A 111,388-nucleotide genomic window follows, 5' to 3' on the forward strand; every position below is an offset into this window, starting at 1 on the left:
GGATTAAGATTATAATGAAGCCACAAAGGTAGGAAGGAAAAGAGGGGAAAAAAACACGCACGAGGCCGAATGCTTACATTCTTCCTTTTCAATTTATCGTTTCACCTTAGTGATAAAACTTCATCACTAAGGTGAAACGGTAAACAGAAAAGGGCAGCGCAACGATTTCTATCGGACGAAAAACTGTGTGTATCCTTGGCTTGACTATATAAGATAGCGCGTGGCAAGATTGCCATTCAAGAGGAAGAGGTCTCGCCTCGGAAATAGAAGACCGGGCGGGGGGAGTCTGGGACAAACTTACAGAGATGAAGAATTTATGAAGGATTGAAAAAAAATCCTTCATAATAAGTGGCAGTAAATCAACTTGCTAAGCCATAATGAAGGATTTGAAGGAAAAAAACGGTTAAAAACTTATTTCCTTCCCTAATTCCTTCCAGTCCAGGATACCCTTATCCAGATTATACACCTTGAATCCTTTTTTTACCAGAATGTTGGCGGCATTGCGGCTGCGTCTTCCACTTTTGCAGTAAACGGCTACGGGGCGGTCTTTTTGAAGAAGCTCCTCGATGTTTGTGCCAAACTCATTGTCCAATACATTGATATTGATGCTGCCCGGTATATGGCCTTCGGAATATTCGGCTACCGTGCGTACATCAACCAGTTGGATGGTCTTGTCCTGTATCATTTCCTCAAACTGGTCGGAGGATAGATTCTTGAATTTGTCACTGTCTTTGCCGGTACATGCCCATAATCCTAGTGAGAATGCGCAGATGAAGAATACAAAATAGATGGTCTTTATCATAAAATGGAATGTTTTGATGTTTTTGTTTGCTAAAAATAAAAGATACGACTGGTCATACCTTCTTTGTAAGTACGGATGTTGAATACAATCTTATCGCCTTTATGCAGTTTGCCGGCGTATGCCCACAAGGGAACAGACAGATAGACTTTACGGTTGAAACCTTCGATGTCATTATTCCTGTCATGATAGAGTGTCAAGTATAATGTTTGTTCTCCGTCTTTGTTCTCCAGTTTGTTCTCAATAAAGTGATAACCGTGTTTCTGGTCTTTGACTTTGACTTGTAAAATCAGGTTCAGGTAATTCCCACCCCGCCAAATGCTTTGAATGGCTACCGGGTCGGTCTTTATCTCCTTGAATTTAGATTCGGACAAGGGAACAGGAGAAATAACCAGTTGGGTATTGTAAAGCATGGCTTCTTTTTCTGCTTCTTCCGAGTCTGTCAATGGAGCGTACATGGTAACCGTGCGGTACGTGGTGTCTGGTGCCAGTCCGTCAAGACCGGTACGTGACTGGATGCGCCACTCTGTCCCTTCATCCGTTATCAGATACCGTCCGGTTCCTGTATGGTCGGTTTTCAAGTCGATCATATCTGTCAGAACATTAGGATATACATAGTCGTCTTCACCGCACGCGCCGAGAAGCAAAGAGGTTAGAAAAGATAAAATAACGACTTTCCTCATGTTTATTATTTTCTTTTTCAGGGTGGACTGTAACATCCACCCTTTACGGTAAACGTTCTTATCCTTTTGCCGCTTTCAGGTAATTGATGAGCGGATTGGCATACATAGTCAGCAAAGCATGACGCAGGAAGGCGGTGTCTTTGTTGGGAAGATCGACTTTGGCAATCTGCTGTTCCAGATATTTTTCAAAGTGCTCTTTTTCTTCTTCTGTGTACTCGGCCGTGAAACGGTTGTCTCCCATCAAGAGGTCACACGCCACATAATTACCTGCAAACAGGCGGTAACTGCTGTGTATATGCCGGTCTATGGTTTCCGATATGGCGGTAAACAAATCACATTTCGGCAAATTGAGTTCTTTCAGTTCGTCCAGTTCATGATTCAGACAGGCGGAAGTCTGGAAATGGATGCGTCCCTTGTATCCGTAAAGGCCGGTCTGCATATTGATCAGGTCGTCTTCGGGACTTTTCTGGAAATGTTCGTCGTTGCGTTTTTGCTGCAACTCTTTTGCTTTCAGGAAGTCACACGGGTCGTATTCGTAAGAAATGGCTAGCGGAACGATGTTCAGTTCTTTCAGTCTTTCGGTAACATCGCCTTCACCTGCCATGGCCATCATTTTCAATACACTGTCCTGGGTACGGTCATTGGAATCTTTGGCACGTCCCTGACGTTGCGCTATCCATAAATTCTCATGTTTTTCCTTCATGGCGAAATGCATGTAGCGCGACATCAAGGCAGATGCTTCCAGTTTCTGCCGCATGTTGAGGCCGCGTTTCACGATGAATGATTTATTGACACGTACCAGCTTATGAATCCATGGGTAGATGAGCAGGTTGTCGCCGATGGCGATCTCTACGGTTGTCATTCCGTTGTCTATCAGTAGGATAGATAGAAAAGCCGAGTCCAGAATAATATCACGATGATTGGAGATGAAAGTGTAGTTCCGGGTTAAGTCGGACAAGGCGGAACAGTCGAATGTCAGTCCGTTGGCTGTTTTTTTCACTAAATCCCATAATAGTCCGTAAAAGAACGCTTTTTGGAATTCCAGGTTTGTTTTGCATTGACGCATCTTCATGGCAAGACCTTCGAAAGGTACGCCCGGCATAACAGACTCTACCACTGTCCGGAAAGCGGGATCAGCGATTAATTCTTCATAGATTTGCGGCAACTCTTCGGGAGTGTACGGACGAATCTCGTTAAATTCAGCTGGTATGTTCATAATTTATAAAGGTTAGTCAGTGATATCACTAAAATTTATTTTCTATAATGTCAGTCATCACATCTTTTATATCCAATCCTGCTGCACGCACCTGTTGGGGAATGAAGCTGGTAGCTGTCATGCCCGGAGTGGTATTGATTTCGAGCAAGTTTACTTTTTCGCCTTCGGTAATGATATAGTCAATGCGGATAAGGCCGGAGCATCCCAGAATGTCATAAATGGCCGAGGTGAGCAGACGTACACGCTCGGCTGTATCTTCGGGCAGGCGGGCAGGTGTGATTTCCTGTGACTCGCCGTTGTATTTGGCTCCATAGTCAAAGAATTCGTTGGCACTTACCACCTCGGTGATGGGGAACACCACTTCCTTGTCCGAGGTCTTGTAACAGCCGCAGGTGATTTCCGTTCCCTTCATAAAGGCTTCAATCATTACTTCGTCACTTTCCTCGAAAGCTTTTTCGATGGCGGGTTGTATATCTTCCTTAGTCTTTACTTTGGTGACACCGAAGCTGGAACCGCCGGCGTTGGGCTTGATGAAACAAGGCAGACCGATTTTGTTGATTACTTCTTCGTCTGTAATTTCAAATCCTTTACGCAGGATCAGTGATTCGGCTACGCGGATACCGAAGCCTTTCAGGTATTGGTTGCAGGTGAATTTATTGAAAGTCATGGCCGATACCAGTACGTTACAACTGGAGTAGGGGATTCCTAACAGGTCGAAGTAACCTTGCAGGATACCGTTTTCCCCCGGAGTTCCGTGGATGGTGATGTAGGCGAAGTCGAATTGTTTCTTTTCGCCGTTCTCCATGAAACTGAAGTCATTACGGTCTATCGGGGTTTTAGAGCCGTCCGGAAGGACTACTTCCCACCGATGCCCTTCCATCTCTACTATATATAGGTTATAACGCTCTTTGTCAATGAAAGAGTAAAGTCCCTGTGCACTGCGCAAGGAAACGACAAGTTCGCTGGAATCTCCTCCGGCTACTATGGCAATAGTACGTTTCATAGTTCTTCTCTGTTACTGATATAGTTTCTCCACTTGTCTATCAGGTTTGTCATATCCTCGGGCAGCGGAGAGGTGAAGAACATCTCTTCGCCTGTACGGGGATGGACAAAGCCCAGCGTCATGGCGTGTAATGCCTGGCGGGGGCAGGTCTCGAAACAGTTGTTTACGAATTGTTTGTATTTACTAAAATGAGTTCCTTTTAAAATTTCGTTTCCGCCATAACGCTCATCGTTGAACAGCGTGTGTCCGATGTGCTTCATGTGGACACGTATCTGGTGGGTGCGTCCCGTTTCAAGTACACACTCTACCAGCGTGACATAGCCCAGACGTTCCAGTACCCGATAGTGGGTGACGGCGTGCTTTCCTTGGGCGGGGTCACTCAGTACGGCCATTTGCATGCGGTCTTTGGGGTTTCGCCCTATATTCCCTTCTATGGTTCCTTCGTTATTTTCTACGACACCCCATACCAGAGCATTGTATTTACGTTTGGTGGTCTTGTTGTAGAACTGAAGTCCCAAATGAGTCTTGGCATCGGGGGTCTTGGCTACCACGAGCAGGCCCGAGGTATCTTTGTCTATACGGTGGACTAATCCCACTTGCGGATCGTTAGGGTCGTATTTGGGATTGTCTTTCAGATGCCATGCTATGGCGTTGACCAGCGTGCCGTGGTAGTTTCCGCATCCCGGATGCACTACCAGTCCGGCCGGTTTGTTGACTACCATCAAATCGTTGTCCTCATAGACTATATCCAATGGAATATCTTCGGGAATGATATCATTATCATAACGTGGACGGTCCATCATCACCGTCAGCACGTCGCAAGGCTTTACTTTATAACTGCTTTTCACCGGTTTGCCGTTCGCCATGATAAGACCGGCGTCGGCAGCCTTCTGAATACGGTTGCGCGAAGAGTTGACAAGCCGTTCGAACAAATATTTGTCCACGCGCACCTGTGACTGTCCTTTGTCTACTACTACACGGAAATGTTCATACAGTTCGGCAGGGTTGTCCACTACCGGTTCCACATCATCCAGTGTGTCGTCCAGTTCATCCACATATTCTTCTTTCATCATCACTGTGTGTTAAGTTTAAAACCAGGATTCGTCTACCACCGGTTTGTCATCGTTCGCAGTTCCGGATTCATTTACCAATGCAGAATCTTCGGGCATGGTTTCATTGCCGTTGCCTACCGTGAGTGTCAGTACGGCTTCGTGAGGAACCTTTTCTCCGGCTTTCAAGTCGCGTCCTCGGTATTTTATGCTGTATACCCAGTCTTTTTCGCCGCTGATATATTCGGGTTCGGTTATTTTAAAACCTAATGCACGTAATTTGGCTTCGGCCTGGCGGAGAGAACTATTATCCATGACATCGGGAATGGCTACCTTGGGGGCGCTGTCTGCATTGACGGTCAGATAGACGGTTCTGCCCGACTTCACCTTGGAGCCATCGGCGGGATTCTGTTCCAGAATAGCACCGGGGGCTATTCCTTTTACATAGCTGGAGTCTATGACGATTGATTTTAGTGACTGCTTGTCGAGTTCATTTTCTGCGATCCGCAGATTCATTCCTTTTACATCGGGCACTACCACTGCTTCGCCGTGGCGTGTATAGCTGTCCAGCCATTGAAGGGTTCCCCAGGCTGCTGCCACAATGACCACTACCATCGCTATCAGATTGAGCCAGAAGAAGCGGTTATTCTTGAATGAAAAGAATTCTTTGAATGTTACCATATCTAACTTAATTATTTCGGGTCAAAGATACGACAATTTCATTTCTGTTCCTACATTTAGTTATGAATATCATATACTTTTTGTACCTTTGCACCCCGAAAAAACAACCTGTTTCCTGTCAGAGTAAACAAAATTGAGGTAAAAAGAAGATGAACGAGACAACAAATGAACAAGAGGTGCTGCTATTGCGCCGTAAACTAGACCTTTTATTACGTACCGGCAAGCTGCTGATGGAGAGTGCGGCAGACACTAACCGGATTGAAAGAAACATGAAGCGCGTGGCCGCTTATCTGGGCATTCCGGAAGAGAAACTGCATATTGATATCCGGTGGACGATGCTGATGGTCAATGTGAGTGACGAGAAGCACTCTTTTTCCAAGTTTCAGAAATGCGAGAAACATGGCATCAATATGGAAGCCATTTCAAAAATCAGTAAACTTTCGTGGCGTGCCATTGAGCAGGATTATTCATTGGATAAATACGAGGAAGAACTGGAGAAGATTGCTCGTCAGGAGCGTAATTATACCCCCTATGTCGTGGCAATCTGTACCGGGTTTGCCTGTGGAGGGTTCTGTAAGCTGTTTGGTGGTGACTGGATTGCTTTTCTGATTACGGCTATTTGTACTTTTGTGGGGTTCCGTACCCGTGCCCGTTGCATTGAGTTCGGTATCAATGTATATATGAGTATTGCGATCTCTGCATTTTTATGTACTTGTCTGGCTTATGCGTTTTCTTTTTCAGGTTTATCTTCCACTCCGTATCATCCGTTGCTGGCCTGTACCTTATATATAGTTCCCGGTGTGCCGCTGATAAATTTTGTGGACGATATGATTGACAATCACTTGTTGGTAGGTATTACGCGTGCAGCCAACACGGTAATGATGGTAGGAGGCATGGCGTTTGGTATCGCTTTTGCCTTGAGGCTGCTGGTGATGAGTGATGTGACTATCGACCAGAAGTTCAGTGAACTGAGCATGGTGCCGCACGATGCTTATTGGGTATATGCTGTTGCGGCTGCTATTGCGGCTATGGGATTCGCCACTATATTTAATGTGCAGAGACGTTTGTTGTGGGTGGTGGCTGTAGGTGGAATAATTGCAGTATGTACCCGTAACTTTGTAAACTTTGAATTAGGATATGGTCCGGTGATCGGTTCGTTTATGGGAAGCTTTGTTGTGAGTTTGATAGCTGTCAAAGCCGTTCATTGGTTTCATGTTCCTAATCATGTGCTGACTATTCCTTCTGTCATTCCGATGGTTCCCGGTGTCTTGATGTATCGTTCGTTGCTGGCGCTTATCAATATGCGTGGAGTGGTAGGAGAAGTGACGCTTGCTTTTTCCAATGGTATTAACTCGGCGCTTATCATTTTCTGTATAGCCTTGGGGGTAGCTGTTCCTAATATTTTTGCCCGGCGTTACATAGCCAAGGACCGCCAGCGTTTTCTTACACAGATGTTGGCGGAACGCAGAGCTCGTGGTAAATTTATAGAGTGGTAGCTGGTGTATGTAAGCAGTATTCATTAAAACTTGATAGACAAAGAAAAAGGATTTTCCATGCAGGAAAATCCTTTTTCTTTGTCTATCAAGTTTACTCTGTTAATTTCTGGGTAAGGCTTCTTTTACTACCATTGGACGACCGGCATATTCTACGCCGTTCAACTGTTTGATAGCGTTTGAAGCTTCTGAAGTTTCCGGCATTTCGACAAAGGCGAAACCTTTTGATCTTCTTGTATCACGGTCAATGATTAACTTGACTGAGCCTACTGTTCCATACTCTTCCATAACTTCTCTCAAATCTACTTCCTTAACGTTGTAGCTAAGGTTTCCAACATACATATTCATAACTGTCAATATAAAAAATTAATAATCTAACAACGAAATTTCAAGAAGCTCTAAATCAGGAATGAATATACTCAATGTGGATAACTGAGAAGATACATGATGAGAATAAAACTAGAATAAATCTCTAATTGTTTGTTGGACAAAGTAAACTCTTTCATTTGGATAATGCACTATATCTCTGCTTTTATTCCATATTATATATCATTTATTATTATAAATGGTCGGAAATTAACATAACATGGAATGAAAACAGGGTTTTATAGGGTTATTGAGTGTTGACAGGCGGTTTCTCTCTGTATTGGGTAGGGGAGCAACCTGTATGCTGTTTGAATACAGTGCTGAAATATCTGGCGGTCGAGAATCCTGTCTTATCTGCTATGTCATTGACACTGAGTTCTGTATGGAGAATAAGCCAGATAGCTCTCTCCATACGTATTTTGGTTATATAGTCGTTGGCTCCCATATCTGTCAATGCTTTCAGCTTATTGTATAAAGAAGCTCTGCTGATTCCTATTTTGTTGCAAATGAATGGAATACCCAACTGTTCGTTATCCAGATGTTCTGTGATTATCTGATTCAGGCGATTTAAAAATTCTTCATCGGCCGAACTGAAGGTTCCTTCTTCGGGTGGCGGCAGAGGACCGATGTCTGTATAGCGGGTACGCATCCGTTCCCGGTTATGCAGTTGGCTACAGACAATTGCATACAGCATACTTACTTCAAAAGGTTTTGTGATGTAGGCGTCTGCTCCGTTTTTATAACCATATAGTTGGCTTTCTTCGTCATTACGTGCAGTGAGCAGGATAACCGGGATATGGCTTATTTCCAAATCTTCTTTTATTTGTTTACATAGCTCATAGCCGTTCATATGGGGCATTTGGATATCGCTTACAACTATATGAGGACGTTTTTCCCGGCAAAGACGCAATGCTTCCTCTCCATCGGCGGCTACCCATATTGTCTTAAACCGGTCTTTCAGGGCTGTTGCCAGATAATCGGTCAGGTCTTTGTTGTCATCTACTATTAATAAGGTATGGCTTTGGGCTGTTTTATTTTCTTCCTGTTGTTCGGGAATGCTTTCTGTTTCTTGCGTGGGTGCCAAAAGTGTATTCAGATATTCTTGTGGGTGCAGCGTGATATTTCCCGGTTCGGTATTTAATGGAAGTTCGAACCAGAAAGTGGCTCCCGGACTTCCGAAATTCTTGTTGTCGTAGGCTCCAATGTTGCCTCCGTGTTGTTCGACCAGTATTTTAGAATAGGACAATCCGATTCCTGTGCCGGGACGACTGTTGTTGCCTTGGTAAAAGCGGACAAAGAGATTGTTGGTATCCACATCTTTCAGTCCCGGACCTTGGTCGGAAATGGATATGCGTACTCTTGTCCTGTCTTCCGACAAACGGGTTGAAATGCTGATTGTACTCTCATCGGGAGTATATTTCAATGCGTTAATTAATAGGTTGGTCAGGATAGTGGTACATTTTTCTTTGTCGAAGCACAAGGTTTGAATCTCCGGCTCAGGTTGATAGACGAGCGTGATGCCTCTGACGGAGGCTTCCGGTTTAAAATCGGAAATCAGTTGCTCCGCCCATTCATCCAATTGTATGCTCTGGATATGGAGTGTGCTTTGTCCTACTTCCATTTTGCGAACATTCAGAACAGTATTCAGAATGTTCTTCATCCGTTCAGATTGTTTACAGATGCTTTGGATCAACGGATAATTTTCGTTGTCGGCGGTAAGTTTGTCCATTAGTTGTTTCAAGGGTGCATGTATCAAGGTCAGTGGAGTCCGAAGCTCATGGCTGATGTTGATGAGAAAGCGTACTTTTTCTTCGTATACCTGCTGTTCATGTTCTTTCATTGCCCACTTTAGCTTGGTTTCTTTGTTGCGCAATATCAGGATGAAAGTGAGGATGACACTGATGAAGATAAAAAGGGTGCAACTTAGGATGAACCAGCCGGATTTATACCAGGGAGGCAGTACTGTCAGGGTAAGAATATCATAGTCTGCTGTCCAGTCACCGTTGCGGGTACTACAGGCGGCTTTTATGTGATAACTGCCTGTTGGCAGACTGCTTAAGTTTATTTCCGGTAAATAAGAATAGATGTTTTGTCCGTTCAGTCCTGTAATGGTGTATCTATACATGGGTTTGCGGAAAATATCCTTATCACGGGTGATGATTTTGATGATGATCGGTTTGCTTTTTTCATTGACACTAAGTTGGTGGTCGTTTGATATCCGGTCGTAGACACGTTCTCCGCCCACTAGGATGTCCGCCAGTTGAAGAGTGGGGAGAAGTGCGGGGTCGTCAGGTAAGTGCCGGTTGATATGTAGTAAGCCGTTTACACCTCCCATATAGACATCTCCGGATGAAGAGAGCAACCGGGGTTTCTCCAGATATTCGTTTTGTACCACTCCGTCCGGTTCACCGAATAAGATGAACTTCTTTTCTTTAATCAGATATGCGAATAACTTTTCTTCCGTTCCTATCCATACACGTCCTTGCCGGTCACAAATGAGCGAGCTTATTTCATTAATCAGGGTATTGGGGACAAGGGTATATTGCTTTGTACCCGGATTATAATAACTTAAACCATGGTTACTGCCTATCCATAGCAATCCGTTCTCGTCTTGTGAAACAGAATTGAACACGGTGTCTGTTTGACAGGTAAATATAAGTTCCAGTTCGTTGAGGCTGGAGTTGATTTGATAGATATGTTCCAAATCGTGCAGATAGCAATCCTCTCCTGTGCTGTTTATGGGTAACAATGTACCGACAATATCAGTGATGCCTTTTCCCTTGGTGATGGGAATGAATTGCTTTTTACCAATATGGTATTTATAAGGTGTTTCGGATAACATCAAAATGGTTTCAGGAGTATTTTGATATACATTGACTGTTTTTCCCCGATGGCATAAAATATCATTAATGCTGTCGTTGATAATGACAAGCGGCTGATATCGGTGGGTTTCTTTATGAAAGATAAACAGGCCTTGGCTGAATAGCGAAACCAGCAGATGGTCTTTGTCCATGCCGGTGATGGAAGCCACCTTTTCTTCCCAGGTAGAAAGTATGTGATGAAACTTTCCGGTGGCCGGGTCGAAGAGGTTGATGCCCCCTCCGTCTGTTCCGATCCATATTTGATTGTCATGGTCCTGATAAATGGATAGGATTGTTTTCTCACTCAGTCCGTAATTCTGTCCCGGCAGTACGTCTTGATAGGTTTTCATTCCTACCTCTTTAATATTGATTAATCCGTTACGTACACTTCCTGCCCACATATTGTCGCTTTTGTCGTTATATAGACAAAGAATAGAGTTGGCAGGCAAGGAGTAACGATCTCCCGGAATGTACCTCAATGTCGATATCTTGCCGGTCTGCGGATTGAGAATATGGATTCCTCCTCCGTCTGTACCCATCCATATTTGTCCGTTATGCTCTTCTAATGATAGCACTACATTGGTTTTGAGGGGAGAGTTTTGTGTATGATAGGTCTGTAATTGTTTTCCATTGCGGTCATAACAGCTTACTCCCTGATTGTAATGAGCTACCCATACATTCCCTTTTTTATCAATCAACAGTGAGATAATCTGTTCACTGTTGAAGGGAACAGGACGGGTGTTGCCCGTAGCGATATCAATAAACAGAGCTTTTGCCCATCGGTTGGTGGCCAGGAGAGTGCGGGAATCCCATTGGTAAAGATTGGAAATATGATACTTGCCGTTCGGCTTCAACGTATGGAACAGGTTGATAATATGGTCTTCATAGTTGTATTTGTATAGACTGCCTCTTCCCCCGAAGATTACTCCGTCCTCCCATAGGCAAAGAGAACTGGCTATTACCGGATTGTTGTCTTTATCCCGCACAAGGGTAAACTTGTCTTCTTTTTCATTGTAGCGGAATACTCCCTTTTCTGTGATGGCCCAAATGGTATGTTCTTCATCTTCCAAAATATGTGTGACATTACCGCGCAGATATCTTCGCTGTTCGTAACCGTCGAATCGTCCGATTCCTGAGCGTGTCCCTATCCAGACATATCCTTTTTCCTGACTGACTTCCATACAGCGTACCATAGAGGAAAGTCCGTTTTGAGAGGGGATTTGTTGGAAAAAGTACTGTTTGGCTTCTGATATAGAATGCAGTAGAGTGAATAGAAGGAGCAAGGACAGGATTCGTATGTTGTGGGCAGATGTTTTCATTGCTTACTCAAGGTTTGGGAACAAAAATAGTTGATTGTCTTGAATAACACAACAAAATGACGTATGAATAATGCGGACAACCGATAAAAAGTCTCTTTTTGGCTGATTAATTCCTGTCTGCTCCTTCGTTTCCTTTTATTTTGCTATAGCATTGTAAACAGCTTTTGCCATCACTTTCGCTCCTTCTTCATTGGGATGGATATGGTCGGGGAATAATTCCGGCATTCCATCCATTGCGCTGTGAAGGTCAATGACAGGCAGCTTATTTTTCTTGGCAACCTTCTTAATCATAGGTATAATCTCTTTTGAGATGATATCATCATTAATGCTTTCTCCGGTAAGATATGCCTTTGAAGGATAGCATAGATAGATTTCAGGTTGTGAGGGAAGGGCTTTAAAGGCGTCAATCATGGTTTGTGTATCTTTTATGAAATCTGCTTTATGTACCCAGTTGAATGACTTGCTGTCATTGGTTCCCAGTTTGATAACAACGATATTGGGGTTGAACGCCAATGCTTGTTGATAAGCTTGTTCTTTCATATAAGGGCGATCACCTTTATTCAGCATGGTACGTGCGCTGACTCCAAAGTTTTTCACCCAGTATTTATCTCCTAGCAAACGGCCTAGAACGGAGGGATAGCTGTCGTGGCTCCGGTTTTTGATTCCTGCTCCGTAAGTAATGCTGTTGCCTACACAGGCTACCCGGACAGCATCTTTACGGGGAGCTTTGAAACTGCGCAACCAGGCGGATAAATCGTTTAACATCTCATTCTTGTAAATGAAGTTTTCGCGGATACCCCAGCCATGTCCGCCACTGGCATAAATATGGAGTACGGCTGGTACATGATTCTTGTGCAGTCCCAGGTAATAATTTACCCCATTGGCAGGAGGAACTGTCTTGTCATCGTCACTGTAGGCGATAAAGGCGCGGGGAGTTTCTTTGGTTACTTGTTTCTCATTGGAAAATTCGGTTTCCAGTTCGGCGGAAGCGTCCTTACCTAAAAGATTATCGTGAGATCCTATGTGAGTATAGGATTTATCCATGGTGATGACAGGATAGAACAGGATTTGAAAGCTAGGGCGGAGTTCGGGGCGGACATGTGTGGCGATGGTTGAAGCTAGATGCCCTCCGGCAGAGGAGCCCATTATACCTATATCATATGGATTCAGATTCCATACATCGGCACTGTCGCGCGCCATTTTCATGGCAGCTTCGGCGTCCGAGATGGGGAGAGTGCGGTCACCATGAGGCATCCGATATTTCAGTACAATCAGTGCGATGCCTTGTTTGTTGAAGTAAGGTGCCCAGTCATAGCCTTCGTGGTTGACAGCCAGTCCGCCATATCCGCCACCCGGACAGGCTACTATGGCACGGCCTGTCGCCAGTTCGGGAGCCGGAAGGAAGACGCGGAGCGAAGGGGTGTCAATATCAAACGGTTGGGGAGCCTTTTGGGCGGCCAAGGGAAAAGATGCTGATAAGAAGAACAGCAGGATCGTTAAAATAGAAAGTTTTAGTTTCATAATATATTGATTAATGGATAAAAACATATTTGGAGATACAAAGATACTTGTTTTTATATTTGGGTTGGTTGTCATTGTCCTTAAAAAAACAATGGCCGGGTTTCCGACTTTGTTTATTACTCCTCTAAAATTGACTATTTCTCGGTGAAATGGACCTTTTTAGCTAATTTTGGACTTAAAAATAGTGATTATTGTACCCCTTATACTTCTGTTTTCCTCTACATTTGCCACAGATTAAAATAATGTTAACTATCATAAATTACTAATTTAAATTTAATTCTATGAAGAAGAACCTCTTTAACGTTTTTCTAGTGTGTGTCTTCTGTGTGGCAGCAATTCCAGATATGTTTGCCCAGCAGATAAAAGTAACAGGTAAAGTTACTGACAGTACGAACGAGGGGATGCCCGGTGTGAATGTACAAGTGAAAGGTACAGCCACGGGAACCATTACAGATTTTGATGGCAATTATTCTATTGATGTTCCTGACTCCAAATCTACATTAGTGTTTTCTTTTATTGGCTATGTGACCCAGCAAGTGCCGGTCGGTGGAAAAAAAGTATTGAATGTTCAGTTGAAAGATGATACCCAGACATTGGATGAAGTGGTGGTAGTGGCTTATGGTACGGCAAGAAAGAGTGATTTGACCGGTGCTACCGCCAGCTTGCGTCCGGATGCTAACGATGCTTCTAAAACAGCTTCTTTTAATAATCTGTTGCAAGGTAAGGTGGCGGGGCTGAATGTAACTTCATCTATGGCTGCTCCGGGAGCTGCCAGTTCTGTGACAATTCGTGGCGCTAACTCATTGCGTGGAGATAACCAGCCTCTGTATGTTATTGATAATGTCCCGCAATCTTCCACCGGGGAATTTGCAGAGTCGGCTATGGGTGGCGGTGATTTCCAGATTGCGCAGGATCCTTTAAGTGCTTTGAATCCTGCGGATATTGAAGATATCACTGTATTAAAAGATGCCTCGGCTACGGCAATTTATGGTTCCCGCGGTGCGAATGGTGTTATTATCATTACGACTAAAAAAGGGAAAGCAGGTAAGGCTAAAGTAAACGTGACTGCAAACTTTACCATTGCGGATGCCCGTAACCTGCATAATATGTTGAATCTGGAACAGTATGCTGCTTATGCCAATATGAAGGCTAATGCCGGCGAGGAAAAGTACTATCCGCAAGCAAATGGCGAGATGCATTATGTGTATGGTGAAAACTTGGATAAATATAAAAAAGATCCTACCAACCCTGAATACTATCGTGTCTTGAGTTATAAGAACTGGCAGAAAGAAGCCTATTCATCTGCTTTCTCTCAAGTCTATTCTGCATCGGTCAGCGGAGGATCGGATGCAATGACTTATTATGTTTCGGGTGGTTTTAAGGATATAAAAGGTATTGTGAGCAATACAGGTATTAAACAAGGTGATTTGCGTGCAAACCTTACGGCTAACCTTTCAAAGTCCGTTACTATGGCGCTTGCTTTGAATGGATCTATCAAACAAAATGATATGATGACCGGGGGTAATACGACAGGTGGTATTGCCGGTTCATTGGCACGTACAGTATTGGATACAGCTCCTTATGAAATTCCGGCAGACGACCCGACATTACAAACGGACATGGACGCAAAAACTACTGTTTATAGCTGGCGGGATGACTATGATGATATAACGGATGATAAAAGCTTTGGCGGTAGTCTGGATTTGAAATGGAATATTTGCAAATACCTTTCGTATAATCTTCGTGCCGGAGGAAATGTGAATATAAACGAACGTGCTCGTTGGTATGGCATGCAGCTCACTATCGGTGCTAATGATCAAGGTGTGCTAGCCATGGCTAATTTGAACAAGACCAATTATAATATAGAGAACTTATTGAATTTAAATATTGACTTGGCGAAAGGTATTCATCTGGGAGCGACTGCTGGTGTAACTTATGACGGACATACATTCTTGAATAAGAATGTGAAGGGTACTCGTTTCTCTAATTTTGACTTACGTACAAAAGGGTTACACCTTGCTTCTGTGAAGACTCATGAACAACCTACCCAAAAGGATTATCAGTTACTGTCTTATCTAGGTCGTATCAATCTTTCTGCTTATGATAAATATTTGCTTACTGCATCTGTACGTGCGGACGGATCAAGTAAATTCAAAAAGGGTAACCGATGGTCTTACTTCCCTTCCTTCTCTTTGGCCTGGCGTATGGAGCAGGAAGAGTTTATGAAGAATATTAACTGGTTGAATCAAATGAAAATACGTTTAGGTTTTGGTGTTACAGGCAATCAGGGCATTAATCCTTATGCTACTTTCTCTGATTATTCACAAATAATAGATTATGCAAAAGCCACAGGGGATCAGATTTTGGCAATGGCGGTAAGCAATTTGCAGAATGACGGGTTGAAGTGGGAACGTACATCTTCTTGGAATGTGGGTTTTGATTTTGCTTTTTTCAACAGCCGTCTGTCAGGATCAGTAGATGTATATCAGAAAAAAACCAATGATTTGCTTATTTCGCGTTCATTGCCTGCTTCCAGTGGTTTTGCAAGTGTGATGTTGAATCAAGGTTCGTTGAAAAACAAAGGTGTTGAAATTAGTTTGAATGGAGATATTCTCCGTAACTTGAACGGTTGGAGTTGGAGTTTGGGCGGAAACATTGGTTTCAATAAATCAAAAATTGGTGACCTGGGTTTTGCACCGACAGATTTTGGAACCTTGAAGAATGTGCGTGGATATCAGGGAACTTCTATAGGAGATCATTTTGGTATTGCTAATCTTTTCATTGCAGGTGAGGCACCGGGATTGTTCTTCGGATATAAGACTCAAGGTATTATTCAGCCGGAAGATATTGTAGATGGAAAAGTTGCTTATACGGCTGCTGACGGATCAACCAAATATTATTCCAGTTCTGTGGCCAATGACTTGGGAGCCGGTAATATAAAAGCGGTGGATATGAATGAGGATGGTGTTGTGGATGAAAAGGATAAAACCATTTTAGGCAATCCGAATCCGGACTTTACTTATGGTTTCCAAACTCGTATTGCCTGGAAAGACCTGTCTGTTTCGGCTTCTTTTAATGGTGTGCATGGTAATCAGATATTGAATACGAATATCCGTTATTATACGCCCTCTCGGCAAGCTGGTAATTTGACACAAGAAGCATTCCGGAATATCTGGACGGAAGAGAATCATTCAAATCTTTATCCGTCGGCTACGGCGAATGTAAAGAACGTGGTTTATGACCGTTATATTGAGGATGGAAGTTACTTGCGTTGTTCGGATATCACTTTGAATTATACATTGCCAAAATCTTGGATGAAGAAAATCGGCTTTCAGAATATAGGTGTATTTGCTTCGGTTAAAAATGCATTTGTCATCACTAATTACAGTGGATACGATCCGGAAATCAATTCGTTTGCTTTTGATGGATTACGCCCGGGCATTGATATGAATGCATTTCCAAGCCAACGTTCTTATGTCTTTGGATTAAATGTGGCCTTTTAAATAGTTTAACCGATAATTTTTTTGTAAAATGAAAAAACTAAAATATATATTTTTATTAGCAGGTGCTTTGTCATTGGCATCCTGCGAATCGTGGCTGGATGAAGACCCGCAATATACGATAAATACAAAAACTCAGTTTAGTACTGTGGAAAATGCCAGACAGGCTTTGATGGGATGTTACGGATATATGTCTGCTGATAATGCTTATGGCCAGGCATGGCAGGAAGTAACATTTGGATATTGTGGTTTTGGATGGTCACAAACGAATGGCAGTTCTACAGATTTATTGGTCTCTATGGACGGAGGAATTGATGAAACCATAAACACAATGGCGTGGAGAGGGATGTATAAAGTGATTGGTGAAACAAATGCATTCATTGCCAATATTGCCGATAGTCCGTTAGAATCGGCTGATAAGTTGCCAATGGAAGCGGCTGCTCGTTTTTTGCGTGCATTGGCTTATTATAATTTGGCAGTTACCTATGGAGATGTACCTTTAAAGACCACTCCCTCTGCTCATGACGGAGTAGCTGTTCCTCGTTCTCCTAAAAGTGAGGTCTTTGAATTGGTATGTACTGACTGGGAGTTCGCTTATGAGAATTTACCGGAAAAAGATGATGACGGTTTTGCAACGAAGTGGGCGGCGAAAGCGTATCTAGGAAAACTCTATCATACTTTGGGCTGTCAGGGTGATAATACGGCTTGGGAGAAGGCGAAAGCGTGTTTTGATGAGGTAATGCCTAAATACCGGCTGGCGGATAAATTCAGTGATTTGTTTGTTGATTACGTACAAGGTTCTCCGGAATCTATTTTTCAATTGAATTTTGCACTTGCAGGTTCTACCACCCGTAACCGGGGTAGCTGGCTGGTCGCTCCTAATGGCTCTTGTAATGGGCAGGCTTGGGACCGCATACGTGCTTCAAAAGCTTTGTATGATTATTTTGGGGCTACTTATCCCGGTGATCCACGTATTGAAAGCACATTCCTGACTTATTGGAAGTCTTATGCCGGAGTAGGAAAAGGTGAGAAACCTAAAGAGGAGCCTATAGCTTCGGCGCGCGATACTGTATATGCCTATCCTTATTTTACATATACCATTGAAGGAGAAGAAAAACCTGCCGGATGGAAGAAACCCAAGTTGTATGTAGGACGGATTCCTTACGAGAAATTAGCTGATCCGGCTAGTCCGAAAGCTGAAGAACTTTATGCTATGATTGCCGATACGGCTACTGCGACTCCCGCTGAAAAAGGGTATTTGAAAGGCTTGTTGTCTTTGTTGGAAAATGCGACAAAAAAGCCATCTACCAATACAAAGTCATGGCCCTATTTCAAGAAACCGTGGGATCCTGAGCAGAGTGGTAATAACAGTCATAAGAATTTAATTTTGTATCGTTATGCAGATATGTTGCTGATGGCAGCGGATGTATATAATGAATTGGGGCAGACTGACAAGGCGATAACATTGGCCAATGAGGTGCTGAAGAGAGCGCGTCAATCAGGAAACGCGTCTCAGCCGGCTGACTGGAAGAGTGGCTTGTCTAAGGAACAAGTGCGTGAGAAAATTTATTTTGAACGTATTTTCGAAGGTGCCGGTGAACCGGAAATGTATCAGAAAATGCGTTTACGCGGCACAGAGCTTTTGAAAAAAGCTTTCGAGGTCAACAATGGGCATGGAATTATTCAAGAATCAGTGGCCAATAATCCTAAAGGGAACGGGAACTGGGGAGAACGTATTTTTAATGATGGAAATTTGAATGATGAAAACTTCCTGAAGAAAAATTTATTGCTCCCGGTTCCGAAAGATGAGATAGATACCAATTCTGCTCTTGATTATAGTGATAATAATTATGGTTATACTAATTAAGAAAACATGATAGAACGCTTTATTCAATAGGTCTTTATTGGATTTTTCCGGATGCAGGGCGCACCTGCGCTTTGCATCCGTTTTTTTCTTGTCTGTAACCTGTTTCTGGACATTCTCAGATATAAAATAGTCATTTCCAGACAAGAAACAATAACATAACTTGTATCTTTGCGGATGTTAATTCTTTGCTTATTTAAATTTATGAATATGAACAACCTACAATCAGGATTACTTTTTTCTTTGACCGGCATCACTGCTGTGGCATCTTTGTCATCATGCGCTTCACAAAAGAAAACTGAGGAGCAGAAACCTTACAACATCGTGTATATAATGACCGATGACCATACTGCCCAGATGATGAGCTGCTATGACAAGCGTTATATGGAAACGCCTAACCTTGACCGCATTGCTAATGACGGAGTGCGTTTTACTAACAGTTTTGTGGCCAATTCATTAAGTGGTCCCAGCCGTGCCTGCATGATTACCGGCAAGCATAGTTGTGCTAATAAATTCTATGATAATACCACTTGTATATTTGATGGTTCGCAACAGACTTTTCCGAAGCTGCTGCAACAGGCCGGATACCAGACCGCCCTTATCGGAAAATGGCACTTAGAGAGTCTGCCCACAGGTTTCAATTATTGGGAGATTGTACCCGGACAAGGTGATTACTATAATCCGGATTTTATTACGCAAGACAATGACACCATTCAAAAACATGGGTATATAACCAATATCATTACTGATGATGCCATAGACTGGATGGAGAACAAACGGGATAAAGACAAACCTTTTTGTATTTTGATTCATCACAAGGCTATTCATCGCAACTGGCTGGCAGATACTTGTAACTTGTCTTTGTATGAAGATAAAACTTTTCCGTTGCCCGATAATTTCTTTGATGATTATGAAGGACGTCCTGCGGCAGCGGCTCAGGAAATGAGCATCGTGAAGGATATGGATATGATTTATGACCTTAAGATGCTTCGCCCCGATAAACAAACCCGTTTGAAGGCTCTTTATGAAAATTATATCGGACGTATGGATGAGGGGCAGCGTGCGGCATGGGATAAGTTTTATGGTCCCATTATCGATGACTTCTATAAAAAGAATCCTCAGGGTAAAGAATTGGCCGATTGGAAGTTCCAGCGCTATATGCGTGACTATATGAAAACAGTGAAATCGTTGGATGATAATGTAGGTCGTGTACTGGATTATCTGAAAGAAAAGAATATGCTGGACAATACCTTGGTGGTTTATACTTCAGACCAAGGCTTCTATATGGGAGAACATGGTTGGTTTGACAAACGCTTTATGTACGAAGAATCCATGCATACTCCGCTTATAATGCGGTTGCCCAAAGGTTTTGACAGGAAAGGTGATATTACAGAACTGGTGCAAAACATAGATTATGCACCTACCTTTCTGGAATTGGCAGGTGCTCCTGTTCCCGAAGATATCCAAGGTGTTTCGTTGCTTCCACTGTTGAAAGGAGAAAAACCTGCTGATTGGCGCAAATCATTGTATTATCATTTTTATGAATATCCGGCAGAACATATGGTGAAACGTCATTATGGTGTACGTACAGAGCGTTATAAATTAATTCATTTTTATAATGATATTGATGTGTGGGAATTGTATGATTTACAGGCAGACCCTACGGAAATGCATAATCTTTATGGTCAGAAAGAATATGAACCGGTTGTGACGGAGCTGAAGACTGAATTGGCAAGATTGCAGGAGCAGTATAATGATCCGGTACGCTTTTCACCCGATAGAGACAAAGAATAAGAAAAATAGCATATATCATGAAATACACCTGTTTGATTTTGCTATGGTCGTTATTTGCGACTATGGCCTTACCTGCTGACAACCTAATCCAATCTATATCTATTGTTCCCTGCCCGGAGAGTATTACTCCGGGTACAGGTTATTTTACTTTCTCCGGAAAAACAGACTTTACGGTAGAAAATGAGGAGCAGGCAGAGGTTGCACGCTGTTTCTCTGCTCTTTTTACCCAGGCGGCCGGATTTACTCCTTGTGTGAAGGTTGGAGAAAAGAAGGGGAAAATCAGTTTCCTTACCGATGACGCATTAAAGAGTGAGGCGTATCATCTGGAAATAACTCCCAGGCAGATAATAGTTAAAGCTTCAGATACAAAAGGTTTCTTTTATGCCTTGCAGACTATTCGTCAGTTATTGCCTGCTTCCATTGAGGGCACAGCGGTGGCGGAAACTGCGGATTGGAGCGTGCCGGCTATGACAATCAAGGATGAACCTCGTTTCGGATATCGTGGATTGATGGTGGATGTGGCCCGCTTTTTTATTCCGAAAGAGAATCTGCTTCGTATTATCGATTGTATGGGAATGTTGAAAATCAATACCCTGCATCTGCATTTGGTGGATGATAATGGTTGGCGTATTGAAATAAAGAGATATCCTTTACTTACGGAAATCGGTTCACGGCGTGTAGATCGTCCTGGAAAATCTTTTCCGGAGCGTCGTAATCCCCGGCAGGGTGAACCGACTGTAGAAAAAGGATTTTACACACAGGAGGATATCCGTGAGATAGTGGCGTATGCCGCCCGACATCAGGTTGAAGTGATTCCTGAAATTGAAATGCCGGCTCATAGTAATGCTGCGTTGGCTTCTTATCCGTTGTTGGCTTGTCCTGTGGTCGATAAATTTATCGGTGTCCTTCCAGGATTGGGAGGAAATCATGCGGATGTGATCTTCTGTGCAGGAAACGATAGTGTATTCACTTTCTTGCAAGGGGTGATTGACGAGGTGGTGGAGCTGTTTCCCTCCAGGTATATTCATTTGGGTGGGGATGAGGCTCGGAAAACGCATTGGAAGGAGTGTCCGCTTTGTCAGGAGCGTATGCGACAGGAAGGCTTGGAGGACGAAGAAGCGTTGCAAGGTTATTTTATGGCGAGAATGAGTAAATATGTACAAAGCAAAGGGAAAGAAGCCATGGGCTGGGATGAACTGACCAATACCCGGATTCCCGACGGAGCAATTATTTATGGTTGGAGAGGCTACGGTCAGGCTGCCGTCAAGGCAGCGGAGCAAGGGCATAGGTTTGTCATGACTCCTGCACGTATCATGTATTTGATTCGTTATCAGGGACCGCAATGGTTTGAACCTTTGACCTATTTTGGGAATAATACATTGAAGGATGTATATAGGTATGAACCGATACAGAAAGAATGGAGTCCGGAGGTACGTTCCTTGCTGATGGGAGTACAGGCTTCTATGTGGACTGAGTTTTGCAATAAACCGGAAGATGTGGAATATCAGCTGTTCCCTCGTCTGGCTGCTTTAGCCGAAGTGGCTTGGACACAGCCTTGGCATAAAAATTGGAGAAGTTTTTTGGTAGCAATGGATAAATTCAACGAGCATCTGTCTGCTAAAGGAATTGTGTTTGCCTGTTCCATGTATAATATACAACATACGGTAACCCCTGTAAATGGAAAGCTACAGGTGAAACTGGAATGTGAACGTCCTGATGTGGAAATCCGTTACACAATGGATGGTAAGGAGCCGACAGACCGGTCTCCGCTATATAAGAACCCGTTGATGGTGACCGGTACACAAACTATAAAGTGTACGACTTATAGAGCAGGTCGGCAGATGGGAAAAACATTGACATTGCCTTTGGTTTGGAATAAGGCTACCGCCAAACCTGTTTTAGGAAATACACAGGCTGGGAAGATTTTAGTAAATGGTATACGTGGCAGCTTGCGCCAGTCGGATTTCGAATGGCATTCATGGGAAAGCAGTGATTCTGTCGCTTTTACTATAGATTTGCAAAAGAAGGAGTCGCTTCGTTCTGTATCAGTGGGATGCATAACGAATTATGGCATGGCAGCCCATAAACCGGCAGATATTGAAGTGTGGGTTTCAAATGATAATCGGGATTATCGTAAAGTATCCGGTAAACAGTTCACGGATGGAGAGATTTTCCGTGAAGGGACTTTCAAAGAGGATGTGGTACTTGATTTGAATAAGGAAATTGGCCGTTATGTGCGGATTATTGCTAAAGGAGCCGGAGAGTGTCCTGCAACCCATGTACGCCCCGGACAAGAGGCAAGGATTTATTTTGATGAGGTAATGATAGAATAAATAGATATATGAGAAATACATTATTATATTTTTTGGCTGCTCTGGTTATATTTCCAGTAATGGCGCAACAACAACCCGAATGGCAGAGCCAATATGCTGTCGGACTGAACAAACTGGCCCCTCATACTTATGTGTGGCCTTATCAAACCGTATCTGATATCCGTAACGGAGATTATGAATCTTCTCCTTATTACATGAGTCTGAACGGTAGTTGGAAATTCCATTGGGTAAAGAATCCCGATAACCGTCCGAAGGATTTTTATAAACCGGAGTTTTATACAGGAGGATGGGCGGATATTCAGGTTCCCGGCAATTGGGAACGTCAAGGATATGGAACAGCTATTTATGTAAACGAAACCTATGAGTTCGATGACAAACTGTTCCATTTTAAAAAGAATCCGCCTTTAGTTCCATATAAAGAGAATGAAGTCGGTTCCTACAGACGTACCTTTACAATTCCTGCCGATTGGGAAGACCGCCGTGTGGTTATCTGTTGTGAAGGAGTGATTTCTTTTTACTATATTTGGGTGAACGGACATCTGTTGGGCTATAATCAAGGTTCAAAGACACCAGCCGAATGGGATATCACTGATAAATTGAAGAAAGGTGAGAATACGGTGGCATTGGAGGTTTACCGTTGGAGTGCCGGATCGTATTTGGAGTGCCAGGATATGTGGCGGTTGAGTGGTATTGAACGTGATGTGTATCTTTACAGCACTCCTAAACAGTATATAGCCGATTACAAAGTAACCTCTTCTTTAGACAAACAACAATATAAAGAAGGTATTTTCGGTTTGGAAGCTACCATTGAAGGACCTTCTACTTCCATGACTACCTTTGCTTACCGACTGGAAGATAAAACCGGTAAGGCGGTTCTGCAAGGTGAATATCCTATCAAATCGAAGGGATTGAGCCATTTCTTGAAGTTGGATGAACAAAGTTTGCCGGATGTGGAAGTCTGGAGTGCTGAGCATCCGAATCTTTATACGCTGATCCTGGAATTGAAAGATGTAACAGGTAAAGTAACGGAACTTACCGGATGTGAAGTAGGTTTCCGCACTTCGGAAATTAAGGACGGACGTTTTTGCATCAATGGTGTGCCGGTCTTGGTAAAGGGAACGAACCGTCATGAACATTCCCAATTAGGACGGACTGTAAGCAAGGAACTGATGGAAAAAGATATCAAATTGATGAAACAGCATAATATCAATACGGTTCGCAATTCGCACTATCCTACCCATCCTTATTGGTATCAGCTTTGTGATCGTTATGGACTTTATATGATAGATGAAGCTAATATTGAATCACATGGCATGGGGTATGGACCTGCTTCATTGGCCAAAGATTCCACTTGGTTGCCTGCCCACATGGATCGTACCCAACGTATGTATGAGCGTTCCAAGAATCATCCGGCTATCGTCATCTGGTCATTGGGGAATGAAGCCGGAAACGGTATTAACTTCGAACGTACATATGACTGGATGAAGTCAGTGGAGAAAAGTCGTCCTGTACAATATGAACGGGCCGAACAGAATTATAATACCGATATCTATTGCCGTATGTATCGCAGCGTGGAAGAACTCATGGCCTATGCCCGCCAGACAGAACCTAAAGTCTATCGTCCTTTCATCATGACAGAGTATCTGCATACTATGGGTAATAGTGGCGGAGGATTAAAGGAATATATGCATGTATTCGAAACCGAACCGATTGTTCAGGGAGGTTGTATCTGGGATTGGGTGGATCAATCTTTCCGCGAGATAGATAAGGATGGTAAATGGTATTGGAGTTATGGTGGGGATTATGGTCCGAAGGATGTGCCCAGCTTTGGCAATTTCTGTTGTAACGGGTTGGTCAATGCAGCCCGCGAACCGCATCCGCATCTCATTGAAGTGAAGAAGGAGTATCAATATATCAAATCGGCACTGACCGATCCTAAGAAGCTGACAGTGGAAGTCAAGAACTGGTATGACTTTACCAATTTGAATGCCTATACGTTGCACTGGCAGGTCATGGGGGATGATGGGAAAGTGATAGCAGAAGGAACTCGAAAAGCAGACTGTGCCCCTCATGAGGCTGTAACATTCTCTTTGGGTGCTGTAAAGTTGCCTTCTACGATTCGTGAGGCTTATTTGAATCTGTCTTGGACGCCTGATAAGGCAACTCCCTTTATTGGAACTCATGACGAAGTGGCCTATGACCAGTTTGTACTGTCTGCCAACAAAGGGTATCGTGCGCCGGAAATCAAATTGGCTGATAAGGTGAAGATAGATATTGATCCTGCAACCGGCGCTTTACGCTCTTATATATATAAAGGTAAAGAGATGCTTTCATCTCCTGTAGTTCTCAGCCTTTATCGTCCTGTTACGGACAATGACAGCAGGGAAAAAACAGGAGGAGCCAAAGTTTGGAGGAAAGAAGGTTTGGATAATATGATTCAAAAAGCTACTTTTGTCAAAGCATCTGAAACAGGTGGTAAAGCGGAAGTAGAATTATGGAATGCTAAAGGCGTAAAGTTGGGAATGGCTACCTTTGTATATACTTTGCAGAGCAATGGTGCATTAAAAGTAAAGACAACTTTCCTGCCGGATACTTCTGCTGTTACTTCATTGGCTAGAGTGGGCCTGGCATTTGAAATGCCGTATGCCTATAACAAGGTTTCTTATTTGGGACGTGGTGAACATGAAACTTATATAGACCGTAATCAGTCTGGATGTATTGGAATTTACCATACAGATGCAGAACGTATGTTCCATTATTATGTGAAGCCCCAGGCTACAGGAAACCGTACGGATGTGCGTTGGATGGAATTGGCGGATGAGGCAGGAGAAGGTTTGTCTTTCCGTTCGGATAAAGTGTTTCAGTTCAGTGTTATTCCATTTACGGATTCTAATGTAGATAAAGCTACTCATATTAATAAACTTGAGAGAACAGGGATTATAAATGTTCACTTAGATGCGGAACAGTCGGGGGTAGGTACTGCGACTTGTGGTCCGGGGGTATTGCCGCCATATCGTGTTCCGGTGGAGAAGCATACGTTTGAGTTTATGATTCGTCCATTAAAATAACCTAGTAATAAAGAAAAATGAGAAAAACGATTCTAACCGCAGCCTTACTTTGTGCTTTTCTGGGAACTCAGGCACAGGAGTATTATGAGAAACACGTAGCTTTTCCGGCAGGAGCGACTACGGAACAGAAGATAGATATGGCTTCCCGTTTGGTGCCTACACCGCAACAGTTGGCATGGCAACAAATGGAATTCACTTGTTTCCTTCATTTTGGTATTAATACCTTTACAGGCCGTGAATGGGGAGATGGTAAAGAAGATCCGGCCATTTTCAATCCTACCGAATTGGATTGTGAACAATGGGTAAGAGCTCTGAAGGAAGGTGGCTTCAAAATGGCTATCATTACTGCCAAGCATCATGATGGTTTCTGTTTGTGGCCTACCCGGACAACCAAGCATTCTGTTGCTTCTTCTCCATGGAAAAACGGAAAAGGGGATGTGGTACAGGAACTCCGCAAAGCTTGTGACAAGTATGGATTGAAATTCGGAGTCTATCTTTCTCCTTGGGATCGTAATGCGGAATGTTACGGACAAGGAGAAGCTTATAATAAGTTTTTCATCGAACAGCTGACTGAACTGCTTACCAATTACGGAGAAGTGCATGAGGTATGGTTTGATGGAGCTAACGGCGAAGGACCTAACGGAAAGAAGCAGGAATATGATTGGGGCGCTATTTTGAAGACTATTCGTCGTCTTCAACCTAAGGCAGTTACCGCTATCATGGGCGATGATGTGCGTTGGGTAGGTAATGAAGGTGGATTGGGACGTACCACGGAATGGAGTGCAACGGCTTTGATGCCTAATTCTTATCCGGGTTCTGATGAAGTCTATAAGAGATTGGGCATAAATGCTATGTCCAAGGATTTGGGAAGCCGTGAATTGGTATCTAAAGCATCGGATTTGTTCTGGTATCCTTCTGAAGTTGATGTTTCTATCCGTCCGGGATGGTTCTATCATGCCGAACAGGATAATCAAGTTCGTTCACTTGCCAACTTGGTGAATATTTATTATCGTTCTGTGGGTTGTAACTCTGTTTTGTTGCTGAATATTCCACCCGATAAACGTGGTTTGATGCACGAGAATGATGTGAAACGTATCAAGGAGTTGACGGAATATATAAAAAAGACCTTTGCTGATAATAAAGTTGAGAAGGGAAATAGGATATGGACAGCCAAAGTAGGAGATACGAAAGAATATAAGGTGAGGAAGAATACACTTGTTAATACTTTCTTAATTCAGGAGGATATTACAAAAGGCCAGCGTGTGGAAGGTTTTACAGTAGAAGTGTTCGCCAATGGCGCATGGCATCATGTGGGTGAGGGAACTACGGTGGGATATAAACGGTTGTTGCCTTTCTCGGATAGTCATGCCGAAAAGGTTAGAGTGACAATTACGGGTGCTCGTGGAACCGTCAATATCAGTAACATAGGCTTGTATTATGCTGAACCATTGGTTGATAAAACGATGAAAGTAACCTTGAGTGATGTCCCGGTGGATGGTTGGAAAACAGTGGGCATGGATGCAGCCGCAGCCATCGATGGAAAACAGGAAACTGTTTGGAAAACCGAAACTTTAACTCCCTTGGTGGTTGATATGGGTAAAGAAGTGGAAATAGCCGGTTTCAGTTATGCTCCTGCACAGGAGGAGGATCTGACTGGCACTATCTATAAATACAACTTTTATGTCAGCCGGGATGGTAAGGATTGGATGAAGTGTGACGCTACAGGTGAATTCAGTAATATCATGCATAATCCTGTTCCTTATTTTGTACGTTTCGGAAAGACTTATCCGGCCCGTTATTTTAAACTGGAGCCTGTTGCCGAAATAAATAACAAAGCAGTAACTGCTGTCGGTGAGATAGGAGTATTGTTGAAATAAATCAGGTTAATATATTTTTTTATTTTAGGAGAAGTTATGTCAAAAGTCGGGTGAGAGAATCATCTGGGTTTTGACGTAACTTCTTTTGTATATGGAAGGCATATTAAGGAATTAGCTAATAATCTGTTAAGAGCTTTCCGGATTTTGAGAAAACGTATTATATTTGCATAAGCATAACAGATATTCAACTTTTTGATTAATTGTAGAAAGCCTTTGTTTAATCGATATCACTTAAATGAGTAAAATATGAAAAAAAGCTTGTACTTTCTTTTTATATTAGCCTTGTTCTGTTTGACAGGCTGCAAGGATGCGCTTGTTCCGAAACCTATAAAGCTCACTTGCAATATCAATACATTTGACGCTCCTATATCATGTATCAGCCGTTCGACAGCAGATGCGGATAAACTTTATATTGGTCAGGAAGACGGTTGTATCATAGAAAAAGTGAACAATAATTGCCAGACCTATTCCATTAATAGCAACCGGCGTATATATGATATATTGGAATATAGTGAAGATTCTCTGTTTGTGGGAACAAGAGATGCCGGTTTGAAACTATTGGCTAAATCCTCTCGGCAGACCCAGACTTACTACATAAAAAATAAGAGGATGAATTATTCGGTATATAGTATGGCTTTGGATGATGACAAACAGTGTTTGTATGTGGGGACTAGTAATGGACTGTTTAGATTGAATTTGAAAGATGGTTCCACATCTCATGAACTCACTCCCATTCAACTAGGGAAATGTAGTAAAAACTGTGGGGTGAATAAGGTTGTGATAAAGGAAAAAAAACTATATGTGGCTAGTGAACAGGGGTTGTTTGTTGTCCGTAATCTTGAAAAGGACTTTAAACGACCTGTTATAGATTCTCTGGTTACCAATGTCAGTGTTTATAATGATACAGTATATGCTTTGTTGGAAAATTCGGTTTTTAAGATATCTCCCGATGGAAAAAAGACGCTTGTACGCAAAGGACGGTGTTACTTGTATGCTCAAGGACCCGACAAGGATGAATGGTTTATCAGTGCTAATTCTATACTTTATGTCAAAGACGGTTGCACTTTAGAATATGATTTGCCGAATGGTATCAGTACTATCGCCAGGCAGATAGGCTTTATGGGGAAAGATTTTCTGCATCTGGCATGCAGAGAGGCTATGCTTTCTTTTGCCTTGCGACAGAACTCGGCAGATTTAGACAATAATGTATTGGCGGTTAGTGATAAAAGGACGGGAGACTCCATTTTCTTTATTACCGATGATCTTCGTTTACATCTGTATAAGTTTGTCTATAATCATCCGGAATTCAAATCAAAGTCTTTAGGAAAGATTGAAGGCTTGGATATTGTGGGTAATGATATTATAAAATTTTTGGAAACCAGTCCTAATACTTTCTTTCTTGCTACGCGTAAGAAACTTTATAAGATTAAAGGCAATAGAGCGGAGTGTCTTTTGCAGTTCAGTAACACGAAAGGGCAGAATAATATCACTTCTCTTTATTATTCCACCGCGGAACATTGTCTTTATGTGGGTACTAGGGAATATTTAGGTATTATAGATGAACAGCAGGACCATATTGTAACTCCTATTCCGGTTGTGTCAGATAAAGGGGTGAAAGATACTATCGACGCTTATATTACCGGAATTTGTGAGAATGAGGATAGTATTTATGTAACGACCTTGAACAAAGGATTGTATGGAAGACCTTTAAACAGACCGCAGGAATCTTTCTGGCAGATACGTGATTTATCAGAGTATGAGAGTGTTTATGGTGTGATAATGAATGGTAGAAATAAATACTTGAATACCTCGTTGGGAATCGTTAATGAAGAAAATGCGACCTTGTTGCCAGTGAAACATGTGAAATCAATATCGGGAGCTCTTGAAAAGAATCCTAATGAGGGCTTTTTCATACTCTATTATTATGGTATGAGTTTTAAGGGATTGGATGATGCCGGTGTCCCAGAACCATTATTCTGCGATTTGGCTTTTAGCAAGCCTTGTATTGCCGTCAATGGACGGAAAGCGGTTTTGGGATGTAAGTCAGGATTATTCCTTTTTGATGGTAAATCAGGCTTGCTTCCTATCTCGATAGAAAAAGAAGAGATGTCCTATGCGCTGTATATCATCCTGTCAATAGCGGTGCTGCTATCGGCTTTTCTTGCTCTTTTCCTTTTGAAAAGACGGAAAAAAGGAACTCGGAAAGCGCTGATGGATAAAAAAGGGATAAATCCGGATGATGTCGGGATGAATTGGGAGGAACTGGAAATGGACGTTCATAAGGTTGACAAAAAAGTCAAGACCCTGTTTGATGCCTTGGGATACAGAAAAACAGAGGGAGAGGATGATATGCGTCAGGAACTGAAACAGGTGTGTTTGGATTTTGCTGACAAATATCCTGAATTGGGTAAATTATCCTTTATGAAACGAAGGGGAAAAGAAAGGTATTTTATAACGATACTTCTGATGATAGAAGATATTGATGCTGCTATTATTTCAAGAGTGCTGGATGTGGATCAGGCAACGGTAACAAGACATAAGTATAATGTAAGGAAAGAAATAGAACAACTTTATCCTGATGGGGAGTTTGATTGTAAAGTCATCAATCTGCTTTATGACCGTATCAATTCAAGAAGAAAATAGGTCCATCTTTAGAGTTATCTCAATTTACTGTATTTCGTAGAGCCGGCTTCGTGTATCTGTTTTGTTATGAGGAATGGCTTTTTTGCCGGAAGTGCTGAAACACTTCCGGCTCTCCTTTTTTCCTCCTTTTCTCTTCTAGGATGTTTTGGTCATATAAAAGGAGGAAACGGGATTAAAAAGGTATTTTCGGGATAATTTCAAACACTACTTTTGTTTCCGTCAGATGCGGACACTCTGATTGTTTGTCGTACGTTCCGTAGATGATTAAAATGTTTTTCGAAAAACCAATTGAATTTTATTAATTAACCGTTTAAACTAAACTTTTATCATGAAAACAAAGTTTGCCTTACTTCTAGTGTTTTGTGCCATTTCATTAAACATCTTTGCACAAGAGAAAAAAATAAAGGATAGAAGAACCAATCCCGAACTTTATTATTTGGAAGAATCGGAGGTTGCCAATAGTCTGGAGTTACTGCCTCCTCCTCCTGAAGCAGGAAGTATTTTGTTCTTGTATGACAAAGCCCGTTACGACTGGGGGAAATTGCAAAGGGATACTCCTAGGGGTGAACAAGCTGTCAGTGATGCCCGTGTAAATGGTGATGGCGTTCCCTTTGCCTTTTCGGAGGCTTTTGGTATTGAAATAACGAGGGATAAAACGCCGGAACTGTATAGGCTCATTATTAATATGAGAGAGGATGCCGGAGATTTGGCTACCCGTCATGCTAAAGAGTATTATATGCGTGTACGTCCTTTTAGTTTTTTCAATGAAATGACTTGTAATCCCGAACAGCAGGAAGAACTTTCAACGAACGGTTCCTATCCTTCGGGACATACAGCCATAGGATGGGCTACTGCCCTTGTTTTGGCAGAAATCAATCCTGACAGGCAGAATGAGATTCTGAAAAGAGGATTTGAAATGGGACAGAGTCGTGTTATTTGTGGGTATCATTTCCAAAGTGATGTAGATGCTGCCCGAATTGTGGCTAGTGCTGTTGTTGCCCGTCTCCATGCCAACGATGCTTTTGTGAAACAGCTTAATAAGGCGAAAGATGAGTTCTCCAAGTTGCAAAAAGCAGGACTCATTCAGTCTGTTTCCAAAAAATAATTCCCTATAACTTAACCATAAACCGTAACTATTTAATGTAATGTTTTTCTTAGATGAACCGGACAAGAGTATTTGCTGAGCCAAAAAGCATGACTATTGATCGGATGCTGATGGGAGGAGGAGTCTGACTGATTGCTTTCATTGTGTGGTCTTACAGATTCTTCACTGCCCTCAGTATGATAAAAATCAGAGACAGACTGACAGGATACTTGGATGGTTACCATTAAAACTGTATATTATGAAAAATCTTATATCATTAGGAGTTTTTCTCCTGATATTGTTCTCCGTACAGGTAAATGCACAGGAACAATCAGTTTTGAAAATACGTCCTACAGGACGAATCTTGATGGATGGAGGCTTGTTTCATTCAGATAATAAAAACTTTGTAGATGGTGTAGCGATTCCTGATGCCCGGATAGGTGTAAAAGCAACCTATGGAAAATATAAAGCGAAAGTGGATATAGGCTATGCGTATGGAAAGGTCAGTTTAAAAGACATATTTGTAGAAAGACAATTTTCCTCACATGCGTTATTACGTGTAGGGAATTTTGTACATCAGTTCGGGCTTCAAAGTTCTACTAGTTCGTCTATGAAAGTAACCATGGAGGAGCCGGCAAGTAATGAGGCTTTTTTCAACAGCCGGCTGATGGGGGCTATGTTTGTGTATGACAAAAATGATTTTTTCGGTACAGCTAGTGTTCATGTGGAGAGCGAGGCTCTTAAGAAGAAATCCAATGAATTGGGTAAAATGGGTTATGGTGCTATGAGCCGCTTGGTCTATCGTCCTTTACATGATACAGGGAGATTGTTTCAGTTGGGTATTTCCGGTGCTTACGAAACACCTAGATACAGTAGCGAACCTACACTTAACCATACTAGCTTTGACTTGGGGGCTAATTTCCCGACGCGTATTGCAAAAGTCAGAGCTGTGAATGCCTTGATTCCGGATGCAAAGAACCTGATAAAATTTACACCGGAGATGATAGCAGGATATGGTCCTGTGGCATTGGAAGCACAATATTATTATCTTCAAGTGAACCGGGAAAAGGATTTTAAGAATTATAAAGCGAGTGGTATGTATGGAATACTGAGAGGTTTGCTGATAGGTGGTAATTATAGATATTCACATACGGATTGTGGTATTGCCACTCCGGACTCTGGTTCGTTGGAATGCGTATTCGGATATAACTATACTGATATGTCGGATACCCGGTCCCATATTTATGGCGGGCGTTTGAACGATGTCTCTTTTACTGTCAATTATTATATCAATAAGTATATGATATGGAGATTCCGGTACTCTTATACTAAGATAACGGATAGAGTGGGATTTGAAAATCAGTCATTAAGTGCGTTTCAGACACGTTTTCAAGTGATATTTTAAATAGAGGGTCAGAGTTTCATTTTGTTTCAAGAGTTTGAAGCAAGGTGGAACTCTTATATTTGAAACAGATTGGGTGGCAAGAAGAATGTCCTTTTGGGGGTAGAGGGTAGCATAAACCTGTTACTGTAAGAACGAATATTGAAAAATAGCTTTATCTTTGTATTCTTTATACTAGGAATTAAATGAAAAACAAATGAAAGAAGCAACCATAACTCCTTTTGCAAAGCCGCTATATATAATGACCAAACCTGTAGGTGCGGTTTGTAATCTGGCCTGTGATTATTGTTACTATTTGGAAAAATCCAAGTTATATGAGGAACAGCCGCGTCATGTGATGAGCGATGAATTACTGGAGAAATTTATTAAAGAATATATTCAGTCGCAAACCATGCCGCAAGTTTTGTTTACCTGGCATGGGGGAGAAACTTTGATGCGTCCTTTAGTTTTTTATAAGAAAGCCTTGGAACTTCAGAAAAAATATGCAGGTGGTAGAACCATTGATAATTGCATTCAGACAAATGGCACATTGCTGACAGATGAATGGTGTGAATTCTTTCGTGAGAATAATTTTTTGGTAGGCATTTCTATAGACGGTCCTCAGGAATTTCACGATGAATACCGGAAGAACAAGATGGGACAACCTTCTTTCTATAAGGTAATGAAAGGGATTAACCTGTTGAAAAAGCATGGAGTGGAATGGAATGCCATGGCAGTGGTCAATGACTATAATGCAGATTATCCGTTGGACTTCTATCGTTTCTTTCGTGACGAACTTGATTGTCATTATATACAGTTTACTCCCATTGTCGAGCGACTGTCTAGCCGTGCGGACGGTCTTCGGCTTTCTTCATTAAAGCAAAAAGACGGTGAACTGGCTCCTTTCTCCATTACTCCCGAGCAGTGGGGGAATTTCCTTTGTACTATTTTCGACGAATGGGTACTGAATGACGTGGGCAATTACTATATTCAGTTGTTTGATTCTACGCTGGCCAATTGGGTGGGACAGCAGCCAGGCGTTTGTTCATTAGCTAAATATTGTGGACATGCAGCCGTGATGGAATTCAACGGTGATGTGTATGCTTGCGATCATTTTGTCTTTCCTGAGTATAAATTGGGAAATATTTATCAGAAGACTTTGGTGGAGATGATGTATGGTAAAGAACAGGAAACTTTTGGTGTGATGAAGCACAATAGTCTGCCACAGCAGTGCCTGAACTGTTCTTATGAGTTTGCCTGTCATGGGGAATGTCCGAAGAATCGTTTTATGTTAAGTAAAGACGGTGAACTGGGATTGAATTACTTGTGTAAGGGATATTATCAATTTTTTGACCACGTAGCACCCTATATGGATTTTATGAAGAAGGAATATCTGGCGGAACGCGCTCCGGCTAATGTGATGGAGTGGGCGAGAGAAAGGAGAAATAAATAGACTGTTTTCAGTAAGCCGACTGTATGGAACAAGCAAGTCAACTTACCTGGTCGTTTCAGTTGACTTATTTGATCATTTAAGTTAAGTTACTTTTTCATGGCTGTTCGGCTTAGTTGGAAAAATAAAAGGAGCAAAGTCTCTACGACTTCACTCCTTTTATTTTTTCCGGTCAGATGAATTATTTTCCGTTGTATTCATCAGATACAGTTAATTTCTTACGACCTTTTGCACGACGGCTGGCTAATACGCGACGACCGTTAGCAGTTGCCATTCTTTCACGGAATCCATGTTTGTTTTTTCTCTTTCTGTTAGAGGGTTGGAACGTTCTTTTCATTGTATATACTTATTTTATGTTATTATTCACCATGAGTAACGGGCTGCAAAATTAGTGACTTTTTTGAAATAAACAAAGAGATAACTCATTTTTAGTGATTTCTTTTTGCGTTTTTTCTTGATTTACATTACTTTTGCACTCGAAATCACAGCTATAAGTGAATATAATCTGAAATAATAATCAAATATAAGCGAAGAAAAGTATGATTAATGCTCAAGACATTAAAATCGGAACAGCTATCCGTATGGACGGCAAATTGTATTTCTGTATTGACTTCCTGCATGTAAAACCGGGAAAAGGTAACACATTCATGCGTACTAAATTGAAAGATGTGGTTAATGGTTACGTTTTGGAACGTCGTTTCAACATCGGTGAAAAATTGGAAGATGTACGTGTGGAACGTCGTCCACACCAATATTTGTATATGGAAGGTGCAGACTATATTTTTATGAATCAGGAAACATTCGACCAAATTCCTATTGCTCATGACTTGATTAACGGAGTAGACTTCCTGTTGGAAGGAATGGTGGTGGATGTGGTTTCTGATGCTTCTACAGAAACAGTATTGTTTGCTGATGTTCCGGTAAAAGTGCAGATGAAAATTACTTATACCGAACCGGGTCTGAAAGGGGATACGGCTACCAATACGTTGAAACCTGCTACAGTGGAATCGGGTGCTACCGTGCGTGTTCCTTTATTCATTAATGAAGGTGAAACAATTGAAATTGATACTCGTGACGGTTCATATGTAGGCCGTGTGAAAGCATAATCTATTTATATATGCATATAAAAAGGCGGAACTTGTTGCAAGCTCCGCCTTTTTTATGTTTCTTTGTACTTCTCTGTGATGGATAAAATCAAAATAAAGCAATGAGATATTCTTTTATTATACCGGTTTATAATCGTCCTGAAGAGGTGGATGAGTTATTGAACAGTCTTACAAGGCAGACAAATAAGAATTTTGAAGTCCTGATAGTGGAGGATGGTTCATCTGTTCCGTGCAAGGAAGTGGTAGATAATTACGCTGACCGGTTGGATATATGTTATTATTTCAAATCCAATTCCGGTCCCGGGCAGACCCGCAATTATGGAGCGGAACGGGGGCATGGAGAATATCTTATCATATTGGATTCTGATTGCATTTTGCCTGAAGGGTATTTGGCGGCTGTCGAGTCAGAGCTTCAACGGCAGAAGGCAGATGCTTTTGGTGGTCCTGACCGTGCTCATGATTCGTTTACCAATATACAGAAAGCAATAAATTATGCCATGACTTCGTTTTTTACTACCGGAGGTATCCGTGGAGGGAAGAAAAAAATGGATAAATTCTATCCCCGTAGTTTTAATATGGGGGTACGGGCTGAGGTATATAAAGCGTTGGGAGGATTTTCTAAGATGCGTTTTGGAGAAGATATTGATTTCAGTATCCGTATCTTTCAAGGGGGATATGCTTGTCGGTTGTTCCCTGAAGCATGGGTGTGGCACAAGCGTCGTACCGATTTGAAGAAGTTTTTCAAGCAAGTGCATAATTCGGGTATTGCCCGTATCAATCTGTATAAAAAGTATCCTGAATCATTGAAAGTTGTACATTTGTTACCGGCACTTTTTACTATAGGAATTGTATTCCTGTTGTTATGTTCGTTGGTTTGTAGCTGGAGTTTGTCTTTGCTGCTGCTTTTTGCTCTTATCATTTGTGTAGACTCCACATTGCGAAATAAAAGTTTCAAAATAGGATTATTATCCATCCTTGCTTCTTTTATTCAGTTGATTGGCTATGGAACTGGTTTCCTGCGGGCCTGGTGGAAACGCTGTGTGTTGGGGAAAAACGAATTTGCCGCATTTGAGAAGAATTTTTATAAATAGAATTTTACCATGAAGAGGTGTTAAAAGTGATGGACTTTTTAGGCGTCTTTATGGCGGGGAAAATAAAGAAAGATGGCAGAAAAACTAACCATAAACCAATGGGCGGAAGAAGATCGTCCTCGTGAAAAGATGATGTTGCATGGAGTGGGGACACTTTCGGATGCTGAGTTGCTTGCTATTCTGATAGGTTCGGGAAATACGGAGGATTCTGCTGTGGAGTTAATGCGTAAAGTGTTGAGTGATTATCATAATAGTTTGAATGAATTGGGCAAAACCACCGTAGATGAACTGTGTCACTATAAAGGAATAGGTCCTGCCAAAGCTATTACCATTTTGGCGGCTTCCGAATTGGGAAAGCGCCGAAAGGAGGAAGAAGGAAAAGAACGTAAGGTCATTCTCAGCTCCCGTGATGTTTATCAATATTTTTATCCGTTGATGTGTGATTTGCCTACAGAGGAATGCTGGGTATTGTTGTTGAATCAGGCTTCCAAAGTGATTGACCGTATAAAGATAAGTTCCGGAGGATTGGTATCTACAGCGGTAGATGTCCGTTGTATTTTGAGGGAGGCTTTACTGAAGCGGGCTGTTGCTATGGCGCTTTGTCACAACCATCCTTCCGGCAGTATGCGACCTAGTACAGAGGATGATCGGTTGACGGAACATCTTGACAAGGCGGCAAAAGTAATGAACATAAGACTGATAGATCATGTTATTTTAACGGATGGCAAATTTTATAGCTATGCTGATGAAGGAAAAATATAGAAAATCATTAAATTTGCAATTAAAACAACGAGAGATATGGATGCAGATACCCGTTTAAAAACAGAAGAAAAGATTATAGCCATGTTGAAAACCGTATATGATCCCGAGATTCCGGTGAATATATACGATTTAGGCTTGATATATAAGATTGATTTGCAAGATGATGGAGAAGTAGTGTTAGATATGACATTGACTGCCCCCAATTGTCCTGCTGCTGATTTTATTATGGAGGATGTCCGTCAGAAAGTCGACTCTGTGGAAGGAGTTACTTCATCGGTCGTGAACTTGGTTTTTGAACCCGAATGGGATAAAGATATGATGAGTGAAGAAGCTAAATTGGAATTGGGTTTCCTCTAATAAATTGAAAGTTGAGAATTAAAATTGGAAAATAAGAATTGCCAATATGTCTAAGTTATTGGACAAGGTGTTGTTTTTTTAATTCTCTATTCTCGGATTTTTAATTTATGAGGTATTTAATTTAGTAAGATTATGAAGAACGTATATTTCCTTTCCGATGCACATTTAGGTTCTCGTGCCATAGCACACGGGCGGACACAGGAGCGCCGTTTGGTGAATTTTCTGGATAGTATAAAACATAATGCTGCAGCAGTGTACCTGTTGGGAGATATATTCGACTTTTGGTACGAGTTCAAACTGGTAGTGCCGAAAGGCTATACTCGTTTCTTGGGGAAGATTTCCGAGTTGACTGATTTGGGAGTGGAGGTGCATTTCTTTATCGGTAATCATGACATCTGGTGTGGTGATTATTTGGAAAAAGAGTGCGGGGTAACTATTCATCGTCAGCCGTTGACCTGTGAGATTTATGGGAAGGAGTTTTTCTTGGCGCATGGGGACGGATTGGGAGATAAAGATGCCAAGTTCAAATTGTTGCGTTCCATGTTTCATAGTACCACTTTACAAACGCTGTTTTCTACCATACATCCCCGTTGGAGCATAGAACTTGGCTTGGAATGGGCCAAGCATAGCCGTCTGAAGCGTGAAGGCGGTAAGGAACCCGAGTATATGGGAGAGGACAAGGAACCGTTGGTCTTGTTTACTAAAAATTACCTTAAAGACCATCCGGATATCAATTATTTTATTTATGGTCATCGCCACATTATGCTAGACTTGATGCTGAGCCGTACTTCACGTATGTTGATTCTTGGTGACTGGATACAAGATTTTTCGTATGCTGTATTTGATGGTGAAAATATGTTCCTTGAGCAGTATGTTGAGGGAGAAAGTCAATATTCCTAAAAAAGGCTACTATGCATCACGCGTAGCAGCCTTCTATAATTTATATATTTAACCAAACAATAAAATTACTTATTCAGAATAGCCAGAGTATCGCTGGCAATCATCAGCTCTTCATCAGTTGGGATAACAGCTACTGTCACTTTGGAGTCATCGGCAGAAATAATAGCTTCTTCTCCACGAACCTTGTTCTTTTCAAGGTCAATCTTCACACCCATGAATTCCAAACCTCCACAAACTTCAGAACGGCAATTGGCTTGATTTTCACCTACACCGCCAGTGAACAGGATGATGTCTACACCACCTAGAGCGGCAGCATATGCACCAATATATTTCTTGATGCGGTAGAAATACATCTTTTCAGCCAAAATAGCTTTCGGATTTCCGGCAGCAACAGCGGCTTCCAGTTCGCGCATATCGCTGGATACACCTGAAACGCCTAATACACCACTCTTCTTGTTTAGTAAGTTGGATACGCCGGTTGCATTTAATCCTTCTTTTTCCATGATGAAAGTAACGGCGCCTGCATCGATGTCACCACTACGAGTTCCCATTACAAGACCTTCCAATGGGGTCAGCCCCATACTGGTGTCTATACATTTACCATCTTTGATAGCTGAAATGGAACCACCGTTACCGATGTGGCAAGTGATAATTTTCTTTCCTTTCGGATCAACGCCAAGGAATTCGCATACACGTTGTGAAACATAGCGATGAGAAGTTCCATGGAAGCCATAACGGCGCACACCGTATTTTTCATACAGTTCGTATGGAATGGCATACATATATGCATAGTCGGGCATTGTTTGATGGAATGCCGTATCAAATACACCTACTTGGGGAACGTTGGGCAGAATGGCAGAAACAGCATTCACACCTTTCAGGTTAGCCGGGTTATGAAGCGGGGCTAAATCGTTGCAAGCGATAAAAGCATCCAGTACTTCTTTATTCAGCAATACGGATTCGCTGAAACGTTCTCCGCCATGTACCATACGGTGACCTACTGCGTTGATTTCATCCAATGACTTGATTGCGCCATATTCCGGGCTCACCAATGTATTCAGAATGAACTCGATACCTGCGGTATGTTCTGGGATGTCTTTTTCTAATATTTTCTTTTCACCGTTGGGCAAAGTCAGTTTCAGGAAAGAGCCTACCAAGCCGATTTTTTCTATACCGCCCTGTGCCAGGACTTCTTTGGTAGTCATATCAAATAATTTATATTTAATAGAAGAACTACCGCAATTGAGCACTAATATTTTCATGATGTTGTTGTTTTTTGGAGAATGATTATTTGTTTTCTTTAGCGGCAATTGCTTGATTGGCAGTAATGGCAATCATCTTATAAACATCGTCGATAGAGCAACCGCGTGACAGGTCATTCACCGGACGAGCGATACCTTGCAGGATCGGGCCGATAGCGGTAGCGTGTCCCAGACGTTCTACTAATTTATAAGAAATATTACCTACTTCCAGACAAGGAACAACCAATACGTTTGCCTTACCTGCAATTTCTGATCCCGGGGCTTTGCTTGCACCGATGTGCGGAACCAAAGCTGCATCAGCTTGCAGTTCACCGTCAATCTTCAAATCGGGAGCCATTTCCTTAGCGATTGCCAAAGCTTCCACCACTTTATCTACCACTTCATGTTTGGCAGAACCCTTGGTTGAAAAACTTAACATAGCTACGCGAGGATCAATTCCGGCAACAGCCTTGGCGGTCTGAGCGGTACAAACTGCAATTTGAGCCAGTTGGTTGGCATCCGGTACCGGAGTTACAGCAACGTCACCCATTACGATTACACCGTTATTTCCGTATTCGGGAGCATGAGTCAGCAACAGCATGGCACCGGATACGCAAGTGATACCCGGAGTAGTCTTGATAATCTGTAAAGCGGGACGAAGTACGTTACCTGTTGTGTTGCGTGCGCCGGCCAACTGTCCGTCGGCATCACCAGCCTTGATAATGAGACATCCTAGATACAGCGGATCGACAACCAGTTTGCGGGCCTCTTCGATGGTCATACCTTTTTTCTTGCGGAGTTCGCACAGCAATTGTGCATACTCTTCTTTTTTCGGGTGGTCTGTGGGATCGATAATAGTGGCTTTACCGATGTTCCCTAACCCCCATTGTTTAGCCAGGCTCATGATTTCATCGGGGTTTCCCAATAAAATAAGGTCGGCAACACCGTCTGTCAATATTTGGTTGGCAGCTTTTAAAGTACGTTCTTCAGTTCCTTCCGGAAGAACAATGCGCTGTTTGTTTGCTTTCGCGCGCTCAACGATTTGAGAAATTAAATCCATGATAATATATTAATTATGTACGTTCTAAAGACGAGTGTTGTTTTTCACGATGCAAAATTAGCTAATTTTGCAATATCTACATTGCAAAATCAATATTATTTTTGGTTTAAAGTATGCTAAAAGTGTATGTTATTGAACACCAAACGGGATGTTTCCTTAACTTTGCGCAGTTTTCAATAAGTATTTAATAAATTTATAAGGTATGATTCGTCAGTGCGCCATTTTATTTGGCTGTTTGGCTTTGGGTGAATTGATTGTTTTTTTGACGGGTATCAAGCTGCCGTCCAGTATTATAGGAATGCTGTTACTCACCCTTTTTCTCAAATTGGGTTGGATAAAACTGCAATGGGTGCAGGGGCTGTCCGATTTCTTGGTTGCTAATCTGGGCTTTTTCTTCGTTCCGCCCGGTGTGGCACTGATGCTTTATTTTGATGTCATTGAAGCACAGTTTTGGCCGATAGTAATTGCGACAGTGGTCAGTACGGTTTTGGTACTGGTCGTAACAGGATGGGTTCACCAATTAGTTAGAAAATCAAATGGAATATTTAGAAAATAAGTTCTTTTTGCTGGCATTCACCTTCGGGGTGTTTTTTTTGTCACGTGTCTTGCAGAAAAAGACTGGATGGGTGGTGTTAAACCCGATCCTGCTTACCATTGCCGTGTTGATTCTGTTTTTGAAATTTACCGGCATCAGTTATGAAACATATAATGAAGGAGGTCACCTGATTGAATTTTGGTTGAAACCAGCGGTGGTAGCGTTGGGCGTGCCACTTTATTTGCAGTTGGAGATGATAAAGAAACAGTTGCTTCCTATTGTCATTTCACAGTTGGCAGGTTGTTTGGTGGGATTGGTGGCCGTGGTGGTCATTGCCAAATTGCTGGGAGCCACTCCGGAGATTATTTGTTCATTGGCTCCTAAATCTGTGACTACTCCTATCGCTATGGAGGTTTCGAAAGCCACGGGAGGAATTCCGTCTTTGACGGCCGCTGTTGTGGTGGTAGTCGGTCTGTTCGGGGCGGTGTTCGGTTTCAAGGTACTTCGGGTAGGTCATGTGGGGAGTCCTATTGCGCAAGGTCTTTCTATGGGTACGGCTACTCATGCGGTAGGTACTTCTACAGCAATGGAAATCAGTGGGAAATATGGAGCATACGCTAGTCTGGGATTGACTTTGAACGGAATTATGACAGCGATTTTCACACCGACAATTCTTAGATTATTAGGTGTGATTTAACAAAAAAGCTGTTATCTTTGTTATATATAGAAAATCATCACAGATTATAGAGGATTGATTTGATTTTCAATAGGTATGGTCATTGGGGTGAGCATTGCTTATAAAAAGTCTATCCGCATTTAGTAGTAACAGAGCATTCTTACAGCAGTCTGATAACTATTGTCACTTTGAATGAAATGAAGATTCTGTGATTTGTGGTGAGAAAACAAGCAACCCATATTTTATGATAGAATTTAAAGATATAACTTTAGCGGATAAAGACTTGATACAGTCCTTTACCTTAGGCAGTTTGCGTCGTAATTGCGACTTGTCGTTTGCCAATCTGTGTAGTTGGATTTTCCTGTACCAGACTAAATATGCCGTGATGGATAATTACCTGTTGCTGCGTTTCTATGCGGGAGAAGAATTGGCCTACATGATGCCCGTCGGAACTGGAGATGTGAAACCAGTTCTTGAAGCATTGATAAAGGATGCTGAAGAGATGGGGGCAAAATTGCGTATGCTGGGGGTATGCGTGGGGATGAAAGCAGATATAGAGGCGGCGATGCCCGGACGTTTCACTTTTACAGAAGACCGGGATTACTTTGATTATATCTACTTGCGTACTGACCTGGCAACCTTGAAAGGAAAGAAGTTTCAAGCCAAACGTAATCATATCAACAAGTTCAAGAAGCAGTATCCTGATTATGAATACAAACCGTTGACTCCAGATCTGGTTCCCGAATGTTTGAAGCTGGAAGAGGAATGGTGTCGTGCCAATAACTGCGAGGAACAATTGGCATTGGGGGCAGAACGTAAGTCCATGACATATGCCTTGAACCATATGGAGGCGTTGGGTTTGACGGGCGGCGTGCTTCATGTCAACGGGAAGATTGCCGCTTTTACATACGGTGCTCCCATCAATCATGAAACATGGGATACTTGTGTTGAAAAGGCGGATACGGGAATAGAAGGGTCGTATGCCATGATTAACTATGAATATGCAAATCATATTGACGAACAATATATATATGTAAACCGCGAGGAAGACCTTGGTCTGGAAGGTTTGCGCAAAGCAAAACTTTCTTATCAGCCCGTTATTTTACTCGAGAAATGTATAGCAGAGCTCAATGACCACAAAGGATGAAGTGAAAACATTATGGAAACTCTGCTTCAATGATAGCGATGAGTTTACCGACTTATATTTCAAGATGAGATATAAGGATGAAGTGAACAGGGTGATTCGTGAAGACGGAAAGATTATTTCCGCATTGCAGATGATACCTTATCCTATGACTTTTTGTGATGAGGTGATTTCTACTTCGTATATATCGGGTGCTTGTACGCATCCGGATTACAGGAAGCATGGAGCCATGAAACGCCTACTGAAGGAAACACATCGGTGTATGTATGAAGATGGAGTTTTGCTGGCTTCGTTGATTCCTGCAGAGGAATGGTTGTTCGGTTATTATGCCAGGTCGGGATATGCTCCAGTTTTTGGGTATGCGGTTGAGCAGGTAAGGGTAGACAGATTATGCCCTGCGCCCGGTTGCCGGATAGAAGTATGCGAATTTCCCGGTGTGGAACATTATCATTATTTTGATTCCCGTATGCATGGACGCAGGAGTTGCATTCAGCATCCTAAAGAAGATTTTCTGGTTATTATGGCCGATTTAAGACTGGGTAATGGCAAATTGCTGGTTGCCTGGGAAGCGGATAAAATAGTGGGGATGGCATTTACGGTAATGGGGGATGATACATTATATATAAAGGAATTGCTGGCAGATACGGATGCGGTGCAGGATACTTTATTGTATGAAGCGGCCCATATATATAAGGTACAGCGTATGGATTATTTCATTCCGTCGTCTGCCGATACTTTGTTTTTGGGGATGGCAAGAGTTATTCGTGCAGAGGAGTTGTTGAAGGTTTTCGCCCATAAGTATCCGGCATCCGAACTTTATATACATATTGAGGGAGATGAAGCGATTCAGGAGAATAACGGCTATTATACGGTACGGGATGGTTTCTGCTTTCGTGAGAGAGTACCGGAAAAAAAATATCACACTTATACGTTGGATGGTTTTACCCGGTTGTTACTGGAAGCGGAGCATCCTTATATGAGTTTGATGCTGAATTGATCTTTATTACTGGTTGCCTAGGTTGAATTTCTATGTTTAAGATTGATAATCAGTGGAGTAAAAATCCGGATAGGTTATTAGTCTTCTTTTGTCAGAATACGTTCCAGCTCTTCGGCAGTCAGTCTGAGATGGAATTGTCCTTTATAAGCCACGGATATGCCACCTGTTTCTTCTGAAACGATAATGGCCAATGCATCTGTTTCCTGCGATACGCCCATGGCAGCCCGATGCCTTAATCCCAATTCTTTAGGGATATTCAAGTCGTGAGATACCGGGAGAATACAACCGGCTGCTTCTATCCGTTTATGGCGGATAATCATGGCTCCGTCATGTAATGGACTGTTTTTGAAGAAAATATTTTCTATCAGTCGTTGGTTCACATTGGCGTTGATAATTTCTCCTGTACGGATGATGTCATTCAGAGGTACACTTTTTTCGATGACAATCAGTGCCCCCACCTTCCCTTTGCTCATGCTCATACAGGCAAGTACAATCGGCATAATATCCGCTTTTTCCGTCTTTTCCTGCTTGTTTCCCGTCAGGAAGCGGAAAAAACGTCCCAACTGTTTATGCGAGCCCAGTGTGACAAGGAACCGGCGTATATCATCCTGAAAAAGAATAATCAGGGCTAGGACACCTACACTGACCAATTTATCGAAGATAGACCCTAGCAGTTTCATTTCCAAAACCTGAGATACAATCAGCCAGATACCTATAAATACCAGGATACCGATGAAGATATTGATAGAACCCGAATCTTTCATCAGACGGTAAGTCTGATAAAGCAGATAGGCTACCAGCAGGATATCGATGAGGTCTTTTATACTAAAATCAATAAACATCTTTCTAGAATTAAAAATTGAAAATTAAGAATTAAAAGGCAGCGGAGTCTTTCATCTTCTGTACTATCTTCACGGTTTCTACAGCAGCTTTTACATCGTGCACTCTGAGAATATCCGCTCCTTTTAGTAGGGAAATGGTATCCAGCACTGTTGTTCCGTTCAAGGCATCATCAGGGGTTCCGCCTAGCAGCTTGTAAATCATTGATTTACGTGATATGCCGACCAGTAACGGTAGTTCGAACAGGCTGAATTCTTCCAAATGATTCATCAACTGGTAATTATGTTCCACTGTTTTTCCGAAACCGAAACCAGGGTCTAGAATAATATCTTTTACTCCTAAGTCGCGTAATTTCTGTACTTTTTCCGAGAAATAGAGAAAGACTTCTTTCAACAGATTGTCATAATGCGGATTCATTTGCATATTTTGCGGCGTGCCTTGCATATGCATAATAATATAAGGTACTCCCAGCCTGGCAATCATGTCGAACATCTGCGGGTCCATTTCTCCGGCGGCAATGTCATTGATGATTGCCACTCCGTACTCCTCTACACACATCCGGGCTACATCCGCACGGAAAGTGTCCACGGACACCACACAACCGGGATGATAGCGATTGATGATTTCCAATCCGGTACGCAGACGGCGCATCTCTTCTTCGGGGCTGATGTGCTCGGCATTGGGACGTGAGGAATAGGCACCTATATCAATGATGGAAGCTCCTTCTTCTATTATTTGGGAGGTACGGTTGATAATATCTTTTTCCGTTTGCTGCCGGCTGCCGGCATAGAAAGAATCGGGTGTCACATTCAGGATTCCCATTACTTGCGGATGGGAGAGATCCATCAGTTTCCCATTAACATTAATATATTTGACGGTTTTGGTTTCCATTGTTTACGGCTTGTCATTTAGGTCGTACAAAAGTACGCACAATTCTTGAGTTTTTGTTATTTCATGAACTATTTTTCAGTTATCTTTGTTGCAACTTAATTTAAAAGCAAAGCGAAAGATGGATATTTCAGCTTTATATAAGTGTTTTACGGAATGCGGCAAGGTAACTACCGACAGCCGTAACTGCCCTGAGGGCTCTATGTTCATAGCTCTGAAAGGGGAAACATTCAATGGAAATGCATACGCGCTTCAGGCGCTGGAAAAAGGTTGCCAGTATGCCGTAGTAGATGAAAAAGAATATGCCGCCGATGGGCATCCGCGTATCTTGTTAGTAGACGATTGCTTGAAAGCATTGCAGGAACTGGCTAATTATCACCGGCATAAAATGGGTACCCGAATCATCGGCATCACGGGAACCAATGGGAAGACTACTACCAAGGAATTGATAGCCTCAGTGCTGCAAAAAAGATATGAAGTGCTTTATACACAGGGTAACTTGAATAACCATATCGGTGTTCCTCTGACTTTGCTGAGGCTGACTCCCGAGCATGAACTGGCTGTCATCGAGATGGGAGCGAACCATCCGGGTGAAATCAAGGCACTGACCCGTATTGTAGAACCGGATTACGGTATGATCACTAATGTGGGTAAGGCGCATTTGGAAGGCTTCGGGTCTTTTGAAGGGGTCATCAAGACTAAAGGTGAGTTGTATGAGCATCTGCGTTACAATGGCAAGCATATTATTTTCATTGACAAGGACAATGAGTATCTCACAGCTATCTCTCAGGGTCTTACCCGTATTTGTTATGGTATGGAAGGAAGAGAGGGACTTTATATCAGCGGCAAGCTGGGCGCTTGTGCTCCGTTTCTTTCGTTTGAGTGGGAACACGAGGGACAGAAGTTCGAGGTGAATACCCACCTTATCGGCAGTTATAACATGAAGAATGCATTGGCCGCCATTACGGTGGGCCGGTTCTTCAGTGTACCGTCCCGGCAGATTTGTGAGGCACTGGAGGCATATGTTCCTCATAATAACCGTTCGCAATTGACAGAAACCACGGATAATAAACTGATAGTTGATGCATATAATGCGAATCCTACCAGTATGATGGCGGCTTTGGAGAATTTCCGGTTGATGAATGTCGCTCATAAAATGGTTATTCTGGGTGATATGAAAGAACTGGGAGAAACCAGTCATGAGGAACATCAGAAGATTGCGGATTATCTGGATGAATGTAAATTTGACCGGGTACTTTTGGCAGGAGAGGAGTTTGGCAAAGTGATTCCGTCCTTTGAACATTTTAAAGATGTGGTTGCATTGAAAGAGTCGTTGGAAAGATATAAGCCGAAAGGATATTATATTCTGATTAAAGGTTCCAACAGTATGAAGTTGGCCCAGCTTCAGGAAATATTATAGTTAACCGGTTGGCAGTTTCATTCACAGTAGGAGGATGAATGTGTCAAAAGTCCAAAGTAACTATTAAATGTGCTGTTTGCACTTGTATAGGTATATTGTCCCACCTGGGTGGAACTGCCATTTCACAAAGGTGGAACTACGCTCTCACCAGGGTGAAATGCCCATTCCACCCAGGTGGGATTTCTATATATGCTGCATGGAAACATGAATGGCAAAGATCCTTTGGGGAATGATCCTTCACATAGTCTGCCTCTATGGTAAATGTAATCATAGAATCTTTCTTCTTTATTATTTCTCTGAATTTTTCTTTAAAATAGATATAATAATCGGTTTTGACCGTTTTCTGACTCCTTCCTGCCGAATTATTATCCCGTGTTATTACAGAAATCAGTTACTTTTGCAATGTTATCAATAGAATTGCTATGAGGAACTTATTTCTACTAATCGCATTATGCTGTGTGGCTTTTTCTGTTCGTGCCCAACGTCTGGTTGAAGTGGGGAAAGGCTTTAGCAGTACTTCGGTAAATACTACTGTATTCCGTAATAACTCCATTGTGACGCATGGAAACACACAATACATTTCTTATTATGACGCTGAAGGATGGCTGATGTTAGGCAAACGCCGTCTGGGCACTGGGGAATGGATTTTGCACCGTACCCAATACAAAGGACATGTAAAAGATGCACATAACATTATCAGTATGATGGTGGACGGCGACGGCTATCTTCATCTTTCTTTTGACCACCACGGACATAAACTGAACTATTGCCGCAGCATTGCCCCCGATACACTTGTTTTGGGAGATAAAGAGCCGATGATAGGCAACGAAGAAGAAGATGTGACCTATCCTGAATTTCATTTGTTGGCTGATGGCGGTTTGCTTTTTGTATATCGCTCGGGCGCTTCCGGAAGAGGAAATATGGTAATGAACCGATATGATGTGAAATCCCGTAAGTGGGAGCGTGTGCAGGATGTCCTTGTAGATGGAGAAAACGAGCGGAATGCCTATTGGCAGTTGTATGTGGACCAATCAGGAACCATTCATCTTTCCTGGGTGTGGCGTGAAACCTGGCATGTGGAAACCAACCATGACTTATGCTACGCCCGTTCTTTTGACGGAGGTAGAACCTGGTATAAGACCAACGGACAGAAGTATGAGCTTCCTATCCGCCTGGGCAATGCCGAATATGCCTGCCGTATTCCTCAGAATGCCGAACTGATAAACCAGACCAGTATGAGTACAGATGCCGGAGGTCATCCGTACATCGCTACCTACTGGCGCAATCCCGATAGTGATGTTCCCCAATACCGCATCGTTTGGCATGATGGCGTGAACTGGCACAACCGACAGGTTTCCGAACGCAAGACCCCTTTCTCGCTCAAAGGGGGAGGAACCAAGATGATTCCCATGTCCCGTCCCCGGATGGTGGTGGACAATGGAGAAGTGTACTATCTGTTCCGTGACCAGGAGCGTGGAAGCAAAGTTTCCATGTACTATACCAAAGACATACAGTTTGGTGAATGGCAAGTGAAAGACCTGACGGATTTTGCCGTAAATGCGTGGGAACCCAGTCATGACACGGAGTTATGGAAAATGAAGAAACAACTTCATATTTATGTACAGGATACCCGACAGGGAGATGGCGAGAAGCAGGTGGAAACAGAACCGCAAATGGTTTATGTGTTGGAATTGTAAATAATGTGCTGATTTGCCAATGACCATGCGGCATATAGCGCAAGCACATTAACACATTAGTAAATTGGCAAATTGATAAATTATTAATATGATGAACAAATTATTGAAACAAACCCTTGTTTGTGCAGGTACCTTGCTGCTTTCCATGCAGGTTGCCGCCAAACCTTCTTCCGAAGCCAAGGAAGTACGGGGGATTATAGACAAGGTAAACACTTATTGGCAAACGCATAACAAGCCCGAAGTCCGTTCGTTTTGGGACAATGCCGCTTACCACACCGGAAACATGGAGGCATACTTTCTGACCGGTAATGAAAACTACCGTGCATATTCTGAAGCCTGGGCTATACACAATGAATGGAAGGGAGCCAAGGAAAAGGATAAGTCTAAATGGAAATACTCTTACGGTGAGAGTGATGAATATGTATTGTTCGGAGATTATCAGGTTTGTTTTCAGACATATATCGACCTTTATACTATTCTTCCGGACAACTATAAGATAGCCCGTGCCCGTGAAGTGATGGAGTATGAGATGAGTACACCCAATCATGATTACTGGTGGTGGAGCGACGGTCTGTATATGGTAATGCCTGTCATGACCAAACTGTATAAGGTGACGGGTAATCATCTCTATTTGGATAAATTGTATGAATATATTGTATATTCGGATAGTATCATGCTCGACCGGGAAACCGGCCTGTATTATCGGGATGCCAAATATGTTTATCCTAAACACAAGACTTCCAGCGGAAAGAAGGACTTTTGGGCACGTGGTGACGGATGGGTGCTTGCCGGACTGGCGAAGGTGTTGAAAGATCTTCCCGCTGATTACGAGCATCGTTCTTTTTTCGTAAACAAGTATGTGAAACTGGCCGAAGCAGTCGCAGCCATCCAGCAACCGGAAGGCTATTGGACCCGTAGCATGATGGATCCCACTCATGCTCCGGGACCGGAAACCAGCGGAACGGCTTTCTTTACTTACGGCTTCCTTTGGGGAATCAATAATGGCTATCTGGATGAGGCAGTGTATAAACCGGTGATAGATAAAGCATGGAACTATTTGACAAAGACTGCTTTGCAGAAGAATGGCAAGATTGGTTACGTACAGCCGATTGGTGAGAAGGCCATTCCGGGACAAGTAGTCGATGCTGATTCTGAAGCTAATTTCGGGGTAGGTGCTTTTCTGTTGGCTGCTTGTGAATATGTCCGTTATCTGGAAGCTCCTGAAAATCAGGATCGCGCCTACTGGTGCAATTTGCTTTATAAGATGGCAGCTCCCGTACTGAGCAATATGGCGGAAGGTAATCTGAAAAAGAATATGCTGGTAGAGGTGAGCCCTAATTGGGATGGACGTAACAAAGGGGTGACTTATATGGAAACCTTCGGACGCCTTATGGCAGGTGTCGCTCCCTGGCTGACACTTCCCGATGATGATACGGAAGAGGGACAGATGCGCAAGCAACTCCGTGAATGGGCATTGAAAAGCTATGCCAATGCGGTGGACCCTGCCAATCCCGACTATCTGTTGTGGAGAGGACACGGACAGGCCTTGGTGGATGCGGCATACGTGGCCGAAAGTTTTCTACGTGCTTACGACCAGCTTTGGATGCCTTTGGATGATATAACCAAGAAACGTTATTTTGAAGAATTTACCCAGTTGCGCCGTGTGGACCCGCCTTACACCAACTGGTTGCTGTTTTCTTCTACCATCGAGAGTTTCCTGGCAAAGGCAGGAGCGGAATGTGACGAATACCGTATCAATTCGGCTATCCGCAAGGTGGAGGAATGGTACACGGGAGATGGCTGGTATGCGGACGGTCCTTCTTTCGCTTTCGACTATTATAGCAGTTATGTCTTCCATCCCATGTATCTGGAAACGTTGCAGGGCATGAAGGATGCAGGGAAATACACTCGTATTCATTATAAAAAATATTATGACCGCGCCTTGAAACGTGCCAGGAAATTCAGCCTTGTACTGGAACGCTTGATTTCTCCTGAGGGTACTTTCCCGGTATTCGGCCGTTCCATTCCTTATCGTTTGGCCACTATGCAACCCTTGGCGCTGATGGCTTGGTATCAGCAGTTGCCCGAAGGGGTGAGCAACGGACAGGCGCGTGCCGCACTGACTTCTGTGATGCACCGGATGTATGACAACACCGAGAACTTCAATGAGGCGGGCTTCCTGACCATCGGTTTTGCAGGCCGTCAGCCCAATGTGGCGGATTGGTACACCAATAACGGCAGTCTTTATATGACATCACTGGCATTCCTTCCGCTGGGGCTTCCTGCCGCACATCCGTTCTGGACAGATGCCGCACAACCTTGCACACAAGCCAAGGCATGGGGTGGACAGCCTTTCCCGAAAGACCATCACTGGAGTGATGATATACGCACTTGGGATTTATTCTGATTGCTTTTAAATCCGAACGTCGCAGATGATACGAAGTTGTTTTTATACTTATCCGTATCATCTGCGTTGTTCGTGTTTAAAAAATAAAAGCTTTGTGTCATCTGTATCTGAAAATGGCAAAAAGATAGTAGCTTTGCATCCATGAAAACAAAACTTCTCCCTATTCTGAGATATATAGTACTTGCATTGCTTCTTCTGTGCATTGTACTTTGCCGTTTTTTTCCCGTCATGGCCGAAGGGTATGCCTGTCATATCTATCCGTGGCTGTCGGCGGCGTTGTCCGCTATAGCTTCTGTTTTCCCTTTTTCCTTAGAGGAGGTGCTGGTGGTTGTAATCATTTTATGGATGATTATTTATCCTTTTCTTAAACGCCGGAAGAAGAAAAGCTGGAGATTCATTGTGGGCAGGGAAGTGGAGTTGCTGGCATGGGTCTATATCTGGTTTTATCTGGGATGGGGCTTGAATTATTTCCGTTACGATATTTACCGGCGGATGGAGGTGGAGCCTGCCGGTTACGATGAACAGGCATTCCATCGTTTCCTTGTTTCCTATACAGATAGTCTGAATCAGTCCTATACGGCTGAGGTGAAAACGGACCCTGAAAGGATGCGGCAGGAGATCAAGGAGATTTACCGGCAGGTTCCGTCTATGTATGGCTTGGCTCTTCCCCGGGATTATCAGCATCCCAAGCAGGTGTGGTTTAATCCGCTTTATTCGGGTGTGGGGGTATTGGGATATATGGGACCTTTTTTTGCGGAGTCGCAATTGAATGAAGAATTGCTTCCTGTACAATTGCCATTTACGTATGCCCATGAACTGTCTCACCTGTTGGGGGTAAGTAATGAGGCGGAAGCGAATTATTGGGCTTACAGGGTTTGTCGCTCTTCAAAGCGGCCGGCGGTGCGTTATAGTGCCTATTTCGGTCTGTTGCCCTATGTGCTGGTCAATGCATCTTCTGTGTTGACGGAAGAGGAATTCCGTGAATGGATTAAGACGATCCGTCCCGAAGTGGTGAAGGATTATGAATATAAACGTATGTATTGGAATGAGCGTTATAGTACCCTGTTGGGTGAAGTGCAGAATAAAATTTATAACCTGTTTTTAAAGGGTAACAACATTCCTTCCGGTAGAAAGAATTATGCGGAAGTGATCGGGATACTGCTTTCTTTGGAAGAAAAATAGAAACAGAATGTTCAGGCTGGACTTGAATTCGATTGTGACAGTTATAACTTGATCCAAGAGTTCTACAACAAACGAGCTTTATATTGTTGCTCCACTGCTACCACTTTTCATTGGCATTTCAGCAGGAAGGGTGGTAGCAGTGGCAGCAGAAATATAAAACTCTAAAGAAGAACAGCTCAGGATGATTCCAAGCAATGATCAGAATCCGCTAGGGAGTCTACTGTTTCTGTTTCACATAATCCGAAGGCGACATTCCGTATTCGTCCTTGAAACATTGGCGGAAATAGGCCACACTGCTGAATCCTATCATATAGGCTATTTCTGAAATAGTATATTGTCCGGACATCAGCAGTTCCACTCCCTTGCGCATTTTTACCTTACGGATAAATTCGTTGGCGGACATATCTGTCAGTCCTTTTATCTTGCGGTAAAGGGTAGAGTGACTCATGCACATCTTGTCGGCAATGAAAGCGATATCCATCTTTTCCATTTCCAGATTCTCTTCGATTATTTGCGTGATTTTCTGCAAGAATTCATTATCCAGTTTGTTTAACGAACTCACGGCACTTTCCTGTTTGGGCTGCGTATCGGCCAGTGCCAGCAAAGAGGCTATTTTCTTACGGGTTTCCAACAGGTTGTTGATGCGACTGTGCAGCAGCTTGGCACTGAACGGTTTGGTAAGATAGGAATCTGCTCCGGATGCATATCCTTCTTCCTTGTCTTGTAAAGAATCTTTAGCCGTCAGTAAGATTACAGGGATATGGCTGGTGCGCATATCCTCTTTTATTCGCTTGCAAAGTTCGATACCGTCCATGACCGGCATCATGATATCACTGACAATGATGTTGGGAATTCGTGCCTGTGCCAGTTCACAGCCTTCTTTGCCATCCTTGGCAGTGATTACTTCATAGATATCTGTAAAAGAGCTCCGGATGTATTCCCGTATGTCGGCATTGTCCTCTACCACCAGTACAATGGGATGATTTTCGGTTGGTGTATCGGTAATGGTGGTTTCCTCTGCATCCATCGGCTTCTTTTCCATATCATGTTGTGTATGAATAGCGTTGGGATATGTATTCTCGGTGAGCAGGCGCAGCGTGAATGTGGTTCCCGTATCCACTGCGCTTTCTACTTTCAGGATTCCTTCGTGCAATTCGCTCAAACCTTTGACCAGAGCGAGCCCGATTCCCGAACCCGATGCCTGATATTTGCTTTTTGCCTGATAATAGCGATCGAAAATGTGTGGTAACGCTTCGGCGTCAATGCCATGACCGGTATCACTGACACTGATTTCCGTGTATTTTATTTGGTTCTCTTCTACTGAACGGAGTGATAAGGTGATATCTCCCTCGGAAGTATATTTGGCAGCATTGCTCATCAGGTTGTCCAGTATGATGGTGATCATGTCCGCGTCATAGAAGATTTCCGTATCTTCCGTTTCGATATGAATATGATAATTTACTTTGTTATTGGGATTCAGCTCTTTGTAACGCAATCCCACTTCCTGTACCAATTGTCCCAGATCTCCCTTGGCTACAGATAATTTACGGTTCTGGGTCTCGGTCTTGCGGAATTCCAGTATGCGGTTTATCAGATTCAGCAGACGGGTGGCGCTATCATGAATGATGCTGATTTTGTTGGCGTGTTTGGGAGATAAGGTGGCATCACTCAACAGGTCTTCCAATGGACCTAGAATCAGCGTGAGCGGAGTACGCAGTTCATGGGTGATGTTGGTGTAGAAGCGCAGGCGTTCTTCATTCAGTTCTTGTTTGTTCAGACTTTGCTTGCGCTCCACTTCCAGTGAACTCTCTAAGTCCAGTTTACGTTTATAAAAACGGAGCAATGCATATAATGCGAAGATAAACAATATGACATAACCCAATTTGGCATACCAGGTAAGCCAAAGGGGAGGAGCAATAAAGATATTCAATGAGGCGATTTCTTTGTCCCATTCTTGATTACGGATGCGTGTTCTCACTTTGAAGTTATATTTACCTGGAGGAATATTACGAAAAATTACTTGATTTTCTCCTTGTGTGTCATACCATCTGTTTTCAAGGCCTTCTAGCATATAAGTGAATTCTACCTGTGGACTTTGTGTGTAGTCTAATACATTAAATGTAATGCGAAAACTATTCTGATTATAAGGTAAATGGACTACTCCCTTTTTGAATGGAATTGAAATTTCAGCATCTTTACTTTCTGTTTTTTTATTGTATTTGCAGAATTGGGTGATTTTAACAGGGGAAACTTGGCGGATAGAAGATAGTTCTTTGGGGTTAAAGAAACATGCTCCATTTTGAGAGCCGAAATAGATAATTCCATTGTGAGTCATACAAGTGGAGCCGTTCATGAAATCACCCATCGGAACTCCGTCGTGATGATTATAATTATAAAATAGGTTTTGTTTTGGATCTAAACAGGAGATGCCGTCATTACTACTTATCCAAATTCTTTTTTCCAAATCTTCGCAAATAGCACGTATATGACTGTTTTCTAAACCTTCCTTTTCTTTAAAGATTTTGTATCTGTTTGGTTGGCTGGTATTTTTGAATACGGCTAGTCCTTCGCGGGTCGCAACCCATATTTGCTCTTCTGAATCTTTTATCATGTGATTCACAGCATTGGAGCAGAAGCCGTTTTCAATAACGAAATTCCATAGTAGCTTATTGTTTACATCAAAGATAGAGATGCCTTTGCCGAAAGTACCTACCCATAATTTCCCCTCTTTGTCACGCAAAAGAGAATGTACCATGATGTCTGGTAATTGTTTTTGTATTTCTTCTTCCTTTACGAGTACTTCATTTGTACAGGAATAGATTCCGGTTTCAGTCCCAATCCACATTTTTCCGTTCTGATCTTCATAAAAGCATCTGACATCTAGATTGTTGAATAGACTAGAGGATATGTGAACAATTTCTTGTTTATCTGGTTTATAGAGCAGTATTCCGTTTTTGTAAGTTCCAAGCCATAGACGTTTCTGTCTGTCTTCATAAATGGTATTGATATGCGTGTTGTACACAAGTTCATGCGAGTAAAGATCATATGTCTTTATTTTCTTTCCATTTATAAATAATCCCAATTCATCTTCACTTCCTAGCCATACTTGATTGTCTGTAGCCCACATTCCCCACACTTGTTTGTAGCTTAGTCCTTTTGCTGTTTCTATTGTATAAGGTAGAATATTGAACATGGGTTGGGTATGACTAATGAAATCGATACCTCCCCGATAGTTTCCTATCCATATATTACCATAACAATCTTGATAGGCACATCGTGCATTAGGTGAAGATAGCCCATAATTGTCATTGGTGGCCTTTATATTTTGAAAATCTATTTCTTCTGCAGAAATAAAGGCGTTATGTTGTAAATCTAATATACTTACTCCTCCCATGTTGGTACATATCCATATCTTCCCGTCTTTCATCTGTTTGATATCGTATATAGAATTGGATAATAGTGAATTGTCATCATTGGGATTATGTTTGAATACTGTAAATTTTTCAGTGGTAGGATTAAAGAGGGCAAGTCCTGCGTTTGTTCCGATCCATACATTGTCATTCTTGTCTATGCAAATGGCTCGAACTTCTTGTCCGGGCAGACTGTTGGGATCCTTGGGATCAGGTATATAATTTTTAACAGTCTTGTCTTTTAATGATAAGATGCTTAATCCATTGAAGGCATGTCCAATATATAAATGCCCTGTTCTGTCTTCACAAGAAGTCCAGTTGGGAATCGGTAACCCTTGTATTTCATCATTTCTATAGGCTGTGAATTTTTTGGTTCGGGGGTTATAATGTTCTATGCCGACATGATAGTGGGTTATCCATATTCCTCCATCTGAGGCATAAGACAAGTCAGTAATGTCATTTGTTTGTAATTGTGACTTTTCAGCTATATAGGAGGTAAATGTTTCTTGATCACAGTTAAATGCACATAATCCGTTGCGTTGAGTTGCAATCCAGATAATATTTTCATTGGGATCGGCCAATACGGTATTTAGTTCATTACTGGTCAGGCCAGAGGTGTGTTTTGTATATACGGTGAAATGATTACCATCAAATTTATTTAATCCGTCTTCGGTTGCGATCCACATACAACCTTGTTGATCCTGGGTGATTCCAACTACATAATTACTAGATATTCCGTCTTCTACTCCCAATCTTTTAATCATATATGGCTGGGCAGTAGCTGGAATTAAAACATCTAATAACATATATATAACATATGTGATTCTAATACAATTGATTATATTAAATTTATGAACCATAGAATATTTGACAATTATGGACTAAAAACTCGTTATGAATGATTTTTCTACCATTCTTGCTTAATTTTTAATCTTTGTTTTTTCATAACATCTTTTATTTTTGCATCGTTTTAAAGGATATCTTATCTAAAACATTTGTAAATCTAGTAAAAAACTTTAGATGAAACAATAAGTTGATTAGTTTTTTGGGGTAAAAAGATTGCCACAAAATATAGAGAGTTTATAAACCTTATTATCTAATTTTAAAAAAGGAAAAAACAATGAAATCTAACTCATTTATGAGAAATCGTAAGGCATTTACTACTGTCTTATTGTTTTGCACTGGTTTCATAGCTTCTCACCCCTTGGTTGTGTCAGCTGCCGATAAGGTTATGGCTGTTCAGTTAATACATCAACAGCAAACTATAAAAGGTATTGTTGTTGATGCTTCGGGTGAGCCTGTGATTGGTGCGAATGTTGTTGTAGAAGGTACTACAATGGGAACAATTACTGACTTTGAAGGTACTTTTTCTATTTCAGTACCTAAAAATGGAAAAATAAAAATTTCCTTTATCGGTTACAAAGATCAAGTCTTGACACCTCAATCTGGTAAGAATTTAAGAGTTGTGCTCGAAGATGATTCACAAATGTTAGGTGAGGTACAAGTCGTAGCGTATGGTGCACAAAAGAAAGTTTCTATAACAGGAGCCATTTCTTCAATGAAAGGTGAGGATTTGCTAAAAACTCCTGCTGCGTCTATGTCGAATGTATTGTCTGGTCAGATTACAGGTATTTCTTCGGTGCAATATTCTGGTGAACCCGGTGCTGATGAGGCGGATTTGTATGTGCGTGGTATTGCTACTTGGAATAATGCCAAACCTTTGATTCAAGTGGATGGGGTAGAACGCGAATTTTCGCAGATTGACCCCAATGAGGTAGAAAGTATTACGGTATTGAAAGATGCTTCGGCTACAGCCGTATTTGGTGTTCGTGGTGCTAATGGTGTTATATTGATTACTACTAAACGTGGTGCTGAAGGTAAGGCTAAAATTTCTTTTTCAACTTCGGCAGGTGTTAACTTAAGAACGAAACAATTGGAATTTGCCAATTCTTATCAGTATGCGTCTTATTATAATGATTTACAGGTAAATGATGGTGGAGTACCTACATTTACAGAAGAGCAATTGATAAAATTCAGAGATCATACAGATCCTATTTTATATCCGGATATTAATTGGATTGATTACTGTATGAATAAGGCAGCGTTTCAGTCACAACATAATGTAAATATATCGGGAGGTACTGATAGAATGCGTTACTTTGTATCAGCAGGTATGTTTACACAAGATGGTATGTTCAAACAACTTGCAGCGTCTGATAATTTTAACTTTAACTACAAACGTTACAATTATCGTGCTAATTTGGATTTTGATGCGACTAAGACTACATTAATTTCTGTTAATATTGGTGGGCGTATTGAAACTAAACGTACTCCTGAGTCTGGAGAAGACCAGAATCAGCTGTTCCGTAAATTATATTGGGCTGTGCCTTTTGCTGGTGCAGGCATTGTAGATGGAAAACGTGTGGTTTCAAATGCTGATTATCTACCATTTACTGGATCTGACGGATTGAATTCTTATTATGGGAAAGGCTTCCGTTCTACAACAACAAATGTGTTGAATGTGGATCTTGTATTGGATCAAAAGTTAGATTTTATAACCAAAGGACTTTCTTTTAAATTGAAGGGTTCTTATAATACTAGTTATTGGACACAAAAAATAGCCAGTTCTTCTATGGCTGTATATACACCAGTTCTTCATGATGATGGATCTATTGGTTATCGTAAGAGTGGCTCTGATTCTCAGTTGTCTTATAGTCGTAATTCAAATGGTGAAGGTAAATCACGTGATTGGTATATGGAAGCTGCTTTGAATTACAGTCGCAAATTTGGAGATCATAATGTGACAGGTTTGGTGCTTTATAATCAATCAAAACGATATTATCCAGGAGGTACTTATGATGATATTCCTTCGGCTTATGTTGGCTTTGTGGGGCGTGCTACCTATGATTATAAAACTCGATATATGGCAGAGTTTAATGTTGGTTATAATGGTTCTGAGAATTTTGCTCCAGGTAAACGTTATGGCTTGTTCCCAGCTGGCTCTATTGGTTGGATTGTCAGTGAAGAGTCTTTTTTTAAGCCGTTAAAGAAAGTGATCAATTACTTTAAAGTACGTGCCTCTGTAGGTATGGTAGGTAATGATAATAACGGAAATAATAGATTTTTGTATCTTCCAGACGCTTATATTTTGAATGACGATGGCTATTTTTTCGGTACGAATGCTGGAAATAAGAAGCCGGGTGCTTATGAGGCTAGTAAATCGAATGCTGATGTAACTTGGGAAAAATCTGTTAAGCAGAATTATGGTATTGATTTTTCTATTCTGAATGAAAAACTAAATATTTCTTTAGATTATTTTAAAGAAAACCGTCGAGATATTCTTTCTTCTCCAGATTATATGCCGGGAATTTTGGGTATGGTTTTACCTATTATGAATGTTGGTAAAACTGAAAATAAAGGATATGAGTTTCAGCTAAAATGGAATGATAAAATCGGTGATGATTTCCGTTATTGGGCAAACTTCAATCTCTCTTTTGCGCGCAACAAAATTGTTTATAAGAATGAGATTGAAAAGAATGAAGATTGGTTGTATGAAACTGGCCGTACAATTGGTTCTCGTTTGATTTATAAATTTTGGGGATATTATGATGAAACTGCAGAGGCTAGATATCAGGAAGAATTTGGTAGACCTATAGCAGATCATGGTTTATCTTTACAGCCAGGTGATGCGGTATTTGCTGACTTAAACAGTGACGGTGTTATTGATGGAGATGATGCTAGCCGTGATTTGGGGTATGTGGATACTCCTGAATATACAGCTGGTTTGAATCTTGGATTTAGTTGGAAGGGATGGGATTTTACAGCGCAGTTTACAGGAGCGTGGAATGTAGACCGTATGCTTTCCGAATTCCGTCAACCGCTGGGAGATACACAAAATAAAGGATTGCTTCTTTATCAATATGAAAATACATGGCGTTCGTCGGCCGATACTTATACGGCTAAATTCCCTCGTATATCGAAGTTAGCTCAAGCGAACAATTATAGAGCTTCCGACTTGTATTTGTGTGATGCAAGTTATTTACGTTTGAAAAGTGTTGAATTGGGGTATAATTTTAATATGCCTTTCATGAAGAAAATAAAAATGAATCAGTGCCGTTTATATGTAAGTGCGTATAACTTATTCACATTGACGGATTTTATGTGGGGGGATCCTGAGTCACGTCAAAGTGATCGTCCAAATTATCCATTGACTCGCGTGATTAATTTAGGTTTAAAAGTTGGATTCTAATATCTTGAAATCTTATGAAACATTTTGAAAAATGGTTTATTATAGCATTTGTGGGAGCAACGCTTGCCACTTCATGTGTCGATGATATAAAATTCGGTGATGCTTTCTTGGAAAAAGCACCAAGTGTGGCTGTAACTCAAGATACAATTTTCGGTAAAGCGGAGTATGCTCGTCGTTTTTTGTGGAATACTTATTCAAAGTTGTATTATGGTTTGGCCACAAACTGGAATGATGTGGATGGTAAGATGAATACTGGTATGTTTGAATGTTTATCTGATTGTTTTCATTCTCATAATTCATGGGATGGTTTGAATAGACATTATTATTCTGGTACTTATACTGCTAGTACAGAAGATGGTACAGCTGAAACACGTTTTGGTTTTACTAAAGAAGAAACTTGGCAGGCAATACGTAGTTCATGGATCTTTATTGAAAATGTAGATCGTGTACCCGATATGGACGGGAATGAAAAAGAACGATTGAAAGCGGAAGCGAAGGTAATAATAGCTTCTCGCTATTTTGATATGTTTCGTCATTTTGGTGGATTGCCTATAGTAAAAGCGTCTTTTGCGGCTGAAAATGAATATGATGTTCCTCGAGCTACCGTAGAAGAAACAGTGAACTTTATGATAGGTCTTTTAGATGAAGCGGCCACTGTACTTCCTTGGGATTTGACTGAGGATGGAGAGGCTAACTGGCAAGGACGTATGACTAAAGCGGCAGCTATGGGCTTGAAATGTAAAATTTTGCTTTTTGCTGCAAGTCCTTTATTTAATGACAATGAACCATATTGTACGGCAGAACCACAAGAAGCGGTTATCAATCATCAAGTGTGGTACGGAGGATATAAACCTGAATTATGGAAAGCATGTCTGACTGCTTGTGAAGAATTTTTCCAAGCCCTGCAAGTTAATGGGCATTATGAACTAGTTCAGGCTGTTGGTGATACGAATGATGCCTATAGAGCGGCTTTTAATAAAGCTTATTTCTTACGTGAAAATTCGGAATTGTTGATTTCTACCCGTATCATTGGTAAGTATAATTGGGATTGGTGGTATTATTGGGGCGATTGGGTGCCCAATGGCGGTTATACGCCTACATTGGAGTATATGGAAATGTTCCCTATGGCAACAGGCGAATCCTTTGACTTTGATAAGGCAGTACAGAATAATAATATGTTTTTTGAGAATAATGATTATAATAAACCTACTCGTGATCCACGTTTGTATGAAACAATTTTGGTAAATGGTGCTAAATGGAGTGGCCGTTCTGTGGAATTATGGGTAGGAGGACGTGAAAACGCTAATAGTACAAGTACTGAAACAGGACAGTATGCAACAGGCTTCGGTTTATATAAATTCTATAAAGAAGGTAAAGGAAGTCTAGCCAATAATTATTTGGAATGGCCTTATTTACGTATGTCGGAAATGTATTTGATTTATGCGGAAGCACTTCTGAAAAATAATCAACCGAAACTAGCTATAGAGATGGTGGATAAGGTACGTGCGCGTGTCGGATTAAAAGGGTTGATAGAGTCGAATCAAGACAAGAATTTACTATCTGATTCGAATGCTTTGATGGAAGAAATATTACGAGAACGTGCTTGTGAACTTGGGTTGGAAGATGTTCGTTTCTTTGATATGATACGTAATAAGCGTGCTGATCTTTTTGAGCGTCCTTTACATGGTTTGCTTATTGAACGTGCTGATGGTGGAAGTGGTTCATGGTCTGATAAACCGGAAGATAAACGGGGACCTTTTCCGACAAAATTTAAATATACTCAGTTCAAAATATCTAATTCAGCTCGTGCATGGTGGACAAATTTCAATTCAAAATGGTATTTGTCTGCATTTCCTGTAAATGAAGTAAACAAAGGATATGGATTGACTCAAAATCCAGGTTGGTAATACTTGATTTTTTATCTAATAAAAACTAGAAACAATGAAAAATAAAATATTAGCTTTGACAATACTTGCTTTTACAAGTATGAATGCCATGGCACAGGAAGAAGTTAATGTGACTGGTAAGGTGGTTGATAAGGTGGGAAACCCGGTATCGGGAGCTGCCGTGTCTGTATTGGGGCAACCACTTACTATGGTATCGACAGACGTTATGGGAAATTTTACAATTTCAGTATCAAAGGATGCTCAGCTTTGGATTCAGACGCCGTATGATGCAAAAAAAGTAGTAAAGGCGGAAATGGATAAAAAGATGACTGTTATAATGGATTTCTTTTCGAATAAAGTGAATTACGGTTTTGGATTGGAACAGACCTATACTGAGTCGACGGGAGCAGCTTCTACTGTTTATAGTGATGATATTGCAACTAGATCTTCATATACCGTAGGTAATTCATTGTACGGCAATGTGCTCGGATTGACTACTATGCAAAAAACGGGAACCATGTGGGAGCAAATACCTTCTATGTTCATTCGTGGGCAAAAAAGTTTAAATGGTAATAATGGTATATTGCTGGTAGTTGATGGTTTGGAGCGTGATAACGCTTATCAAGTTTTACGTTATCTTACACCGGAAGAGGTGGAGTCCGTAACGGTTTTGCGTGATGCAGCTGCAGTGGCTCTTTATGGTTATAAAGGAGCGAATGGAGTAGTGAATATCGTAACGAAGCGTGGATTATATAAGAAGCGTGAAATAAGTTTTGCTTATGATCATGGTTTTACTTATCAAAATCGTTTACCCGAAATGTCGGATTCGTATACTTATGCTAGAGCCATGAATGAGGCATTGGCTAATGATGGAAAAGCTGCTAAATATAGTCAGAATGAATTGAATGCTTTCAAAAGTGGCAAATATCCTTATTATTATCCCAATGTCAATTGGTGGGATGAGGTGTTCCGTGAAAGAGGATCATCAGATATTGCAACTTTAACTTTTCGTGGAGGCGCTTCTAAATTGCGTTATTATACAATGTTGAATTTGCAAAACGGTCGTGGCTTTTATAAAAATGCCAATGAGAATGATGGTTATTCAACTCAAGAGAAGTATTCTAAAGCAAATTTTCGTAGTAATTTGGATATTGATTTGACTCCTAAGACTAAAATGCAGGTAAATATTATGGGGATGTTAAATGAATTTAGTCGTCCGGGATATGGTTCTGATAATTTGATTGGAAAATTATATATGACTCCATCTGCGGCATTTCCTATTCGTACAGAAAATGGTTTGTGGGGTGGTAATGCAACATGGGATGGATATAATAATCCAGTTGCATTGGCTCAGGGTCGCGGTTATTCCAAGGGACATACATTGGGGTTGTGGGCAGATATGAGCTTAAGACAGGATTTGTCTTCTATCACGAAAGGTTTAGGAGCCTCTTTTCGTATGGGATATGATAATGTTGCTTCTTATTGGGAGGATCATTGCAAAGATTATGCGTATGGAAGTACTGTTGTGACAGAATGGAAAAATGGTGAACCGAGTGCTTTTTCCGAATATACAGGTGGCTCGGACAGTGAGATGAAAGGAGGAAGTAAACTTGATTGGCAGTATCGTTCTTTCAATTTTATGGCAAATGTGGACTGGAAGCGTCAGTTTGGAGAACATAAAGTATATACAACATTGATGTATACTTATAAATATGACAATAATGCCAATATAAACTCTAATCTTTATCATTGCAATTGGTCATGGTATACGCATTATGGGTATAAAAATCGTTATTTCTTCGATTTTGCATTAGTAAACTCAGCGTCTAATTTATTGGAAACAGGAAATCAATGGCATATTTCTCCTACAGTAGGACTTGCTTGGGTTGCATCTAATGAAAGTCTATTGAATAATTATTCATGGCTGAATTTCTTGAAGTTACGTGCTTCATTCGGCGTTATTAATACGGATAATATTCCTTATAACGGATATTGGTATGAAACCATGAACGGGAGTGGTGGTGGATATCCTATCCAAGATAATTTTAGTAATGGTGGAAGTTGGCAGGAAGGTCAATTGCCCTCAATAAATGGTACAACAGAAAAAGCGTATAAATATAATGTCGGTCTGGATGCTACTTTATTTGGTGGTCTAACGTTGACAGCTGACGCTTTTTATGAAAAGCGTCAAGATATTTGGGTATATACAGGTGGTAAGAATTCGTCAATATTGGGTGCAACAGCTTCTTATGCTAATGCTGGTGTGGTTGATAGTAAAGGTTTGGAATTTGGAGCAAATTATATAAAAAGCTTAGGTAAGGTTCGTTTCAATTTTGGGGGAACATTTACTTTAACTAAGAATAAAATTGTAGAGCAGTTGGAAGAACCGAAAGCTTATGAGTATCTTCGTGCTACTGGAAAAGCCGTGGGACAGATTTTTGGTTATCAAGCAGTGGGATTTTTTGTAGATCAAAGTGATATTGATGATAGTCCGTCCCAACAGTTCGGTGTCGTGAGACCAGGTGACATTAAGTATAAAGACCAGAATAACGATAATGTAATTAATGAATTTGATCAGATTCCTTTAGGTTATAATTCTAGTGTCCCTGAAATTTATTATTCATTCAATATAGGCGCAGAATGGAAAGGAATAGGGGTTAATTTTGATTTTCAAGGGGTTGGAAATTATACTTCATGGACTACATTGAATGGTTTGTATCGTCCATTGTCTAATGGCAATGCTATTTCAAATTACTATTATGAAAATCGTTGGACACCAGAAACTCCTAATGCACGATATCCTCGTTTGACTACTGAAACTGTTCAGAATAATACACAGTCAAGTTCCGTATGGTTGGTTGATGGATCATTCTTAAAATTACGTAATTGTGAAGTATATTATAAATTACCTCATTCAGTTGTCAATAAATGGCATTTGAACAGTGCTAAGCTATATGTAAGAGGGGTTGATTTGTTCTGTTGGGACCATATTAAAGAAATAGATCCGGAATCAATAGGAAATGGTATTCCGACCACACGTTCTATTAATATTGGTTTGTCTGTTGGCTTTTAATTTTTTATAACTAAAAAAGTATGACTATGAAATTGAAAAAAATATTGTTAGGGTTAGCCTATATGTCGGTTATGGCTTCTTGTGCGGATTTGGACTATCATGAATATACTGTGTATGATAAAGATTATGTATTTACAGATTTTGGACGTACCGGAGCTGTAGTTACGAATATATATAGTTACTTGGATTATGATTTGCCTAGTGAGGTTTCTTATTGCTCTGCTTGTGATGAGGCGCAATTTGCGTGGAGTTGGTCTTCAATACATGATTGGATAAACGGTGCATGGAGCTCGACTAATTCTCATAGTCTATGGAATTATTATAGTGGAATTAGGGATGCTAATTTCTTTTTGGAGGAATCACAAAATGCCGATTTTTCTGAATTGAAAGAAGATAAAAATTATGTAGCTGAGATGAATCGCTTTAACCGTTATAAGTATGAAGTTCGTTTTTTGCGTGCTTATTTCTATTTTAATTTGGTACGTGCTTATGGCGATATACCTTTGGTTACGAAGGTGCTGACTGAAGAAGAGGCCAATCAGGTGAAGCGTACACCGGCTGCTGAGGTTTTTGATTTTATAATTAAGGAATGTGATGAGATAGCAGATGAACTTCCTGTGGATTATTCTAAATTAGAAAATGATGCCGCTAATGGAGAAAGCCCTGAAACTGGTCGTATTACTAAACAGGCAGTATTGGCTTTGAAGGCTCGAACATTACTTTATCAAGCAAGCCCTTTATTTAATATAGCTAATGATGTAAATTTGTGGAAACAAGCAGCTTTAGCTAGTAAGAAAGTTATTGATTTTTGTGCAGAGAATGGCATAAAAATGGGTAAATATTCAGAGTTATGGGGAACAGATAATTGGAAAGCGTCAGAAATGATTTTTGTACGTCGTATCGGAGATACTAGTTCGCCTGAATATACTAATTTCCCAGTAGGAATGGAAAATGGTGGGTCAGGTAATTGTCCTACTCAAACTTTGGTTGATGCTTACGAAATGAAAGTAACAGGAAAAGCATGGGATGAGCCAGAAAGTGGATATGATCCAAATAAACCGTATGATAATCGTGATCCTCGTATGGAAATGACTATCGCTGTAAATGGTGAGAAATGGCCAGATACTAATCCAAATCCATTGGAAATTTATATAGGAGGACGCAATGCACTACCTATTGCTGGAGCAACTCCCACCGGGTATTATTTGAAAAAGTACTTGGATAAGACTATTGATATTAGTGCTTCTACCAGTAGTGGAGGAAAACGCCATAATTGGATTACATATCGTTTGGGAGAATTCTATTTAAATTATGCTGAAGCGGTATTTAATTATTTGGGATCAGCTGATGCTGTTAGTACGGAATTCACAATGTCTGCCCGTGAAGCTGTTAATGTGGTTCGTAACCGTTCAGATGTGCAAATGCCTGAAGTACCTGAAGGATTGACTAATAACCAGTTTGTAGAGAAATATCGTCGTGAACGTATGGTGGAGCTTGCTTTTGAACAACATCGTTTTTGGGATGTTCGGCGTTGGAAGGCTGGAGATACTCAAAGAAGTATTGTACAAATGCAAATTACCAAAAATAATGATACATATACTTATAAACGTGTAATTAGTAATCGTTATTGGGATGATAAGATGTATTTGTTTCCTATCCCTGATTCAGAAATAAGAAAAAATCCAAATCTAATTCAGAATCCAGGTTGGTAATAGTAAATATTGTTGAATAATAAAGAATGGAACTATGAAATTCAATATAAAATATACGATAGCAGCTTTGTCAGTTTTTATGTTTACTGCAGGCTGCGATGATAAATTAGATGCTATTGATGTAATAGGATATACAGGTGTTCCGGTTGCTATAGAGACGGTAACTTCAGAGCCTCTTCCCGGTCAAATTCAACTTAGATGGGAAGTTCCGGCTGGTGACTTTTCCTATCTTAAAATATGGTATTATGATCCTTTGACAAAAGAAACTGTCTATAAGATTGTTTCAAAAGGAACTACGGAATTGTTGATAGATGAAACTCGTGCTCGTTTTGGTGAATATGAGTTTAATTTCCAAACATTTAACGCAAATGATGAAGGTGGCGAGATTAAAGTTGTAAGAGCACTTTCAGGAGTTGCACCTGCGTCTTATACTTTAGTGTCACGAAGTCAAATCAAATTAGTGGCAGAACAGTTAAGTACAAACGCTCAAGAACCGTCAGAAGGACCTATAAAAAATGCAGTGGATGGGGATAAAAATACTTTTTTTCATACGAATTGGCATGAAGCTATTCCTTATCCACAGTGGATTCAGGTTAATTTGAAAGAACCTCATGAAAATTTTCTCGTGGGTTACATAAACAGAACGGATAATTCTTGGACCACAAGTGGACGTCCTAGTGTGGTAGATTTACAAATTAGTAATAATGGTATTGATTGGGAAACTGTAGGTACATTGGACGGACTCCCTAGTTCAGCTGGAAGTGAATATATTTCTACTTTCTTTATGCCAGGTAAGACTTTTACTTATTTTCGTTTTAGTGTAACATCTGCTACTGGAAGTTCCTCCTATTGGAATATTGGTGAATTTATGATGTATGATGCAGAAGTTGCAATAGATGATCCGGAAACTGCGCCTTTGGATTAATAAATAAAAACAGAAGAGGGATTTGAAAAATAAGGACAATGGATAGCTGGCTGTATAACAGCCGCTATCACCATTGGAATATTTACTTGTGATGATTATAAAGATATTGTTTAAGATAGTAGATGTATGATAAAATTATTTCAATTACTGAAATTGTGTGTTGTACTTCTTATAGGGGGGCATTGTAATGCACAAGACTATCAATTGGTTTGGAGTGATGAATTCAATAAAGACGGTTGTTTGGATGAATCAATATGGAATTATGAACAGGGGTATGCTCGTAATGAGGAGTTACAATGGTATCAATCTGACAACGCTTGGTGTCAGGGTGGGTTGCTTGTGATAGAAGCACGTTCGGAAAAACGGAAAAATCCGTTATATAAAGCAGGTAGTTATGATTGGCGCACTTCTCGTGAATATATTGAGTGCACCTCTTCTTCTATAACAACATTAGGAAAGAAAGAATTTTTGTATGGACGTTTTGAAGTGCGCGCACGTATTCCTGTAGGAAAAGGAGCATGGCCGGCAATTTGGACTTTGGGAAGCAGTATGGAATGGCCTTCCTGTGGAGAAATAGATATCATGGAGTTTTATCGTAAGCATGGAATTCCTCATATTTTAGCCAATGCTGCATGGGGAACAGATCGTCAATGGAATGCAAAATGGAATAGTAAGGCTATTCCATTTATCCATTTTTTGGAGAAAAATTCGGATTGGGCTTCCGAATTTCATATATGGCGGATGGATTGGGACGAAGAGGCTATTCGTCTTTATTTGGACGATGAGTTGCTAAATGAAATCTTACTGAAAGATACCTATAATGGTAGTATTGGTAGTTATAAGAATCCATTTATGCAACCCCAATATATATTGTTGAACTTAGCGGTGGGTGGAATTAATGGTGGCGAGGTAGAGATAAATACCTATCCGATACGTTATGAGATTGATTATGTACGTGTTTATCAGAAAAAATAAAATACATAGATATGGGTATAAAAAAAATAATAATAGGATTATGTCTTGGAATATATACCTTTTGCGGATGCAGCAATGAACCGTTGCAACCCATTCGTTCAGGTGAGATATGGCCTGATAACAACGGAGAGCATATCAATGCCCATGGGGGCGGAGTAATGTACCATGATGGAACATACTATTGGTTCGGTGAGAATAAATGTGATACTACCAGCAGTGCCATGGTGGGAGTAATGTGCTATTCTTCTCGGAATCTTACTGACTGGAAGAACGAAGGCGTAGCGCTTTCTGTTGTTGATAACGACAGCAGCGACATAGCGCGTGGATGTATATTGGAACGTCCTAAAGTGATATATAATGCGAAAACAGGGAAGTTTGTGATGTGGTTCCATCTGGAATTGAAAGGAAAAGGTTATGCAGCCGCCCGTGCCGGGGTAGCAGTCAGTGATACTCCTGCCGGTCCTTACCGTTTCATCCGTTCGGGACGTGTCAATGCTGGTAAGCTGCCTGTTGATATGGACGGACAGGCTGTTGCAGTGCTGGATACTCTGAATGCCAAGAATTATGAAAAATGGTGGACTCCCGAATGGACGGATGCTGTGAACAAAGGCTTGATAGTAAAGCGTGATTTGGATGGCGGACAGATGTCTCGCGATATGACTCTTTATGTAGATGAGGATGGTAAAGCCTACCATATTTACTCTTCCGAAGAAAACCTCACACTCCAAATAGCGGAATTGAGCGATGACTATCTTTCACACACAGGGAATTATGTGCGTGTGGCTCCGGCAGGACACAATGAGGCACCTGCTATCTTCAAAAAAGACGGAACCTACTGGATGATCACTTCCGGTTGTACCGGTTGGGCTCCCAATGAGGCTCGTATGTTCTCGTCTTCTTCCATCTTCGGACCGTGGTCTCAGCATCCCAACCCTTGTGTGGGACCTAAGTCGGAACTTACGTTTGGCGGACAGAGCACTTATATTCTGAAAGTGGAGGGGAAGAAAGATGCTTTTATATTTATGGCGGATATCTGGCGTCCGGAGCATCCCAGTGATGCCCGTTACATTTGGTTACCTGTTCAATTCAAGGAAGGAATTCCATACGTGGAGTGGATGGACAACTGGACACTGGATTTCTTTCAGTAATCCCTGTTGAAAATAGTCTGAAGGATGGAAAATAGTGCAATAGTCTGTTCTTGACTGATTATTGCATCCATCTTGCTCGATTTTACCCCTATGGTTGTCAATCAGATTTTTTATCTTTGCTATCGGTAAAAAGAGATAATAGGTATTAAAGATAGGTTTTTAGGAAGAAGGTTAACATACTGTGATGTGATAATAGAATTTTAGGTTAGGTTAAGTTAGAATTGAAGGCATATTTCGTGAGGAAATGTGCCTTTCTGTTTTCATTACCTTTCTAGGTTCGTATATTTGTAATGTCGAATTTGTGAAACTTAAAATAGAATATGCATGAAAAAGATTGGATTGTTTTTGTTGTTAGGTGTTTCTTTTTCGTGGCTGGTGTCTGCTTGCCAAGGATGTCAGCAGGAAAGACGGAAGGAAGTGCCTTTGGATTCTATTGTACTGAGTGACCCTTGCATTTTGGCAGACAGGAAGACGGCTATGTATTATATGACCGGAACCGGCGGTATGCTTTGGAAAAGCAAGGATTTGAAACTTTGGGAAGGACCGTTCCATGTGGCAAAGACTGATTCCGGTTCGTGGATGGGACCGAAACCAATGATTTGGGCTGCCGAGTTACATCCGTATAAGGGCAAGTATTATTATTTTGCCACTTTCACCAATCAGGAGGTGAAGATTGATACGGTACAAGAGAATGTAATAGAGCGCCGTGCCAGTCATGTTTTGGTGAGCGATAACCCGGACGGACCTTACGTTCCGATGAAGGATTCCACTTACCTGCCTGCTGATAAACCAACCTTGGATGGGACTTTCTGGGTGGATAAGGACGGAAAGCCTTATATGGTATATTGTTATGAATGGTTGCAAGCCTTGGATGGTACGATAGAGAAAATAGAACTGAAGCCTGACTTAAGTGGAACCATAGGCGAAGGGAAATTGCTGTTCCGTGCCAGCGAATCGCCGTGGAGCCGTGAAAAAGATACGGATGGCAAGGACAAACCGAATAAAGTCACTGACGGTCCGTATCTGTTCCGTACAGGAACAGGTAGACTCGGTATGATTTGGACTAGTTGGATTTATAATGTGTACACTCAGGGAGTGGCTTATTCTGAAAGCGGAACCTTGGATGGACCATGGATACAGGAGAAAGACCCGATAACTCCTCCCAATTTCGGTCATGGGATGTTGTTTCAGACCTTGGACGGTAAATGGTTGATGTCTGTACATAGTCATAAGGATGTAAACGGACGTTATATTCGTACTCCTCGCTTGTTTGAAGTCGATTTTTCCGGAGATAAATTGGTGGTGGGAAAACCATATATTCCTTGAAAGTGCTTTATCTTTTTTCGAGAGGAAAGGTAATTACTTTTGCTTTCAATGAAAAGAGATGTGTAGAAAGAGTTGGAAGGACAGCTTTATGAGTCTGTCCCTCCAAATAAATGACCGGGTTAATCCCAACCCGGATTCTGTTTCAGTGCCCCCTGAGCCAGGTCTACCTCTTCCAAGGGGATAGCCCACAGATAGTCACGGTTGGCATTGAACTTGCGGGTTTCAATAAAAATGCTTTCTCCTTTTGCATTTACCCCGTATACTGGTTTAGTAACATCCTTTTCTGTTGTTTTATAGCTACGGGTATCAAACAGGTGCATTCCCTCGAAAGCAAATTCCAAACGACGTTCCAAACGGATAGCTTCGCGCATTTGATCTTTGGACAAGCCGGAAGGCAGAGGAGGAAGATTTACGCTGGGACGCTGACGGATTTGATTGACCGCATCATATACTTCCGTATCCGGAGCAGACAGATTTTCGTTACGAGCCTCGGCGAAGGTCAGCAGCACTTCTGCATAGCGGATATAGATAAAGTTGGTCCAGTCATAATTATTGATACCGTCATTGTCCGGATTGATATACTTTTTCATGCTATATCCTGTACGGGTATGGCTGCCATCTCCCATATTGTTCAGGTTGAAAGTCTTTCCTGCTATTTGTGACCCGTTCCACAGTACAGAGAAGCCTAGACGGGGGTCACGGTCGGCAAACGGGTCTTCCGGATTATAGAAAGGAGACTCTTTGATTGATTTGCCATCTTTGCATGGATAGGAGTCTATCAAGTCTTGAGTAGGTGATAAAGCTTCCCATCCTCCCATCATGACGGGAGCGAAGAACTGTCCTATATAACTGCCTTCATTGGAGTTTTTCGGGTTTTCTAGATATTCGCGATCAAAGATGATTTCGTTACATAACTCTGCTACAGGTTGGAACAAGTCACCATAGTTATCATACAGTCCATACACATTCATGCCCATTACTTTGCGTGCGGCGGCTTCCGCCACATCATATTTGTGTGCGTAGAAAGCAACTCTGGCTTTCAGTGCGTAGCAGGCTCCGGCACTCGGTTTTCCGTGGTCACTGTTGCTGCGGATATCGGGCAAGCTGGCTGCTGCTTTATCCAATAATCCTACTATATGATTATAAGTCTCCTCTTCAGAACTGCGTGAAGGAAGTTTCTCGTTCAGTTCCAACGGATGATCCAGCAGGGAGGCGCCACCCATATATTTTAATATGTTAGCGTATGAGAAAGCTTCGAGAAACTGTACTTCGGCTGTCAGTTGCGCTTTTTCTTTTTCATCCATCGGCACATCGCCTATATGTTCGTAAAATACCAGGCATCTGCGGATGCATTGATAGGCATTTTTCCATAATTGTAGGAAATGTGGGTTGCTGGAAGTTGCCGTACCAGCAGATAACTGTCCCTGTTCGGCTGTGACATGTACAGGAATGGCATTATCTGTGTAGCAGTCTGTCATGATAGTATGGTTTTCCGGTTCTATCAGATACAGATAAATTCCGGTTGCAAATTTCTGGGCATCTTCTGCGTTTTTCCAGAAAGATGCATCGGATAATTGGTCTTTAGGATTTCTGTCCAGAAAACTGTCATTGCAAGAGCTCAGACCAAGGCCGCATGCCAATATTAATCCTATAAAGTTATATTTTAGTCTCATAGTTGTCAGTGTTTAGAATGTTACATTCAGACCGAAGGAATAATTTCGGGTCAATGGATAATAGTTGCCGCTGATGGCTTCGGGGTCTACACCGTCGAAGCCGGAAATCATAAAGAGATTGTCGATACTGCAATACACTCTCAGACGGCTGATTCCGTATTTGGATATCAGCTGTTTGGGCAGGCTGTAACCTACTTGCAGGTTTCTCAGCTTGGCATAAGAGGCATCCTGCATCCAGAAACTGGAAGTCACGCGGTTTTTGGAGTCACTCATGGATAATCGGGGATAAGTGGCATTCGGGTTTTCCGGAGTCCAACGGTCCAGATGCTGTTCCGTTACTTTACCGCCATTGTAGAAGGCATATCTGATTTCAGCTACAGGAGCACTCTTTACATCAGCTGCACCTTGCAGCAGTGCACTTAGGTCGAAGTCTTTATATTGAACTGAAAGATTCAGACCGAAGTTGATTTTCGGGAAGTAGGAACCCAATACTTGCCGGTCTTTGCTGTCTACTACTTTGTCTCCGTTCAGGTCACGGTATTTTAAGTCACCCGGAACCGGAGTACCCATGCTCTGTGTAGGATGATTCTTGATCTCTTCTTCGTTTTGGAAGATGCCGTCGCATACGTAGCCGTAATATGCCCACAGTGGGTCGCCTACGGATTGCCCCGGTGTGTCACCGCCTTTCAAATCCATGATTTTGGTAGTTACATAGCTGAAATTGGCTCCGATAGAATAGCTCCAATCATTGATACGGTTGTTATGTCCCAGTTGCAGTTCGATACCGGTATTACGCACTACGCCGGCATTTTGCATCGGAGCGCTGACTCCCATCATGTTGGGAACTGGAAGTTGCAGTAATATGTCCCGTGTTTCCTTGCGGAACCAGTCTGCGCCCAATGTCAGTTTATTGCCCAAAAAAGCGGCGTCCACACCTACGTTCCATTGATCGGTTTTCTCCCACGTAATATCTTGGTTAGCCATCGGGTTGGAAATGGAAATACCCGGAGTCAAAGTGTTGCCGAAACTATAGTCATAACCGAACAGATAGGTGTTCTGATACGGATAATAGTTAGAACTGTTGTCCGAGTTTACGGTTTCCTGATTACCTAGCAATCCCCATGATGCACGTAGTTTCAAATTATCCACCCAATCGGCTTTGAAGAACTCTTCTTCCGAGATTCTCCATCCGATGGAGAAAGAGGGGAATGCGCCGAAGCGGTTGTTCTTGGGGAAGCGTGAAGTGCCGTCATAACGCAGGTTGGCTTCTAGCAGATAGCGGTCATCGTATGAATAATTCACGCGTCCGAAAGCTGAGCGGAGGGCGTATTCTATTTCTGTACCGTATGTTGTCTGTCCTGTCACTTCACCGGCGTTGATCTGGTCCAGTGAGTTGGAGTTGGGCAGGTTCTTACGGTAAGCTTGCAGATAGCGTGTCTGTTTATAAATTTGTGAGTAACCTAATAAGGCTCCTATTGTGTGTTTGCCGAAGGTTTTATTATAGTCCAGATAAGCTTGCAAGTTCAGTTCCATACTTTTGATGTCATATTCTGTGATGGAGTTAGTGGTTTTCTTTACCGGTGTGTCTGAACCTGCCTGATAGAATGTCATAGTATTGACGTGGGTGGGATTGTCGGTCAGGTTGAAAGTCGAGGCGGCGACTCCTCTCAGTTTCAGTCCGTCTATGATGTCCAGTTCCATTCCTACGTTACCTTGGAAATTGCTGTTTATCTCTTTGTAGGTTCCTCCTTCACGTGCATAGGCTACGGAGTTGTGCTCGTTTTTGAATAAAGCATAGTTGCCGTTGCTCAATTGGATGGGAGTAACCGGAGTCTCACGGAAAGCATAGTGCATCAGGTTGCTGATACCTGCCGCCGGAGCAGTCATATTACTGCGGTATACCGCCATATTTGTAGTCAGTTTCAGACGACTGTTTATCTGAGCGTCAATGTTGGCACGTACATTGAACTTGTTGTAGTTGGTATTGACTATCAATCCGTCTTTATCATGATAGTTGAATGCCAGCGAGTAAGTTACTTTGTCTCCACCGCCTTTGATACTCAAGTGATGGTTGTTGAACAGGCCGTTTTCACTTAATAGCGTACCCAGCCAGTCGGAATTGGGATAAAAGTCAGGATCACTTCCGTCTTTGAACTTTTGTAGGGCTGTTTCGTCATACGGACCTTTCAAACCGTCATTGGTGTAAGCTTCATTCATCAGCACTGCATAATTGTAAGAATCCAAAAATTTGGGCATACGTGAGGCACTTTGCCAGCCTACATATCCATCGTATGATACAATGGTACGTCCTTTGGTTCCCTTTTTGGTTGTGATAAGGATAACGCCATTGGCAGCACGTACACCATAAATGGCTGAGGCGGCTGCATCTTTTAATATAGAGATGTTTTCAATATCGTTGGGGTCCACGCTGCTCATGGTAGATTCTACCCCATCCACCACAACCATGGCACTGGCATCTCCCATAGTTCCTAGACCACGCACACGCAGTACTCCGGCATCAGCTCCCGGCTGACCGGTATTTTGGATAATGGTGACACCTGGCATTTGTCCTGCCAGCATGTTGGTGACATTGGCACTGGTGCGGTTGACTAGCTTATCGGATGAGATGGTTGCCACAGAACCTGTCAGGTTTACTTTTTTTTGAGTACCGTATCCTACTACTACCACTTCATCTAAAGATTCTGTATCTTCTTTCAAGATAATGGTGTAACTGTTGCTGTTGCCTACGGTAATTTGTTGGTCGTTGTAACCGATATACGAAACTTTCAGTTTAGCCCCTACGGATACATTTAATGTGAATTTGCCATCCACATCTGTAATAGTACCGTTGGTGCTTCCCACTTCTACTACATTGGCACCGATTACAGGAGCTCCGCTTGTATCATTTACGATACCTGTAATTTGTTTGACATGCTGTTGCACGATGGCAGTTGACTGCGAAGCCCACAAAGGCATTGGGAAAGCCATTCCGGCAAATAGTGTAAGACACGCATAAAAAGAGGCTTTTTTCAAAATTACGTGTGTCTTTACACAATTTTCCCTTCTTTTCTGGTAGAATTGCATAGATTAATAAGGTTAAATTAGTAAATAGTTTGGTTTAGGGATCTTATTCCCTTTCTATTTCAGTTGCTGCAAATGTATTATTTTATAAGAATATAACGCTATCTTTTCTTTTATTTTTTTTTGTTATTCTTAATAAATTACAGGTTATGACTAACCTGCTGTAGTTTTTTGTGGGTTATTCTTGTTATTTTGTATCTAGCGAGGAAGTAGAATGGTACATATTGCTTGAGAAATCAAACAATGAAATTCATATGGATAGAAATGTTAAATATGTCCTTTCTAAGGATTATTTTTGTATCTTTCTCAAAAGGTGTGATGAAAACTGAATATATTTCGCTAATAGTTATCATTTATAATGAATAATCAGAATTTATTGTGTAGCTGATTCTTTTGCTTTTTTCTTTTACTGAAACTGTAGTTTAATAGGGAAGAACTTTTTGTTTTTTTCTATGCCAGTCTTTCATAAACTTCCATTTTTCCTCCATTTGACCGAATAAAGTCCCTCTTTTGAAAGATTTATATACCTGAAAATAGGTTCCTATACTATATCTTTGCATCAAACAAATTCAGGACTAATTATATGAAAAACAAATTTTTTATCACCTTATTTGCCTGTTTGCTACCTTGGATGGCAGGGGCGCAGCAGATTATTTCCAAACAAAACAATGTAGCCGAAAAAGATTACATAGCTTATCTCTTTACCTATTTTACAGGTAACCACATCAGCGAGGAAGCCGTATGCTATGCGGTAAGTACGGACGGATATACCTATTGGGCACTGAATGACAACAAACCTGTCATTGATTCCAAAATCATCAGTTCTACCGGTGGTGTGCGCGATCCGCATATCCTGCGTTGCGAAGACGGAAAGACATTCTATATGGTGGTTACCGATATGGTTTCTGACAATGGATGGGATTCCAATCGTGCCATGGTGTTGTTGAAATCTACAGACTTGGTGAACTGGAACCATTCTGTCATCAATATGCAGAAATGTTATGCCGGCCAGGAAAAACTGAAACGGGTATGGGCTCCTCAGACTATCTTCGATGCGGAAGCCGGAAAATACTTGGTTTATTGGTCAATGAAATATGGTGATGGGGCAGATGTGATTTATTATGCTTATGCCAATAAAGAATTTACCGACCTGGAAGGTGAACCGAAACCGCTTTTCATCCCTGAAAACAAGAAATCTTGCATAGACGGTGATATCGTATATAAAGATGGAATCTACCACCTGTTTTATAAAACCGAAGGACATGGAAACGGCATCCGGGTAGCAACTACCCGTTCACTGACTTCGGGACAATGGGAGGAAGAACCCGACTACAAGCAGCAGACCCCGGAAGCGGTGGAAGGTGCGGGAACTTTCAAACTGATAGGTCAGAATAAATACATCTTGATGTATGATGTCTATATGAAAGGTAAATACCAGTTTACCGAAACGACCGATTTGAAAAACTTTAAAGTGATAGACAGTGAGGTGAAGATGAATTTTCATCCGCGTCACGGAACTATCATCCCCATTACCCGTGCCGAGTTGAAGCGCATCACCGACAAATGGCCTTCAAAGGAAATGGGCAATATGACGATTCCCAACAATCCCGTGCTGCAAGGTTTCCATGCTGACCCCGAGATATTGTATTCTCATCAGACTAAAAAATATTATATCTATTCCACCACCGACGGACAGCCCGGATGGGGCGGATGGTATTTCAGTGTCTTCTCTTCGGATAATCTGAAGGACTGGAAAGATGAAGGGGTGATGCTTGATTTGAAATCCGATCAGGTGGCATGGGCGGATGGAAACGCATGGGCTCCGTGCATTGAAGAGAAAATGGTGGATGGAAAGTATTATAAATATTTCTTCTATTTCAGTGGTAATCCTGTAGCCGGAGGCGGCAAGCAGATTGGGGTGGCGGTAGCCGATTCACCCATTGGTCCGTTCAAAGACTTGGGACATCCCATTATTACTGAATCTCCCGTGGGCCACGGACAGCAGATTGATGTGGATGTGTTTACCGATCCGGTTTCGGGAAAATCCTATCTGTACTGGGGCAATGGTTATATGGCGGGCGCCGAACTGAATGAGGATATGGTTTCCATCAAAAAGAATACCTTGACCGTATTGACACCGAAAGGAGGAAGTCTGAAAGATTACGCTTTCCGTGAAGCGGCATATGTGTTCTATCGTAATGGTCTTTACTACTTTATGTGGTCGGTGGATGATACCGGTTCGCCCAACTATCATGTGGCATACGGTACGTCGAAATCTCCGCTAGGTCCTATAAAGGTTGCTAAGAAACCGGTGGTACTGATTCAGGATCCTGCAAAGGAAATCTATGGACCTGCGCACAATGCAGTCCTACAAATTCCGGGTACGGATGAGTGGTACATTGTATATCATCGTATTAATAAGAACTTTATAGATCGTGAGAAGGGTCCTGGCGTGCATCGTGAAGTATGTATAGACCGTATGGAATTTAATCCGGATGGAACCATCAGGAAGGTTGTTCCCACGTTATAAAAGAAACATGACAATAAAGCATATACCATGAAAAAGACCTTATTATCTCTGGCAATCGCCTCATTGGCAGCAGGCCAATCCGTCTGTGCTGCCGTGGAAAAAGTATATAATGAGCCCGATTCGGTCTACATCTTCTCTTACGCCCATCCGGAAGACGAGGGACGCAGCGGACTGAAATTCGCATGGAGTCCCGATGGCGACAAGTGGCTGAGTGTATCCGACGGCTTTGCCTATCTGAAATGTGATTTCGGGCGTTGGGGGGCGGAAAAGAGAATGATTAAACCTCTTCTGGAAAAAGCGGAAGATGGACGTTGGTATTGCCGGTGGCAGCTTACCCCCAGCGGAAAAGTATGGGGTACTTCCCATTCTTCCGACTTGTTGAAGTGGGCTCCTCAACAATATGTCAATGCGGAGAAGCCTGCCGTGCCCCGACTGGTCACTGCCCGGCAGATTGTCCTTGATAAAGATACCTTGAACGGTTATATGCAGAAAGTACCTTATGCGGATATAGAACAGTTGATTCGTTTTGCTGAGCATAAGAAATTCCGCGATATACAGAATAATGAGCGTACCGAACAGGATGCCGTCCGCTTTGCCGGACTGAAACCGGTCACTGCCACCATCCGGGTGGATGCCGGACGGGTGAAGCCTATTAGTGAGCATCTGATAGGTATTTTCTTTGAGGATATCAATTATGGAGCCGATGGTGGACTTTATGCGGAGCTGGTTCAGAACCGTGATTTTGAATATTCTGCCAAAGACGGTGCAAGAGATAAGAACTGGAACAGCACGTATGCGTGGAGTATACAGGGTACTGATGCGGAACTGTCTGTCAGTGAGGACAGTCCCATCCATGCTAACAATGCTCATTATGCAGTGTTGGAGGTACACCGCCCGGGTGCTGCCTTGGTGAATAACGGTTTTGACGGTATTGCCGTGAAAAAAGGTGAGAAGTATGACTTCTCTGTGTTTTCCAAAGTGCTGGATGATACGAAAGGTGGAAAAGTGCTTGTGAGGCTGACTACCAAAGATGGCAAGGAGATTGCGCAGGCTGCTATTCGGGTTTCATCTACAGAGTGGAAAAAACAAAAGGCTGTACTGACGGCAACGGCGGATGCTGCGGATGCCGTGTTGTCCGTTTGTCCGCAGATGGCTGGGAAGTATGCCTTGGATATGGTTTCTCTTTTCCCACAGAATACATTTAAAGGCAGGAAGAACGGGCTGCGCGCCGATTTGGCACAGACTTTGGCGGACCTTCATCCCCGTTTTGTCCGTTTCCCCGGCGGATGTGTGGCTCACGGAGATGGTGTGGACAATATTTATGATTGGAAAGGCTCTATAGGAGCGTTGGAGGAACGCAAGCCTCTGCGCAATTTGTGGGGGTATCATCAGACCCGCGGTCTGGGATATCATGAATATTTTTTGTTCTGCGAGGATATGGGGGCCGAACCTGTTCCTGTAGTGGCAGCCGGAGTGCCTTGTCAGAATTCGGGTACTTGCAGTCATCACTCGGTAGGCGAACTGGGTTGCGGCGGTCAGCAAGGCGGAATCCCGATGGAGGAAATGCCGCAGTACGTGCAGGATGTACTGGATTTGATAGAATATGCGAATGGAGATGCGAAGAAGACCGTGTGGGGAAAGAAGCGTGCGCAAGCCGGACATCCCAAACCTTTCAATCTGAAGTACATCGGTATTGGTAACGAGGATTTGATTACCGATATCTTTGAAGAACGTTTCACCATGATTTTCAATGCGGTGAAGGAGAAATATCCCGAAGTGACCGTTATCGGAACGGTAGGCCCGTTCTATGAGGGCAGTGATTATGAGGAAGGCTGGAAATTCGCCACTAAGATGGGTATTCCGATGGTGGATGAACATTATTATAACACCCCGGGATGGTTTATCAACAATCAGGATTTCTATGACCGTTATGACCGTAACAAGGCGAAAGTGTATTTGGGAGAGTATGCGGCTCATTTGCCGGGACGTCCCAACAATATAGAAACAGCTTTGGCCGAGGCCTTGTACCTGACTTCCGTGGAGCGTAATGCCGATGTGGTGACCATGACTTCTTACGCTCCGTTACTGGCTAAGGAGGGACATACCCAGTGGAATCCGGATTTGATTTATTTCAATAATACGGAGGTAAAACCCACCGTAGGTTACTATGCGCAGCAGATGTACGGACAAAATGCGGGCAGTGAATACATCGCTTCTTCCGTGACTTTGGATAATGCACAAGATGCGGTGAAGAAACGGGTAGGTGTGTCGGTAGTCCGCGACGGAAAGACAGGAGATATGATCGTGAAACTGGTGAATCTGCTGCCGGTAGCGGTGAATGCGCAAGTGGAGCTCCCGTCTTTGGAAGGAATGAACACCACTGCCGTAAAGACGGTTTTGGCAGGAAAACCGACAGACCAACAGGTTCGTCCTGTATCCGGTACAATGGAGGTAAGCGAGAAATTCGGGTATGAATTGCCGGCTTATTCATTTACGGTAATCCGGATAAATAAGAATGAAAAATAATAATAGATAAATGAAGATGAAGAAATTACTGACTTTGTTGCTGGCGGTCCTGCTGCTGGCAGGATGTGCCGGCAATAAGCCCGGGACATTCGAAGCGGGTAAGAATACCTTTCTGCTGAATGGGAAACCGTTCGTGGTCAAAGCGGCAGAGGTGCATTATCCGCGTATTCCCCGTGAATACTGGGAACATCGTATTGAAATGTGTAAAGCATTGGGCATGAATACGCTTTGTTTGTATGTCTTTTGGAATTTGCATGAGGAAACTCCCGGTAAGTATGATTTTACAGGTAATAAAGATATTGCAGCTTTCTGTAAATTGGCTCAGAAGCATGGTATGTACGTCATTGTGCGTCCCGGTCCGTATGTATGTGCGGAATGGGAAATGGGTGGGCTGCCTTGGTGGCTGCTGAAGAACGACAGCGTGCAGCTTCGTACTCTCGATCCTTTCTATATGCAGCACGTGGGAGCCTTTATGCATGAAGTGGGCAAGCAGTTGCAGGATTTGCAGATTACCCGTGGTGGTAACATCATCATGGTGCAGGTGGAAAACGAATATGGTTCGTATGGCACGGACAAGCCCTATGTGTCTGCCATCCGTGATACGGTACGTGCCGCAGGCTTTACTGAAGTGCCTTTGTTCCAATGTGACTGGAGTTCTAATTTCCTGAATAATGGTTTGGATGATTTGCTTTGGACTATAAATTTTGGTACGGGAGCTGATATCGACAAGCAGTTTGCCAAACTGAAAGAAGTACGTCCCGACGCTCCGTTGATGTGCAGCGAGTTCTGGAGCGGATGGTTTGATCACTGGGGGCGCAAGCACGAAACCCGTGACGGACAAATCATGGTGGATGGCCTGAAAGAGATGATGGACAAAGGTATTTCTTTCAGTTTGTACATGACCCACGGAGGAACGACCTTTGGCTGGTGGGGTGGTGCCAATAATCCGGCTTACTCGGCTATGTGCAGCAGCTATGACTATGACGCTCCTATCAGCGAAGCAGGCTGGACCACCGACAAGTATTTTGCTTTACGTGATATGTTGAAGGACTACTTGGACGAAGGACAGACATTGCCTGAAGTTCCTGAAGCTTTACCGGTTATGGAAATCCCTGCCATTAAATTCACTCAAATAGCTCCGTTGGTTGACAATCTGTCCGAACCGAAGCAGACAGAGGAAATCCAGCCGATGGAGAAATTTGACCAAGGCTGGGGAAGTATCCTGTACCGTACCCATTTGCCGGAAGATGTGAAAGCGGGAACCGTTCTGAAAATCACCGAACAGCATGACTGGACACAGGTTTTTGCCGACGGGAAACTGTTGGGGCGTCTGGATCGCCGTGGTGGAGAACAGGAACTTACACTGCCTGCATTAAAAGCCGGTACACAGCTTGATTTATTGGTGGAAGCCATGGGGCGTGTGAACTTTGACAAGTCCATTCACGACCGCAAGGGAATTACCGAGAAAGTGGAACTGGTGAACGGTAAGAATGCTGAAACGTTGAAAGGCTGGACTGTTTATAATCTTCCCGTAGATTATGAATTTGTATCTTCCCGGAACTTTCAGGATATGAACTCGTCTGCCGCCTGTGGCATAGAGAAAAATGATGAAAGTGTTCCGGCCTACTATCGCGCTACTTTTACCTTGGATAAGGTGGCTGATACATTCCTGAACATGGAGTCTTGGGGAAAAGGTATGGTATGGGTGAACGGTCATGCCATGGGACGTTTCTGGGAAATCGGTCCTCAACAAACCCTGTTCATGCCGGGTTGTTGGCTGAAAAAAGGAGTGAATGAAATCATCGTTCTTGACTTGAAAGGCCCGAAAGAGGCAACCATTGTCGGATTGAACAAACCTATCCTGGATATGCTTCGTGTGGCTGTTCCTGAAACGCATCGTAAACAGGGGCAGACCATCAAACTGGAGAAGGAAACACCGGTATCTGCCGGTACTTTCAAACCAGGTAACGGTTGGCAAGAAGTGAAAGTTCCTGTTACGAAAGGACGTTACTTCTGTCTGGAAGGGCTGTCTTCTTTTGATAATACCAACATTGCCGCCATTGCGGAGTTTGATGTGCTGGATGAGAAAGGACAGAAAATCTCTCGTGAAAACTGGAAGATTGTTTATGCCGACAGCGAGGAAACCCGTAGCGGTAACCGCACAGCCGACAAGATTTATGACCTGCAAGAAAGTACTTTCTGGCAGACGGTAGATAATACGGCTTATCCTCATCAGGTGGTGATAGATCTCGGCAAAGAATATAACGTGACCGGTTTCCGTATTCTGCCACGTGCGGAACAGGGAGCTCCCGGCATGATTAAAGATTATAAGGTGTATGTAAAAGCAACCGGTTTCGGTTATTGACATATAGCATTCTTTTTATTGATTCGGTTGTTCTGGCTGAAACTTGTTTTGCCGGAACAGCCGAATAGTTGTATCTTTGAATCATAAAAATACATAAGAGTGATAATACTATGAATTTACTTAAAACCATTTTATCCACTTCCGTTTTTGCTATAGCTTCTGTAGCTTTGCATGCTCAGCTACCCGCAAAAGTAGAAAGTTTTCCAGTCAGGGATGTGCGGCTCACCGCCAGCCCTTTCAAACACGCAGAGGATATGGATATCCGTTATCTGCTGGGAATAGACCCCGACCGTCTGTTAGCTCCTTATTTGAAGGAAGCTGGTCTTTCCCCTAAAGCCGAAAATTATACCAATTGGGAAAATACAGGGCTGGACGGTCATATTGGCGGACATTATTTATCGGCCCTTTCCTATATGTATGCCGCTACGGGAAATAAGGAGATCAAGGCGCGTCTGGATTATATGATAAGTGAACTGAAACGCTGTCAGGATGCCGCCGGTGACGGTTATCTGTGTGGAGTTCCAAACGGGCGCAAAATGTGGAAAGAAATAGAGGAAGGAAACATTCGCGCGTCCGGTTTCGGATTGAACGACCGCTGGGTTCCTCTTTACAATATTCATAAAATATATGCCGGCCTTCGTGATGCAACTCTTCAGACCGATAGCCGGGAGGCAAAGGAAATGTTGGTGAAACTCACGGACTGGATGATTCGTCTGGTATCCAAGTTGAGCGATGAACAGATACAGGATATGCTGCGCAGCGAACATGGAGGGCTGAACGAAACATTTGCCGATGTGGCCGCTATCACCGGCGACAAACGCTACTTGAAACTGGCTCACCAATTTTCTCATCACACCGTGTTGCAGCCTTTGTTGAGACAGGAGGATAAACTGACTGGTATGCACGCCAATAACCAAATACCGAAAGTGATAGGTTTCAAACGTATTGCCGATTTGGAAGGCAACCGGGACTGGAGCGAGGCCGCCCGCTATTTCTGGGAAACAGTGGTAAACCATCGAAGCATCACCATCGGAGGTAACAGTGTGCGTGAGCATTTTCATCCGGCTGATGATTTCAGCAGTATGCTCACCAGCGAGCAGGGGCCTGAGACTTGTAACACCTACAATATGCTCCGCCTTACAAAAATGCTGTATGAAACGAGTGCGGACGTTCATTTTATGGATTATTACGAACGGGCGCTTTATAACCATATCCTTTCCACGCAAGATCCTGTGCAAGGCGGATTTGTTTATTTTACCCCGATGCGTGCCGGTCATTACAGGGTCTATTCGCAGCCTCAGACCAGTTTCTGGTGTTGTGTGGGATCGGGGATGGAAAATCATGCCCGTTATGGTGAAATGATTTATGGACACAAGGATAATAATCTGTATGTCAATCTTTTCATTCCGTCTACCTTGCGCTGGGGAGATACCCAAATTGAGCAACAGACGGCTTTTCCCGATGAGGAGGGGAGTACTCTTGTTATTTCTCCGGAAAAGGGAAAGAAAGAATTTACCCTTCTTTTCCGTATTCCCGAATGGACGAAGCCGGAAGCATTACGCTTGTCTGTTAATGGTAAACGGCAGAACGTAACGGTCAAAGAGGGATATGTTAGCCTGAACCGTACTTGGTCAAAAGGTGACAAAGTAAGGCTGGAACTGCCGATGCATTTGCGTGCCATTGCACTGCCGGATGGTTCTGCCAACTATTCCATCTTATATGGACCGATTGTGCTGGCCGCCCGGTTGGGCAAGCAAAATCAGGATGGTATGTTTGCCGATGACAGTCGTGGCGGACACATTGCTGCCGGACCGCGCCTGCCTTTACAAACGATGCCTGTCATTGTGGGGGATAAGAACAATCTTCTTTCTCATCTGAAAAAAGTGGAAGGTAAGCCGTTGACATTTACATTGTCCGGAGTTTATCCCGAACGCTATGAGGGTATGATTGTGGAACCGTTTTTCCGTTTATATGAGTGCCGGTATATGGTCTATTGGCCTGTGCTGTCCGTACAGGAGTTGCAGGCAAGGCAGGAACAGTTGGCAAAAGAGGAAAAGGAGCGTGCCGCATTGGATGGTATGACCGCCGATAAAGTGATTTGTGGGGAACAACAACCGGAAAGCGACCATTTCATCCGGATGGAGAATTCCCGTACGGGGGATGATGAAGGGATTCACTGGCGTGAGGCGGCCGGTTGGTTCAGTTATCGTATGAAGACGAACGGAAAGCAGGTCAATAAAGTGCGTATCCGGTTCCGTTCCGAGATTCGTAAGGATGCAAAAGTATGGATAAACGGGCAGGAAGTAGGACGATTGGCTGGTAAACCGGCTTCGGATGTATCGGTTGGGATATTTGATGTACCTGCATCTATGCAATCCAATGAGCAACTGGAGATAAAGATCGGTAAAGGAAATGAGAAAGTGACTCCGCATATTTATGAGGTGCGGCTGGTGACTGAATGATGATAGATATACAAACCGGCCATGCCTCAGTTGGCATGACCGGTTCGTCTTTTCAGATAATTCCGTTGTCTTTCAAGACCGCTTGTAACTCTTTATCAGTGATATTCTCACGCTCTGATTTATCATAAATGAAATGTAAGCCAATCTCTTTTTCTTCTTTGGATAGAGTGGCGATGAGAGTGATCACTCTTGCTCCACCTCTTTTCCCTTTTCCTTTTGATGCTATACTCATGCGTACTTTGTGTAGGCCATTGCCTAAATCAGTACCCATGTCAGGGTTCTGCATGAGTTCTGCGGCTAAAATTGTCAAGTCTTGCTTCAATGATTTATATCGCTTGGAAAGTTTCTTAACTTCTTTTTCGAAGTGGCGATATACTTTGATTTTATAGTTCATTGAGCAATTCTTCTATGGGACGGCCTTTCAGCTTTCCTTCACGCATCAGTTTGATGTCTTTGCAAGCCTCGGACAGCCCGTCCATTATTTCACTTTTGGTCATGTAGGGTTCTTCATCCTCTGCCACCATGGTAGAAACAGATTCCATTTCCTTTTTAGCATGAACAAGAGTCTTCCTTACAGACTCCAACACCTTTACATTCTTGATGTCCAAGATTTCCCGAATCAGTTCGTTTTGTATTGATTCCAATGTGATTGTACTCATGACGTTCTCCTTTCTTCTTATTATTTATCTCGTATGGCAAAGATAGCGAAAAGGTGGCATGTCTGCTTGTTTTCTGCATGAAAAATAGTTTTCATTTAGAGGTTGTACCTAAAAGAAATACCTTTTTTCATTTAGTTTTCCTATTTTTGCAGGAAACAAACCGAACAGCTAATGAAAATTCTCCATACAGCAGACTGGCATCTGGGCCAGACTTTTTATGAATACGACCGGCGGGAAGAGCATCTCCATTTTCTAGAATGGCTGAAACAGCAGATAAGACAGCATGAAATAGATGTATTGTTGATAGCAGGTGATGTATTCGACAGCCCGAACCCTTCGGCGGAATCACAACGAATGTATTATCGTTTTCTAAGAGAAGTTACGTCCGAAAACCCTTCTTTGCAAATTATCATCATTGCCGGAAATCATGACTCGGCAGCCCGTTTGGAGGCTCCCAATCCCCTGTTGGAGGATATGAATGTCACCGTTCGCGGTGTCGTGCGCCGCAATGCGGAAGGTGATATAGACTTGCAACACCTGATTGTCCCCCTTTACACAGAAGGGGAAGTGACCGCCTATTGCCTTGCCGTCCCCTATCTGCGTCAGGGGGATTATCCTTCGGCTGAAAATTACTCAAAAGGAGTCCAACTGCTTTATGAGCAGCTTTTCAATGAAGTGAAGGAGAAAGGACTTCCCGTTATCGCCATGGGACATCTGCAAGCCACCGGCTCGGAAATCTCGGAGGACGACCGTTCGGAACGTACCGTTATCGGAGGCTTGGAATGTGTATCCCCCGATGCTTTTGATGAGGCTATCGCCTATACTGCATTGGGGCATCTGCATCGCTCCCAGCGTGTGTCCCATCGGGAGAATGTGCGTTATTCCGGAACTCCTATGCCCATGTCTTTTGCTGAGAGGAACAATGCTTCGGGAGTGGTCATGATAACGATAAGTGCTGAGGGTACCGGCATAGAGAGATTGGCATTTGAACCGCTAGCCGGCGTGATGAGTATTCCTCGTCAGGCCCGTCCGCTGGAAGAAGTGCTGCAAGCCATCGGCGATTTGCCCGATGGGGATGTCACGTTGCGGTCGCCCTATCTGGAAATAAAGATTTTGATGACCGAGCCGGAACCTTCTTATAAGTATAAGATAGAGGAAGCGTTGAAAGGAAAAGCAGTCCGCCTGGCACGCATCGCCGCTATGCTTCCACAAAAAAAGGCAAGCGGCATTGTCGCCACTTCCTACGAGGAGTTGCAAACCATCCGTCCGCTGGATATGGCACTGGATGTCTTTAAACGGAAATATGGAGGGACGGAGATGCCCGATACCATGAAACAATTGCTGGAAAGTGTAATCAAGGAGGCAGGAGTATGAAAATAGTAGCGATAAGAGGAAAGAATCTGGCTTCATTGGAAGGTGAATTTATGATAGACTTTACCGTCGAACCTTTGTGTTCGGCAGGTATATTCGCCATTACGGGCAGTACCGGAGCCGGAAAATCAACCTTGCTGGATGCTTTGTGTCTGGCTTTGTTTGACTGTACGCCACGTATGAACAAGGCGAAAGAGAATAACGTCTCTGTCATGGATGTTGCCGACAGAGGAATTGCACAGAACGATAGCCGTTCCATCCTTCGCCGGGGTACTGCCGAGGGGTATTCGGAAGTGGATTTCGTCGCTTTGACAGGAGAGGTGTTCCGTTCACGCTGGACGGTGCGACGTTCGCGTGGGAAGGTTAGCGGTTCCTTGCAAAAAGTGGAAATGACGTTGACCAACCTTACTTCCGGAGTGGAACAGCAAGGGACGAAGACCGAATTATTATCCCGCATCAGTGAACTGATCGGACTCTCTTTCGAACAGTTCAACCGCTCTGTGTTGCTGGCTCAAGGAGATTTTGCTACCTTCCTGAAGGCTCGTCAGCCTGATAAAGCCGAAATCTTGGAAAAACTGACCGGAACGGAAATTTACTCGCGTATCTCTGCTTCTATTTATGAACGCACCAAGCGGGCGGAAAGTGAATATAAATTATTGCAGGAACGTATCAAAGGCATTGAGTTGCTGACAGATGAGCAATTACAGCAACTTTCGGCTGAAAAGGAAGAATTACAAGTCCGCTTGTCCGTTTCGAAGAAGAAAGAGGAGGCGTTGTCCGGCAAGTTGAAATGGCTGGAAGAAGAAGGACGCTTGAATACAGGATGCATACAGGCGGAAGAATCACTTTCCGGCATCAGAAAAGAAATAGAAGTCGCCCGTCCGCGTTATGAACTGTTGGCCCGTATAGAGCAGGCTCAGGATATCCGCGATGTGTATATGGAACAGCGTAACGTCCGGAAGCAGATAGATGCCGGTCGTTCCCGGTTAGGCGAAATAGAGGTTGCCATCCGGCAGAATGCGGCTTTACAGACTTCCGCGAACGTGCAGTGGGCAGATGCTCAGAAGGAGCTGGCGGAATTTAAGGCCTATTTGTCGCAGCAAGAACCGCAATTGGATAAAGCCAGAGCATTGGATGTGCAGTTGGTGGAAAATAGAAAGCAATTAGCGGAAAGTCAGAAAGAAGCGGCTTTGGCATTGCAGGCTAAAGATAATCTGCATCAATCCGTTTGTAAGACAGAGAAGGATATAAGTTTGTTGATGGAGAAGCAAACCGCCTTGCAAACCTGGTTTGAACAATATACTGCTTATTCCCAATTGATTCCTGCCGTTGAACTGATTACCAGCTTGCTTACCAATCTGGAAATGGCAAGGGCGCAAAGCGTATCGAACCGTCAACTGCTGGATAAAGTAAAGAAAGCGAGTGAAGCGGAGGAACAGCGGTTGAAATCGGTACAACAGGAAGCCGAGCGTCTGAACCGACTGTTGCCGGCAGAGGTGCTGTTGCTTCGTGAGCAGTTGGAGGAAGGAAAGCCATGCCCGGTCTGCGGGAGTTTCCATCATCCGATGAGGGAACAGACCAATGTCCAATCCTTGCAGGAAGAGGAACTGAACCGTGCGAAAGAACAGGTTGCTAAAGAAACGGAACAACTGAAAAACACGCTGAATGCCCGCCAACTGGAGATGGCCCGTCTTTCCGCATTGATTGAAAATTATGTGGCGCAAGTTGATGATACGCTGAAAAAAGTAGAAACATACGTATCCATTATTCCCAATTGGAAAGATTTGTTGGAGCAGGGCACATTGAAACATTATGTCCAGCAATTCGGCAGGCAATGGAATGCCCGTTTGCAAGAGCAGACCGAAATAAAAGAGGCTCTTACCTCAAAATCAGCCCAAAGAGATAGTTTGAAAAAAGAAGAAGCCAATGCCATTGGTTTGTACGAAGAAAAGAAACAAAAAGAAGAAAGACAGCAGGCAGAATTGAACGAACGTGCTCGTCTGCGGTCTTCCCTGCTGAATGGTGAATCCACCGAAACAGTGGTTGCAACCCATGCAAGACGGCAAAAGGAACTGGAACAACAACTGGAAAAAGCCATGAACTTGCATCATTCTTTAACTGTGCAGGCGGAATCTTACAAAGGGCAGACCGCACAGATGGAAAAGGAATTAGTCCGTCTGACTGCTGTCTTGCAACAAGACGAATTGAAAATAAACGAGTGGCTCACGCTTCAAAAGGAAACGTATGCCGAGTTGGAACAATTGCTTTCCAAAGACAAAAGCTGGATACTGGCTGAGAAACAAGCGTTGGGCACACTGAAAGAGAAGGAAACCACTCTTCAGGCGGTCCTTGCGGAGCGAAGGCAGAAAAGGGAGGAGCATCAGCAAGCTCCTCTGAAACCGGATACCACGGAAAACAAGGAGTCGCTGATTGAAACATTGACTGCCTGCACTGCTGCCAAAGAAATGGAAACCGGACGTTTGGCCCAAATAGAGGTGACGATACAGAACCATATAAAAGGTAAGGAACGCATAGCCGGCATCGAGAAAGAGTTGGAGGAAAAAAACTCTATCTACGAGAATTGGGCGAAACTGAACGAACTGTTCGGTTCCCAGACTGGCGCCAAGTTTAAGGAAATAGCCCAAGGTTATACGCTTGATGTCCTTTTGCTTTATGCCAACAGGCATTTGCAAGACCTTGCCCCCCGTTACGAACTGCAACGCATTCCTGACACGCTGGCCTTGCAGATTGTGGATCTTGATATGATGGGTGAGGTGCGTAGTGTCCATTCCCTTTCGGGCGGGGAATCTTTCTTGGTATCTCTTGCCTTGGCATTGGGCTTGTCTTCCTTGTCCTCCAATCGGATGAATGTGGAATCGTTGTTTATTGACGAAGGTTTCGGATCGCTGGATATGGACACTCTGCGCATTGCGATGGATGCTTTGGAGCGGTTGCAGATGCAAGGGCGTAAGATAGGGGTGATTTCCCATGTGGCGGAGATGATGGAACGTATCCCTGCGCAGGTGCAGGTGGTGAAGACCGGAAGCGGAAGGAGCAAGGTGCAGGTGATGGGACCAATATAAGGATTGTACTCCATTACAGATGACAATAAAATAAAAAAGTGACGGACTATGAAAAAAACATTAATTGGATTATTGGGCTCGACAGTTATATGTGTACTGTTTCTTGCAGGTTGTATTGATGAACATTACGGGGAGGATAGCAATACCATTGTTACCAATCTGACCGGTTATGCATGGGAGAGAACATTTCAGATACGTACTGAGGATGGCAGGGATGCGGAAGTCTGTGAACATTATGAGTTCGGGCTGAATGGTAAGGCTTCCTGTAAATCACGGACGACGTGTGATGGTGAGGAAGTGGAAGAGCATGTACATTATTTCCGATATGATTTTATCACTCCCAATAACAGATATCTTCTTCTGGATTACTGCTACTGGCAGATTGACAGGATCAGTTCTTCAGTATTGAGCATATATGAAACCTTTGAGAATCCTGTGGTTGTGATGGGGCAGACCAGGGAATATAAGAGTTTCTCGGCTGTCCCGTTGGGGGATGACTGATGCGCTATGTCTGATGTGTTTTTAGGAACAGAGGCGTTACAGGCATAAGTGAGGGAAAAATATGATTTTTGTCTCCATATTGAATACTGTTTTTACTTATTGCTTATGAGAATCGGACCGGTGTTTTTGATGGGATTTTGTATTAATGTTATAACTGTACGATTACACCGGAAATTCCATATCAAAGACAAGGACGTTTTTTTAAAAGAACAGGAGCTTTTTCAAAAACAACAGGATGTTTTTGATGCTTTTCTACTCGTATTGCATAACATGGCAAAATACCTTGTTTTTCTTTCAGAAGTTTCAGCCTCTCCGCAAACGTCCTGTTCATCGGCTTTTCGGCTGAAGGATATACACGATAAAATCCTTCAGCCGAAAAAGATCTTTCAGCGTGACAGGGTAAGCGATGTCGTATTGGTTGGTTTTCTATCGGTATTCGGATTTACCTTTATACATTTATTGACTACGGCTGAAAGAAAGAACTACGCGGTTGAAGGATCTCGGTGCATCAATCTGTCAGCCGGAATGCCGATGAACAGGACGTTTGCGGAGAGGCTGAAACTTCTGAAGGATTTTTGGGGGCATTCTTCAAGAGAGGGGTATTTCTCTTCAAAAGATGGATACGCATATCAAAAAGAAGGTGGAAAGACGTTGAAAACTTGTCGCAAGATGTCGCAATTCTTGTAGCAAGTTTTTCGGAATCTTGTAGCAGGATTTGCAGATTCTTGGTATAGGAATATCTTGTTTGATTTTATAGCTGTCCGGTAAAAATGCCGAAGTTCCCCCAAAAAGGTCTAGCTTTGGGATAAACAGATTCGGTTTTAATGGTAAACAAATATGATTGTATCATTCCACAAACATGTAGCTTGTTTGCGATATATATTCCGATAATTTTAGTATATTTTGTAGAATGTGTCTGTGCAAATTAGACGTAGCATTTACCGTCTGTGAAAAGTGGGATACTTATTATTGAACCTGAATCCGAATCCCAGCATCAGATAGTTGGGATCATGGAAATCCTGTAAATTATATCCGATATGAAGGAATGAGTTGCGCGTAACTTCTATCTTCAGTGCCAATATCTGGTAGAAAGATTTTAAATCTCCGCCTGCATGAATCACATTTGTACCCAATCCTATTCCTACTGTGAAGTAAGGCATCACGTACTCGGCACGTCCCGAAACTCCCAGTGCCAGTTGTTTGCCGGCAGACGGCTTGAGGAGCTCATCGCCGTATCCGTCCGGGCTATACACATTCGCACTGCCGTCATAAACCCCGTCTAATGAAATACCCGCACGGAATTTATACCCGAAATTATACATTGGCGCGAAATTAAATCCCAGTACCGGATAAGTTTCAGGAGAAGCAACCATTTGCCCCTCTCCAATCGTTACTCCTTTTCTGCGCCATGAACCGAACAATACCAGGTCATAACTGATATGACGGGGAAATTTAGGTACGGGTGATTGATACAAGGGCTTTGCAAAACATTCTTCTTTTCTATTGATATTGTAAACCAATCCTACCTTTAGTCCGATGGAATTGAGTCCCGCATTCGGGAATTTGGTATTACCGTTAGAGAAATGCGTTACTGCCACACCTGTTGTGAAATCAAATTTGGGAGAAAGCATCCAGTTGAAATAGAAGTTTGTATTCAGATAGGCGTTTACTTTCGAACCTATCACTTTATTATATGGATTCAAATCGCTGTGATATGGTTTCCAGCCAAATGAAGCGCCGAAATTCCATTCATAGTTTAATGACAATCGTTGGTTGAAACGGGCGATACGCGCTCCTTGAAATAAATAGACAGTAAGCGGGTTGCCCAATTGCGGCTTCTCATACATATTGTAGTAGCCCACGCCAATACCTTGGTAGGCCCCTCTGTAAATACGGTCGTTATAGGTGTTCGGATGAAACTGGAATGAGTACTTCAAGTGAAGCGACAGGGAATTCTCTATGGGTTTCCAATTCAGATTTTCTCCTCTGAAAAAGGAACTGGTGGGGAAAATATATCCGGGACGTGCCTCAATGCCGATGCGGTGGATAAAATGACGTTTCAATGACAGGGAATCTACATAAAGCCGGTCGGGGATGTTGGTTTTGTCTGAAATGGAAACCGCTGTTGTGTCTATAGGGTTTCCCTCTGTATATTGATTGATTGTGTCTTTAGCAAAGGTCATGTTACTTAAGAACAGTAATGCATCCAGAAGTATCACGAGTTTCCATTTTTGTATTGTGCCTTTCATATGCCGTGTAATGTTTTTGTGCGTTTTACCGATCTATCGTATGGTCTGATTTTTTTATTTGTGGCACAAATATAATCATAGTATTTGAAAAAAGAAATTTGTTAGATATAAAAAGGTTTTGTATAACCTTGATAACCACTATTTAAACTATTTTGAGGATGGATTGTAATGTCATCCTCTACCATCGGCTCCCCACATCATTTTATTGCGGAGTGTGTTGAAAAAGATATGGCTGTTTCGTTTTACTACATTTATTTTATAGTCGGCTTTGCGGATAGTGAGCCGGCTTCCTTCACGGCAAGTTTCGCTACGTCCGTCGATGGCAATCAGGAAATTGTGGCTGCGGCTCTCTATATCCAATGTGATTTCCCAGTCGTCGTTGATGACAATGGGGCGTACATTCAGGCTATGCGGTGCTACCGGAGTGATGGCGATGGTGTTGCTGTGTGGCACGATGACAGGTCCCCCGATGCTCAGCGAATAGGCTGTAGAACCGGTAGGAGTGGCGATGACCAGCCCGTCCGCCTGGTAGGTGGTGAGATAGGCTCCATTGATGGCTGTGTGGATGGAAATCATGGAAGAACTGTCACGCTTCAGTACCGCTATCTCATTCAGACCGAAAGGGTAACCTTTCAGTTCCTGTTCTTTGCAGGATACTTGCAATACGCTGCGGTCTTCTATCCGGTAGTTTCCATTGTAGATGTCATTGAATGTGTCTTCCATCTCTTCAGGAGAAACATCAGCCAGAAAACCTAATCGTCCGGTGTTGATACCTAGTATGGGAATGTTGCGTGAACCCACACGGCTGGCGGCTTTCAGGAAAGTGCCGTCGCCTCCGATACTTAGTATCATGTCGGCTTCAAAATTATTTCCATCGAAAACACCGGCGTGACGGATGCTTATCTTGAGGTCGTCCGTCAGAAACTCGTAGAACTCCCGGCAGATGTGAACTTCAGCGTTATGTTGTGATAGAATGGATAGCAAACGTTCCACATGAGCCGATTTCTTGGCTTGATAAGTGTTTCCGAAAAGGGCGAATTTCATTGGGCGTATATTCATTAGTTAATTTTATAAATCTTTTGTTTGTCAAAATGGACCAGGTTTTAATAAAACCTGCTAACTTTGCACATCAGAACTGCAAAGATAATAATATATTGCCAAGATGACAAAGTTAAGTGTAAATATAAACAAGGTAGCCACCTTGCGTAATGCCCGGGGAGGCAACAATCCGGACGTGGTGAAAGTAGCCTTGGACTGTGAGGCGTTTGGTGCGGAAGGTATCACTGTACATCCCCGTCCCGATGAACGGCATATCCGCCGCAGCGATGTGTACGAACTTCGTCCGCTGCTTACCACAGAGTTTAACATTGAAGGGTATCCCTCACCGGAGTTCGTTGATCTGGTGCTGAAAGTGAAACCTCATCAAGTAACGTTGGTGCCCGATGCGCCCGATCAGATTACGTCTAATGCCGGATGGGATACCAAGACCAATCTTTCTTTCCTTACCGAACTGATGGATACGTTCGGCCAGGCAGGTATCCGCACCTCTATCTTTGTCGGTACGGACAAGGAGATGATAGAATATGCCGCCAAAGCGGGAGCCGACCGGGTGGAACTTTATACGGAACCATACGCTACGATGTACCCTCGGAATCCCGAAGCGGCCATTGCTCCTTTTATAGAAGCGGCGAAGGTGACACGTAGCCTGGGAATGGGGCTGAATGCAGGTCATGACCTTAGTCTGGTGAATCTGAAATATATGCATACGCATATTCCTTGGCTGGACGAGGTGTCTATCGGTCATGCATTGATAAGCGATGCGCTTTATATGGGATTAAAACAAACTATTGAAGAATATAAAAATTGTCTTCGTTCATGATGAATATCACTTTACTGGCTGCACAGGCGGCTTTGGCGGATACCCTTGCCGGGGGTAATCCCGTATTGACTCCCGTTTCAGAGGAGGCTCGGATGAATCTTTGGGATATGGCGATGAAAGGTGGATGGATCATGCTTGTGCTGGCATTGTTGTCTGTCGTCTGTTTTTATATTTTCTTTGAACGCATGGCGGTTATCCGCAAGGCGGGGAAGGATGATCCTTTGTTTATGGAACGTATTCGTGATTATATCCGCACGGGTGAGATAAAGTCGGCTATAAACTATTGCCGCATCACCAATACTCCTTCTGCCCGTATGATTGAGAAAGGTATTACCCGTATGGGACGTCCTGTTGCCGATGTGCAGGCTGCTATCGAAAATTCCGGCAATATAGAAGTGGCAAAACTGGAGAACGGACTGCCTGTTGTGGCGACTATTGCCGGCGGTGCTCCGATGATTGGTTTCCTTGGTACTGTAACCGGTATGGTGCAGGCTTTTTGGGAAATGTCCAATGCCGGGAACAACATTGATATCACGTTGCTTTCAGGAGGTATTTATGAAGCGATGATTACTACTGTGGGTGGTCTGGTTGTGGGTATTGCGGCTATGTTTGCCTATAATTATCTGGTAACCCGTGTGGACAAGGTGGTAAGTCAAATGGAAGCGCGTACCATGGACTTCATGGATTTACTGAACGAACCCGTTCAAAAGTAATAGCGTATGGCACTGAAAAGAAGACATAAAATATCACCTAACTTCAGTATGGCGTCTATGACAGACATCATATTCCTGTTGCTGATATTCTTCATGATTACCTCTACCATGGTGTCGCCCAATGCCATCAAGGTATTGCTTCCGCAAGGCAGGCAGCAGACTTCGGCAAAGCCGCTTACGAGGGTAATCATTGACAAGAACCTGAACTTCTATACTGCTTTCGGCAATGAGGATGAAATGCCGATAGACTTGGAAGAACTGCCCGCATTCCTGCAAAGGTGTGCCGAGAAGGAACCCGATATGTATGTGGCTCTTTATGCGGATGAGGCTGTGCCTTACCGCGAAATAGTAAGGGTACTGAATATTGCTAATGAAAATCACTTCAAGATGGTGTTGGCTACACGTCCGCCTGAGAAGAAACGTTAAGCTGTAAGCATGAAGAAAAATAAGATAACAGGACTGATTGGTACGGCTGTACTGCATATACTTCTCCTTATCCTGCTGCTGGTGATTGCTATCCGCCGTCCGCAGGTTCAGGAAGAGGGGGGTGTTCCTGTTATGCTGGGAAATACAGAGCTTTCTCAAGGGAATGCCGACCCTTATACGCTGACGGATATAGATATAATGAATGAGCCTGAGGCTCCGGCTCCCGATGTATCTGAACCGGAAACGGTTCCTCCCGTTGAAGCGAAAGAGGAAATCATCACGCAGACAGAAGAGGAAACGGTGGCAGTCCCTAAAAAGGAACCTAAAAAAGAAACCCCTAAAAAAGAAAAACCCAAGAAGGAAACTCCTAAAAAGGACGTACCGAAAAAGGAGGCGGTGAAGCCGAAAGAGAAGACTGAGGCCGAGAAACGCGCTGAAGCAGAAAAAGCGGCGGCTGAGAAGAAAGCGGCTGCCGAAAGGGCGGCAGCGGAAGCGGCGGCGAAGAAGATAGCCGGTGCTTTTGGCAAGGGAACTCAAATGGGAAATAAAGGAACCGGTACCACAGGCTCCGGTCTGGAGGGCAGTCCGACGGGAAACTCTTCGGAAGGGAAGTCCGGCGGAGTGGGCGGTTACGGAACATTTGACCTCAACGGACGTTCTTTGGGTAGTGGCGGTTTGCCGATGCCTGTCTATAATGTGCAGGATGAGGGACGGGTGGTAGTGACTATTACCGTAAATCCCGCAGGACAGGTGATAAGTACCAGTATCAACAAACGTACCAATACAGTAAACGCTTCGTTGCGGAAGGCGGCGGAAGAGGCCGCCCGTAAAGCACGCTTTAACCAAGTGGACGGAGTGAATAACCAGACAGGTACTATTACATATTACTTTAAACTGAAGTAGCTTATGAAAACAATTTATGTATTTTTGGCAGAAGGCTTCGAGGAAGTGGAGGCGCTGACCCCGGTAGATGTGTTGAGACGTGCAGGTTTGCCTGTGAAGACTGTTTCCGTAACAGGTGTGCTGACCGTAAACGGTGCGCATGGTGTTCCGGTAGTAGCCGATATGGTGTTTGAAGAAGTAAAAGAAGGGGATGCGGAGATGATTGTATTGCCTGGTGGTCTGCCCGGAGCGACAAATCTGGATGCTCACGAAGGTTTGGGCAAGTTGATTATGACATTTGCTGAAGCCGGACGTCCGTTGTCTGCCATCTGTGCCGCTCCGTTGGTATATGGAAAGCGTGGTTTGTTGAAAGGTAAGAAAGTAACTTGCTATCCGGGATTCGAAAAGTATCTGGAAGGTGCTGAGTATACGGCCGCTTTGGTAGAGAAAGACGGTAATTTTATTACCGGTAAAGGCCCCGGTGCCGCTATGGCATTCTCATTTGCCATTGCCGAGAAATATGTCGGTGCGGAAAAGGTGACAGAATTGAAGCAAGGGATGATGATTGCAGAATGAACAGGCATGTCATTATAGTTGCAGGAGGCAAAGGGTTGCGTATGGGAGGGGATATTCCCAAACAGTTTTTGCCTGTAGGGGGCAAACCTGTGTTGATGCGTACCATAGAGGCTTTTTACGCTTTTGATTCTTCTATACATATTATATTAGTTCTTCCGGTGAGCCAGCAGGCTTACTGGAAAGATCTTTGTGAAACGTATCATTTTGCTTTGCGTCATGATATTGCCGATGGGGGCGAAACTCGTTTCCATTCTGTAAAGAATGGGTTGGCATACGTGAAGGGAGAAGGCTTGGTAGGTGTTCATGATGGCGTGCGTCCTTTTGTTTCCCGGGAAGTGATAGCCGGATGTTATGAGGCAGCGCAGACTAAGCAAGCGGTTATTCCTGTAATTGATGTGGTGGAAACCGTGCGTCATCTTACGAAGCCGGGAAGTGAAACGGTTCCGCGTAATGACTATAAACTGGTTCAGACTCCTCAGGTCTTTGAAGTGCAGCTGTTGAAAGAGGCATATCAACAGGAATATACGGATGCCTTTACTGATGATGCTTCTGTAGTGGAGGCGATGGGCAGGGAGGTCTGTCTGGTGCAGGGAAATAGAGAAAATATTAAATTAACCACCCCTTTTGATTTGAAAATAGCGGAAGTCTTAATTTGAAATGTTCGATATCACTACGCGTGACATAAAATATTTGCAAGGAGTAGGCCCGCAGCGTGCAACCGTCTTGAACAAGGAATTGAATCTTTTTTCCTTGCATGATTTGTTGTACTATTTTCCATATAAATATGTAGACCGCAGCCGCCTTTATTATATCCATGAAATAGACGGAAATATGCCTTATATCCAGTTGAAAGGCGAAATCCTCAGTTTTGAGACTTTGGGTGAGGGAAGACAGCGCAGACTTGTCGGTCATTTTTCTGATGGTACGGGCATCATTGATTTAGTTTGGTTTCAAGGAATTAAATATCTGCTAGAGCATTATAAGACCAGGACAGAGTATATTGTCTTTGGTAAACCGACCGTATTCAATGGCCGTATCAATGTGGCTCATCCCGATATGGATCCTTCAGGCGAACTTACCTTATCTACGATGGGGTTGCAGCCTTATTATAACACAACGGAAAGGATGAAGCGCGGTTTCTTGAACTCTCATGGGCTGGAGAAGTTGATGAAGAATGCGCTTGCCCTGCTACAGGAACCTCTTGCTGAAACATTGCCCCCTCGGTTAGTGGAGGAGCATCATTTAATGTCTTTGGATGAGGCCATCCGTAATATTCATTTCCCCAAGAATCCCGAATTGCTGCGGAAGGCCCAATATCGTTTGAAGTTTGAAGAGCTGTTCTATGTGCAGCTCAATATTCTACGTTACAGTAAAGACAGGCAGCGTAAATATCGGGGCCTGCGTTTTGAACGGGTGGGTGAGATCTTTAATACTTTTTATTCACAGAATCTTCCTTTTGAACTGACCGGAGCGCAAAAACGGGTGATAAAGGAGATAAGAAAAGATATGGGAAGCGGACGGCAGATGAACCGTTTGCTGCAAGGTGACGTGGGAAGTGGGAAAACATTGGTGGCCTTGATGTCCATGCTTATCGCACTGGATAATGGCTATCAGGCATGTATGATGGCTCCTACAGAGATTCTTGCCGCCCAACATTATGAAACCATTCGGAAATTCCTGTTTGGCATGGATGTGCGCGTGGAACTTTTAATGGGATCTGTCAAAGGAAAGAAGCGTGAGAAGATATTGAAGGATTTGCTGACGGGGGATGTTCAGATTCTTATAGGCACGCATGCCGTTTTGGAAGATACTGTGGGCTTTTCTTCTTTAGGAATGGTGATTATAGACGAGCAACATCGTTTCGGAGTGGCTCAGCGTGCCAAGTTATGGAGCAAGAATGTTTGTCCGCCTCATGTGCTGGTCATGACGGCTACCCCTATTCCCCGTACCTTGGCTATGACACTGTATGGTGATCTTGATGTATCAGTTATTGACGAATTGCCGCCGGGCCGTAAACCCATCCAGACTATCCATCAGTTTGACAATCGCCGTGCCAGTCTTTATGCTTCCATTCGCAAACAGATAGAAGAAGGGCGGCAAATCTATATTGTTTATCCTTTGATAAAGGAGAGTGAAAAAATGGATATCAAGAATCTGGAAGAGGGGTATGAACTGATTTGTGCGGAATTTCCCGATTGCCAGGTCAGCAAGGTGCATGGTAAGATGAAACCGGCGGAGAAGGATGCTGAGATGCAGCGTTTCGTTAGTGGTGAAACCCAGATTATGGTGGCCACTACAGTGATTGAGGTCGGGGTGAATGTCCCGAATGCCTCGGTGATGGTCATTGAAAACGCCGAACGTTTCGGACTTTCACAATTGCATCAGTTGCGTGGGCGTGTGGGACGTGGAGCTGATCAGTCTTATTGTATTTTGGTCACCACTTACAAACTGACCGAAGAAACTCGCAAGCGGCTTGAAATAATGGTACAGACCAATGATGGTTTCGAGATAGCGGAAGCCGATTTGAAGTTGCGCGGTCCCGGTGACTTGGAGGGAACCCAGCAGAGTGGTGTCGCTTTTGACTTGAAGATAGCCGATATTGCCCGTGACGGTCAATTATTGCAATATGTCCGTGATGTGGCAAATCGTATTGTAGATGAAGACCCCGCAGGAATTCGTCCGGAAAATGCTATTCTTTGGCAGCAATTGCAAGCATTGCGTAAAACAAATATAAATTGGGCGGCTATCTCTTAGTTTATGTTACTGCATTGTTAAAAGCAAGGATATATGTTGCATAACATGTTTGTGGCGTTTCCCCTTTATTTATAGAGGTTTCTGAACATTTTATCGAAGCATTGTATATAACTTACATACAAAAAGAGTTAAAGAAGTTCCTTCTTTCTCAAGGAAAATCTTTATCTTTGGAAGAATTTTTGGAAAAAGCACAGTATAAACCTTAAATGAACCCAATATTATGATGGAAAAAACGCTGGTTATTTTGAAACCTTGCACTCTGCAGAGGGGCTTGGTGGGTGAGATTATTAATAGATTTGAAAGAAAAGGCCTGCGTTTAGCCGGAATGAAAATGGTTCAGTTGACGGATGAAGTGCTTAGCGAACATTACGCTCATTTGAGTTCAAAGCCGTTCTTTCAGCGAGTGAAAGATGCAATGATGGTTTGTCCTGTTATTGTATGCTGCTTTGAAGGTGTGGACGCTGTCCAAGTAGTGAGAACATTAACCGGTCCTACTAACGGACGTCTGGCGGCTCCCGGTACTATCCGTGGAGATTACAGCATGAGCTTTCAAGAGAATATAGTTCATGCTTCCGATTCGCCGGAAACCGCTGAAGTGGAACTTAAACGATTTTTTAAACCAGAAGAGATATTCGAGTATAAGCAAGCCGTGTTCGGTTCCCTTTATGCTAATGACGAATATTAAAAAGAAAAACCTAAAAAAACGGATGATTTTGAAATGTGTTAAAGTAGTCGCAGCGGCAGCCTTCGCCCTGGTTAGCCTGAATGTGTCAGGACAGGATCTGTTGGCACGCCAGGCACCTATTGACCGAAAATTGAAAGCAGTAGATTCTGTTGCATTGATTCGTCAGATAAAGGCGGAAAAGTCAGCTTATCCTGCATATAGTCTCTACCCTAATTGGAGTAACGAGCGTGTACACGCTTATGGTAATACTGTTACTATTCCTGATACATTCCGTATTGATATGACCGGTTTCCGTATGCCGACAGAACACACAAAAATAACTTCTAAATTTGGTCCCCGTCGTCGTCGTATGCACAATGGATTGGATATAAAAGTATATATAGGTGATACGATCCGTGCAGCTTTCAGTGGAAAGGTACGTATGGTGAAGTATGAACGCCGCGGATATGGAAAATATGTGGTGATTCGTCACGAGAATGGATTGGAAACAGTATATGGTCACTTGTCAAAGCAGATTGTGGATGAGAACCAGTACGTAGAAGCAGGAGAACCTATCGGATTGGGTGGAAACACCGGACGTTCCACCGGGTCACATCTTCATTTTGAAACGCGTTTCTTGGGACAGGCCATTAATCCGGCATTGTTATTTGATTTTGAGAAACAGGATATTGTAGCCGATTCTTATTTGTTCAGAAAAGGTAATAACAGATACCAGCGTAACAGGACTAATAGTAAGAATGTGAATTTGCTTGCTTCATCAGATGGTACTATCCGTTACCATAAGGTAAGAAGTGGGGATACATTGAGCCGCATTGCACAGAAAACAGGTACATCTATTGATGCTTTATGCAAGTTGAACCACATTACCCGCAGAACTATTCTTCGTCCGGGACAAGTGTTAAGATGTTCTTAAGCTTTAGTTAATTAAGAAATATAAAATAGGGCGGGAAAGAGTATTCTTTTCCGCCTTTTTGTTTACGCTTAAGCAGAAAAATGCGTAACTTTGCCGCCTAATCATAGAGTGTGATGAAAGATACGAAACAACAATTTGAACATGTGATAGCTATTTGCCGTGATTTGTTTGCGAAAAAACTGCACGATTACGGTGCAGCATGGCGTATCATGCGCCCTTCATCTGTTACCGATCAGATATTTATCAAGGCAAACCGTATTCGTAGCATTGAAACCAAAGGGGTGGCGATGGTGGATGAAGGTATCCGTTCGGAGTTTATCGCTATTGTAAATTATGGAATAATCGGCTTGGTCCAATTGGAACTGGGATATGCTGAAACGGATGACATGACTGAAGAGCGTGCTTTGGAATTGTATGACCGGTATGCCAAACAGGCTTTGGAACTGATGTTGGCCAAAAATCATGATTATGACGAAGCGTGGCGCAGCATGCGTGTCAGTTCGTATACTGATTTGATTTTGATGAAAATCTATCGTACCAAGCAGATTGAAGGTCACGATGGAGCTACATTGGTATCAGAGGGCATTGATGCCAACTATATGGATATGATTAATTATTCTGTATTCGGATTGATCAAGTTGGAATTTGGAGAGTAAACAGTTACATAGTATCATTGGAATCTGGACAAACGCCTGCCGTTTTTTGCTGGCGGCAGTATTTATATTTTCCGGTTTTGTCAAAGCGGTAGATCCGCTGGGTACTCAATATAAAATTCAGGATTATTTGGAGGTTTTCGGTTGGGCTGCTTCGGTGCCTGCCTTTCTTCCGTTTCTGGCGTCTGTATTGCAGGCAATGGTCGAGTTTTGTTTAGGAGTATATCTTTTGTTTGGTATCCGCAGGAGAATGACCACCTTGTTTGTTGTGCTTATCATGGGGGTGATGACTCCGCTCACCTTATGGTTGGCTCTTTCCAATCCGATATCGGATTGTGGATGTTTCGGTGATGCTGTGACTTTGACTAATTGGGAAACTTTTGGGAAGAATGTACTTTTGTTGATAGCGGCGGTGTCCGTTTTTAAATGGGGAAACCGTATAACTCCTTTGGTGACCAAGCGTTTCGATTGGTTGGTGGCTATGTATACGTTTCTCTATATTTCGGGGATGACTTTGTATTGTTACCGTGAGTTGCCTGTCTTTGATTTCCGCCCTTATCATATCGGGGCAGATATACGTAAAGGGATGGAAATTCCGGAAGGAGAGAAGCCTACTGTTTATGAGACCCGTTTTATTCTTCAAAAAGATGGAGTGGAGAAAGAGTTTACATTAGAAAATTATCCTGATAGCACATGGACTTTTGTGGATTCCAAAACGATGGTGAAGGAACAAGGATACGAACCGCCTATTCATGACTTTTCCATTATTCGTCAAGAAGACGGGGAAGATATAACCGATGAAGTACTGGATGATGATAATTATACCTTTCTGTTGGTGGCGCATCAGCTGAGCCAGGCGGATGATAGTACCATTGACCTGATAAATGAACTGTATGATTATAGTGTGGAGCATGGATATCAATTCTATTGTCTTACCTCATCACCCGATAGTGATATTGAAGACTGGCAGGAGCGTACGGGAGCCGAGTATCCTTTCTGCCTGATGGATGACATTACACTGAAAACCATGATACGCTCTAATCCCGGACTGATGTTGCTGAAGAACGGAGTGGTTATAAACAAGTGGAGTGTAAATAGTCTGCCCGATGAATATGTGCTGACCGACAGGCTGGAAAAACTGCCTTTGGCACAAATCAATGAAAAGACTTTCAGTCATAAAGTGGTGCTGGTATTGGCATGGTTTGTCTTTCCGTTGTTGTTTTTCAGCATGGTGGATGTCATTTGGGAGCATTTTCATAGGAAAAAGAAATTGAAAGAGAATCGAACAAAATAATTTCATTAACCCTTTAATAAAACAAACAAAATGAGAAAAAACATTGTTGCAGGAAACTGGAAAATGAACAAGAACCTTCAGGAAGGTATTGCTCTGGCAAAAGAATTGAATGAAGCTTTGGCTGCTGACAAACCTAATTGTGATGTGGTAATCTGTACTCCGTTTATTCACTTGGCTTCTGTTACTCCTATTGTTGACAAGGCTGTAATTGGTGTAGGTGCAGAAAACTGTGCAGATAAAGTATCAGGTGCATATACCGGTGAGGTTTCTGCTGAAATGGTAGCTTCTACAGGTGCTGAATATGTAATTCTGGGTCACTCGGAACGTCGTGCTTACTATCACGAAACTGTGGAAATCCTGGAAGAAAAAGTTAAATTGGCTTTGGCTAATAACTTGAAGCCTATCTTCTGCATCGGTGAGGTATTGGAAGAGCGTGAAGCTAACAAACAAAATGAAGTAGTTGCTGCTCAGTTGGCATCGGTATTCTCTTTGTCTGCCGAAGATTTTAGTAAGATTATCTTGGCTTACGAACCGGTTTGGGCTATTGGTACAGGTAAGACTGCTACTGCTGAACAGGCTCAGGAAATCCACGCGTTTATCCGTTCTTTGATTGCCGACAAGTATGGTAAAGAAGTTGCTGATAATACTTCAATCCTTTATGGTGGAAGCTGCAAGCCTTCTAATGCTAAAGAATTGTTTGCTAACCCTGACGTAGACGGTGGCTTGATTGGTGGTGCTGCTTTGAAAGTTGTTGACTTCAAAGGCATTATCGATGCATTCAAATAATTAATTTCATCACAGATTACTCAAGCTTACACAGATAAAGAATCATAAAATCGTCTGTGGAAATCTGAGTAATCTGTGATGATTTACTTAAATTCATAAAACGACATGAGATACATTTTTATCCTACTCTTTTTGAGTCTCGGACTTTCCGCTTTGGCACAGCAGAACATAGTAGAAAGCTTGCAGCGTAACCGTGCCGGAGAAGGTACTGTAACCATCCGTCAAGATCCTAAAATAACAGGCTTGATTGGTAGTATCTATACAGGGAATGTTACGGGAGGTGAGCAGAAAATGTTGAAAGCCAGAGGGTATCGGGTTCAGGTCTATGCAGGAAACAATTCGCGGGTGGCTCGTAATGAAGCTAATAATGTGGCTGCCAAGGTGAAAGAGGAGTTTCCCGATATGCCTGTCTATGCCTATTTCCAGCCTCCTCGTTGGCTGTGTCGTGTAGGTGATTTCCGCAGTATTGAGGAAGCGGATGCCGCCATGCGCCGTCTGAAGGCTACCGGTGTTTTTAAAGAAGTATCTATTGTTCGTGAACAAATTAATATTCCCCTGGACTAATAACATGGAAGAACTATTGCATCCCGAATGGTCAGCAGAGAAAATTGAACAGTTGAAAGGCCATTATCAGAGTATTTTATCCCTATTGGGTGAAGATGTAGAAAGAGAAGGATTGCTGAAAACTCCTGAGCGCGTAGCCAAAGCTATGCTGACATTGACACGCGGTTATGAACAAGATCCGCATGCCATTTTGTTGGGAGCTAAATTCAAAGAAGAGTATAGTCAGATGGTTATCGTGAAAGATATTGATTTCTTCTCTTTGTGCGAACACCATATGCTTCCGTTTTATGGAAAGGCACATGTTGCTTATATTCCCAATGGTTATATCACCGGTTTGAGTAAGATTGCCCGGGTAGTGGATGTGTTTTCTCATCGGTTGCAGGTACAGGAACGTATGACACTGCAAATAAAAGAATGTATTCAGGAAACCTTGAATCCGCTGGGAGTGATGGTAGTGGTCGAAGCCAAGCACATGTGCATGCAGATGCGCGGGGTGGAGAAACAAAATGCCATTACTACTACTTCTGATTTCACTGGTGCGTTTAACCAGGCTAAAACACGTGAGGAATTTATGAATTTGATACGGCATAACCGATAAGGAGTTATGCCTTTATTTTAGTACTACCCGGTCGCCGGCACGCTTGGCCATAATTTTTTGTAATTCACTTAATTCTTTAAAGTGGGCCATAACTTCAAGGCATTTATCGGCATTGGCTACTACTTCAGGTTTGTTCAATGCTTGCAGCGTATATTTCATATCCTCTTCTAATATGGCAAGTTTGAAGTCGATAAGTTGGTGCGGTACCAATTCGTGTAAGCGTTCTTCATCTTTAACCATCGCTTGTGAATTGCTTTTACTCAGTTGGTAACGATCATTTATCATATCTGCCGCCAGTTTGCTGATTGTAGGATCGGGATGAGCCAGAAAATAACGCTCTGCCGTGAAGTTGGGGTCATGCAGATGAGCTTCTGCTTCTGCCAGTATTTTCCGGTGCAACGGATTATGGAACTGTAATTCATCCTGTTTCAAATCCATAGAAATATATTCTATCACAGTAAGAGGAGTTTCCGTATTTTCTTCCGTTTCTACATAGCACATGACTTTCTCTCCGTGGCGTATCAAAGTTTGAAGCAGTAACTGCTCTTTTACATAAAAAACGTACTTTTCCCGTCCTTCTTGGGGAATATACGATTGATATCCCGCTTCTGCTTCTGCAGGAGGAAACGGAGGGGGAACATTATCATCCACGCCTAGGGGGGGCATATCGGCAGGAGGTATGCTGCCGGCAGGAAAAGGAGTATCCGCTGGAGGCAGAGAGCCGGTAGTGGCGGATGCGTCTTTTTCTTTCTTGATTTGTTCCAGATAGTTATCATCCCGTTGAAGCAGATGCTTTTTGATCTCGTCTAAAATAATTTGCTCGTTTACGTTCAAGAGGGTAGCACATTCTGTCAAGCAGGTATATCGAATTACTTTATCCGGAATCAGTCCGATACTTCGTGCCATGTCCGATATCAATCCGGCCCGTTTGATGGGGTCCCTTTGTGCGTCTTTTAGTAAAAGGTTGGTCTTGAAACGGATAAAGTTCTCTTCGTGATCATCAATGTATTTTCTGAATTCCGTGGCATTGTGTTTTCTGGAAAAACTATCGGGATCATCTCCGTCAGGCAGAAGCAGCACTTTGATATTCATGCCTTCTGCAAGTAACATATCGATGCCTCGGATACTTGCTTTTATACCGGCTTCGTCACCATCATATAATAAGGTGATATTGGAGGTGAAGCGGTGTAGCAACCGGATTTGTTGTTCGCTCAATGCTGTACCCGAGTTGGCCACCACATTCTCCAGCCCGCACTGGTGCATGGCAATTACATCGGTGTATCCTTCTACCATGTAAACACAGTCGGCTTTTACAATGGCAGCTTTAGCCTGATAAATGCCATATAGTTCTTTTCGTTTACTGAAAATTTCGGATTCGGGCGAATTGACGTATTTTTGGTTTACTCCCTTGGTACGGCTGTCCAGTACACGTCCGCCGAAGCCAAGCACTTTTCCGCTGATGTTAAACCATGGAAATATCACACGTCCCCAAAAACGGTCGCGTAAACTGCCATCTTCTTTTTCGTAGCATAGTCCGGTCTTGAGCAAAAATTCTTTTTTATATCCTTTTCGCATGGCTTCTTGTGCCAATGCGTCAGGAGCGGTAGTGCTGTATCCCAATTGGAATTTCTTGACAATATCGTCACGGATGCCCCGTTGGCGGAAATAAGACATGGCAATGGCTTTTCCGTCAGCGTGATTGTAGAGGATATTTTGAAAATAATCGCGGGCAAACTCATTGACAACAAAGAGACTTTCCCGTATATTTTGTACTTGTTTCTCCTCATCGGTCAATTCGCGTTCCTTTATTTCTATATTGTATTTCTTTGCCAGCCAGCGTAGTGCTTCGGGATAGGTCATCTGCTCGTGTTCCATAACGAAATGGACAGCATTTCCACCTTTGCCACAGGCGAAGCATTTGCATAATCCTTTGGCCGGTGATACATAGAATGAAGGGGTTTTGTCATCATGGAATGGACAAAGTCCGACAAAATTCACACCGCGTTTCCGCAGAGTGACAAACTCGGATACCACATCTACAATTTGTGCGGCATCCAGTATCCGGTCTATGGTGGGTTGGTCTATCATTGCGAGTGCGAAGATACAAAAAAAACATCGCCAAGGGTGAACCCGGCGATGTTTTTAACGGAATATTGTAATCAGAATTATTTAATATAAGGATTCAGTTTGTTCCATTCGGAAACTGGAGGAAGTACTCCCATAGCAATCACTTCATCACGCAAAGCACAAAGATGTGCATAACTTTTTTCTAATGCGGCTTCTTCTTCGGGCGTGCCTTTCACTTCTTTTAAGTGGCAGCCATCCTTGGTGATGGAAGTTTCCCAGGCCATCATGATATGGTCGAACTTACCATTGGATACGTAAGTTCCTGCAGGCCAGCGGAATGGTTTTCCTCCCATAGCGGCGGCAATCATTTCGATAGAAACATAGGACGGGCTTTGGAAAGAAGAGCGGCCGCGCAGGTTGATGATGTTTGCACCGCCTTTAGTTACTTTTTGTTGTATTTCGGTCCATTGTTCTTTTGTCAAAGCATCAGTGCCGATGATATCAAGTAATGCTTTTCCGTTTACTTTAGCGGTAGAAGCATAAACAGCCATCTGCTCACCATGACCGCCATATGTGCGGCAGTTTTCTACGTTATCCATAGCGATGCCGAAATGCTTGGACAATTCGCTGCGCAAGCGTGTAGAGTCAAGAGCGGCAAGGGTTGTAACTTGTGATGGTTTCAAACCTGAATATAATAAGGTGATCAGACCGGTGATATCAGCCGGATTGAAAATAACCACGATATGTTTTACGTCCGGACAGTAGGCCTTTACATTTTTTCCGAATTCTTCAGCGATGGCTGCGTTTCCTTTCAGCAAGTCTTCACGGGTCATGCCGGCTTTACGTGCCGCACCACCTGAGTTTACAATATATTTAGCATCGGTCAAAGCTTCCTTGATATCGGAAGTGAATGTGATGTTCATGCCTTCGAAACCGCAATGGTATAGTTCTTCTGCCACACCTTCCAGGCCGGGAGCGTATGGGTCATACAAACAAATATTGGGAGTAAGACCCATCATGATAGCAGTTTGAGCCATGTTCGATCCAATCATTCCGGCAGCGCCTACGATTGTCAGCTTTTCATTCGTTACAAATTCCATAATTCTATTATTTAAAGTTTGTATAATATAAACACTTTTGTGGGAGAGGATGTTCTCTCTTCCGGGTACAAATTTACAAAACCTTTTATTATGGTGTTTATTCTAAAAAATTATATGGGATAATAGAAAGTTATCCCATATAATCATCTTGGGATGGTAAGTTCCAGAATACTTGTCAATCAAGATGTTAAACAGTATTTATTCAAACAGGTTTGTGGATGTGACAAATAATGATATGATCTGTTATGTATTTATGTTTATATAGCTTTTTAATGCGTCTACATATTCTTCAAAGGCTTCAAGCCCTTTTAGTGTAATCTTACAAATGGTACAAGGCATTTTCCCCTTGAAAGTCTTGATGACTTCTACATAGCCAGCCTTGTTCAGCTTGTCTATTTGCACACTCAGATTACCTGCCGTCGCTCCTGTCTGTTGTTTCAGATAGCTGAACTCGGCCTCTTCCACTGAAACCAGTATGGACATCACGGCAAGTCTCAGTTCGGAATGTAGTAATGGATTCAATTCTTTGAACATAGGCGCAAAGTTACGATTTTTTTTGTTTACGGGCAGCATGATTCAATACATGTCCCGGAATAACCATCATGAAAATAAAGACAGGAGCGAAGATTAATATCTGGTTTGGACCTGGATAAAAAAGGCATCCGATGGAGCTTAACGCTCCCAGTGTGCCGCAAATAGTGACAGTTTTATAACCTACCACCAGTCCTGTTAGTGTAGTCCCCATGCCCATCAGCAGAAGGATTATGAACAGGATGGGAAGTTGCCAGAAAAACATGGCGAGCATGGATATCAGAAAGCCGGTTATGCCGAATACCAACCAAATATAATTGATTACTTTGTCCAAATGAGTCTTGATACCCGGCTGCTGATTACGTGTAGAGAGGTAAGTTCCTGTTCCTGCGATGATAGGGAGTAAGAACCATAGGTATTGCCAATAATAATTCCCGGTAGTTACTACCAGAAACCAGACCAGCAGGCTGACAAAGAGGGTGGTATATCCCCAAAAGAGGAATGGCATGCCACAATTGGTTTCTAGCCTGTTTTTTGTATTCTGAATCATTTGAGCGATGAGTTCCAAACTCTCTTTCTCATTCAATTTTCTTTCTTCCATACTGTTTTTTCTTTTTAGTTTGTGATTGATTAATATTTGATGCTTTTTTCTATGGCTGTCATCAGCAAGCTGATTCCCCAGCCTGCTATCACCCATAGTACCCACCAGTAGTGTGGACTGGTAAACCAGTTTATAGCTATAAGAAACAGGTTTATTACCACATAATAGACTAATGACCAAGTGAGCCAATTCCAAAAATGACGGGCACTTTGCCGGCATGCTGCTTCGATTTGTTCCTGGGTTGGAACTGTCTTTTCGTTGTTTTGGTTTGTTTTCATAGGCTTTATTTCTTACTTATGGTGATATAAAGTTAGTGGTCTGTGCTATACTTTCAGTAGCAAATCTCGGAATAGCTAGTGTGGCGCATGCCAGGATAGTGGCACGCTTCTTGTAAAATATTGTGTTTGTTTTCATTGTTATGATGTTTTATAGGTTGAATGACAAAAGTTTATTTTGCTTAAATACTTTACAAATGTAATATAGTTTATAATATAAACCAAATTATTATAGAACTTTTTTCAAATAATAATTATCAAGTGTATATGTGCGGTAGAGGGGGAGGTGCAAAATATGTAGTCTTCTTTATGAATTTTACATTCAGACTCTGGTTGGCGCGTACTTGAATAAGGACATTCTTCTCTGCTTTTTCTTTCCTGGAGTTTTTCAGCAGTGGCAATAGTTTTTGAAAACTCACTTGTGTGTTGTGTATATCGTACTGCGTTTTTCGTAGCTGTTTTCCTGTCCATTCCTTGCCCTGCCCTGGCTTGCGGTGTCCGATTGTCCTTCGGGCTTGCTTCTTTTCCGTCTTTTCTTGTTTTCCGTCTGCTGTTTTCGTATGGGCCCCTTCCTTTTTTCCGTCCTTATACGCGCGTGC

81 protein-coding genes are annotated in these 111,388 nt (G+C 42.7%); 54 read left to right on the forward strand and 27 right to left on the reverse strand.

The window, feature by feature from the left end:
• Nucleotides 1–403: 403 nt before the first annotated feature.
• Genes RE317_RS12490 through RE317_RS12515 form a run of 6 tightly spaced genes read right to left on the reverse strand, consistent with a single transcriptional unit; the run spans nt 404 to nt 5,431 of the window.
• The gene (locus RE317_RS12490; RefSeq protein WP_005845993.1) at nt 404–802 is read right to left on the reverse strand and encodes a rhodanese-like domain-containing protein; all 399 of its coding nucleotides are present in this window, start codon (nt 800–802) and stop codon (nt 404–406) included.
• A gap of 29 nt (nt 803–831) precedes the next feature.
• Nucleotides 832–1,482, reverse strand: coding sequence for a NigD-like protein (locus RE317_RS12495; protein ID WP_005850825.1), 651 nt, complete (start codon nt 1,480–1,482; stop codon nt 832–834).
• Between the two features lie 58 nt (nt 1,483–1,540).
• On the reverse strand, nt 1,541–2,698 hold the full coding sequence (locus RE317_RS12500) for a 1-acyl-sn-glycerol-3-phosphate acyltransferase (protein ID WP_008667496.1): 1,158 nt from the start codon (nt 2,696–2,698) through the stop codon (nt 1,541–1,543).
• A 28-nt stretch (nt 2,699–2,726) separates the two neighbouring features.
• A complete protein-coding gene (locus RE317_RS12505; RefSeq protein ID WP_005845987.1) occupies nt 2,727–3,701 on the reverse strand; it encodes a D-alanine--D-alanine ligase in 975 nt (324 codons plus the stop codon).
• On the reverse strand, nt 3,698–4,771 hold the full coding sequence (locus RE317_RS12510) for an RluA family pseudouridine synthase (protein WP_005850827.1): 1,074 nt from the start codon (nt 4,769–4,771) through the stop codon (nt 3,698–3,700). The genes RE317_RS12505 and RE317_RS12510 overlap by 4 nt, the downstream gene beginning before the upstream one ends.
• An 18-nt stretch (nt 4,772–4,789) precedes the next feature.
• Nucleotides 4,790–5,431, reverse strand: a complete 642-nt coding sequence (locus tag RE317_RS12515) for a PASTA domain-containing protein (protein ID WP_008667492.1) — start codon at nt 5,429–5,431, stop codon at nt 4,790–4,792.
• A 149-nt stretch (nt 5,432–5,580) separates the two neighbouring features.
• On the opposite strand from RE317_RS12515, the gene RE317_RS12520 reads away from it, so the two are divergent.
• Complete coding sequence (locus tag RE317_RS12520; protein WP_005845982.1) at nt 5,581–6,927, forward strand: threonine/serine exporter ThrE family protein; 1,347 nt, start codon at nt 5,581–5,583, stop codon at nt 6,925–6,927.
• A gap of 99 nt (nt 6,928–7,026) precedes the next feature.
• On the opposite strand, the gene RE317_RS12525 is transcribed toward RE317_RS12520, so the two are convergent.
• The 3 genes from RE317_RS12525 to RE317_RS12535 all read right to left on the reverse strand — a co-directional run bounded on the left by RE317_RS12525 (nt 7,027) and on the right by RE317_RS12535 (nt 12,991).
• On the reverse strand, nt 7,027–7,272 hold the full coding sequence (locus RE317_RS12525) for an RNA-binding protein (RefSeq protein ID WP_005850829.1): 246 nt from the start codon (nt 7,270–7,272) through the stop codon (nt 7,027–7,029).
• Nucleotides 7,273–7,537: 265 nt separating this feature from the next.
• The gene (locus tag RE317_RS12530; protein WP_008667490.1) at nt 7,538–11,470 is read right to left on the reverse strand and encodes a hybrid sensor histidine kinase/response regulator transcription factor; all 3,933 of its coding nucleotides are present in this window, start codon (nt 11,468–11,470) and stop codon (nt 7,538–7,540) included.
• A gap of 135 nt (nt 11,471–11,605) precedes the next feature.
• On the reverse strand, nt 11,606–12,991 hold the full coding sequence (locus RE317_RS12535; protein WP_008667488.1) for a GDSL-type esterase/lipase family protein: 1,386 nt from the start codon (nt 12,989–12,991) through the stop codon (nt 11,606–11,608).
• A gap of 281 nt (nt 12,992–13,272) precedes the next feature.
• On the opposite strand from RE317_RS12535, the gene RE317_RS12540 reads away from it, so the two are divergent.
• The 10 genes from RE317_RS12540 to RE317_RS12585 all read left to right on the forward strand — a co-directional run bounded on the left by RE317_RS12540 (nt 13,273) and on the right by RE317_RS12585 (nt 33,988).
• Nucleotides 13,273–16,494 carry a TonB-dependent receptor gene (locus RE317_RS12540; RefSeq protein WP_008667481.1) on the forward strand — a complete coding sequence of 1,074 codons (3,222 nt, stop codon included), beginning with the start codon at nt 13,273–13,275 and terminating at the stop codon, nt 16,492–16,494.
• Between the two features lie 28 nt (nt 16,495–16,522).
• Complete coding sequence (locus tag RE317_RS12545; RefSeq protein WP_008667479.1) at nt 16,523–18,358, forward strand: RagB/SusD family nutrient uptake outer membrane protein; 1,836 nt, start codon at nt 16,523–16,525, stop codon at nt 18,356–18,358.
• A 207-nt stretch (nt 18,359–18,565) separates the two neighbouring features.
• The gene (locus tag RE317_RS12550; protein WP_016271809.1) at nt 18,566–20,149 is read left to right on the forward strand and encodes a sulfatase; all 1,584 of its coding nucleotides are present in this window, start codon (nt 18,566–18,568) and stop codon (nt 20,147–20,149) included.
• A 17-nt stretch (nt 20,150–20,166) separates the two neighbouring features.
• A complete protein-coding gene (locus RE317_RS12555) occupies nt 20,167–22,482 on the forward strand; it encodes a glycoside hydrolase family 20 protein (RefSeq protein WP_008667474.1) in 2,316 nt (771 codons plus the stop codon).
• Between the two features lie 8 nt (nt 22,483–22,490).
• Nucleotides 22,491–25,550, forward strand: coding sequence for a glycoside hydrolase family 2 TIM barrel-domain containing protein (locus tag RE317_RS12560; RefSeq protein WP_005840275.1), 3,060 nt, complete (start codon nt 22,491–22,493; stop codon nt 25,548–25,550).
• A gap of 17 nt (nt 25,551–25,567) precedes the next feature.
• Nucleotides 25,568–27,427 carry an alpha-L-fucosidase gene (locus RE317_RS12565; protein WP_117873332.1) on the forward strand — a complete coding sequence of 620 codons (1,860 nt, stop codon included), beginning with the start codon at nt 25,568–25,570 and terminating at the stop codon, nt 27,425–27,427.
• Between the two features lie 246 nt (nt 27,428–27,673).
• Nucleotides 27,674–30,070 (forward strand): hypothetical protein, encoded by a 2,397-nt coding sequence (locus tag RE317_RS12570; protein ID WP_005840265.1) that lies wholly within the window; start codon nt 27,674–27,676, stop codon nt 30,068–30,070.
• 328 nt (nt 30,071–30,398) lie between these two features.
• The gene (locus RE317_RS12575; protein WP_005840261.1) at nt 30,399–31,175 is read left to right on the forward strand and encodes a phosphatase PAP2 family protein; all 777 of its coding nucleotides are present in this window, start codon (nt 30,399–30,401) and stop codon (nt 31,173–31,175) included.
• Between the two features lie 238 nt (nt 31,176–31,413).
• Complete coding sequence (locus tag RE317_RS12580) at nt 31,414–32,559, forward strand: OprO/OprP family phosphate-selective porin (RefSeq protein ID WP_008667465.1); 1,146 nt, start codon at nt 31,414–31,416, stop codon at nt 32,557–32,559.
• Nucleotides 32,560–32,752: 193 nt separating this feature from the next.
• A complete protein-coding gene (locus RE317_RS12585) occupies nt 32,753–33,988 on the forward strand; it encodes an anaerobic sulfatase-maturation protein (protein WP_008667464.1) in 1,236 nt (411 codons plus the stop codon).
• A gap of 178 nt (nt 33,989–34,166) precedes the next feature.
• Here RE317_RS12585 and rpmH read toward each other — a convergent pair whose 3' ends face one another.
• Nucleotides 34,167–34,322: a 50S ribosomal protein L34 gene (gene rpmH, locus RE317_RS12590; protein ID WP_005840676.1), complete on the reverse strand. Its 156-nt coding sequence runs from the start codon at nt 34,320–34,322 to the stop codon at nt 34,167–34,169.
• Nucleotides 34,323–34,524: 202 nt separating this feature from the next.
• Here rpmH and efp point away from each other — a divergent pair, with 202 nt between their 5' ends.
• From efp to RE317_RS12615, 5 genes are all read left to right on the forward strand, one after another.
• Nucleotides 34,525–35,091 carry an elongation factor P gene (gene efp, locus RE317_RS12595; RefSeq protein WP_005840678.1) on the forward strand — a complete coding sequence of 189 codons (567 nt, stop codon included), beginning with the start codon at nt 34,525–34,527 and terminating at the stop codon, nt 35,089–35,091.
• Between the two features lie 101 nt (nt 35,092–35,192).
• The gene (locus RE317_RS12600) at nt 35,193–36,182 is read left to right on the forward strand and encodes a glycosyltransferase family 2 protein (protein WP_008667461.1); all 990 of its coding nucleotides are present in this window, start codon (nt 35,193–35,195) and stop codon (nt 36,180–36,182) included.
• Nucleotides 36,183–36,254: 72 nt separating this feature from the next.
• Nucleotides 36,255–36,944 carry a DNA repair protein RadC gene (radC, locus tag RE317_RS12605; RefSeq protein ID WP_008667458.1) on the forward strand — a complete coding sequence of 230 codons (690 nt, stop codon included), beginning with the start codon at nt 36,255–36,257 and terminating at the stop codon, nt 36,942–36,944.
• A gap of 36 nt (nt 36,945–36,980) precedes the next feature.
• Entirely contained in the window at nt 36,981–37,301 is a 321-nt protein-coding gene (locus tag RE317_RS12610) for an iron-sulfur cluster assembly protein (RefSeq protein ID WP_005840684.1), read from the forward strand.
• A 132-nt stretch (nt 37,302–37,433) separates the two neighbouring features.
• A complete protein-coding gene (locus RE317_RS12615; RefSeq protein ID WP_005840686.1) occupies nt 37,434–38,201 on the forward strand; it encodes a UDP-2,3-diacylglucosamine diphosphatase in 768 nt (255 codons plus the stop codon).
• 65 nt (nt 38,202–38,266) lie between these two features.
• Here RE317_RS12615 and RE317_RS12620 read toward each other — a convergent pair whose 3' ends face one another.
• Together RE317_RS12620 and pta are read right to left on the reverse strand one after the other, a co-directional pair.
• Nucleotides 38,267–39,463 (reverse strand): acetate kinase, encoded by a 1,197-nt coding sequence (locus RE317_RS12620; protein WP_008667455.1) that lies wholly within the window; start codon nt 39,461–39,463, stop codon nt 38,267–38,269.
• A gap of 25 nt (nt 39,464–39,488) precedes the next feature.
• Nucleotides 39,489–40,502 (reverse strand): phosphate acetyltransferase, encoded by a 1,014-nt coding sequence (gene pta / locus RE317_RS12625; protein ID WP_005840690.1) that lies wholly within the window; start codon nt 40,500–40,502, stop codon nt 39,489–39,491.
• Between the two features lie 202 nt (nt 40,503–40,704).
• On the opposite strand from pta, the gene RE317_RS12630 reads away from it, so the two are divergent.
• The 4 genes from RE317_RS12630 to RE317_RS12645 all read left to right on the forward strand — a co-directional run bounded on the left by RE317_RS12630 (nt 40,705) and on the right by RE317_RS12645 (nt 43,854).
• Complete coding sequence (locus tag RE317_RS12630) at nt 40,705–41,058, forward strand: CidA/LrgA family protein (protein ID WP_005840692.1); 354 nt, start codon at nt 40,705–40,707, stop codon at nt 41,056–41,058.
• On the forward strand, nt 41,039–41,734 hold the full coding sequence (locus RE317_RS12635) for an LrgB family protein (protein WP_005840694.1): 696 nt from the start codon (nt 41,039–41,041) through the stop codon (nt 41,732–41,734). Before RE317_RS12630 ends, RE317_RS12635 begins: the two co-directional genes overlap by 20 nt.
• Nucleotides 41,735–41,957: 223 nt before the next feature.
• Nucleotides 41,958–42,860, forward strand: a complete 903-nt coding sequence (locus RE317_RS12640; RefSeq protein WP_008667451.1) for a DUF2156 domain-containing protein — start codon at nt 41,958–41,960, stop codon at nt 42,858–42,860.
• Nucleotides 42,844–43,854 carry a GNAT family N-acetyltransferase gene (locus RE317_RS12645; protein ID WP_005850864.1) on the forward strand — a complete coding sequence of 337 codons (1,011 nt, stop codon included), beginning with the start codon at nt 42,844–42,846 and terminating at the stop codon, nt 43,852–43,854. The genes RE317_RS12640 and RE317_RS12645 overlap by 17 nt, the downstream gene beginning before the upstream one ends.
• A 77-nt stretch (nt 43,855–43,931) precedes the next feature.
• Here the strand turns inward: RE317_RS12645 and cdaA are convergent, their stop codons facing one another.
• Together cdaA and folP are read right to left on the reverse strand one after the other, a co-directional pair.
• Nucleotides 43,932–44,696, reverse strand: a complete 765-nt coding sequence (gene cdaA, locus RE317_RS12650) for a diadenylate cyclase CdaA (RefSeq protein ID WP_005840698.1) — start codon at nt 44,694–44,696, stop codon at nt 43,932–43,934.
• Between the two features lie 31 nt (nt 44,697–44,727).
• Entirely contained in the window at nt 44,728–45,585 is an 858-nt protein-coding gene (folP, locus tag RE317_RS12655; RefSeq protein WP_022508186.1) for a dihydropteroate synthase, read from the reverse strand.
• Nucleotides 45,586–45,703: 118 nt separating this feature from the next.
• Between folP and murF the strand changes: the two genes are divergently transcribed.
• From murF to RE317_RS12675, 4 genes are all read left to right on the forward strand, one after another.
• On the forward strand, nt 45,704–47,002 hold the full coding sequence (gene murF, locus RE317_RS12660; RefSeq protein WP_008667445.1) for a UDP-N-acetylmuramoyl-tripeptide--D-alanyl-D-alanine ligase: 1,299 nt from the start codon (nt 45,704–45,706) through the stop codon (nt 47,000–47,002).
• A 422-nt stretch (nt 47,003–47,424) separates the two neighbouring features.
• The gene (locus RE317_RS12665) at nt 47,425–48,699 is read left to right on the forward strand and encodes a BNR repeat-containing protein (RefSeq protein WP_117849138.1); all 1,275 of its coding nucleotides are present in this window, start codon (nt 47,425–47,427) and stop codon (nt 48,697–48,699) included.
• Between the two features lie 91 nt (nt 48,700–48,790).
• Nucleotides 48,791–51,106 (forward strand): DUF2264 domain-containing protein, encoded by a 2,316-nt coding sequence (locus RE317_RS12670; RefSeq protein ID WP_008667440.1) that lies wholly within the window; start codon nt 48,791–48,793, stop codon nt 51,104–51,106.
• A gap of 141 nt (nt 51,107–51,247) precedes the next feature.
• Nucleotides 51,248–52,288: a DUF3810 domain-containing protein gene (locus RE317_RS12675; protein WP_008667438.1), complete on the forward strand. Its 1,041-nt coding sequence runs from the start codon at nt 51,248–51,250 to the stop codon at nt 52,286–52,288.
• A gap of 217 nt (nt 52,289–52,505) precedes the next feature.
• Here RE317_RS12675 and RE317_RS12680 read toward each other — a convergent pair whose 3' ends face one another.
• The gene (locus RE317_RS12680; RefSeq protein ID WP_117849137.1) at nt 52,506–56,504 is read right to left on the reverse strand and encodes a hybrid sensor histidine kinase/response regulator transcription factor; all 3,999 of its coding nucleotides are present in this window, start codon (nt 56,502–56,504) and stop codon (nt 52,506–52,508) included.
• 314 nt (nt 56,505–56,818) lie between these two features.
• Here RE317_RS12680 and RE317_RS12685 point away from each other — a divergent pair, with 314 nt between their 5' ends.
• The 8 genes from RE317_RS12685 (at nt 56,819) to RE317_RS12720 (ending at nt 70,992) form a co-directional block, all read left to right on the forward strand.
• The gene (locus tag RE317_RS12685; protein ID WP_008781453.1) at nt 56,819–59,947 is read left to right on the forward strand and encodes a TonB-dependent receptor; all 3,129 of its coding nucleotides are present in this window, start codon (nt 56,819–56,821) and stop codon (nt 59,945–59,947) included.
• A 14-nt stretch (nt 59,948–59,961) separates the two neighbouring features.
• Nucleotides 59,962–61,854, forward strand: a complete 1,893-nt coding sequence (locus RE317_RS12690) for a RagB/SusD family nutrient uptake outer membrane protein (RefSeq protein ID WP_008781454.1) — start codon at nt 59,962–59,964, stop codon at nt 61,852–61,854.
• A 34-nt stretch (nt 61,855–61,888) separates the two neighbouring features.
• Nucleotides 61,889–64,906 carry a SusC/RagA family TonB-linked outer membrane protein gene (locus tag RE317_RS12695; protein ID WP_008781455.1) on the forward strand — a complete coding sequence of 1,006 codons (3,018 nt, stop codon included), beginning with the start codon at nt 61,889–61,891 and terminating at the stop codon, nt 64,904–64,906.
• 26 nt (nt 64,907–64,932) lie between these two features.
• Nucleotides 64,933–66,618 (forward strand): RagB/SusD family nutrient uptake outer membrane protein, encoded by a 1,686-nt coding sequence (locus RE317_RS12700; protein WP_008781456.1) that lies wholly within the window; start codon nt 64,933–64,935, stop codon nt 66,616–66,618.
• Nucleotides 66,619–66,652: 34 nt separating this feature from the next.
• Nucleotides 66,653–67,543 (forward strand): discoidin domain-containing protein, encoded by an 891-nt coding sequence (locus RE317_RS12705; RefSeq protein WP_008781457.1) that lies wholly within the window; start codon nt 66,653–66,655, stop codon nt 67,541–67,543.
• 126 nt (nt 67,544–67,669) lie between these two features.
• A complete protein-coding gene (locus tag RE317_RS12710) occupies nt 67,670–68,518 on the forward strand; it encodes a family 16 glycosylhydrolase (RefSeq protein ID WP_008781458.1) in 849 nt (282 codons plus the stop codon).
• 11 nt (nt 68,519–68,529) lie between these two features.
• Nucleotides 68,530–69,666 carry a glycoside hydrolase family 43 protein gene (locus tag RE317_RS12715; protein ID WP_008781459.1) on the forward strand — a complete coding sequence of 379 codons (1,137 nt, stop codon included), beginning with the start codon at nt 68,530–68,532 and terminating at the stop codon, nt 69,664–69,666.
• 324 nt (nt 69,667–69,990) lie between these two features.
• Nucleotides 69,991–70,992, forward strand: coding sequence for a glycoside hydrolase family 43 protein (locus RE317_RS12720; RefSeq protein ID WP_008781460.1), 1,002 nt, complete (start codon nt 69,991–69,993; stop codon nt 70,990–70,992).
• A gap of 119 nt (nt 70,993–71,111) precedes the next feature.
• Here RE317_RS12720 and RE317_RS12725 read toward each other — a convergent pair whose 3' ends face one another.
• Both RE317_RS12725 and RE317_RS12730 read right to left on the reverse strand, forming a co-directional pair.
• Nucleotides 71,112–72,665: a RagB/SusD family nutrient uptake outer membrane protein gene (locus RE317_RS12725; RefSeq protein WP_005840724.1), complete on the reverse strand. Its 1,554-nt coding sequence runs from the start codon at nt 72,663–72,665 to the stop codon at nt 71,112–71,114.
• 12 nt (nt 72,666–72,677) lie between these two features.
• On the reverse strand, nt 72,678–75,749 hold the full coding sequence (locus RE317_RS12730; RefSeq protein WP_041174394.1) for a TonB-dependent receptor: 3,072 nt from the start codon (nt 75,747–75,749) through the stop codon (nt 72,678–72,680).
• A gap of 580 nt (nt 75,750–76,329) precedes the next feature.
• On the opposite strand from RE317_RS12730, the gene RE317_RS12735 reads away from it, so the two are divergent.
• From RE317_RS12735 to RE317_RS12750, 4 genes are all read left to right on the forward strand, one after another.
• Complete coding sequence (locus RE317_RS12735; RefSeq protein WP_057280228.1) at nt 76,330–78,276, forward strand: family 43 glycosylhydrolase; 1,947 nt, start codon at nt 76,330–76,332, stop codon at nt 78,274–78,276.
• Nucleotides 78,277–78,303: 27 nt separating this feature from the next.
• Nucleotides 78,304–80,802: an alpha-L-arabinofuranosidase C-terminal domain-containing protein gene (locus tag RE317_RS12740; protein WP_117849136.1), complete on the forward strand. Its 2,499-nt coding sequence runs from the start codon at nt 78,304–78,306 to the stop codon at nt 80,800–80,802.
• 16 nt (nt 80,803–80,818) lie between these two features.
• Nucleotides 80,819–83,167, forward strand: a complete 2,349-nt coding sequence (locus RE317_RS12745; protein ID WP_057280230.1) for a beta-galactosidase — start codon at nt 80,819–80,821, stop codon at nt 83,165–83,167.
• Between the two features lie 110 nt (nt 83,168–83,277).
• Nucleotides 83,278–85,629: a glycoside hydrolase family 127 protein gene (locus tag RE317_RS12750; protein WP_117849135.1), complete on the forward strand. Its 2,352-nt coding sequence runs from the start codon at nt 83,278–83,280 to the stop codon at nt 85,627–85,629.
• 52 nt (nt 85,630–85,681) lie between these two features.
• Here RE317_RS12750 and RE317_RS12755 read toward each other — a convergent pair whose 3' ends face one another.
• Together RE317_RS12755 and RE317_RS12760 are read right to left on the reverse strand one after the other, a co-directional pair.
• Entirely contained in the window at nt 85,682–86,023 is a 342-nt protein-coding gene (locus RE317_RS12755; protein ID WP_005840761.1) for a type II toxin-antitoxin system RelE/ParE family toxin, read from the reverse strand.
• Nucleotides 86,013–86,288 carry a hypothetical protein gene (locus RE317_RS12760; RefSeq protein WP_005850911.1) on the reverse strand — a complete coding sequence of 92 codons (276 nt, stop codon included), beginning with the start codon at nt 86,286–86,288 and terminating at the stop codon, nt 86,013–86,015. The genes RE317_RS12755 and RE317_RS12760 overlap by 11 nt, the downstream gene beginning before the upstream one ends.
• 171 nt (nt 86,289–86,459) lie before the next feature.
• Between RE317_RS12760 and RE317_RS12765 the strand changes: the two genes are divergently transcribed.
• From RE317_RS12765 to RE317_RS12780, 4 genes are all read left to right on the forward strand, one after another.
• Nucleotides 86,460–87,662 carry an exonuclease SbcCD subunit D C-terminal domain-containing protein gene (locus tag RE317_RS12765; protein WP_005840765.1) on the forward strand — a complete coding sequence of 401 codons (1,203 nt, stop codon included), beginning with the start codon at nt 86,460–86,462 and terminating at the stop codon, nt 87,660–87,662.
• Nucleotides 87,659–90,742: an AAA family ATPase gene (locus RE317_RS12770; RefSeq protein ID WP_303266248.1), complete on the forward strand. Its 3,084-nt coding sequence runs from the start codon at nt 87,659–87,661 to the stop codon at nt 90,740–90,742. The genes RE317_RS12765 and RE317_RS12770 overlap by 4 nt, the downstream gene beginning before the upstream one ends.
• A 48-nt stretch (nt 90,743–90,790) precedes the next feature.
• The gene (locus tag RE317_RS12775; protein WP_005850918.1) at nt 90,791–91,243 is read left to right on the forward strand and encodes a hypothetical protein; all 453 of its coding nucleotides are present in this window, start codon (nt 90,791–90,793) and stop codon (nt 91,241–91,243) included.
• A gap of 270 nt (nt 91,244–91,513) precedes the next feature.
• The gene (locus RE317_RS12780; protein ID WP_224205191.1) at nt 91,514–91,930 is read left to right on the forward strand and encodes a hypothetical protein; all 417 of its coding nucleotides are present in this window, start codon (nt 91,514–91,516) and stop codon (nt 91,928–91,930) included.
• A gap of 251 nt (nt 91,931–92,181) precedes the next feature.
• Here RE317_RS12780 and RE317_RS12785 read toward each other — a convergent pair whose 3' ends face one another.
• Together RE317_RS12785 and RE317_RS12790 are read right to left on the reverse strand one after the other, a co-directional pair.
• The gene (locus RE317_RS12785; protein ID WP_005850920.1) at nt 92,182–93,492 is read right to left on the reverse strand and encodes an acyloxyacyl hydrolase; all 1,311 of its coding nucleotides are present in this window, start codon (nt 93,490–93,492) and stop codon (nt 92,182–92,184) included.
• A gap of 171 nt (nt 93,493–93,663) precedes the next feature.
• Complete coding sequence (locus tag RE317_RS12790; RefSeq protein ID WP_005840775.1) at nt 93,664–94,536, reverse strand: NAD kinase; 873 nt, start codon at nt 94,534–94,536, stop codon at nt 93,664–93,666.
• A 118-nt stretch (nt 94,537–94,654) separates the two neighbouring features.
• On the opposite strand from RE317_RS12790, the gene RE317_RS12795 reads away from it, so the two are divergent.
• The 14 genes from RE317_RS12795 to folE all read left to right on the forward strand — a co-directional run bounded on the left by RE317_RS12795 (nt 94,655) and on the right by folE (nt 106,215).
• Nucleotides 94,655–95,371, forward strand: a complete 717-nt coding sequence (locus RE317_RS12795) for a pyridoxine 5'-phosphate synthase (protein ID WP_005840777.1) — start codon at nt 94,655–94,657, stop codon at nt 95,369–95,371.
• The gene (locus tag RE317_RS12800) at nt 95,368–96,084 is read left to right on the forward strand and encodes a MotA/TolQ/ExbB proton channel family protein (RefSeq protein WP_005840779.1); all 717 of its coding nucleotides are present in this window, start codon (nt 95,368–95,370) and stop codon (nt 96,082–96,084) included. The genes RE317_RS12795 and RE317_RS12800 overlap by 4 nt, the downstream gene beginning before the upstream one ends.
• A 6-nt stretch (nt 96,085–96,090) precedes the next feature.
• Nucleotides 96,091–96,510, forward strand: a complete 420-nt coding sequence (locus RE317_RS12805; RefSeq protein ID WP_008781468.1) for a biopolymer transporter ExbD — start codon at nt 96,091–96,093, stop codon at nt 96,508–96,510.
• A 9-nt stretch (nt 96,511–96,519) separates the two neighbouring features.
• Nucleotides 96,520–97,413, forward strand: a complete 894-nt coding sequence (locus RE317_RS12810; protein ID WP_005850928.1) for a TonB family protein — start codon at nt 96,520–96,522, stop codon at nt 97,411–97,413.
• A gap of 3 nt (nt 97,414–97,416) precedes the next feature.
• Nucleotides 97,417–97,968 carry a DJ-1 family glyoxalase III gene (locus tag RE317_RS12815; RefSeq protein ID WP_005840787.1) on the forward strand — a complete coding sequence of 184 codons (552 nt, stop codon included), beginning with the start codon at nt 97,417–97,419 and terminating at the stop codon, nt 97,966–97,968.
• The gene (locus tag RE317_RS12820; RefSeq protein WP_005850931.1) at nt 97,965–98,624 is read left to right on the forward strand and encodes a 2-C-methyl-D-erythritol 4-phosphate cytidylyltransferase; all 660 of its coding nucleotides are present in this window, start codon (nt 97,965–97,967) and stop codon (nt 98,622–98,624) included. The genes RE317_RS12815 and RE317_RS12820 overlap by 4 nt, the downstream gene beginning before the upstream one ends.
• Before the next feature lies 1 nt (nt 98,625).
• On the forward strand, nt 98,626–100,722 hold the full coding sequence (gene recG, locus RE317_RS12825; protein ID WP_117849133.1) for an ATP-dependent DNA helicase RecG: 2,097 nt from the start codon (nt 98,626–98,628) through the stop codon (nt 100,720–100,722).
• A gap of 220 nt (nt 100,723–100,942) precedes the next feature.
• Nucleotides 100,943–101,407 carry a nucleoside-diphosphate kinase gene (ndk, locus tag RE317_RS12830; protein ID WP_005840793.1) on the forward strand — a complete coding sequence of 155 codons (465 nt, stop codon included), beginning with the start codon at nt 100,943–100,945 and terminating at the stop codon, nt 101,405–101,407.
• Between the two features lie 22 nt (nt 101,408–101,429).
• The gene (locus RE317_RS12835) at nt 101,430–102,320 is read left to right on the forward strand and encodes a M23 family metallopeptidase (RefSeq protein WP_005840796.1); all 891 of its coding nucleotides are present in this window, start codon (nt 101,430–101,432) and stop codon (nt 102,318–102,320) included.
• 113 nt (nt 102,321–102,433) lie between these two features.
• Nucleotides 102,434–102,976, forward strand: a complete 543-nt coding sequence (locus RE317_RS12840) for a DUF1599 domain-containing protein (RefSeq protein ID WP_005840798.1) — start codon at nt 102,434–102,436, stop codon at nt 102,974–102,976.
• Nucleotides 102,966–104,267 (forward strand): BT_3928 family protein, encoded by a 1,302-nt coding sequence (locus RE317_RS12845; protein WP_008667399.1) that lies wholly within the window; start codon nt 102,966–102,968, stop codon nt 104,265–104,267. The genes RE317_RS12840 and RE317_RS12845 overlap by 11 nt, the downstream gene beginning before the upstream one ends.
• 30 nt (nt 104,268–104,297) lie before the next feature.
• Nucleotides 104,298–105,053 carry a triose-phosphate isomerase gene (gene tpiA, locus RE317_RS12850; protein ID WP_005840803.1) on the forward strand — a complete coding sequence of 252 codons (756 nt, stop codon included), beginning with the start codon at nt 104,298–104,300 and terminating at the stop codon, nt 105,051–105,053.
• A gap of 105 nt (nt 105,054–105,158) precedes the next feature.
• Entirely contained in the window at nt 105,159–105,617 is a 459-nt protein-coding gene (locus RE317_RS12855; protein ID WP_005840806.1) for an SPOR domain-containing protein, read from the forward strand.
• Nucleotides 105,618–105,621: 4 nt separating this feature from the next.
• Nucleotides 105,622–106,215 carry a GTP cyclohydrolase I FolE gene (folE, locus tag RE317_RS12860; RefSeq protein ID WP_005840808.1) on the forward strand — a complete coding sequence of 198 codons (594 nt, stop codon included), beginning with the start codon at nt 105,622–105,624 and terminating at the stop codon, nt 106,213–106,215.
• 12 nt (nt 106,216–106,227) lie between these two features.
• Here the strand turns inward: folE and dnaG are convergent, their stop codons facing one another.
• The 6 genes from dnaG to RE317_RS12890 all read right to left on the reverse strand — a co-directional run.
• Nucleotides 106,228–108,303: a DNA primase gene (dnaG, locus tag RE317_RS12865; protein ID WP_005840811.1), complete on the reverse strand. Its 2,076-nt coding sequence runs from the start codon at nt 108,301–108,303 to the stop codon at nt 106,228–106,230.
• 77 nt (nt 108,304–108,380) lie between these two features.
• The gene (locus RE317_RS12870; protein WP_005840814.1) at nt 108,381–109,382 is read right to left on the reverse strand and encodes a malate dehydrogenase; all 1,002 of its coding nucleotides are present in this window, start codon (nt 109,380–109,382) and stop codon (nt 108,381–108,383) included.
• A 243-nt stretch (nt 109,383–109,625) separates the two neighbouring features.
• A complete protein-coding gene (locus RE317_RS12875) occupies nt 109,626–109,916 on the reverse strand; it encodes a transcriptional regulator (RefSeq protein WP_005840816.1) in 291 nt (96 codons plus the stop codon).
• A 10-nt stretch (nt 109,917–109,926) separates the two neighbouring features.
• Nucleotides 109,927–110,514, reverse strand: a complete 588-nt coding sequence (locus RE317_RS12880) for a hypothetical protein (protein ID WP_008781471.1) — start codon at nt 110,512–110,514, stop codon at nt 109,927–109,929.
• Nucleotides 110,515–110,543: 29 nt separating this feature from the next.
• Nucleotides 110,544–110,792 carry a 2TM domain-containing protein gene (locus tag RE317_RS12885; protein WP_005840821.1) on the reverse strand — a complete coding sequence of 83 codons (249 nt, stop codon included), beginning with the start codon at nt 110,790–110,792 and terminating at the stop codon, nt 110,544–110,546.
• Between the two features lie 254 nt (nt 110,793–111,046).
• Nucleotides 111,047–111,388 (reverse strand): hypothetical protein (locus tag RE317_RS12890; protein ID WP_303266249.1); only part of this gene is annotated, 342 nt, incomplete at its 5' end.

The sequence above is a fragment of the Phocaeicola sp. GP0067 genome (assembly GCF_031119655.1).
Taxonomy (GTDB): Bacteria; Bacteroidota; Bacteroidia; order Bacteroidales; family Bacteroidaceae; genus Phocaeicola; species Phocaeicola vulgatus.

Excerpts from the sequence above, each read along its gene's own strand:
- RE317_RS12610 (WP_005840684.1), top strand. The coding sequence starts at position 36,981 with ATGGATGCAGATACCCGTTTAAAAACAGAAGAAAAGATTATAGCCATG.
- RE317_RS12670 (WP_008667440.1), top strand. The coding sequence starts at position 48,791 with ATGAACAAATTATTGAAACAAACCCTTGTTTGTGCAGGTACCTTGCTG.
- radC (WP_008667458.1), top strand. The coding sequence starts at position 36,255 with ATGGCAGAAAAACTAACCATAAACCAATGGGCGGAAGAAGATCGTCCT.
- RE317_RS12530 (WP_008667490.1), bottom strand. The coding sequence starts at position 11,470 with ATGAAAACATCTGCCCACAACATACGAATCCTGTCCTTGCTCCTTCTA.
- RE317_RS12765 (WP_005840765.1), top strand. The coding sequence starts at position 86,460 with ATGAAAATTCTCCATACAGCAGACTGGCATCTGGGCCAGACTTTTTAT.
- RE317_RS12500 (WP_008667496.1), bottom strand. The coding sequence starts at position 2,698 with ATGAACATACCAGCTGAATTTAACGAGATTCGTCCGTACACTCCCGAA.
- RE317_RS12615 (WP_005840686.1), top strand. The coding sequence starts at position 37,434 with ATGAAGAACGTATATTTCCTTTCCGATGCACATTTAGGTTCTCGTGCC.
- RE317_RS12580 (WP_008667465.1), top strand. The coding sequence starts at position 31,414 with ATGAAAAATCTTATATCATTAGGAGTTTTTCTCCTGATATTGTTCTCC.
- RE317_RS12535 (WP_008667488.1), bottom strand. The coding sequence starts at position 12,991 with ATGAAACTAAAACTTTCTATTTTAACGATCCTGCTGTTCTTCTTATCA.
- RE317_RS12630 (WP_005840692.1), top strand. The coding sequence starts at position 40,705 with ATGATTCGTCAGTGCGCCATTTTATTTGGCTGTTTGGCTTTGGGTGAA.
- RE317_RS12775 (WP_005850918.1), top strand. The coding sequence starts at position 90,791 with ATGAAAAAAACATTAATTGGATTATTGGGCTCGACAGTTATATGTGTA.
- RE317_RS12760 (WP_005850911.1), bottom strand. The coding sequence starts at position 86,288 with ATGAGTACAATCACATTGGAATCAATACAAAACGAACTGATTCGGGAA.
- RE317_RS12680 (WP_117849137.1), bottom strand. The coding sequence starts at position 56,504 with ATGTTATTAGATGTTTTAATTCCAGCTACTGCCCAGCCATATATGATT.
- RE317_RS12695 (WP_008781455.1), top strand. The coding sequence starts at position 61,889 with ATGAAAAATAAAATATTAGCTTTGACAATACTTGCTTTTACAAGTATG.
- pta (WP_005840690.1), bottom strand. The coding sequence starts at position 40,502 with ATGGATTTAATTTCTCAAATCGTTGAGCGCGCGAAAGCAAACAAACAG.
- RE317_RS12525 (WP_005850829.1), bottom strand. The coding sequence starts at position 7,272 with ATGAATATGTATGTTGGAAACCTTAGCTACAACGTTAAGGAAGTAGAT.
- RE317_RS12875 (WP_005840816.1), bottom strand. The coding sequence starts at position 109,916 with ATGTTCAAAGAATTGAATCCATTACTACATTCCGAACTGAGACTTGCC.
- RE317_RS12555 (WP_008667474.1), top strand. The coding sequence starts at position 20,167 with ATGAAATACACCTGTTTGATTTTGCTATGGTCGTTATTTGCGACTATG.
- RE317_RS12705 (WP_008781457.1), top strand. The coding sequence starts at position 66,653 with ATGAAATTCAATATAAAATATACGATAGCAGCTTTGTCAGTTTTTATG.
- RE317_RS12785 (WP_005850920.1), bottom strand. The coding sequence starts at position 93,492 with ATGAAAGGCACAATACAAAAATGGAAACTCGTGATACTTCTGGATGCA.
- RE317_RS12855 (WP_005840806.1), top strand. The coding sequence starts at position 105,159 with ATGAGATACATTTTTATCCTACTCTTTTTGAGTCTCGGACTTTCCGCT.
- RE317_RS12740 (WP_117849136.1), top strand. The coding sequence starts at position 78,304 with ATGAAAAAGACCTTATTATCTCTGGCAATCGCCTCATTGGCAGCAGGC.
- ndk (WP_005840793.1), top strand. The coding sequence starts at position 100,943 with ATGATGGAAAAAACGCTGGTTATTTTGAAACCTTGCACTCTGCAGAGG.
- RE317_RS12835 (WP_005840796.1), top strand. The coding sequence starts at position 101,430 with ATGATTTTGAAATGTGTTAAAGTAGTCGCAGCGGCAGCCTTCGCCCTG.
- RE317_RS12750 (WP_117849135.1), top strand. The coding sequence starts at position 83,278 with ATGAATTTACTTAAAACCATTTTATCCACTTCCGTTTTTGCTATAGCT.
- RE317_RS12490 (WP_005845993.1), bottom strand. The coding sequence starts at position 802 with ATGATAAAGACCATCTATTTTGTATTCTTCATCTGCGCATTCTCACTA.
- RE317_RS12620 (WP_008667455.1), bottom strand. The coding sequence starts at position 39,463 with ATGAAAATATTAGTGCTCAATTGCGGTAGTTCTTCTATTAAATATAAA.
- RE317_RS12700 (WP_008781456.1), top strand. The coding sequence starts at position 64,933 with ATGAAATTGAAAAAAATATTGTTAGGGTTAGCCTATATGTCGGTTATG.
- dnaG (WP_005840811.1), bottom strand. The coding sequence starts at position 108,303 with ATGATAGACCAACCCACCATAGACCGGATACTGGATGCCGCACAAATT.
- efp (WP_005840678.1), top strand. The coding sequence starts at position 34,525 with ATGATTAATGCTCAAGACATTAAAATCGGAACAGCTATCCGTATGGAC.
- RE317_RS12710 (WP_008781458.1), top strand. The coding sequence starts at position 67,670 with ATGATAAAATTATTTCAATTACTGAAATTGTGTGTTGTACTTCTTATA.
- RE317_RS12560 (WP_005840275.1), top strand. The coding sequence starts at position 22,491 with ATGAGAAATACATTATTATATTTTTTGGCTGCTCTGGTTATATTTCCA.
- RE317_RS12690 (WP_008781454.1), top strand. The coding sequence starts at position 59,962 with ATGAAACATTTTGAAAAATGGTTTATTATAGCATTTGTGGGAGCAACG.
- RE317_RS12540 (WP_008667481.1), top strand. The coding sequence starts at position 13,273 with ATGAAGAAGAACCTCTTTAACGTTTTTCTAGTGTGTGTCTTCTGTGTG.
- RE317_RS12780 (WP_224205191.1), top strand. The coding sequence starts at position 91,514 with ATGGCAAAATACCTTGTTTTTCTTTCAGAAGTTTCAGCCTCTCCGCAA.
- rpmH (WP_005840676.1), bottom strand. The coding sequence starts at position 34,322 with ATGAAAAGAACGTTCCAACCCTCTAACAGAAAGAGAAAAAACAAACAT.
- RE317_RS12755 (WP_005840761.1), bottom strand. The coding sequence starts at position 86,023 with ATGAACTATAAAATCAAAGTATATCGCCACTTCGAAAAAGAAGTTAAG.
- RE317_RS12795 (WP_005840777.1), top strand. The coding sequence starts at position 94,655 with ATGACAAAGTTAAGTGTAAATATAAACAAGGTAGCCACCTTGCGTAAT.
- recG (WP_117849133.1), top strand. The coding sequence starts at position 98,626 with ATGTTCGATATCACTACGCGTGACATAAAATATTTGCAAGGAGTAGGC.
- RE317_RS12515 (WP_008667492.1), bottom strand. The coding sequence starts at position 5,431 with ATGGTAACATTCAAAGAATTCTTTTCATTCAAGAATAACCGCTTCTTC.
- RE317_RS12770 (WP_303266248.1), top strand. The coding sequence starts at position 87,659 with ATGAAAATAGTAGCGATAAGAGGAAAGAATCTGGCTTCATTGGAAGGT.
- RE317_RS12720 (WP_008781460.1), top strand. The coding sequence starts at position 69,991 with ATGAAAAAGATTGGATTGTTTTTGTTGTTAGGTGTTTCTTTTTCGTGG.
- RE317_RS12820 (WP_005850931.1), top strand. The coding sequence starts at position 97,965 with ATGAACAGGCATGTCATTATAGTTGCAGGAGGCAAAGGGTTGCGTATG.
- RE317_RS12545 (WP_008667479.1), top strand. The coding sequence starts at position 16,523 with ATGAAAAAACTAAAATATATATTTTTATTAGCAGGTGCTTTGTCATTG.
- RE317_RS12885 (WP_005840821.1), bottom strand. The coding sequence starts at position 110,792 with ATGAAAACAAACCAAAACAACGAAAAGACAGTTCCAACCCAGGAACAA.
- RE317_RS12565 (WP_117873332.1), top strand. The coding sequence starts at position 25,568 with ATGAGAAAAACGATTCTAACCGCAGCCTTACTTTGTGCTTTTCTGGGA.
- RE317_RS12575 (WP_005840261.1), top strand. The coding sequence starts at position 30,399 with ATGAAAACAAAGTTTGCCTTACTTCTAGTGTTTTGTGCCATTTCATTA.
- RE317_RS12645 (WP_005850864.1), top strand. The coding sequence starts at position 42,844 with ATGACCACAAAGGATGAAGTGAAAACATTATGGAAACTCTGCTTCAAT.
- tpiA (WP_005840803.1), top strand. The coding sequence starts at position 104,298 with ATGAGAAAAAACATTGTTGCAGGAAACTGGAAAATGAACAAGAACCTT.
- RE317_RS12510 (WP_005850827.1), bottom strand. The coding sequence starts at position 4,771 with ATGAAAGAAGAATATGTGGATGAACTGGACGACACACTGGATGATGTG.
- RE317_RS12675 (WP_008667438.1), top strand. The coding sequence starts at position 51,248 with ATGAAAACAAAACTTCTCCCTATTCTGAGATATATAGTACTTGCATTG.
- RE317_RS12550 (WP_016271809.1), top strand. The coding sequence starts at position 18,566 with ATGAACAACCTACAATCAGGATTACTTTTTTCTTTGACCGGCATCACT.
- RE317_RS12790 (WP_005840775.1), bottom strand. The coding sequence starts at position 94,536 with ATGAAATTCGCCCTTTTCGGAAACACTTATCAAGCCAAGAAATCGGCT.
- RE317_RS12585 (WP_008667464.1), top strand. The coding sequence starts at position 32,753 with ATGAAAGAAGCAACCATAACTCCTTTTGCAAAGCCGCTATATATAATG.
- RE317_RS12800 (WP_005840779.1), top strand. The coding sequence starts at position 95,368 with ATGATGAATATCACTTTACTGGCTGCACAGGCGGCTTTGGCGGATACC.
- murF (WP_008667445.1), top strand. The coding sequence starts at position 45,704 with ATGGATATTTCAGCTTTATATAAGTGTTTTACGGAATGCGGCAAGGTA.
- folP (WP_022508186.1), bottom strand. The coding sequence starts at position 45,585 with ATGGAAACCAAAACCGTCAAATATATTAATGTTAATGGGAAACTGATG.
- RE317_RS12725 (WP_005840724.1), bottom strand. The coding sequence starts at position 72,665 with ATGAGACTAAAATATAACTTTATAGGATTAATATTGGCATGCGGCCTT.
- RE317_RS12745 (WP_057280230.1), top strand. The coding sequence starts at position 80,819 with ATGAAGAAATTACTGACTTTGTTGCTGGCGGTCCTGCTGCTGGCAGGA.
- RE317_RS12495 (WP_005850825.1), bottom strand. The coding sequence starts at position 1,482 with ATGAGGAAAGTCGTTATTTTATCTTTTCTAACCTCTTTGCTTCTCGGC.
- RE317_RS12805 (WP_008781468.1), top strand. The coding sequence starts at position 96,091 with ATGGCACTGAAAAGAAGACATAAAATATCACCTAACTTCAGTATGGCG.
- RE317_RS12685 (WP_008781453.1), top strand. The coding sequence starts at position 56,819 with ATGAAATCTAACTCATTTATGAGAAATCGTAAGGCATTTACTACTGTC.
- RE317_RS12715 (WP_008781459.1), top strand. The coding sequence starts at position 68,530 with ATGGGTATAAAAAAAATAATAATAGGATTATGTCTTGGAATATATACC.
- RE317_RS12870 (WP_005840814.1), bottom strand. The coding sequence starts at position 109,382 with ATGGAATTTGTAACGAATGAAAAGCTGACAATCGTAGGCGCTGCCGGA.
- RE317_RS12570 (WP_005840265.1), top strand. The coding sequence starts at position 27,674 with ATGAAAAAAAGCTTGTACTTTCTTTTTATATTAGCCTTGTTCTGTTTG.
- RE317_RS12665 (WP_117849138.1), top strand. The coding sequence starts at position 47,425 with ATGAGGAACTTATTTCTACTAATCGCATTATGCTGTGTGGCTTTTTCT.
- RE317_RS12730 (WP_041174394.1), bottom strand. The coding sequence starts at position 75,749 with ATGCAATTCTACCAGAAAAGAAGGGAAAATTGTGTAAAGACACACGTA.
- RE317_RS12520 (WP_005845982.1), top strand. The coding sequence starts at position 5,581 with ATGAACGAGACAACAAATGAACAAGAGGTGCTGCTATTGCGCCGTAAA.
- RE317_RS12815 (WP_005840787.1), top strand. The coding sequence starts at position 97,417 with ATGAAAACAATTTATGTATTTTTGGCAGAAGGCTTCGAGGAAGTGGAG.
- RE317_RS12600 (WP_008667461.1), top strand. The coding sequence starts at position 35,193 with ATGAGATATTCTTTTATTATACCGGTTTATAATCGTCCTGAAGAGGTG.
- folE (WP_005840808.1), top strand. The coding sequence starts at position 105,622 with ATGGAAGAACTATTGCATCCCGAATGGTCAGCAGAGAAAATTGAACAG.
- cdaA (WP_005840698.1), bottom strand. The coding sequence starts at position 44,696 with ATGTTTATTGATTTTAGTATAAAAGACCTCATCGATATCCTGCTGGTA.
- RE317_RS12635 (WP_005840694.1), top strand. The coding sequence starts at position 41,039 with ATGGAATATTTAGAAAATAAGTTCTTTTTGCTGGCATTCACCTTCGGG.
- RE317_RS12810 (WP_005850928.1), top strand. The coding sequence starts at position 96,520 with ATGAAGAAAAATAAGATAACAGGACTGATTGGTACGGCTGTACTGCAT.
- RE317_RS12735 (WP_057280228.1), top strand. The coding sequence starts at position 76,330 with ATGAAAAACAAATTTTTTATCACCTTATTTGCCTGTTTGCTACCTTGG.
- RE317_RS12505 (WP_005845987.1), bottom strand. The coding sequence starts at position 3,701 with ATGAAACGTACTATTGCCATAGTAGCCGGAGGAGATTCCAGCGAACTT.
- RE317_RS12840 (WP_005840798.1), top strand. The coding sequence starts at position 102,434 with ATGAAAGATACGAAACAACAATTTGAACATGTGATAGCTATTTGCCGT.
- RE317_RS12880 (WP_008781471.1), bottom strand. The coding sequence starts at position 110,514 with ATGGAAGAAAGAAAATTGAATGAGAAAGAGAGTTTGGAACTCATCGCT.
- RE317_RS12640 (WP_008667451.1), top strand. The coding sequence starts at position 41,958 with ATGATAGAATTTAAAGATATAACTTTAGCGGATAAAGACTTGATACAG.